Below are 111,121 nucleotides of genomic sequence, written 5' to 3' on the forward strand. Positions count from 1 at the left end.
CAGGCCGATGGTGGGCTCGTCGAAGACGTAGGTGACGTCGGTGAGCGAGGAGCCGAGGTGACGGATCATCTTGACGCGCTGCGCCTCGCCGCCGGACAGCGTGCCCGCCGCCCGGTCGAGTGAGAGATAGCCGAGGCCGATCTCCTCGAACGACTCCAGGGTGTGCCGCAGCTTGGCGAGCAGCGGGGCGACCGACGGCTCCTTGAGGCCGCGCACCCACTCCGCCAGGTCCCTGATCTCCATCGCGCACAGGTCGGCGATGCTCTTGCGCTTGATCTTCGAGGAACGGGCCAGCTCGCTGAGCCGGGAACCCTCGCAGTCGGGGCAGGTCTGGAAGGTGACCGCCCGGTCCACGAAGGCCCGGATGTGCGGCTGCATCGACTCCCGGTCCTTGGACAGGAAGGTCTTCTGGAGCTTCGGGATCAGGCCCTCGTAGGTGAGGTTGACACCGTTGATCTTGACCTTGGTGGGCTCACGGTGAAGGAAGTCGTGCCGCTCCTTCTTGGTGTACTTGCGGATCGGCTTGTCCGGGTCGAAGAAGCCCGAGTCCCTGATGACCCGCACCACCCAGCCGTCCCCGGTGTACGTGGGGATGCTGAACGGGTCCTCGTTGAGCGACTTGGAGTCGTCGAAGAGCTGGGCCAGGTCGATGTCCGAGACCGTGCCCCGGCCCTCGCAGTGGGTGCACATGCCGCCGGTGCGGCTGAAGGACACCTTCTCCGTCCTGGTCTTGTCGGAGCCCCGGTCGACCGTGATCCCGCCCTGAGCCGAGACCGACGCGACGTTGAAGGAGTAGGCGCCGGGTCCGCCGATATGCGGCTTCGCGAGCCGGCTGTAGAGGATGCGCAGCATCGCGCTGGCGTCGGTGGCGGTGCCGACCGTGGAGCGCGGGTCGGAGCCCATCCGCTGCTGGTCGACGGTGATCGCGGTGGTCAATCCGTCCAGCACGTCGACCTCGGGCCGCGCGAGCGTCGGCATGAAGCCCTGGAGGAACGCGCTGTACGTCTCATTGATCATCCGCTGCGACTCGGCGGCGATCGTGTCGAACACCAGCGAGCTCTTGCCCGACCCCGAGACCCCGGTGAACACCGTCAGGCGTCGCTTGGGCAGCTCGATGCTGACGTCCTTGAGGTTGTTCTCCCGCGCGCCGTGCACACGGATCAGGTCGTGGCTGTCGGCGGGGTGCGACGTCGACGACGCTGCGCCCTTCCTCGCGACCTTGCTCATCATGTCTCCATCGTCCGGGGCCGCCATTGGGAGTGCTCGGCGCCGCCTGTTTCGCATCGGTGTGTTCGATTGTCGCCGTCCGCACGGCCCCCGCCACCTCAATCGGTGAACACGCCGGGGGTGACCTGCCGACGGCTCCGCCATCCGTCTGTGAGGCTATCGAGCACCACTGACAACCCGGTGTTGCACGACTCTCCCCTGGTCACGACCCTGTGCACACCTATTGACTGATATTCAAACTCGTCGGTAGCTTCAACTACCGGCGCGCTGAACCCCCTTGCCTCACACGGAACTTGGCCATGCCCCGGCCCGGTTCCGCAGGTTCCGAATGCTTCGAAGGAGCATCAGATGGCGATCCGCGCGTTCAGCGGCAGACTCACGGCCCTCGCGGCCACGACCGGCGCCGCCCTCGTCACCCTCGCCGCACCCGCACACGCGGCCCCCGAGCCCCTCTCCTACGTCGCTCTGGGCGACAGCTACAGCGCCGCTTCCGGCGTGCTTCCGCTCGACCCGAAGGCCAGCCCGCTGTGTGCCCGCTCCACGGCCAACTACCCGCACGTGATCGCGAAGCGCACCGGCGCCGCGCTCAAGGACGTGACGTGCGGCGCCGCGCAGACGAAGGACTTCGCCGGATCCCAGTACCCGGGCGTGCCGCCGCAGCTCGACGCGCTGAGCAAGGACACCGACCTGGTGACCCTCACCATCGGCGGCAACGACAACAGCACCTTCATCAACACGATCCTGTCCTGCGCCACCGCCGGGCTCGCCTCCGCGGGCCAGGGCCACCCGTGCAAGTACCTGAACGGCGACAAGTTCAGCGACGAGATCGACGCCAAGACGTACCCGGCGGTGAAGTCCGCGCTCCAGGCGGTCAAGAGCAAGGCGCCGAACGCAAAGGTCGCCGTCCTCGGCTATCCGTGGATCATGCCGCAGGTCGCGCAGAAGGGCTGCTTCCTGAAGATGCCGATCGCGTCCGGCGACGTGCCGTACGTGCGCGACATCCAGTCCCACCTCAACCGCGCGGTGCAGCGCGCGGCCGGCGAGACCGGCTCGACGTATGTGGACTTCTCCCAGTCCTCCGAGGGCCACGACGCCTGTCAGCCGATCGGCACCCGCTGGGTCGAGCCGGCCCTCTTCGGCACCAACTTCGTCCCCGTGCACCCGAACGCACTGGGTGAGTCGGCGATGGCCGACGCCACGATGGGCGCTCTCGGGATGCACTGACTCACGGGCCGCTGGCCCCGCTTCAGCGAAGTCAGCTTCAGTGGAGTCAGCTTCATATGAAGGCGATCTCCGGGTACTTCGGCGACGGCGCGTCCAGGAGCGCGCCGTCCCCGCCGCGCAGCCAGCGGTCGAAGAAGGCCGCGAGATACGCCCGTTGAGCCGCGACCGCCCGGTGGGTGGGCACCCTGCCCACCCATGCGGTCAGCGTCTCGCGCGGCAGGTCGAGGCGGGCCGCTATCTGTGGCAGCAGCGTCGTCGCGTCCGTGTACGTGGCGTGCCGGGAGCCGCGCAGGGTCAGGTCGCGTCGCCATCCACTGCTGTGCCGCCACAGCTCCCGCCAGGACGGGACGTTCGTCCGGTCGTTGCCCTCGCTGCCCATCAGGAGCACGGGCCGGTCCACGCCCTCGGCCGCGACGGTGGAAAGGCCGCCCTCGTCGTGGTCGTCCTGGACGTACGCGAGCACGCCGTCGAGGTTCGCGGCCGCGGCGAGCCGCTCGTCGTCGTGCAGGGTCTGCAGCGCGGCGAAGCCTCCCGCGGACTGCCCGAACATGCCGATCGGCGCCCGGCGCAGCCGCTGCGTGTCGAAGGCCCGCCGCACCACATCGAGGACGAAGCGGGCGTCGGCGACGCGTACGGCCGTCGTCTTCTTCAACAGCGCGGTCACCCCGGCCGGGCCGGACTGCTGCGCCTTTTCGAACTCCTGCGGGAGCCGGGAGACGGCCACGCGCCCACCGGGGAACTCCACCGCCGACGCGTCGTAGGGATGGTCGATGGCGATCACCACATAGCCGCGCGACGCCAGGTCGTCCGTGAGCGTCGTGCCCAAAGAGTGCGGGTCCACGACGCCCGGCGAGTACAGCACCACGGGATGTGCCGCGCGGCGGTCGAGCGGCGCCGCGGTGTGGGCGAAGGTCCGCGTGGCCGCCCAGTCGACGCGGCCCGCGGGCAGCCCCGCGAAGTTGTTGAGCCGGTCGAAGCCCGCCGCCTCCCGGGCCGTCATCTGCGGCGCCCGCCCGTGCCCGGCCACCGCCCGTGCCGGGTAGCGCACGTCCACCATCAACTCCCGTGCGGGAGCCGCCGTCCACGGGTCGGGGCGGGAGCGGTCCACCAGGCGCAGCGCCACCCTGCCCACAGGGTGCGGGCCGCTCGGAGCTGGTAACCGAAGCCGCACCCGCTGCGGCGCGGCGGCCACCGCGGGCGCCGCGCCCAGGGTCAACAGCGCCGCGCCGGCCGCGAGTACACCCCGCCGGGCCGGCCCGCCCATCGAAATCGTGCCGAGATCGTCCATGGCTCAAGATTCGTGGAACCGCCCCCTGCGCACCATCCGGCCCACCCCCACTTCTCGTTGGGGGCAATCCCCCAGAAGTCACCATGTGACCAGGTCGGGCGCCGTCCACCTGTCGATACTCGTGTCAAGAGCGTGCCCACCTCCTCGTATGCTCGGGGGCGACGCCGACGGACCGATCTTGGAGTGAGTACTGGTGGCGCGACGGCCGAGGGACACCTGGGACCGCTTCATTGCATCCGATCCGGGGCTGCTGCGCCTGATGGCCGGGCTGCGGATCGTCGCGGCCATCGGGCTGACGCTCGCCGTGCTCGCGCTGCTCGGCACGGATGTGACACACATGGTCGCGGGCGCGATGGCCGCGATGGTGAGCACGTTCGCGATCCGTGAGAAGAATCTGCGAGGGCAGGCGATCACGCTCGCATGGGGATTCCCGGTGGCGCTCGCCGCCGTGACCCTCGGCGCGCTGCTGCACAGCAAGGTGATCGCGGGTGATCTCTTCTTCATCGCGCTGATCTTCGGCGCGGTCTACTTCCGCCGGTTCGGCGACCGGGGCACGGCTCTTGGCCTGATGGGTTTCCAGGTCTACTTCGTGTCGCTGTTCGTGAACGCGACCCCCGATCAACTGCCGGTGCTCGCGGGCACGTTGGCGGTGGCGTTCGGCTGCAGCGCGGTGGCCCGGTTCGCGCTGGTGCCGGAGACGCCGCAGCGCGTGCTCGGGCGGCTGCGCGGGGCGTTCCGGGCGCGGCTCGCTCAGCTGGTGACCGCGCAGACGAGGCTGCTCGACGCCGCGCCGGAGGACCTCGACGACGTACTGGACGATCTCCGCCACCACACCTCGCGGCTGCACGAGACGGCTCTGATGATCCAGGGCCGGCTCGAGGACGGCGCCGGGGACGCGGCGACCGCCTCGCTGATCCAGCGCCGTATCGCCGACGCGGAGATCTCCGCGGAGCGCCTCGGCATGCTGCTGTTGAACGCGCGCAGCGCCGAACGCGCCGACACCCTCACCCTGCACCTCCCCCACGCGCCCGCGCCGGCCGCGGGCAAGCTGCTGTTCCGCGACGACGAGGACGAGTCGACGGCCACCCTCCGCCGCGATCTGGGCGCCCTGCACCTGATGGTGTCCCGCCCCGCCGATGCCAACCGGGGCACGGCCGTCGCCCAGATCCGCAACCGTCTGCTCGGCTACCGCGACGAGGAGCGGATGCCTCCGGGCGCCACGCTCGCCGTGCAGGACGTGTTCCGCGGCATCGGTGAGGCGGCCCGCGCGGTGATGGGTCTGCGGATCGCGCTCGACGGCCCGCAGGACGAGTCGGACGACTCCCCCTCCACGACGCGTTCGCGTGAGGAGCTGGAGGCGGAGGACATGTCCATCACCGGCACCGTCGCGCTGACCGACGCGGAGAAGGAGGCCGACGAGGACGAGGACAACCGCGGGGGCCTGGACCGGCCCACCACCCGCGCCGCCTTCCAGGTCGCCGTCGGCTCCGCCCTCGCGATCGTCGGCGGCGAGTTCCTCTCCAGCCAGCGCTGGTACTGGGCCGTCCTGACCTGCTGGGTCGTCTTCCTCAACACCGCGTCCACGGGCGAGATCGTCATCAAGGGCTACCGCCGCGTCCTCGGCACGGTGCTCGGTGTGCTCGCCGGAGTGCTGCTCGCGGGGGCGGTCGGCAATCACACGTGGCTGGCGTTCGTCCTGGTGCTGCTGTGCGTGTTCGCCGCGTTCTTCACCGCCCCGCTGTCGTACGCGCTGATGTCGTTCTTCGTGACGGCGATGCTGGGCCTGCTGTACACGCTCCTGAACACCTACAGCCTCGACGTGCTGGTGCTCCGCATCGAGGAGACCGCGCTCGGTGCGGCGTGCGGCATCATCGCGGCGATGCTGGTGCTTCCGGTGCGCACCGACCGGCGCACCGACGAGCTGCTCGCCACCGTCCTCGAGCGGCTCGGCGATGTCGTGGCGGGCGCGGTGGAGCAGCTCAGCGGCGGCCCGGCCGCGGACCTGCTCGACCGGGCGCGGGACCTCGACACCGCCCTGGACGACCTGCGCGCGTCCACCAAGCCGCTGACCCACGCGATCGCCCCGCAGCGCGAGCGGCGGCAGACCGTGCGCTATCTGGTGGCGCTCCTGGAGACGTCCGCGTACCACGCGCGTTCCCTGGCGGCGACCGCCGAGCTCATCCCGTACAGCAAGCATGTGGCCGCCGATCCGCGGCTCGGCAGGGCGGCGCGGCGTATCGCGCACAACATCGATGTGTTGGTCGCGCAGGTGAACGACGAGGACACGACGGGGACCGTCGAGTCCGGCGCGAGCATCGCGGCGATGCTGGAGACCGACGGCCTGGGGGTGCCGGCCGCGAACACGGTGACGTTCCGTGTGCTGCGTCACCTTCAGCGGCTCGACGAGGGGATCTCCGGTCTGGCCCGGCCGCTCGACGTCCCTGTGGGACCGCGCACATAGCGGGGGTCTGCCTTCAAACCCGCTCCGACCTGGGGATACGATCCCCGGATCCCCTCCGAACCCGATGCCGCGCCGACGCATGACTGGAGCCACCTCGTGAGTGCCCCCGCACCCGACCCCCACTCCTTGCTCCCGCTGAGCCGAATCCCGCGTACGGGACTGCCGCCGCGCGCCGTCGTCGTGGGCGATCCGGAGCGCGCCGCGGCCGTCGCCGCGCTGCTCGACGACGCCGTGGAGGTGTCGTACAACCGCGAGTACCGCACGTTCAGCGGGACGTGGCGCGGGGTGCCGGTCGTCGTCGCCTCGCACGGCATCGGCGGGCCCGGCGCGATCCTGCTGTTCCAGGAGCTGGCCGACGCGGGCGTGCGGACGTTCGTGCGGTTCGGTACGGCGGGTGCGATGCGGCCGGGGATCGGCGACGGCGACCTGGTCGTCGCGGAGGCCGCGGTGCGCGACGACGGCGTGACCGGCCAACTGGTGCCCGCCGAGTACCCGGCGGTGTCCGCTCCGGAGGCCGTGCTCGCCCTCACCCGCGCGGCGCGCGAGGCGGGCGCGCCGCACCATCGGGGAATCGTGTGGACGCGGGCGGCGTTCCAACCAGGGCTGATCCCGCTGAACCAGTACGACGGCGCGGGCCTCGCGGCGATCGAGATGGAGGTGTCCGCGCTGTTCGTCACGGCGTCGCTGCGCGGGCTCGTCGCGGGCGCCGTGCTCGTCGTCGACGGCGTGAACGCGGACGACCTGGTGGACGAGGACAGCACCGGCGGCTACGACCCGCACCGCGAGGTCGTCGCGGAGGGCGTCGCGCGCGGCAGCGTCGTGGCCCTGGAGGCGCTGCGCATACTTACCGAGGAGCAACTGTGACCGAGTCCGTCGATCTGCTGGTGCACGGCGGCACCGTCCTCACCGTCGACGACGCGTCGACCGTGCTCGCCGACGGCGCGGTCGCCGTGCGCGACGGCGCGATCGTGACGGTGGGAACCGCCGACGAGCTGCGCGCCCGCCACACGGCCACCGACACCATCGACGCCTCCGGCGGCCTGGTGCTCCCCGGCCTGATCAACACGCACACGCACCTCGCGATGACGCTGCTGCGCGGCACCGCCGACGATGTGACGCTGCAGGAGTTCCTGGGCCGGGTCGTCCCCGCAGAGGCGCGCCTGCTCGACCCCGGCACCGTCGCCTCCGCCGTCCGCGTGGCCGTCGCCGAGAGCGTGCGCGCAGGTGTCACCTCGGCGCTCGACATGTACTGGTTCCACGAGGCCGCCGAGGAGGCCGCGCGCACGGCGGGCTGGCGGCTGCACACCGGGCCGCTGTTCATGGACGTGCCCGAGCCGCCGGACGGGCGGCCGTACAAGGAGCGCATGGAGTGGGCGCGCCGGTACCTGGCCGGGCGCCCCGCCGGCACCCGTCCCGTCCTGTTCGCGCACTCGACGTACACGCTCTCCCCCGAGCAGCTCGCCGAGTGCTTCGCGCTGGCCCGTGAGTTCGGTGCGCTGATCCACCTGCACGCGGCGGAGAACGCCGCCGAGGTCGCGGGTGTCGAGGTGGCACACGGCAAGCGGCCGGTGGAACTCCTCGAATCCCTTGGCCTGTTGGGCCCCGACGTGGTGCTCGCGCACGCCGTCGACCTGACCGGCGGCGAGATCGCGGCGATCGCCCGTGCGGGCGCCTCGGTCGCCCACTGCCCGGTGTCGAACCTGAAGCTGGGCTGCGGCATCGCGCCGGTTCCCCGGCTGCTGAGCGCGGGTGTCACCGTCGGCCTCGGTACGGACGGCGCCGTCAGCTCGAACACCCTCGACGTGCTCGGCGCCGTGCGGCAGGCGGCTCTGGTGCACAAGGCGGACGGCGATCCGACGGCGGTCGACGCCGAGCAGGCCGTACGCATGGCGACCATCGAGGGCGCCCGCGCCCTGGGCCTCGGCGACGAACTCGGCTCGCTCGAGGTCGGCAAGCGCGCCGACCTGGCCGTCCTCGACCTGAACCGGCCGCACCTCACGCCGCGCCACGACCCGTACGCGATGCTCGCCTACGCCGCGCAGGCCTCCGACGTGCGGGACACCGTCGTCGATGGCAGGGTCCTTATGCGCGACCGTACGCTCACGACTCTCGACGAGGGCGCGGTCCTCGCCGATCTGGAGGCCCTCGCATGACCGGCCACCCCACCCCCACCCGAGGCTTCGTCGGTCGCCCCCGCGTCCACAACCCCGGCCTGCCGCCGGGCCAGTACGACGCGGGCGACGACTGGCCGGTGCTCTCCGCCGAGGTGACGCCTCAACTCGACCGCGAGGACTGGACGTTCACGATCGACGGCCTGGTCGCCGAGGAGCACACCTGGACGTGGGACGAGGCGCGGGCGCTGCCCCCGGCGACGTACAGCGGGGACATCCACTGCGTGACGACCTGGTCGAAGTTCGGGGTGCGCTTCGGTGGTGTCTCGCTCGACACGTTCCTCGACGCGGTACGCCCCTCCCCCGGGGCGACGCACGTCATGGCGTACTCGCACACCGGATACTCCGCGAACCTGCCGCTCGCCGAGGTGACGGGCGGCAAGGCGTGGCTCGCCTTCACCTACGAGGACGAGCCGCTGCCGACCGAACACGGCGGCCCCGCCCGCCTGTTGGTGCCGCACCTCTACTTCTGGAAGAGCGTGAAGTGGGTCGCGGGCATCAGGCTCCTCGATCACGACGAGCCCGGTTTCTGGGAGCAGAACGGGTACCACGCGCGGGGCAACCCCTGGGAAGAACAGCGATACGCAGGTGACTGAGACCGTGCCGGACACCACCACTTTCACGCCGCCGACCCGGTTCGCCGTGCCGGGCCGCATCGCCGCCGGGCAGGGCGCCGCCCTGTGGCAGCGTGCCGTGCTCACGGAGATCCGCCGGGAGACGGCGAACGCGTCGACGTTCCGTTTCGCGGTGCCCGGCTGGCAGGGGCATCTGCCCGGTCAGCACCTGATGCTGCGGCTGACCGCCGAGGACGGTTACTCGGCCCAGCGCCACTACTCGCTCGCGTCGGCTCCCGACGACTCGGGGCACATCGAGCTGACCCTCGACCACGTCGCGGACGGCGAGGTCTCCGGCTTTCTGCACACCGAGGCGCGGGTCGGCGACGAGGTGGAGATGCGCGGCCCGCTCAGCGGCTTCTTCGCGTGGCCGGGCGACCGGCCCGCACTGCTGCTCGGCGCGGGTTCGGGTGTCGTGCCCCTGATGTCGATGATCCGCCACCACAGGCAGCGCCGGCTGACCGTCCCGCTCAAGCTGATCGTGTCGGCACGCACCCGTGCGGACCTGATCTACGCCGAGGAGTACGGGGCCGAGACGACGTCGGTACTCACCCGTGAGGACGAGCGCCGACGTCTGGCCGCGGATCATCTGGCGCCGTGCTTCACCGAAGGTGCGCCACAGTGGGAGGCGTACGTGTGCGGCTCCAACTCCTTTGCCGAGCACGCCTCCCAGCTGCTGGTCGGCCTCGGTCAGCCGGTGGACCGGATCCGCATCGAGCGCTTCGGCTGACGCCTACCGGACACCCGCCCAGCGCTTGATCGTGGCCGTCGCCGCGTCCCGCTCGTTCGCGGGCAGCGCGGAGATCCGGGCGCCGTGGTTGGACTTCGGCACGACGTACTTGTACGAGTCCTTCTTGCTGGGCGTGAACTGCTCGGCGCTCCACGGGTCGTTCTGCCCGTAGACGAACAGCATCCGCTCGGACTTCGTGCGCACCCATTTGTCGACGCCCTTGATGACGGTGCCGTCGTAGGTGGTGCGCATGTCGGCGGGCAGCACGGAGTTCGGCTGGTAGATGTCCGGGTAGTGGCGCACACCCTTGAGGTTCTTGAACTTCAGGTCGGCCCAGCCGAGTTGGGCGGCGGCCTGCCGGTAGTAGGGGCCCGAGCTGTTGGCGCCGAGCGTGGAGTCCTCGTAGATGGACAGTCCGTGGTCGAGGGACCACTTGTAGAGGTCGTCGTCGGAGACCTTCTTCGCGTCCGGCACGGTCGGGCAGTCGTCGACGGAGCCGGACTGCCAGAAGTTCCACACCTGGTCGAGGACCGCGAACTCGTAGGCCCGATCGGTCGTTCCGAGGGTGTTGGTGAAGGTGTAGCCCTCGTCCTTCGCGGTCTTCTCGAACTTGGGCAGCAGGGTGTCGCGGCGCGCCAGCATCTCGCGCTGCACGGCGGCGAGCCCGTCGCGACACTGCTGGGTGCCGACCCTCTTGAAGAAGTCCTCGTAGCCGCTGTCGTCGGCATTGTTGGCATCGTTCGGGGCGACGTAGGCGACGACGCCGTCGTAGTCCTTGGGGTGGAAGCGGTAGTGGTACGTGGCCGTCATGCCGCCCTTGGAGCCGCCGGTCGCCAGCCACTTCGACGTCTTCTCGTACAGCGGCCGCACGGCCCGCACGATGCCGTGTTCGTCGGCGGCCTCCTGCTGGACGGTCATCTTGCCCCAGGGGGTGCCGCCGGCCGGTACGGACGGGCCGAAGAAGCGGTGCTCGACGCTGAGTTGGTTCGCGTCGAGGAGGGTGGTGGGCTCGCGGGTCGAGGAGGACAGCTCGTAGCCGCCTGTGTAGAAGACGACGGGCTTGGCCGTCGACTTGTGCCAGAGCGTGAAGCGCTGCTGGAACGTGCCGAGGCCGGGTCTCGCGTGGTCGACCGGCTGCGTGATCGACAAGGAGTAGAGCGGGAAGCCCTCCTTGTCGGTGACGCCGGTGACGCTCACTCCGGGCAGGGCCCGCAACTGGTCCTCGAACGAGGCGGGCGCGGCGGTCGCCGGTGCCGCGGTGGCGGCGAGGGCGCCCGCCGTGAGGGCGGCGGACAGCAGCAGCGTGGGTATGGCGCGCAGGCGCACAAGGGTCTCCCTGGGTCGAGGAAACGGTGCGGCGGATCGGTGATCCACCGACCGAGACCCTAACCTGCGGCGCCCGCCCGGGAGTTGGCCTCACGTCGAAAACGCGAGGAGCCGGGACCCCTTGACGGGGTCCCGGCTCCCAGGGTCCTTCTGACGGATCTTGCTGGAGTCGCGGGGTCTGGCACGCACATCTGCGGCGTTGTCGTCGGTTGCCAACGCTCCGCGTTGACGCCCTCCTCCGCCTTGCAGCTGCACGCACCAGACCCCGCTCGCGGAGCCGAACCGTGCGGCCTCCCACGTCCAGCCTGATCCGTCAGAAGGACCCTTGCACCGGATGATCGGCCTGGATCAGAGCTGGCCGGACTCGGAGATCGTGATCTTGGCGGAGGTGCCGCCGCTGCGCGAGCCGAGGGACTCGATCTTCTTCACGAGCTCCATGCCGTCCTCGACCTCGCCGAAGACGACGTGCTTGCCGTCCAGCCAGTCGGTGACGATGGTGGTGATGAAGAACTGCGAGCCGTTGGTGTTCGGGCCCGCGTTGGCCATGGAGAGCTGGCCCGGCTTGGTGTGCTTGAGCTGGAAGTTCTCGTCGGCGAACTTCTCGCCGTAGATGCTCTTGCCGCCCGTGCCGTTACCGGCGGTGAAGTCGCCGCCCTGCAGCATGAACTGCGGGATGACGCGGTGGAAGGACGAGCCGGCGTAGCCGAAGCCCTTCTCGCCCGTGCACAGGGCACGGAAGTTCTCCGCGGTCTTCGGGACGACGTCCTCGAAGAGGTTGAACGTGATCCGCCCAGCGGGCTCGCCGTTGATCTCGATGTCGAAGTAGGTCTTGATTGCCATGGACGCAATCCTTTCATCACCAACCCCGGATTGCCGATTCGGCCCGTCGGGATGGCCATTTTCGTACGCCATTCGTACGCTGCGTGACGCTCCGCTTACGGGGCGGATACATTCAGACCGCGAGCCGGTCCCGCGCCCGCACGCCCTCACCGAGCGGACGCACGCCGTAGGCCTTGCCGAGGCCGTAGGCCGGCATGTCGCCGTAGATCGTCTCGTACGAGCCCGCGGGCACGATGTAGGTCTCGTGCCAGACGCCCACATGCCCCTTGCCCTTGCGGAGGTAGCGGTTCGTGCGGGCCCACCAGGGATGATGCCGACTGTCGGAGGCGGCCGCGTAGGCGAGGAGCTTCTCCTTCGACTCCCAGTACTGGATGACGTAGAAGTTGCGCGGGTCCGAGGTGCCCAGGACGTGGTGGAGCAGACCGGCCGTGCGATCCTTGCCGAGGTCCCTGAGCATCATGAGCATCGCGCACATCACCGGGATCCAGCGGTGGACCGCCCAGAACCGGTTGATCCGCATACCGGCGACGAAGAGCACGACGTCGCCGTCGGCGGCCGCCGTCACCCGCCCCATCTCCAGTTTCGTGAACACAACTCCCCCGTTCCCGTCTGACATTGACAGGGGGTCAGGGGTCCCCCGATCCCCTGACCCGTGTTTGGATAGTGGCACTTTCCAAGGAGGGGCACAAGGGATGCGACTGGCAGAGCTGAGCGAGCGCAGCGGGGTGCCGGTCGGCACGATCAAGTACTACCTGCGCGAGGGGCTGCTGCCGCAGGGCGAGCGGATCAGCGCCACTCAGGCCGCGTACGGCGAGGCGCATCTGCGGCGGCTCGGCCTGATCCGGGCGATGATCCAGATCGGGCGGATCCCGGTGGCCACCGTGCGGGAGGTGCTCGGACATGTGGACGACGAGTCCCTGGGGACGACCTTCCGGCTGGGCGCCGCCCTGTGGGCGATGCCGCAGCCGCCGGAGGCGCCCGCGGACGACCCGCTGACGGCGGAGGTGACCGAGGCGGTCGACGGGTTCCTCGGCGACATGGGCTGGCAGAACGCGCGCGAGATCGGCGTCCTCTCCCCCTCATACCGCGCCCTGGTCACCACGATCGTCACGCTGACCCGCCTCGGCTTCTCGCGCGGGCCCGAGATCCTCGCGCAGTACGCGCACCTCATGGAGGAGGTGGCCCAACTGGACCTGGACCAACTCGACACCTACGAGGACGACTCCGAGAAGGTCGAGCTGGCGGTCGCGGCGGCGGTCCTGTACGAACCCCTGCTGCTCGCGCTGCGCCGGCTCGCCCAGGAGGAGCACTCCACGCGCCGCTACGGCTTGTGAGGCTCAGGGGAGGGCCGCATACGATGACGGCCGGACGCCGAACGCTCTGCGGCGGACACACAACGGGAGGGACCCAATGATCATCTTCGGCACGCGGGGCTACGCGTACCAGCTCGCGATCCTCACCTTCGTCTGCGGCAGCTGCGGCAATCCCGCGGCGCACACGCTGCGGAAGTTCGTCACGAAGTTCACGCTGTTCTTCATCCCGCTGTTCCCGATCTCGACGAAGTACCAGGCGCAGTGCACGTTCTGCGGCGCCGCGCACCAGGTGCCCAAGGATCACGTGGACGGGATGCTCGCGCAGGCCGCCGGGCCGGGGGCCGGGGCGCCGCAGCAGCAACAGCAGCACCACCAGGGCTAGTTGGTTCGCCGGGGGCCGATGCCATAAAAGGTGGCCCTGTCGCCTCCCAGGGGGGGAGAGGGGGCGACAGGGCCACGGGCTCGAGCGCCCGGGGGGGGGTGGGCTGCTTGAGCGTCTGTTCTCCTGCTGCCCGGGATCGGGCCGGGCATGCATGCCGCAGGCAGAATCGTCCCGGCGGCTTTTCACGCCCTCGTCAGTAGTCGGCGTTCATGGCCGCCCGCACCTCCCTGAGCGTCGCGTCGGCGACCGCGCCCGCCCGCTCGTTCCCGGCCCTCAGCACGTCCCTGACCAGGCCACGGTCCTGCGCGTAGCACTCGCGCCCGGCCCGGATCGGCGCGAGGTACTCGTTCACGGACTCGGTCACGCGCCGCTTGAGCGCGGCGCTGCCCCCGCCCCCGATCTCCTGCGCCACCGCGTGCGGGTCGACGCCTTCGCACAGGGCGGCGAGCAGGACGAGCGAGGAAACCTCGGGGCGGGCCCCCGGGTCGTACGTGATGTGGCGTTCGGCGTCGGTCTTGGCGCCGCGGATCAGCCGCGCGGTCTCATCGGGCGTCGCGGACAGCGATATGGCGTTGCCGCGGGACTTGCTCATCTTCGTGCCGTCGGTGCCGAGCAGCAGCGGCGCCGTGGACAGCAGGGCCTCGGGCTGCGGGAAGACCGGAGTGCCGTTGCCGTAGCGGTCGTTGAAGCGGCGGGCGACGGTTCGGGTGACCTCGAGGTGCGGCAGCTGGTCCTGGCCCACGGGGACGAGGTTCGCCTTGCAGAAGAGGATGTCGGCGGCCTGGTGCACGGGATAGGTGAACATCAGGCCGCTCACCGCGGACTGCCGGGAGTGGGCGATCTCGTCCTTGACGGTGGGGTTGCGGCTCAGCTCGGCGACCGAGACGAGGCTGAGGAACGGCAGCAGCAGCTGGTTCAGGGCGGGCAGGGCGCTGTGCGTGAAGATCGTGGAGCGCTCGGGGTCGATGCCGATGGCCAGGTGGTCGAGGACCAGCTCTTCGACGTGTCCGGTGAGATTCTCGGCGATGTCGCGGTCGGTGAGGACCTGGTAGTCGGCGATCAGGACGAAGGTCTCGACGCCGAGGTCCTGGAGCCGGACGCGGTTGTGCAGGGTGCCGAAGTAGTGCCCGAGGTGCAGTCGGCCGGTGGGCCGGTCCCCGGTGAGGATGCGGAACTGCCCGGGATCCTTGCGGATCAGCTGTTCCAGCTCGGCGCTGCGTTCCTGCGCGGCGGAGGTGCCGAGGGCGTCGGTGCTGCTGCTCATGGTGGTCTCTCCCCTGGGTCACGGGCGTCCTCGGGACGGTGTGACCTCCGGTGGGAGGGCATGAAGAAAGGGCCGTCCTGGGACGGCCCTTGTACGTGCTTGTCTGTGCGGCCGCCTCTAAGTGAGGCGCCACCAGTTCAGGCACGAAGATCGATGCATGACGTAATCGTACACCTGACGGTCCGTGCGGGTCAGGCGCTCACGGGCGTGAACCGCACCGGCAGCGCCTTGGGCCCGCGGGTGAAGACGCCCTGCTCGACCGGGTCGAAGCCGTCGGCGAGCCGCAGGTCCGGCATGGCGTCGAGGAGCTGGTTCACCCCGGTCTCCACCTCCGCCTTGGCGAGCAGCGCGCCGACGCAGAAGTGCCGGCCGAGCGCGAAGGCGAGGTGGTCGGCGGCGGCCGAGAACGCGGTCGTGGTGGTCAGGTCCTCGCGGAACAGGTCGAAGCGGTCCGGGTCCTTGTACCGGTTCTCGTCGCGGTTGGCCGCACCGATGAGGCAGGTGACGGTGGCGCCTGCCGGGACGGTGCCGCCGGTGAGCTCCACGTCGACGGCGGACTGGCGCATGATCATGTGGACGGGCGGAGTGACGCGCAGCGTCTCGGCGAAGGCCCGCGCAATCAGGGACCGGTCGGCGCGCACGGCCGCCAACTGGTCGGGGTTCGCGAGCAGGTTGGCGAAGATGCTGGCGATCGCCTTGTCGGTGGTCTCGCCGCCCGCGGCGAGCAGCAGACTGCAGAACGCCTTGATGTCCTCGTCGCTCATCCGCACCCCGTCGACCTCGGCGGCGCACAGCGCCGAGAGCAGATCGTCGCCAGGGTTCTCGCGGCGCTCCTGGATGACCGGGATCATGTACTCCGTGAACTCGACGCGCGTCCGCTCCCCCGCCGCGGCGACGTCCGGGTCCCCCGCCAGATTGCCGAGGAAGTTGATGACGGCGGTGTACCAGCCGTGGAAGCGGGCGTGGTCGGCCTTGTCGAGGCCGAGCATGTCGGCGATGACGTTGACCGGCAGGCGGGTGGCGTAGTCGGCGACGAGGTCGGCCGATCCTGCGTCCCTGAACCGGTCTATGAGCTCACGGGAGTTGCGCTCGATGACGGGCAGGAACTTGTCCTGCAGTTCGCTGCCTCGGAAGGCGGGCGCGACGAGCGCGCGACGCACCGCGTGCTCACGTCCGCTCATCTGCAGGATGGTCCTGCCGTGCACGGGCTCGAGCTGCCAGTCGTAATTGTCGGTGGAGAACGTCGCCTCTTTGTCCTTGAAGACGCGCTCCACATCGGCGTACCGCGAGACGATCCAACTCTGCGTCGCCTCATGCCACATGAGCGGAGCGGACTCGCGCATCGCGCGGTAGGCGGGATACGGGTTCGCGGCGAACTCCGGCGAGAGGATGTCGGGGACCTGCGCGGTGGACATGGGGCTCCCTGTGGGGGTGTAACGGGCGGTAGCCATCAGCCTATTGACCGACCGTCAGCCCGTACACCCCCTCCCCGTGTCAGCCGTTCGGGAGGATCACCGCACGCCCGTTGATCTTGCCGTCGTGCAGCAGCTCGTACGCCTTGGGGGCGTCGTCGAGCGAGAAGGTCTCGGTGTGCACGGAGACGGCGCCGGCCCGCGCCAGGTCGAGGACCTCGACGAGTTCGGCGCGGCTGCCCCAGTACGGGGCGGTGACATTGACCTCGAAGTTCATGGCGCCGAAACCGACGGGCAGGGTGCCGCCGCCGATCCCGACGATCGTGACGTCGCCCTCGACGGCGGCGACGGCGCCCGCGGTCTCGACGGTGGGCTGGACGCCGACGAAGTCGAAGACGGCCTCGGCGCCGCGCCCGCCGGTCAGCTCCTTGACCTTGCCGGCGGCCGCCGCGTCCGACAGGACCGCCTCGTGGGCGCCGACGGCCTTGGCGAGGGCGAGCTTCTCCTCGTTCACGTCGAGCGCGATGACACGGGCGGCGGTCATGGCGCGCAGCAGCTGGATGGCGACGTGGCCGAGGCCGCCGGTGCCGATGACGACGGCGGTCGAGCCGGGCACCAGCTTGGGCAGCGAGCGCTTGATGGCGTGGTACGGGGTGAGGCCCGCGTCGGTGAGCGGCACGGCCGCGACGGGGTCGAGGCCGTCGATCGGCGTCAGGTGCCGCGCGTCGTCGACGATCATGTATTCCGCCATCGAGCCGGGGGCGCCGAGTCCGGGCGGGCGGATGCCGAGCTCCTCGGCGCGCAGGCAGTAGTTCTCCTTGCCCTCCGCACACTTGGCGCAGGCGCCGCAGCCCCACGGCCCGTACACGGCGACCGCGTCGCCCTCCACGAAGCCGGTCACCCCGGCGCCGAGCGCGGCGACGGTACCGACGCCCTCGTGCCCGAGGGTCAGCGGAAGTTCGTAGGGGAAGCTCTCGGCGGGCCAGCTCATCACGGCGATGTCGGAGTGGCACACACCGGCGGCGGTGACCTTCAGGAGGACCTGCCCGGGACCGGGCTCCGGATCGGGGACGGTGACGACCTCGGGCGGTGCCCCTACGGTCCGGTACTGAAGTGCCTTCATGGCTCGACTCCTTCGTCGCTCTCGCCGACCCCCGCACTCCCACCGTAACTCGCTCACGTCCCAACGGGACACATGTCCCAATGGGACACGTGTCACGGCACAAAAAAGGACCCCGACCGTACGGGGGAGAACGGTCGGGGCCTGGTTAAAACTTTAACAGCATGCGGCCGGTGCCCGACGCCGGTTCGACAGGGGTCGGGGGTGAGGTCGGACACATGGGTTCATCTGGTCTTTAGAAGGTTCTTTTCGGGCGCGAGTGCCACGAGCCGCCACAGCCCATATGGTGTCAACAGCCAACTGACGCCCTCCCTCGCCATCGGAGCACTAGTGGCCGACCCCCAGCCCGTCCTCCTCACCCCGCCCTCGAAGGCCGCCGTCTTCCTGGTCGTCACGGTCGCGCCGGGCGGCGAGCCCGCCGTCCGCGACACTCTCGAGGAGCTGTCGGGGCTGAGTCGCTCCGTCGGCTTCCGCGACCGCGACGCCGCCCTCGGCTGCATCGTCGGCATCGGCTCTACCGCCTGGGACCGCCTGTTCAGCGGCCCCAGGCCGCGCGAACTGCACCCGTTCCAGGCGCTCGCGGGCCCCCGGCACCTGGCCCCCGCGACCCCCGGCGACCTCCTCTTCCATCTGCGCTCGCGGCGCATGGACCTCTGCTTCGAGCTGGCCCGCGTGATCATCGGCCGGCTCGGCTCCGCCGTCACCGTCGTCGACGAGGTGCACGGCTTCAAGTACTTCGACGACCGCGATCTGCTCGGCTTCGTGGACGGCAGCGAGAACCCGACCGGGCGGGCCGCCGCGGACTCCGTCTTCGTGGGCGACGAGGACCCGGACTTCAGCGCCGGCTCCTACGTCATCGTCCAGAAGTACGTGCACGACATGGCCGCCTGGGAAGCACTGCCCTCGACGGAGCAGGAGAAGGTCATCGGCCGCACGAAGACCGCGAACATCGAGCTGGACGACGACGTGAAGCCCGCCGACTCGCACGTCGCGCTCAACACCATCGTCGACGAGGACGGCACGGAGCGGCAGATCCTGCGCGAGAACATGCCGTTCGGCAACGTCGGCCAGGGCGAGTTCGGCACGTACTTCATCGGCTACGCGCGCACCCCGGACGTCACCGAGCGGATGCTGCGCAACATGTTCCTCGGCAACCCGCCCGGCACCCACGACCGGATTCTCGACTTCTCGACCGCGGTCACCGGATGCCTGTTCCACGTGCCGAGCGCCGACTTCCTCGACGACCTGCCCGAGCCGCCGACCGGCGCCGCCACCGCGGACCCCGCGGTCGGCTCCCTCGGCATCGGCAGCCTCAAAGGAGCCTGAAGACCATGAGTAGCGCCCCGAACCCCACCCCGAGCAACAATCTGCACCGCGAGCTCGCCCCGATCACGCCCGCTGCCTGGGCCGAGATCGAGGAGGAGGCGACGCGCACCTTCCAGCGCCATGTCGCGGGCCGCCGCGTCGTGGACGTCACCGGACCGGACGGCGCCGACCTCTCGGCCGTCGGCACCGGGCACCTCTCCGAGATCGCGCCGCCCGCGCCGGGCGTGTCGGCGCGGCTGCGCGGCGTGCAGCCGCTGGTCGAGCTGCGGGTGCCGTTCACAGTGAGCCGGGAGGCCGTGGACGACGTGGAGCGCGGCTCCAAGGACTCCGACTGGCAGCCGGTGAAGGACGCGGCGCGCTCCATGGCGTACGCGGAGGACCAGGCGATCTTCGACGGGTATACGGCGGCCGGTATCGAAGGGCTGCGCGAGCGCACCTCGAACCCGGTCCTGAGCCTGCCGGCCGAGGCCCGCGACTACCCGGACACGATCAGCCGGGCGCTGACGGCGCTGCGCCTCGCAGGCGTGGCGGGCCCGTACGCACTGCTGCTCGGGGCCGACGCGTACACGGCGGTCAGCGAGACCTCCGACCACGGCTATCCGATCGCCAACCACCTGGGCCGGATCCTCGACGGCGAGCTGATCTGGGCGCCGGCGCTGAACGGGGCGTTCGTCCTGTCCAAGCGCGGCGGCGACTTCGAGCTGCGGCTCGGCCAGGATCTGGCGATCGGCTACAGCGCGCACGACGCGCACAGCATCGAGCTGTACTTCCACCAGACCCTGACGTTCCTGCCCTACACGGACGAGGCCGTGGTCGCGCTCAAGGCGTGAGCCCTCAGGTTCCCTGGACCCTGGCGATGAACGCGTCGAGGTTGCCGAGGGCCCGGTCCACGCGCTCGTCCAGCGTGAGCGACTCCTCGTAGCGGCCCGCGCGCAGCTTCGGCTGCTTCTTGCCGCGCAGGTACAGGGAGCAGGCCAGGTCGGCGCAGACATACAGGCCGACCGTGTTGCCGTCGCGGCCGCGGGCCCCGGCGAGCGGCGCGGCGAACAGGGACACGCCCGACGAGGCGTGTCCGGTGAGGCAGATCTGGCACAGGCTCGACTTCATCGCGCTGGTGCGCCCGCTCTGCGGCACGCGCAGGCTGATGCCGACCGGTCCGTCGTCCGTGGGGCGCACGAGGTGCGCGCGCAGCGGCGCGCCCGGGTCCACCCAGCCGAGGAAGTCCAGGTCGTGCCAGGGCAGCTCGGCGAAGTCGAGGGGCAGCCGCATACGGGTCGCCTCACCCTTGGTGCAGTTCACGAAGGACGAGCGGATCTGTTTGTCGCTGAGTGGTTCCACAGCGTGGACCTTACAAAGCCGCTCGCCGATCATGCATCCGGATATTCGTGCATCGGTCAGGTGGTGTTCGGGATCACCGCCACCGGGCACGGCGCGTGGTGCAGCACCGCGTGGGCGACCGAGCCGATGCGGGAGCCGATCGCGGTGCGGCGCGCGCGACGGCCGACGACGAGCAGCTGGGCCTCGGGCGCGACCGAGAGCAGCACCTGGCCCGCGCTGCCGATCTCGACGTGCTCACGGACCGGCACATCCGGGAACCGCTCGCGCCAGGGGGCGAGCGCGGCGCCGAGGGCCTTCTTCTCGTACGGTTCCATACCGCCCGCGTCGTCGAGCAGGGCGAACGAGCTGGGGCTGTAGGAGAACACCGGCGGCAGGCTCCACGCGCGTACCGCTCGCACGGCCACGCCGCGGGCCTGCGCGGTGGTGAAGGCGAACTCCATCGCGGCGGCGCTGTCCTCCGGTTCGCCCTCCTGGCCGACGATCACGTCGCGCCCGCTCGCCTCGGCCGGCGCCGCGTCGTCCGCGCGGACGAGGACGACGGGCCGCTCGGCCTTGGCGATCACCTGCTGGCCGACCGAGCCGACGATGAAGCCGACGATCACGCCGTGCCCGCGCGAGCCGAGCACCAGGGACTCGCCGTCGTGCGCGGCCGCCAGCAGGGACTCGGCGGCCCCGTCCCCGTCGAGGACGTCGGTGGTGACCGCGAGCCCGGGGTGGCGTTCGGCGATCTCGTGCTCGATGTCCGCGAGCAGATCGCCCGCCCACTGCGTGAGCGAGGACTCGTCCGCGGCGAGCGCCAGGCCGTCGGGGGCGGGCTCGCCCACGTGCACCAGGCGCAGCGGCAGTCCGCGCCGCACCGCCTCACGCGCCGCCCAGGCTGCCGCCGCCGCGCTCTCGGGGGATCCGTCCACACCCGCGGTGATGGGCCGGGTCATCGCACCGCCTCCTCGTCTGTCCGGTCTCGTGTGTCCGGTCTCGTCTAGTGAGCTGTCTGTCCGGGAGCGCCCGTTTTACTCGTCGTACCGGTCCCGCTTGTCGTGCCGGAGTTCGCCGGGCTCTTCGACGGTCGCAGATACCGGTTCCAGCCGCCCGCCGGGCGCTCCCCCACCTGGAGGTCGCGCAGTTGCGCGAGGACGGCCGGGTCCTGCGCGTCGAGCCAGTCGACGAACTGCCGGAAGGAGACGAGCCGGACGTCGCCGCTCCCCGCCTGGTCGGCGATCCGCTTGAGCGCCTCCTCGACGGCGTCCATGTAGATGCCGCCGTTCCACTCCTCGAAGTGGTTGCCGATGAAGAACGGCGCCCGGTTGGTCTCGTACGCGCGCTGGAAGCCGGTGAGATACGCCTGCGTGGCCTGGGTGCGCCAGCCCGGATAGTTGTACGCCGGGGCGCGGGTGGAGTTCTTCGACTGGTTGGCGAGGATGTTGTAGTCCATCGAGAGGACCTCGAAGCTGTGGCCGGGGAACGGGATGCCCTGCAGCGGCAGGTCCCAGATGCCCTGGCGCTTCTCCGGCCAGCGTTGCAGTCCGCCGGGCGAAGAGGCGTCGTAGCGCCAGCCGAGTTCGCGGGCCACGGGCAGCAGGTTCTCCTGGCCGAGCAGGCAGGGCGTGCGGCCACCGATGAGTTCCTTGTCGTAGTCGAAGGGCAGGGCCGGCTGGTCGTGCCAACCGGTGTGGGTGCGCCAGGACTTGACGAAGGTGCGGGCCTGTTCGATCTCGCTGCGCCACTGCTGGGGGCTCCAGTTGCCGACGGAGCCGGAGCCGCCGCAGAAGTGCCCGTTGAAGTGGGTGCCGATCTCGTGCCCGTCGAGCCACGCCTGGTGGACGGAGCGCAGGGTCTCCTTCAGGTGCGGGTCGCTGAGGTAGCCGATGTCGGAGGCCCCGACGGGGTTGCCCGGCGGCTGGTAGCGGCGTTTCTGCGCCTCGGGCAGCAGGTAGAGCCCGGACAGGAAGAAGGTCATGCGGGCGTCGTGCTGCCGGGCCAGTTCGAGGAAGCGGGGGAACAGGCCGTTGCCGACCTCGCCCGCGCCGTCCCAGGAGAAGACGACGAACTGCGGCGGCGTCTGGCCGGGTTCCAAGGCGGTGGGCGCGGCGGGCTGCTTGGGCTGCCTGCCCGTGTACGAGGTCGAGCCGTCGCCGATCAGCCGGGGCAGGGCCTTCTTCTTGGCGGGGCGCTCGGGATGGCGGGCGGGGCCTGCCGGGGGCGGGCTCGCCTTCTCGCCGCCGCTCGTCCCGCATCCGGCGAGCGCCCCGGCCGCGGCGCCGAGGCCGACGCCGAGACCCAGGCGCGCCACGCGTCTGCGACTGATTCCGCTGGACCGACCGGATTCTTCGAACTCCATGGGCAACCCAATCCGCGCCCCGGGCGGGGGCGTTGTACGTCCCCCCACACGGACACCGACCTCCGCACCGTAGGGCGGATAAACGGACAATTGCCTCATTTGGGACGGCGTGCCGCGGAACGGGCTGCCACGCGGTGGGCTGCCAGGAGTTGTCGGAGTCTCAGTCCTCGCCGACGACCTTGCCGGGGTTGAACAGGTCCAGCGGGTCCAGGGTCTCCTTCACGGCCCGCTGCAACGCGCAGACGGCGGGGCCCAGTTCGCTGCGCATGCCGTCGCGCTTGAGCAGGCCGACGCCGTGCTCCCCCGTGACCGTGCCGCCCGCCGCGATCGCGGCCTGAAGGAGTTCCTCGAAGGCGGCCTGCGCGGCGACGCGTTCCGCCTCGTCACCGGGCTCGGTGATCAGCAGCGGGTGCAGATTGCCGTCGCCCGCGTGCGCGATGGTCGCGATGCGCACGCCGTGCCTGCGCCCGATCTTCTCGATGGTGGCGAGCATCTGCGGCACGGCGGAGCGCGGCACGCACAGGTCCTCGGTGAGCACCGGGCCGAGCCGCTCGAGCGCGGGATACGCGAGGCGCCGTACGTCGAACAGGGCCTCGGCCTCGACGGCGTCGGTGGACTGCTCGGCCCACAGCGCCCCCGCCTCCCGGAAGGCGTCCGCCACCGCGCTCGCCTCGGCCTCGCCCGCGTCGCCCGGGGCGTCGATGCGCGCGAGCAGCATCGCCTCCGCGCCCGGCTCGATGCCCAGGTGCTTCCAGTTCTCCACGGCCTCCATGCAGGCGCGGTCGAGGAGTTCGAGGGCGGCGGGCGCGAGGCCCCGGCTCGTGACGAGGGCGACGGCGGCGCCCGCGGCGACGAGGCTGTCGAAGTTGCCGACCACGGTGCGCGGTTCACCGACGGGCGCGGGCCGCAACTTGAGGGTGATCTCGGTGATGACGCCGAAGGTGCCTTCGGAGCCAACGAACAGGCTCGTCAGGTCGTAGCCCGCGACGCCCTTCGTGGTGCGCCGGCCGAGCCTGACCCGGCTGCCGTACTCCCCCGCGGGCCCGCCCATGACGACTTCCATGCCGAGGACGTAGTCGCGGGTGACGCCGTACTTGAGGCAGCACAGGCCGCCCGCGTTCGTGGAGACGTTGCCGCCGATCGTGGACCAGGGGGCGCTGGCCGGGTCCGGCGGGTACCACAGGCCGTGCTCGGCGACGGCGGCCTTGAGGTCGTTGTTGACGACCCCGGGCTGGACGACGGCGATCAGGTTCTCGGTGTCGATCTCGAGGATGCGGTTCATCTTCGACACGTCGAGCACGAGGCAGCCGTCGACGGCGTTGGCCCCGCCGGAGAGTCCTGTGCCCGCGCCCCGCGTAACGACCGGTATCCGCCGGGCCGCGCAGGCCCGCACCACGGACTCGACCTCCTCGGCGGACGTGGCGCGCACCGCGGCGAGCGGCCGGCCCATCGGCGCCCACTCGGCGTCGTCGTGGCCGAGGGACGCGAGGACGTCCGGGTCGGTGACGAGGGTGCTGTCCGGGAGCGCGGCGGCGAGTTCGCCCACCGTGCCCCTCGTGTCTGCGGTGTCGATGTCGTCCTCCTGAACAGATGGCCCTGACCGGCGCGTTCACGGGTCGGGGACACCATCATGGAACACCGCTTCGCGCCGTCACACGGCGCGGGTCGCTCAAGAAGCTCGGGGGTCGTTCAGGAGGCGAGGGTCAGCACGGCGCGCACGCGCTTGCCGACCGGCACCTGCTCCACGGAGACGACGGCGAGCGCGTCCACGATCTCCAGGCCGTGGCCGCCCACGCGCGCCGGGTCCCGAGGGAAGCGCACCGGCACGGCGGCGCTGCTGTCGTAGACGGTGACGGCGACATGCCGCGACGTGCCCTCGAGTTCCAGGACGTACGGGCCCGCGCTGTGCCGGTCCGCGTTCGTGATCAACTCGCTCACGACGAGCAGGACGTCCCCGGCCGTGCGCGGGTCGAGCTCGACGCACCACTCCTGGCGCAGGCGCGTCAGGAACACGTCGGCGAACCTGCGCGCGTCAGCCAGGCACCCCTCGTCACCTGCGTAGTGGGTCGCCTGCATCAGTGGCCCGACTGCCTCGTCGAAACCTGTGGGGATCAATGCCCCGTCCATGTACTCGGTCATTCGTGTCTCTTTCACGCCTGCAGGACTCCGCGATGGACACCCGCAGCCTGCTGATACCCCGCATCAGGCCGCGCAGTCCTGCCGGATTCGACGGGGTGACCGACTCCCCGGCTCGTCGTTTGAAGGACGACACCGTGTCCCTACGGACTTCCGGGAGAGGCCCGCCATGCCCCAGCTTCGTCGCGAAAGCATTATCCCCCGCTCACGGATAGCCACCGACCAGGCCGAGGCAGCTCTGCTCGACGAGTACACCGGCCTCGTACGCCTGGCCTATCTGACGCTCCCCGCCGTCTTCACCCGCCATCGCCGGGTGCTGCTCGCCCACACCGCCGTCCAGCGCGCGCTGCCGGGGCGCCCGGCCTCCGTGCCCGGGCCCCGTGCCCCAGGCGACGGCTCCGACACCGCCACCGACGCGCTGCGCGTACGCATCCTGCGGACCGCTCTGTCCTTCGCGCACCGGCCGGCCGGCTGGCCCGCGGCCCTGCCGCCGCCCCGCATCCTGCTGCCCCGGCTCCCCGTGGTCTGGGGGCTGCGGCTGTTCCCCCGCTCCGGCGGCGCCGAGGAACTCGCGCTGGTCCGTTCCCTCGCGGACGCTTCCGCCCCCGCGCGCGCCGCGTTCGTGCTCCGGCACATCGACTCCATGGACGCGGACCGGGCGACGGCGCTGTTGGCCGCGGCCGGGGTGGCGGATGCCGGGGCGGCCGTAGAGGAGTCCGTCGGACTCGACGCCGAATCCGGGCCTGCCGCCGCGGCGTTGCTGCACTCCCAGGAGTTCGACGCCTGCTCCGTGCAGACACGTCCCACGGATCTGCTGCGCCGCGCACGGCGAACCCGGGTCGCTCTCGCCCTCGGTGCCGTGGCCGTCGTCGCGGCGGCCGCCGTGCTCGCCCCCGACACCGCCCCGCAGCGGGAAGCGGCGGGCGCGGGCACCCCGGTCCGGGCGGCGCCCGCCTCCGGTGACCTCACCCGCGCCGGGCGGGACACCTGGGCCGACACCTCACGGGTCGACTTCACGGCCTGGCCCGCGCGCGGCGACCGGACCGACGACACCGCCCTGCTGGACCGGGCGCTGGCCGCGTGGGCCGAGCCCTCCGGCGCCGTACGCGTCAGCCGGACCCCGGACACCACGGCCGATCCACCGCCACGCGCACCGCAACTGCTGTTCGCGGGCGACGTCGACGGCCGTGCCGTGGTGCTCCTCAGCGACGGCGAACGGCTGGCCCGCTACACCGCGCCGGACGGCGACGGCCCGGCCGACCTCGCGCTGGCCCGGGTCGACGACGCCGACGTGACCACGGCGGCGGCTGTCGTCCTCACCCGCGACCACGGTTCCGCCCGCTATCTGACGGCGCCGTGGATCACCGAGGCGACCACCCGGGACCTCTTGCGACCCGACACTCAGGGGCGGCCGCTGGACGTGTCGGACGACGGGGTGAGCGACGCCGTTCCGGTCGCGCCGGCGGACGGCTGCGCGCGCCGCCCCGTGCTCCAACTGCGCTCCTCGGCGCGCATCGTGGAGAACCACTCGTTCCTGCTCGCCGACCTCGGCGGTCTCTCGCCCGTACACCTCACGTACACGCCGCTTCCCGGACACGGCACGCCTCCGCCCCGGCAGCCGCGCGAGGCCACCGGCAGCCAGGCGCTGGTCGCGTGGGCGCGCACCGCCTGCCGGCTCCAGCCGTGGCGGGGCGGCGCCGTGCGCGCCGTCAACGCGTGGGACTTCGCCGAGCAGCAGTTGCCGAAGGACGCGGGCCGGGCGGTCTGGTCCTGCGTACGCGCCTCCACCTGGCGTGGCCCGGGCGATGTCGCTCTCCTGATGCGCGCGCCCGGCGCCGCCGCCGAACCGGCGCAGCTGGTCGGCCGGGCCCGGGCCACGGCGGCCTGCAGCCGGTTCGGCCAGCACGTGGTGGCCGACACCCGGTGGAGGTCGCCGGACGACCACTGGTACCTCCTGGCTGCGGGAAGCCGCGCGGTCACCCGGATCGAGGCGAGCGGTGCGGTGACCGCGTCCCGCAAGGGCCGCACCGTGGCCGTGCGCGCGCCCGAACACGGCACGGTCCGTGTGGCGGCCCGCCTCGACACCGGGGAGCGGCTGAAGGAGGTGGCACCCGGGCGGCCCTGACCGTTCGGACCTGCTGCATCCACCCGCTCTGTTGATGCGGAAGTCGGTCTTGGGGCGGACGGTGGTGGACAGGGGGCGAGCGAGGGAGACCCATGAACGCGGAACGTGCCGGACAGCGATGCCTGGTCACCGGGGCGAGCGGCTACATCGGTGGCCGCCTGGTACCGGAACTGCTCGCCTCGGGGCATCACGTGCGCTGCCTGGCCCGCTCCCCCGCCAAGCTCCGGGATCACCCGTGGGCCGGCGATGTCGAGGTGGCTCAGGGCGATCTCACGGATCGCGACTCGCTCGGCGCCGCGCTGAGCGGCATCGACGTCGCGTACTACCTGGTGCACGCGCTCGGCACCGGCAAGGACTTCGAGCGCACCGACCGCGAGATGGCGACGGCCTTCGCCGAAGAGGCCCGCCGGGCGGGTGTGCGGCGAATCGTCTATCTGGGCGGCCTGACGCCCGCGGGCGTACCCGAGCGTGAGCTGTCGCCGCATCTGCGCTCGCGGGCGGAGGTCGGGCACATCCTGCTGGCCTCCGGCGTGCCGACGACGGTGCTGCGGGCGGCCGTGATCATCGGGTCCGGCTCCGCGTCGTTCGAGATGCTGCGCTATCTGACCGAACGGCTGCCGGTGATGGTGACGCCCAGCTGGGTGCACACCCGGATCCAGCCGATCGCGGTCCGCGACGTGCTGCGCTGCCTCGTGGACAGCGCGGCGATGCCGTCGGAGGAGTCCCGTTCCTTCGATGTCGGCGGGCCCGACGTGCTCACCTACCGCGACATGATGCTCCGGTACGCGGCCGTGGCGCGGTTGCCGCGGCGCGTCGTGGTCGGGGTGCCGATGCTCAGCCCCGGCCTGTCGAGCCACTGGGTCGGCCTGGTGACGCCCGTGCCCGCCTCCATCGCCCGCCCGCTCACCGAGTCGCTGCGCCACGAAGTCGTCTGCCACGAGCACGACATCCAGCAATGGGTGGCGTATCCGCCGGGTTCCCCGATCGGGTTCGACGAGGCGGTGCGGCTGGCGCTGCGCCGTGTCCAGGAGGCGCAGGTGGCCACCCGCTGGTCGTCCGCCGCGCTGCCGGGCGCCCCCAGCGATCCGCTGCCCACCGACCCGGACTGGGCGGGCGGCAGCCTCTACACGGACGACCGGGAGCGGCTGGTCGAGGCCTCGCCGGAGCGGCTGTGGGACGTGGTCGAGGGCATCGGCGGGGAACACGGCTGGTACTCGTTCCCGCTGGCGTGGGCCGTGCGCGGCGGGCTCGACCGGTTCGTGGGCGGTGTGGGGCTGCGGCGTGGGCGGCGGGACGCGGCGCGGCTGCGGGTCGGCGACTCGCTGGATTTCTGGCGCGTGGAGGAGATCGAGCCGGGCCGGCTGCTGCGGCTGCGCGCCGAGATGCGGTTGCCGGGCCTGGCCTGGCTGGAGCTGTCCGTGGAGGCGGCGGACGGCGGGCGCTCCCGCTACCGGCAGCGGGCGCTGTTCCATCCGCACGGCCTGGCGGGCCAGGCGTACTGGTGGAGCGTGGCGCCGTTCCACTCCGTGGTGTTCGGCGGGATGGCGCGCAACATCGCGGCCACGGCCGAGCGGGGTACCGACGGGGGCGCCCCGTGCGGGTGATCGTGCATCCGTGCGCACCGTCGGCCGGGAAGGCCTGACGTAGCCCGCTTGCCGCCCTCTCCACCTGGAGCCTTTCCGTGCGTGTCCACGTCGTCCTGTTCACCTCCGACCTCCGAGTGCACGACCACCCGCCGCTGCGGGCGGCGTTGACCGCGGCGGACGTCGTGGTGCCGCTGTTCGTCCGGGACACGGGGGTCGCCGGGTTCCTCGCCCCGAACCGGGAGGCGTTTCTCGCCGACTGCCTGCGGGATCTGGACGCGGCGCTGCGGGACCGGGGCGGGCGGCTCGTGGTGCGCTCGGGCGACGTGGTCGACGAGGTGGCGAAGGTGGTGACCGAGACGGACGCGTGCGCCGTGCACGTGGCGGGCGGCGTCTCCGCGTACGCGCACCGCAGGGAGGACCTGCTGCGGGACACGCTGCACCGGCTCGGCTGCGACCTGGTGGCGCACGACGGCGTCGTCACCTGCGTTCCGCCGGGCGCCGTCACGCCCGACGCCCGGGACCACTTCGCGGTGTTCACGCCCTACCACCGGCACTGGGCCCAGCACGGGACGCGGGCCGTCGTGCGGGCGCCGCGCGCCGTCCGGGTGCCGGACGGCGTGGGCGGCGAGGTGCTGCCCGAGCGGGCCGATGTGTCGGGGGTGTCGCCCGGGCTCGCCGAGGGCGGTGAACGGGCGGGCCGGGCGCTGCTGACGTCCTGGCTGCGTTCGGGGATCGCCGCGTACGAGGACCGGCACGACGACCTCGCGGGCGACGCCACGTCGCGGCTCTCCCCGCATCTGCACTTCGGCACGGTCGGTCCCGTCGAGGCCGTGCACCGGGCGCGCGCGGCGGGCGGCCCGGGCGCGGAGGCGTTCGTGCGGCAGCTGGCCTGGCGGGACTTCCACCACCAGGTGCTGGCCGCGCGGCCCGACGCCGCGGGCGCCGACTACCGCACGCATCACGACCGTTGGCGCAGGGCGCCCCGGGAGGTCGAGGCGTGGCAGGAGGGGCGTACGGGATACCCGGTGGTGGACGCCGCGATGCGGCAGCTGCGGCACGAGGGCTGGATGCACAACCGGGGCCGGCTGCTCACCGCGTCGTTCCTCGTCAAAACGCTGTACGTGGACTGGCGGGTGGGCGCGCGCCATTTCCTGAGCCTGTTGGTGGACGGGGACGTCGCGAACAACCAGATGAACTGGCAGTGGATGGCGGGCACCGGCACGGACAGCCGACCGAACCGGGTGCTCAATCCGGTGACCCAGGCCAAGCGCTACGACCCGGACGGCGCCTACGTACGGCGCTGGGTACCGGAGTTGGCGGGCATCGAGGGCTCCGCGGTGCACACGCCGTGGAAGGCGGCCGGACTCGACCGGGCCGCCCTCGGCGACTATCCGGACCCGATCGTCGAACTGCCGGACGGTCTTGCCCGGTTCAAGCGGGCCCGGGGCCTCGACTGATCTCCGGGTAGTGGCGCCCGATCTGGTCGAGGGCCTGCGGCAGCGTCGCCGGGTGCAGCGCGCCGCGCACGCCCCGGCCCGCCCAACCGGGCCCGGCCAGCATCACGGCGGGTTTGCCACGGGCGCCGCGCACACCCCAGCGGGTCTCGGCGAGGTGCCGGGCCAGCGGAAGGCTCGCGGTGGAGCGGGCCTGCGCCCACAGCACGACGACGCGCGGCCCGGTCCTGCGCACCGCGGCCGACACCGCCTCCACCGGCACGGCCGCCCCGAACATCCGCTGCGGTACGCCCAGTTGACTCAGACCGGCACTGAGCGCCTCCAGGGCGAGCACGTGCTGTTCGGCGGGGACGCAGGCAAGGACCAGCGGCGGCAGCGCGAGGGTGGAGTCGACGGGGGCGGCCGCACGGTGCAGGGTGCGCGAGACCTGCCAGGACAGCAGGTGCTCGACCTCGACGTACCGGTCGCCCGCCTCCTCCCACTTGCGGCCCACCGCGTGCAGCACCGGCGCCATCACGTCCTGCCAGGCGGTGACCAGGCCGTGCTCGGTCACGGCCTCGGTCAGCAGGTTCTGCACGGTCGGCGCGTCCATGCGGGTCGCGGCGCGGGAGATGCCCCGGCACTGGCGCTCCAGCGTGGCCGGCGAGGCGGGCGCGGCCGGCGCCGGGCGCTGGTGCGGCAGCCCGGCGGGCTCCGTCGCGAGGCGCTTGCCCGCGAGGAGCGCGGCCTCGGCGGGCGGCAGGCCCGTCGTGGTCAGCCGGCACATCTCCTCGACGACCGCGACGTCGTCCGCGGTCCAGCGCCGGTGGTGTCCCGTCGAGCGCTGCGCGGGCCCGAGCCCGTAGCGGCGGTCCCAGCTGCGCAGGGTCGTCGGCGAGACCCCGAGCCGCCTTGCGAGGGCGCCGGTGGTGACGCCCGCCTCCGATGGTGCCGCCTGTGTCCCCACCGCGTCGCGTACCTGCTGCCCCTCGTCCATCGGCCCACGATACGACGCACAACCGATGCGGGTTGTCGGGCAGCGGGAATCGTTTCCAGGATGACCGGGCCGTGACTTGGCGAGCACTGCGCGCGTCCGGTCCTGGCCATCACGAGTCGAGTTCAGGATCGTTTCGAGGAGTTGACGGGGCGTTGAGGATCCCAGGGATGCTGTCGCGGAACGTCGACCCGCGCGAGGCGTCGGAGGCCGCCCTGGCGGACGGTCTCGCGGCAGGTGACGTCGCCTGCCTCGCCGAGGTGTACCGGCGGTGGTCGCCGCTCGTGCGGGGCCTGGCACAGCGGGCGCTCGGCGACCGCTCCGAGGCGGAGGACGTGATGCAGCAGGTGTTCCTCGCCGCCTGGCGCGGCCGGTCCGGATATCGGCCGGAACTGGGCCCGCCGTCCGCCTGGTTGACGGGTATCGCGCGGCACCGGGTCGCGGACGCGCTCGCCGCCCGGAGCCGTCGTGCGGCGCTGTTCGAGGCGGCGGCCGGACGGCACGCCGTCTCGGCCGGCCGCGAACCCGCGACCGACGCCTGCATGGACGCGGTCGTCGAACGTCTTGTGCTGTCGCAGGAGTTGGCGCGCCTGCCGAGCACGCAGCGCACGGTGCTGCGTCTCACGTTCTACGAGGACCTGACGCAACCCCAGATCGCCGAGCGCACCGGCTGGCCGCTGGGCACGGTCAAGAGCCACGCCCGGCGCGGCATGAGACGCCTCGGCGACCGGTTGCGCGGCCGCAGCGATCGCGGCTGAGATTCGTCGGGCCCGGATGCATCCGTCCGGCCCCTTCGGGCGGAAGTTCCGGTGTGCGCGCGCCGGCGTCGGCCGCGCGCGCGGGCGGACGGCCCGGACCCCGCCGCCCGCCCACCTCAACGGAGTCGGCGCCGCTGAGGTGGGTATGGGCGGGGCGCCACTACAGTCGATGATCATGATCATTGGTTCCGTCCGCCTCCGCGAGGTACCCGAGTCCGACATCGAGCGGGCCCTGGCGCTCGCCCATCTCGTCTTCCACGAGTCGCCCGACGACGAACGCCGCAAGCAGCAACAGCAGATGCTGTCCGGCTGCCTGCGGATCGGCGCGTACGACGGCGAGGAACTGGTCGGCTTCGCCGCGGCGCATCCCTTCACCGTGTCCGTGCCGGGCGGTGGCGACCTCTCCTGCCCCGGCCTGTCGTACGTCTCGGTCGCGCCCACGCACCGCAGGCGCGGCGTGCTGTCGGCGATGATGGCCGAGTTGTTCGTCCGTTGCGCCGAACAGGCCGCGCCGCTGGCCGCGTTGTGGGCGTCGGAGGCGTCGATCTACGGCCGGTTCGGATTCGGCCCCGGCACGTACGGGGCGACCGTGGAGATCGACTCGCGGCGCGCGCTGGGGCTGCGCATCTCGCCCGACGAGCGCCCGCTGCGCCTGCTCGACGCCGACTCGGCACCCGCCGTGCTCGCGCCGTACTTCGAGACGAGGCGCGGGCTGCGGGCGGGGCGGCACGCGCGCACGGAGACGTGGTGGCGCGAGCAGTGGCTGGCACGGAAGGACGAGGAGGACGAGGACCTGTCGCCGCCGCGCGTGGTGACGCTCGGCGATCCGCTCGCCGGTTACGCGATCTACCGCACCAAGTCGGGCGACTGGTCCGGTGGCGTACCGGGCCTGGTGAGTGTCGAGGAGCTGGAGGCCGATACGCCGGGGAGCGCGGCGGCGCTGTGGCGGTATCTCGCGGACATCGACCTGACGGGCACGGTGCGCGCGCACGGCAGGCCGCTGGACGATCCTCTGCCGCTGTTCGCGGCCGACCGCGACCAGGTGAGCGTCAAGAGCGTCGAACCGGCGCTGTGGGTGCGCCTGGTGGACGTGCGCGCGGCGCTCACGGCCCGCGCCTGGGCGGCGCCCGTGGATGTGGTGCTCGCGGTGCGTGACGCGCGGATCCCGGCGAACGCGGGGACGTTCCGTCTGATCGCGTCGCCGGACGGCTTCTCGTACGCGCCCACGGACGACGCGCCCGACCTGAGCCTGGAGGCCCGCGATCTGGCGACCGCGTACATGGCGGCGACGCCGGTGGCGGCGCTGGTACGCGCGGGTCTGGTGGTGGAGCACACGCAGGGCGCGGCGTCGATGCTCGACGCCGCGCTGCGCACGGAGCTAGTGCCGCACACCGACGACACGTTCTGAACTCACTTCACTGCCAAGCGGGTTCAGCACTCCATGGTCCACGTGTGGGAGTCGCCGCTGTCGTTGGCCCAGCCGTTGGACGCGATCTCCTGGCCGGGCGCGAGACAGACGGTGCCGAAGCCGACGAGGCCCGGGTTCTCGTAGACCTGGACGTGGTCCTTGATGCCTGGCCCTGAGATTCCGTGATTGGCCCAGGAGGAGTCCTCGTCCTGGATGCCGTCCTCCCAGTCGTGGTCGTCGCCGGACCAGTTCCAGCGCATTCCGGTGTAGTTGGCGTCGGTCCAGGCGCAGAACTCGCCGCTGGGGCATTGGGCCGCGAAGGCGGTGGCGGGGAGCGCGGCGCCGCCGAGGGCGAGGACCGCGGCGGTGACCAGGGCGATCGGGTGCTTCATGAGGTCTGTTCTCCTTGCTGGGTCAGTGGCTGGTGATGTGCAGCACGCGGGTGGACGCGTCGAGCGCGCGGGACCGCAGGCGCTGCCAGTCGGTGAGTTCGGCGCGGTGTCGTGCGCGCACGGAGGCGAGGCTGAGGTCGCGGTGGGCGGCCTCGGGCTTGAGGTTGTTGACGACGGTCGACACCTGGAACCAGCGTTTCTGGTCGCCGTAGAGGGTGCGTTGGGCGGCGGCCAGGCAGCCGTCGGTGTGAGCGCGTACGGGGATGCCGTTCGCGAGGGTCAGGGAGAGTTCGGCGGGCGGCCGGCCGAAGAGGGCGGTCGCGACCCGCTGTTCCTCCGCCCGGTTCGCCGAGCGCTGTCCCGGCCGGGGCGGTGTGAGGCCCTGGCGGGTCAGGCAGCGGTCGGTGAGGGTCTGGGTCGCGGCCCTGATGGTGTCGTCGGGTGTGCGGGCGGGCCGGTCGGTGTGCTCTGTGGTGCAGCCCGCGAGCGGGAGGAGCAGGGCGGCGCCGGCCAGGATGCTGAGGGCGCGGGTTCGGCGGTTCATGGCGCGCTCAGCCCTGCTCGCACCCCATGGTGGTGTCGGAGACACCGTCGAGCTTTCCGGCCCAGTCCCAGTTCTCGGAGTAGTCGTCGCGCCTGATCTCCCGGTAGAGGCAGCCGGTCGAGGTGTAGCTGATGGCGTAGACGGTTCCCGAGACGCGGGACTCGAAGGAGGTGGCGTGGCGCGCCGTCCCGTTCTCCGCGTCGGCGTAGCCGGGAGGTCCGTAGCACCAGGCCTGGCCGTGCATGCCGACTTCGGTCCAGAAGCAGACCTGACCGGGCGGTACGGCGCCGGGCGCGGCGGCGGAGGTGGGTGCGAGGGCGGTCGTGGCGCCGCCGAGCAGTGGGAGGGTGAGGGCGAGCAGCACGGATCTGTGCTTCATGAAGCGCTTCATTTCGGTGACCCCGGAGTGATCGTTCTTACTGAGCGTGATCAGACTGCCCCGGAGTCGGCGCGATCAAGCGCCGTGTCACTCTTGTCAGTGACTATTGGTAACTGTCATGCGGCGCCGTGGGCCGCGGCGGCGCGGCTGGGTGCGGGCCATGCGGACCGCGTCGACGGACTCGGCGAGGAGCTCGTACTCGGTGGTGTCGTCGTGAGTGACGATCCTGACGAGCCGCCCGGAGGCCAACTCTTCCGCGACGTTTTCCTGTTGGTCCGGGTCGCCGCACCAGGCCCGCAGCTGTTCCGGCACGTCGGGTGCGTCATCGCCCATCGGCGTCAGCGCACCCTCGGGTAAGTGACTCAGGCCGGGGCGCGGGTCGAGGCGCTCGGCCATCCACATGGCCCGGTCGCGCAGCCACCACAGGGCCAGCGGGAGCGTGGGGGCGCGATATGTGCCGAGCGGAACACCCACGCGCCGGCCACCGCAGATTCCGTACGCGGTGACGTGGCACAGGAATTCGTCGTGCACGGTCTCCCCCATTGCCTGGCGCCCGACTGCATTGACTGTTGTGCCAAACGATCAGTGATCCACCGCAACGGCGAGAATTGCCCGGGCAATTGGCCCGCGGGACGCCGCCTACGAACAACGTTCAACCGTTCTCTGGTCAAGTATCGGCACTCGGGAGGCAGGGTCACCATGGCTTTCACGCCAGTCTCCGGGCATATTCACGGCGTTCGTTGGCCGAAATCCTCCGCGTCGGAGAGACTGCACGCATGCGCTCACATGACGTACTCATGGACGGTTACAGCCGTATTCAGGAAGAGGTGCACGCGGCCGTCGAGGGGCTTTCCGTCGACGCGCTGCACGAGCGACCGGAAGACACGGCGAATTCCATTGCCTGGCTGATCTGGCATCTCACCCGCGTTCAGGACGACCATGTCGCCGATGCCGCGGGACTCGAGCAGGTGTGGCTCGCGGGCGGCTGGGCGGGGCGGTTCGATCTGCCGCTCGCCGAGTCGGACACCGGGTACGGACACACTTCGAAGCAGGTCGGCCAGGTGCGGGTCGCCTCGGGCGAGCTCCTCACGGGCTATTACGACGCGGTGCACGAGCAGACGCTCGGGTTCCTCGGCGGCCTGAAGGACGCCGATCTCGACCGTGTCGTCGACGAGGGCTGGGATCCTCCGGTGACGCTGGGGGTCAGGCTCATCAGCGTGCTCTCGGACGACCTGCAGCACGTGGGGCAGGCCGCCTACCTGCGCGGACTGAGCTGAACCCACCGGCCTTCCGCCTTCGTCAGCGGCGCCGGACCTTCCGTCCGGCGCCGCTGACGTGCGTGCCAGAGGTCTTGACAACTCGATTGGTCTGAACCAACTTTGGCGCACACAGCGGTGGCCACCGTTCACATCCGCAGCTTCTCCACCTCTTCCCAGGAGGCTCCCCGTGGACCGTGCACGCCATCGCAGACGCAGACCCGGCCTCGCGCTCGCCGTCGTGGCGGCCGCGTCGCTCGGCGTCACCGCGCTCGCCGCACCCGCGCAGGCCGCTGATGTCAACGTGGCCAAGAACGCCGGCTTCGAGTCGGACCTGAGCAACTGGACGTGCTCCGCGGGCAGCGGCGCCGTCGTGACCTCACCCGTGCACGGCGGCACGAAGGCCCTGAAGGCGACCCCTGCGGGCCAGGACAACGCCAAGTGCAGCCAGACCGTCGCGGTCAAGCCCAACTCGACGTACACACTGAGCAGTTGGGTGCAGGGCGGTTACGCGTATCTCGGCGCGAGCGGCACCGGCACCACCGATGTGTCCACCTGGACACCGGGCAGTTCATCCTGGCAGCAGCTCACGACCAGCTTCAAGACCGGCGCGAACACGACCTCCGTGACCATCTACACGCACGGCTGGTACGGGCAGAGCGCGTACCACGTCGACGATGTGAACGTCTTCGGGCCCGACGGGGGCGGCGGCACGGATCCGGTCGTGGTCCCGGCCGCACCCACGGGGCTCGCGGCGGGCGCGGCCACCGCGTCCTCCATCGGCCTCTCCTGGTCCCCGGTCTCCAACGCCACCGGCTACAACGTCTACCGGGACGGCACGAAGGTCGCCGCCGTGACGGGTGCCTCGACGACCGTCACCGGGCTCGCGGCCGACACCTCGTACGGCTTCCAGGTCACCGCGACGAACGCGGCGGGCGAATCGGCGAAGTCGACGGCGGTGACCGCGAGGACCGCCACGTCCGGCAGCAACCCCGGCGGCGGAACCGTCCCCAAGCACGCGCTGACCGGGTACTGGCAGAACTTCGACAACGGCGCGACCGTCCAGAAGCTGCGCGACGTCCAGTCCCAGTACGACATCATCGCCGTCTCCTTCGCCGACGCCACCACCACGCCCGGGCAGATCACCTTCAACCTCGACCCGGCCGTCGGCTACGCCTCGGCCGCCGACTTCAAGGCGGACATCGCCGCCAAGCACGCGGCGGGCAAGTCCGTGATCCTGTCGGTCGGCGGGGAGAAGGGCAGCATCTCGGTCAACAGCGACGCGTCCGCGACCGCGTTCGCGGACAGCGCGTACCGGCTCATGCAGGAGTACGGCTTCGACGGCGTCGACATCGACCTGGAGAACGGGCTCAACTCGACGTACATGACGAAGGCGCTGCGCCAGCTGTCGGCGAAGGCGGGCGGCAAGCTGGTCCTGACGATGGCGCCGCAGACCATCGACATGCAGTCGACGTCCGGCGAGTACTTCAAGACGGCGCTGAACGTGAAGGACATCCTCACGGTCGTCAACATGCAGTACTACAACAGCGGTTCGATGCTGGGCTGCGACGGCAAGGTCTACAGCCAGGGCTCCGTCGACTTCCTGACGGCGCTCGCCTGCATCCAGCTGGAGGGCGGCCTCGACGCCTCGCAGGTCGGGCTCGGTGTCCCGGCGTCGACGCGCGGCGCGGGCAGCGGCTACGTGGCACCGTCCGTCGTGAACAACGCGCTCGACTGCCTGGCGCGCGGCACCGGCTGTGGCACGTTCAAGCCCGCGAAGACCTATCCGGGGCTGCGCGGCGCGATGACCTGGTCCACGAACTGGGACGCGACGGCGGGCAACGCCTGGTCGAACGCGGTCGGGCCGAAGGTGCACGCGCTGCCGTAGGCGGCGCGTGGCCGGGCGCGGTCGGCCGTCGACGGTCGACCGCGCCCGGTCGTGTCAGCCGCCCATGAAGAGCACCGTGCCGTCGGGGCCCACCGCCTCGACGCGCGCGCCGTGTTCGACGGTGCGGCTGACCGTGCAGTACTTCTCGTGGGTCAGACGGATGCCGCGTTCGAGCGCCTCCGCGGCGTGCGTGTCCCCCTCCGGCAGCTCGATCTCGTACGAGACACGGACGGCTCCGACCCGGCCGTCGTCCTCCGGCCGTGACACGGAGTCGACGGTGATGCGCAGCTCGTCGTGCGGCACGGTGCGGGCCGTGCGGTCGACGACGAGGCCGCCGCAGCCGCCGAGCGCGGCCAGGAGGAGTTCGACGGGGGTGAAGGACGGCTGGGCCCCCTCGCTGTCGGCGGGGGCGATGCGGACCTCGGCGCCGCGGTCGTTGCGGGCGGTCCAGTCGCGGTCGCCGTTGCGGACGGTCTCAATGCGGTAGTCGGCCATGCCGGAACCGTAACCAGAGGCGGGCTCCGTGCCGCGCAGCGCCTGCGGGGTGTCGGGGCGGCGGCGGGTCGGGGAGTCCGCGTGCCCCACGCCCGCGGACTCCCCGATGGTGCTCCCTCCCCAGGCGGCCGGTGCCCGAGTACGCGGCCGCCGTGCTGCAGAGTGTGCCGGGGACGGCGGCGGACTTCATCCCGCACCCCCGGATTTCGGTAACTTCACGTGTTGAATCAGTGGCGAGAAGTTACGGGGTCCTGGCGCCACATCCCGTACATACGGCCGGAGTCGAGGCGCGGACCGCACCGTCTGGCGTGATCCCTTCGCCTCAAGGAAGGCCGGATCACTGTGCCTCTCCCCGCGCCTCCAGGCGCGTCCCGCACCTGGCGCAGTACAGGGCGCCGGCGTCGTCGGCGGCCCGGCCGCAGGACGCACACACCTGGGGCAGCAGGCAGGGTGCCTCGCCGCCCTCGGCCGTCACCTGCGGTACCGCGCGGCGGATCGTCATGCCCGGCCGCCTGCGGTGCGCCGTGAGGTAGACGAGCCCGTCCTCGCCGGCGCTGACCGCGCGCCGCTCGCCGCGCGGCACGAACACGAGCGTGCCGGGCTCCACCTCCTTGTCCACGCCCGCCCGGTGGAGCGTGCCGTGACCCTCCACGACGACGAGGAGCACATCGAGCTCGGTCTCCACGTACGCGTCGCCGCCTCCGCCGGGCCGCAGGCGGACGACGTTGGCGTCGAGTTGGCGGGCCGCGCCGTCGAGCCGCCAGAGGGCGCCGGTCGCCTCCGGCGCGGCGGCGTTCAGGACGTCGGAGAGGGTGACGTGGGCTGCGGGCATCGGTCTGGTTCCCCTGACGTGGTACGGCGGGTCGTGACCGTTCGATTCTCCCTCACCGCAACTCTCTCTGTTCAAACAGTGGACTCAGCAACACAGCTCTGCAATTCTCCAACAACTGAACGCAAGAACCTGATGCGCGTCCTTAATTCACCCACATCAACGGTGCAGGGACAGGAGAAGCATGTTCGGACAGTGCGTGTTCAGATCCGGTGGAAGACGAAGGTGGCGGAGCCTCTCGGTGGTCCTCCTCGCGCTCACCCTGGCGCTGCTCGGCCTGCCCGCCGTCGCGGCGCAGGCAGCGGGCGGCCCCAATCTCGCGGCGGGGGCGCAGACCAAGGCGAGCAGCGCGAGGTCGGGGTACGGGGCGGGGAACGTCTCGGACGGCAACTCCTCGACGTACTGGGAGAGTTCGGGTACCGAATGGCCGCAGTGGGCGCAGGTGGACCTGGGGTCCACGGCGCGCGTCGACGAGGTGACGCTGCGCCTGCCGGCCTCGTGGGAGAGCCGGACGCAGACGCTTTCGGTGCAGGGCAGCGCCGACGGCACGTCGTTCGACACACTCAAGTCCTCGGCGCCGTACGCCTTCTCGCCCGGGTCGGGGAACACGGTGAACGTCACCTTCCCTGCCACGCAGACGAAGTTCGTACGGATCGTCGTGACCGCCAACACCGGCTGGACGTCCGCCCAGTTGGCGGAGCTGGAGGTGCACGGGGCCGCCGACTCCTCGGTCAACCTGGCGCGCGGCAAGACGTTCACGGCCGACTCCACGACGCAGACGTACGCGGCCGCCAACGCGGGTGACGGCGACCTGTCGAGCTACTGGGAGAGCAAGAACGGCGCACTGCCCCAGTGGGTGCAGGTGGATCTCGGCGCGTCGGTGCGGGTGAACCGCGTGGTGCTGCGGCTGCCGCCCACCTGGGAGACCCGGACGCAGACACTGGCCGTGAAGGGCAGCACCAACGGCTCGGACTTCACCGATCTGGCGGCGTCGAAGGCGTACGGGTTCAGCGCGGCGGACGGGCAGCGGCAGAGCATCACGTTCGACTCGGTGACGACGCGCTACGTACGCGTGCTCGTGACAGCCAACACCCGTCAACCTGCGGGTCAGCTCGGCGAGTTGGAGGTGTATGGGCCGACGACCGGCGACACCGAGGCGCCGACGGCGCCCGGGGATCTCGCCTACACGGAGCCCGCGACAGGTCAGATCAACCTGACGTGGAAGGCGTCCACGGACAACACGAAGGTCGCCGGCTACGACGTCTACGCGGACGGGAAGCTGCGCGCATCGGTCGACGGCGACACCCTCACGTACACGGACACGCAGCCCACGTCGGCCTCGCTCACGTACTACGTGCGCGCCAAGGACGCGGCGGGCAACCAGTCGCCGAACAGCAACTCCGTGACGCGTAAGGGCGGATCGGGTGACACCCAGGCACCCACCGCACCCGGCGCCCTCTCCTTCACGGAGGAGACGAAGGGTCAGGTCAAGCTCGACTGGCGGGCATCGACCGACAACGTGAAGGTCACCGCCTACGACATCTACGCGAACGGCAAGCTTCTCAAGTCGCTTGCCGGTGACGTCACTTCGTACACCGACACCCAGCCGGCATCGGCGACGGTGACGTACCACGTGCGAGCGAAGGACGCGGCGGGCAATCAGTCCGCGAACAGCAACACGGTGACCCGCAACGGTTCCACGACCGAGGCCGCGAACCTGGCGGCCGGAAAACCGGTGTCCGCGTCGTCGACCACGCAGACGTACGTCGCGGAGAACGTCGTGGACGACGACACCAGCACGTACTGGGAGGGTGCCGCCGGCTCGTACCCGAACAGCCTGACCGTGAAGCTCGGCGCCAACGCGGACGTCTCCTCACTCGTCCTGAAGCTGAACCCGGACGCGGCGTGGGCGGCGCGCACCCAGAAGATCGAGGTGCTCGGGCGCGAGCAGAAGGCGTCGGAGTTCACGAGGCTGGCCGAGCCGAAGGAGTACGGCTTCGATCCGGCGAACGGCAACAAGGTGACGGTGCCGCTGACCGCGCGCGTCGCGGACGTGCGACTCGTCTTCACCTCCACCTCAGGTGGTGCAGCGGGTCAGTTGGCGGAGTTCCAGGTCCTCGGCGAGCCCGCCCCGAACCCGGATCTCGTGGTCACGGGCATCACGTCGAAGCCGGAGACACCGGTCGAGTCCGACAAGATCACCCTGTCGGCGACGGTGCGCAACGCGGGCACCGAGGCGGCCGACGCCACCGACATCGACTTCAAGCTCGGCTCGCAGAAGGTGGGTACGGGTTCGGTGGGCGCGCTCGCGGCCGGAGCGTCGGCCACGGTGAGCGCGGACATCGGCGCGCACGAGGCGGGCTCGTACCAGGTCGGCGCGGTGGTCGACGCGAGCAAGCTGGTCATGGAGCGCGACGAGGCGAACAACGACTACATCAGCCCGACGAATCTGGTCGTGAAGCCGGTGACGAGCTCGGACCTAGGTCGTTTCTGATGGCTCTTGCTGGGTGGGTGGATCAGTGCGGGTGCTGGGCATGCGGGTCGTATGGTGCGACGCCATGAACTGACGGACGCGCAGTGGCAGAAGATCGAGTCGCTGTTGCCGGGAAACGGTGCCCCGGGTGGGCAGTGGGCGGATCACCGCCGAGTCATCAACGGCGTACTGTTCCGGGCCCGTACCGGGGTGCCGTGGCCGGATCTGCCCGAGCGGTACGGGCCGTGGCAGACCGTCTATGAGCGCCATCGCCGCTGGTCGGCCGACGGAACCTGGCAGCGGATCCTGACAGAGCTGCAGATCGAGGCCGCCGCGAGCGACCCGGACGGTGCCCTGGCCCGCACGGCGGCGAAGGAGGCCGAGTGGGCGGTGAACATCGACTCCACGTCCTGCCGGGCTCATCAGCATGCGGCCGGGGCCCGGCACCGGCCGCCGGGTGACTTCCCGCAAAAGGGGCGGGGCGCGTGTGGAGGCCGATGGACGCGAGGCACTGGGACGTTCCCGGGGCGGACTGACCAGCAAGGTCCATTTCCTGGCCGATGACCGGGCCCGCCCGCTGGTCTGGCAGACCTCGCCCGGCCAGCGGGGCGACAACCCCATGCTCGTCCCGGTACTGGAGTGCCTGCGGATCGCCCGGCGCGGGCCGGGGCGGCCCCGCACCCGCCCGGACCGGCTCCGCGGAGACAAGGCCTACTCCAGCCGCGACACCCGCGCCTACCTGCGCGGACGGCACATCAAGGTGACCATCGCCCAACCCGAGGACCAACGCAGCAACCGTCTGCGGCGGGGCCGGGCCGGCGGCCGGCCTCCGGCCTTCGACACAGGCCAGTACCGCCGCCGCAGTGCCGCCGAACGGTGCGTCAGCAAGTGGAAGCAGTTCCGTGCGGTCGCCAGCCGTTACGACAAGCGCGACTACATCTTCAACGGCACCCTGGCCGTCGCAGCAGTCGTCATCTGGCTCCGCGACACCGTCCAAGAGCCATCAGAAACGCCCTAGTGGCGTCGCCGGTGGCATGGTCGCCGAGCGCGCCCACCGAGGGCGACACGGTTACCTTCTCGGTCGCCCTCAAGAACCAGGGCAACCAGGCGAGTTCGAGCGGCGGGCACGACATCACACTCACGGTCACGGACTCCGGCGGGAGTGCGGTGAAGACACTCACCGGCTCTTACGACGGGACGATCGCGGCCGGTGACACCACACCACCCGTGAAGCTGGGCACTTGGACCGCAGGCAAGGGCAAGTTCACGGTGAAGACGGTGATCGCCGACGACGCCAACGAGCTCGCGGTCAAGCGCGCCAACAACACGTCCACGCAACCCCTGTTCGTGGGTCGCGGTGCCAGCATGCCGTACGACATGTACGAGGCGGAGGACGGCACGGTCGGCGGCGGAGCGAAGGTCGTCGGCCCGAACCGGACCGTCGGTGACATCGCCGGCGAGGCCTCGGGCCGCAAGGCGGTCACGCTCGAATCAACGGGAAACTACGTCGAGTTCACCACCAAGGCACCGACGAACACACTCGTCACCCGCTACTCGATGCCGGACTCGGCGGGCGGCGGAGGCAAGAACTCCACGCTGAACGTGTACGTCGACGGCACGCTCCTCAAGGCCGTCGACCTGACGTCGAAGTACGCGTGGCTGTACGGGTCCGAGACCGGCCCGGGCAACTCCCCCGGCACCGGCGCACCCCGCCACATCTACGACGAGGCGAACCTGCTGCTCGGCACGACGGTCCCGCAGGGCAGCAAGATCCGGCTCCAGAAGGACGCCGCGAACGACTCCACGTACGCGATCGACTTCATCAACCTGGAGGAGGCGAAGCAACTCCCCAACCCGGACCCGGCGGCGTACACCGTGCCGACCGGCTTCTCGCACCAGGCGGTGCAGGACGCACTCGACAAGGTCCGGATGGACACGAGCGGCAAGCTCGTCGGGGTGTATCTGCCGGCCGGTGACTACGAGACGTCGAACAAGTTCCAGGTGTACGGGAAGGCGGTGAAGGTGGTCGGCGCGGGGCCGTGGTTCACGCGATTCCACACCCCTTCGTCGCAGGAGAACACGGACGCGGGCTTCCGCGCGGAGGCAAGCGCGAACGGCTCGACGTTCACCCACTTCTCCTTCTTCGGGAACTACACGTCGCGGATCGACGGCCCCGGCAAGGTCTTCGACTTCTCGAACGTCGCCGACATCACCATCGACGACATCTGGAACGAACACACGGTGTGCCTGTACTGGGGCGCCAACACCGACAACATCACCATCAAGAACTCCCGGATCCGCGACACGTTCGCCGACGGCGTCAACATGACGAACGGCTCGACGGACAACCACGTCGCGAACAACGAGTCGCGGGCGACCGGCGACGACAGCTTCGCGCTGTTCTCGGCGATCGACGCGGGCGGCGCGGACGAGAAGAACAACGTGTACGAGAACCTGACCTCGCTGCTCACCTGGCGGGCGGCAGGCATCGCCGTCTACGGCGGCTACGACAACACGTTCCGCAACATCCTCATCGCGGACACCCTCGTCTACTCCGGAGTCACCATCAGCTCCCTCGACTTCGGCTACCCGATGAACGGCTTCGGCACGGAGCCGACGACGCTGGAGAACACCTCGATCGTCCGCTCCGGCGGCCACTTCTGGGGCGGTCAGACCTTCCCCGGCATCTGGATGTTCTCGGCGTCGAAGGTCTTCCAGGGGATCCGCGTGAACGACGTCGACATCGTCGATCCGACGTACAGCGGCATCATGTTCCAGACCAACTACGTGGGAGGCCAACCCCAGTACCCCATCAAGGACACGATCCTCACGGACGTGACGATCTCCGGCGCCCGCAAGAGCGGCGACGCCCACGACGCCAAGTCCGGCTTCGGCGTGTGGGCGAACGAACTCCCCGAGGCGGGCCAGGGCCCTGCCGTCGGCGAAGTCACCTTCCACAACCTGAAGTTGACCGACAACGCGGTGGACATCCGCAACACGACGTCGACGTTCAAGATTAATTCCCTGCCGTAGGCGGCCGCCGACGCACCAGGATGGGTGGCCGGGCATACACGCCCGGCCACCCTTTCCCTGCCCAGGAGCCGCCCATGCACCGCCGCACCTTGCACGCCCGCCTCTCCACCGCACTCGCGCTGCACGACGACCGCCGACTGCGCACCATGGTCGAGGGCGCGCGGTCCGGCGGTGCGGGGATCGGCGGACGCTCCGGCGTGGTCGATGTCGAGGGCTCCCCCGTGTTCATGAAGCGAGTACCGCTCACGGACCGGGAGTTGAGGCCGGAGCACCTGCGCTCGACCGGGAACCTCTCATGGACTAATTCGGCGGGATCGACGGGGCCGTGGCCCACTGGGAGGGCTCCCTCGCTGTGCGCGGGCGCCTCGAGGAGTTGGCGAGGGCGCGGCACAGTCTCGTCCTGTTCCTGGAGTACGTACCGGACACGGTCGCGGCGTGGCTCGCGGCACGGAGTGACGAGGTCGCCGCGTACCGCTGGGTGCTGCGGGAGCTGGCTCGCGGCGCCGGATTCCTGCGGGGCCAGGGCGTCGTGCACTTCGACGCGCACTTCGGCAATCTACTCACCGACGGCGAGCGGATCCTCTTCGCCGACTTCGGCCTCGCACTCAGCTCACGGTTCCAACTGGACGACGCCGAAGGTGAGTTCCTCGCGCGACACCTCCCCTCCTACGATTCCCTGCTGACGCTGAGCCATCTGCGGCGCCACCACCTGCCCCCGGGCAGCCCCGAAGCGGTGGCCGGGCTGCTCTCGCCCCACGCACCCGCGCTCGCAGTGTTCGACGCGTTCCTCGAGCGACTGCTCGGCGAGAGCAAGCGGACGCCGTACCCGGACGAAGACATCGCGAAGACCCAGACCTAAAGGCACCCTGGTTCCATTACGCGCCACTCCTTGCTACTGTTGCGGCACGCACTAACGGGATACAGAACCCATTAGCAGGGAGATCGCCATGGAGTACCGACAGTTGGGGACGTCCGGCCTCAAGGTTCCGGCGTTGAGTTTCGGGGCCGGGACCTTCGGTGGGCGTGGGCCGCTGTTTTCCGCATGGGGTAGCGCCGGCATCGACGAGGCGCGCCGCATGGTGGATCTGAGCCTGGAGCATGGCGTGACCCTGTTCGACACGGCCGACGTGTATTCGGACGGGGCGTCGGAGGAGGTGCTCGGTGCGGCACTCAAGGGGCGGCGCGATCGGGCGCTCATCTCCACCAAGGCCGCACTGCCGACCGGCGAGGGACCGTACGACGCCGGAGTGTCGCGGTCGCGGCTGATCGCGTCCGTCGACGCCGCGCTGCGGCGCCTCGACACCGACCACATTGACCTGTTCCAGCTGCACGCGTACGACGCGAGCACCCCGGTCGAGGAGGTTCTCGCCACGCTCGAGGACCTGGTGCGTGCCGGCAAGGTCCGTTACACCGGTGTCTCCAACTACGCGGGTTGGCAGTTGATGAAGGGGCTCGCCGAGGCGGAGAAGCACGGGCGGCCGCGGTTCGCCGCGCACCAGGTGTACTACTCGCTCGCCGGCCGGGACTACGAGTGGGAGTTGATGCCGCTCGCCAAGGAGGAGGGCGTGGGCGCCGTGGTGTGGAGCCCCCTCGGCTGGGGGCGGCTCACCGGGAGGATCCGGCGCGGACAGCCACTGCCCGCCGACAGCAGGCTGCACCAGACGGCGCAGTTCGGGCCGCCCATCGAGGACGAGCACCTCTACCGCGTCATGGACGCGCTCGACGAGGTCGCGGAGGAGACCGGGAAGGCGATCCCACAGATCGCCATCAACTGGCTGCTGCGCCGACCCACCGTCTCCACGGTGCTGATCGGGGCACGGAACGAGGAGCAGCTCACACAGAACCTGGGCGCCATCGGCTGGGAGCTCACCCCGGAGCAGGTGGCGAAGCTGGATGCGGCGAGCGAGACCAAGGCCCCCTATCCGTACTACCCGTACCGGACCCAGGACGGGTTCCGGCAGCTGAATCCACCGACCGTGTGAGACACGAATCCGAGTGTCAACTCGTAGTTGACAGTCCTCCACTGTCAACCTACGGTTGCATCATGACGAAGCCAACCGACGCGAACGTCCGCCTCGACGACCTGATCGCAGCCATCAAGAAGGTCCACCCCGACGCACTCGACCAACTCCAGGACGCCGTCATCGCGGCGGACCACCTCGGCGAAGTGGCCGACCACCTGATCGGCCACTTCGTCGACCAGGCTCGCCGCTCCGGCGCCTCCTGGACGGACATCGGCAAGAGCATGGGCGTCACCCGGCAGGCGGCGCAGAAGCGCTTCGTGCCCAAGGGCGACGAGAAGCCCATCGACCCGAACGAGGGCTTCAACCGGTACACGGTGCGCGCCCGCAATGTCGTGGTGGGCGCACAGAACGAGGCCCGCGCCGCGAACAACGCGAACATCACCCCGGCGCACCTCGCGCTCGGCCTGCTGAAGGAGCCGGAGGCCCTCGCCGCGAAGGCGATCCTCGCGCAGGATGTGTCGCTCGAGGCCGTGCGCCAGGCCGCGACAGAGACCCTGCCGCCCGCGTCCGACGACATGCCCGCCCTCGTGCCGTTCGACGCCGACGCCAAGAAGGCCCTGGAACTGACGTTCCGGGAGGCGTTGCGCCTGGGCCACAACTACATCGGCACCGAGCACATCCTGCTCGCACTCCTGGAGCACGAGAACGGATCCGGGCTGCTCACCGGGCTCGGCATCGACAAGCACAAGGTCGAGTCGCAGGTCCTCGCGACCCTCGCGGAGATCGTGAAGAACCAGCAGGAGTTCCAGGAGACCCTGGAGGGATGAGAGTTCCCTGGCAGGCCCCGCCCCGAACCGTCTTCCGCCTGTGCCGCCCACTTTTCTTCATAGGCGCAGGTGGGAGACTGCTTCCATGACTGCTGAGCGCTCAGGAACCCCCGCCCTGCCGGGCGATCTCATCGACGTCGACGCGCTGATCGAGGCGTACTACACGCGCGAGCCCGACGTCACGCGCCCCGAGCAGCGCGTCGTCTTCGGCACGAGTGGCCATCGCGGCTCCAGCCTCGACGGCGCCTTCAACGAGAAGCACATCGCCGCGATCACCCAGGCGATCGTCGAGCACCGCACCGCGGAGGGCATCACCGGCCCCCTCTTCATCGGCCCGGACACGCACGCCCTCTCGCAGCCCGCCCTGAAGACCGCCCTCGGTGTTCTCGCGGCGCACGGCGCCCGGGTGTTGGCCGACGCGCACGAGGACTTCGTGCCGACGCCCGCGCTCAGCCACGCGATCCTGCGCTGGAACCGCGGGAAGGCCGACGACGCCGACGACCGTGCCGATGGCATCGTCATCACGCCGAGCCACAACCCGCCCCGCGACGGCGGCTTCAAGTACAACCCTCCGCACGGCGGCCCCGCCGACTCCGCCACCACCTCGTGGATCGCCGATCGCGCCAACGAGCTGCTGGAGGACGCCAGTTGGACGCCGCGCACGGTCGAGGAGCCGGCCTGGGAACCGTACGACTTCCGTGAGCGCTACGTCGAGGACCTCAAGGACATCATCGACATCGACGCCATCCGCGCCTCCGGCGTGCGGGTCGGCGCCGATCCGCTGGGCGGCGCGAGCGTGCACTACTGGGCACGCATCGCCGAGATGTACGGGCTCGACCTGACCGTGGTGAACCCGGAGACCGATCCGACGTGGCGTTTCATGACGCTCGACTGGGACGGCAAGATCCGGATGGACCCGTCGTCCGCGCCCGCGATGGCCTCGGTGCTCGCACGCCGCCACGACTACGACCTGCTGACCGGCAACGACGCGGACGCCGACCGGCACGGCATCGTCACTCCGGACGCCGGCCTGATGAACCCGAACCACTATCTGGCCGTCGCCATCCACTACTTGTTCAGCCACAGGACCCGGTGGTCGGCGTCCGCGGCCATCGGCAAGACGCTCGTGTCGTCCGCCGTCATCGACCGGATCGCCGCCACCCTCGGCCGAGAACTCGTCGAAGTCCCCGTCGGATTCAAGTGGTTCGTGCCGGGCCTGGTCGACGGCTCGGTGGCGTTCGGCGGCGAGGAGAGCGCCGGGGCGAGCTTCGTCCGCAAGGACGGCAGCGTCTGGACCACCGACAAGGACGGCATCCTGCTTGCCCTGCTGGCCGCCGAGATCACCGCCGTCACGGGCAAGACGCCTTCCGCGTACTACGCCGAACTCGCCGCCGAGCACGGCGCGTCGGGCGCCGCCTACGCCCGCATCGACGCCAAGGCGACGAAGGAGCAGAAGGCCCGCCTCGCGAAGCTGACCGGCGACGCGATCACCGCCGACACCCTCGCGGGCGAGCCGATCACGGCCCGGCTGTCCGAGGCGCCGGGCAACGGCGCGGCCATCGGCGGCGTCAAGGTCACCACCGAGAACGCATGGTTCGCGGCCCGGCCCAGCGGCACGGAGGACGTCTACAAGATCTACGCCGAGTCGTTCCACGGCGCCGAGCACCTCGCCCAGGTGCAGAGCGAGGCGCAGGCGATCGTGGACGCGGCGCTCAGCTGACGTTCACGGGCTCTGGGTCTCGGCAATGCCGGGGAGGTCGGCGACGCCGTCCAACACGTAGCTGTGCGGGTGGAGTTCGAGCTGCTCACGGGTGAGCTGTCCCGTGAGCACGCCGACCACGACAGCCGCGCCCGCATTGAACCCGGCCTCCATGTCGACGACCGTGTCGCCGACCACGAGGACCTTGCGTACGTCGACGACGCCCGTCTTCTCCATCGCGCGCTGGATCATGTACGGCGCGGGACGACCACGGGGCACCTCGTCGGAGGTGACGACCGCGTCGAGGTTGCCGCCCTCTTCGGTGGACCAGCCGAGCGAGTCGAGCAGCGGCAGCGCCACGTCCGCGCTGAAGCCGGTGGTGAGGGCGACCTTGATGCCGCGGGCGCGCAGCTCTTCAAGTGCCTTGTCCGCGTGGGCTATCGGCTCCGGCGGCTGCTTGGCGTAGCTCTCGCGCAGATAGGCTCGGAACACCTCGTACTGTCGCTCGACCAGCTCCGCGTCGGGCGTGCCGCCGCCGATGCGGATGAGCGCGGCGATGGCCTCGCGCTTGTCGGTGCCCATCCAGGTCTGCAGATCGACCGGGTCGACACGGACGCCGGTGGAATCGACGGCGTGCCGCAGCGCGTCGTATACGGCCCCGTGCTCGTCGATGGTGGTGCCTGCCATGTCGAAGACGGCGAGTTCGATCACTGGGCTTCCTCACGTGTGATGCGGGTGTCTGCGGTGCCGCCGCGGGCCGCGACGGTGCGCCCGTCCATGGTGTTCTCGATGGTGAAGGTGGCCATGGACGGCAGATAGCGGTCGTCCGCGTACTCGACGGGCCTGCCGTCGCCGGTGTAGGCCAACCTCCGTACGCGGAGCAGGGGTTGGCCGGGATCGACACCGAGGAGCTCGGCGTCCTGCGGGTCCGCCGCGACGGCGTCGATGGTGTGCCGGGCGCGGTCCAGGTCGACGCCGCACGAGGTGAGGGCGTCGTAGACCGAGCCCTCGTCCGGGTCGAACGCGAACAGATGCAGGCCGACGTCGAGGACGAACGTGGACCGCTCGACCATCGCGGGCACCCCGTCGAGGTGGCGCAGCCGGACGAGGTCGACGCCCGGCGCGCCCTCGTCGAGACCCAGGCGGGCGGCGGCCTCGGGGCTCGCGCGCCGCCGGGCCACCTCCACGGTGTGCTGTCCCGGGGTCCGTCCGATCGACTCGGCCCACTGCGTGAACGACATCAGCGAGGCGAACGGCTGCGAGGGCGTGACCCTGCGGGCGACGGGCGGCTTGCCGCGCCCGCCGACCAGATGGCCATCGGCCCGCAGCTGCGCGAGCGCCTGCCGTACCGGGCCGCGCGAGGTCCCGAACTCCTCGCACAGCTGTGCCTCGCTCGGCACGGGCGCCCCTTCGGGCCACTCCCCCGACTCGATGCGTCGCCGGAACTCGGCGCCGAGCCGCTGGTGCAGCGGCCCCTCCTCGCTACTTGTCTTCACAAGTCGAGTTTCGCAGCCCGGATACCCACCGGGCAAGAGCGCACCCGGCGCACAGCTGGTAAACAACGAGGAAACTTGTATAGACAACACTTGCGGGTGGCGGCGGGCGGTCCGCAGTCTTGGGGTCATGAACAACGCATCAGCGCCATCCACCGCACTCCCCCGCGACCGCAGCGACCTCGTCGTGGTCGGTGCCGGCATCGTCGGCCTCGCCCACGCCTTCGAGGCGGTGCGCAGGGGGCTCAGCGTCACGGTGGTCGAGCGGGACCGGCGGCCTGTGGGCGCGTCCGTGCGCAACTTCGGCCACTGCTGCGTCACGGCGCAGCGCGGTGAACTCCTCGATCTCGCGCTGCGCTCGCGCACCGGCTGGGTGGACGCCGCCAAGTCGGCCGGGCTGTGGGCGCCGGAGGCGGGCGCGCTCGTGGTGGCCCGGTCGGCGACCGAGCTGGCGGTCCTGGAGGAGCTGCGGGACGAGCGCGGCACGGACGCGGTGCGGATGCGCACGCGCGACGAGGTGGGCGAGGCGCTCGGCCGCTCCCCCGAGGGGCGCGAGGATCTGGCCGGCGGCGCGCTGCTGCCCGCGGACCTGCGGGTCGACCCGCGCGAGGCGGCGCCGCGGCTCGCGGACTGGCTGGCCGAGCAGCCCGGCGTGACGATCTCCTGGGGCACGAACGTGGTCGGCGTGGAGTCCGGCACGGTGCACACCAGCCGGGGCCCGGTGCACGGGGACCGGATCCTGCTCTGCGTCGGCCATGACCTGGACCGTCTGTACCCGGCGGAGGCCGAGACGCACGGCATCGAACGCTGCCGCCTGTCGATGGCCCGGGTCGCGGCGCCCGACGCCTTCCGCACGGACTCGGCGGTCCTGACCGCCACATCGATGCTGCGCTACGACGGCTTCACGGCCATGCCGTCCGCCGACCGGCTGCGCACCGAGGTCACCGCGCACAGCCCCGAACTGCTTGACGTGGTCGCCAACGTGATGTTCACGCGGCTGCCCGACGGCACGGTCCTGGTCGGCGACTCGCACGCGTACGACGCGACGGAGATCCCGTTCCAGGACGAGGCGACGACGGAACTGCTGCTGCGCGAGGCCTCCCGCGTCCTGGGCGTCCCCTCGGTGCGGGTCACCGAACGCTGGCAGGGCGTGTACGCGAGCAGCGCCCGCGGACCGCTGCTCGTACGCGATGTGGCACCGGGCGTACGGGCGCTCTCGGTGACGTCGGGGATCGGCATGACGCTGTCCTTCGGGCTCGCTGCGGCGACGTTCGACGGGTCACTTGCTGAGACAACGTCGAGCCCGGAGCAGGATTGATCAAGTCTTTGCCTGTGGCCGGATCGCACTGGTAGCCCAAGGCAACTTTTCTCAAGAGGCCCCCGCCACAAGGGATTTGCGAAGGGGATCATTCCGTTTGACGTCACGACCGGCGGCCGAAACCGCTCGGTCGGACGCCTTCGGCGCGTTACGGGAGCATTGACCGAACCCACCTCCATGTCACACGCTCGAAACATAGATGCCGTGTACAACTTGTTGCCCCGGTTGGCCACGGCCGTACGGCGAGCAGGAGGAAGCGTTATGTGTGGCATCACCGGCTGGGTTTCCTTCGACCGTGACCTGCGGGCCTCGGCCGAGACATTGAATGCGATGACCCAGACCATGGAGTGCCGCGGTCCTGACGATCGCGGCACCTGGATCGAGGGCCCCGCGGCCCTTGGTCACCGCAGGCTCGCCATCATCGACCTGCCGGGCGGCCGGCAGCCCATGACCGTCGAGACACCGGACGGAAACGTCGCCCTGGTCTACTCGGGCGAGACGTACAACTACACCGAACTCCGCGCCGAACTGGCGGCCCTCGGCCACGAGTTCCGCACGGACTCGGACACCGAGGTGGTGCTGCACGGCTACCTCGAGTGGGGCGAGGAACTGCCCAAGCGCCTCAACGGCATGTACGCGTTCGCCATCTGGGACGGCCGCAGCGACAAGCTCGTCATGATCCGCGACCGGATGGGCATCAAGCCCTTCTACTTCTACGAGACCCCGGACGGCGTGCTGTTCGGCTCAGAGCCCAAGGCGATCCTCGCCAACCCGCTCGCCGCGCGCCGTGTCACCCTCGACGGCCTCCGCGAGTTGTTCACGTTCGTGAAGACTCCGGGGCATGCCGTGTGGGACGGGATGAACGAGGTGGTACCGGGCACGGTCGTCACCGTCGACCGCGAGGGATTGCGGCACCGCGCGTACTGGACGCTGGAGACGAAGCCGCACACCGACGACCAGGAAACGACCATCGCCAGGGTGCGCGAGCTGCTCGACGACATCGTGCGCCGCCAGCTCGTCTCGGACGTGCCGCGCTGCACGCTCCTGTCGGGCGGCCTCGACTCCTCCGCGATGACGGCGATCGCCGCCGAGCAGCTGGCCGGTCAGGAGACGGTGCGCAGCTTCGCCGTCGACTTCCTCGGCCAGGCCGAGAACTTCGTGGCCGACGAGCTGCGAGGTACGCCCGACACCCCCTTCGTGCACGACGTGGCGCAGGCGTCGGGGACCGACCACGAGGACATCGTGCTCGACTCGAACGCGCTCGCCGACCCCGAGGTGCGCGCCCGCGTCATCCGGGCACGCGACATTCCGGCGGGGCTCGGCGACATGGACGCCTCGCTGTACCTGCTGTTCAAGGCGATCCGCGAGCACTCGACGGTCGCCCTGTCCGGCGAGTCGGCGGACGAGGTCTTCGGCGGCTACCTCCAGTTCTTCGACGAGGAGGCCCGCAATGCGGAGGCGTTCCCGTGGCTGGTGAGCATGGGCAAGCACCTCGGTGACGACTCGGACGTGATCAGGCCCGAGCTCACCAAGCGGCTCGACCTGGAGGGGTACACCGCCGACAGCTACGCCGAAGCGGTCCGCGACATCGAGCGCCTGGAGGGCGAGAGCGACTTCGAGTACCGGATGCGCCGCATCTGCTACCTGCACCTGACCCGCTTCGTGCGGGTCCTGCTCGACCGCAAGGACCGGGCGAGCATGGCGGTGGGCCTGGAGGTACGGGTCCCGTTCTGCGACCACCGGCTCGTCGAGTACGTCTACAACACGCCGTGGGCGCTGAAGTCCTTCGACGGCCGGGAGAAGTCGCTGCTGCGCGAGGCGACGGCGGACGTGCTGCCGACCTCGGTGTACGACCGGGTCAAGAGCCCCTACCCGTCGACGCAGGATCCGAAGTACGCGCTCGCGCTGCAGGAGCACGCCAAGGACCTGCTCGCGAAGCCCTCGCACCGGGTCTTCGAGATCGTCGACAGGGACCGGCTCAGTGTCGCCGCCCACCGCGAGACCCCGCAGATCACGCAGGCCTCGCGGCGTGGCCTGGAGCGCACACTGGACCTGGCGCTCTGGCTCGACATGTACGACCCGGAACTGGTCCTGGACTGACGCCGGAGCCGAAGCCGGAAACGGACTGGCCACGGGCCCGGCCCCGTGTCTAAGATCCCGGGCAGCATCGCGTGCCGGTCACCGACCGGGTGAGGCATGGAGGTGCCGGAGTTGCCTTCTGGAGGCAATCCACCATGGCAGTTCAGCTCAATCACACCATCGTCCACTCCCGGGACAAGCGGGAGTCCGCCGAGTTCCTCGCGCACATCCTGGGGCTCGAAGTGGGCGATGAATGGGGCCCGTTCATCCCGCTCGACCTGAGCAACGGCGTGACCCTGGACTTCGCGACGATCCCCGCCGAGTCCATCGTCACGCAGCACTACGCCTTCCTCGTCACCGAGGAGGAGTTCGACGGGATCTTCGGGCGCATCAAGGACGCGGGGCTCACGTACTACGCCGATCCGCACCGCAAGCAGCCGGGCGAGATCAACCACAACGACGGAGGTCGTGGCGTGTACTTCATGGACCCCGCGCAGCACGGCATGGAAGTGATCACGCGCCCCTACGGGGGCGGTGACCAGTAGCACGGGATCGGGTGGGGTCGTGGCCTTCGGGCCGCGGCCCCACCGCTCGTGGTCGTCCGCTCAGCTGTCCTGCAGCACCCCGAAGACGTTTCCGTCCGCGTCCTTCAGCGACGCGATCCGGCGGCCCGGACCGACCTCCGTCACGTCCTGGATCACCTCGGCACCGGACTCGACCAGAGACTTGACCATCCCCTGGATGTCGTCGACGGTCCAGTAGCCCACGGGTCCTGTCATGCCCTGCTGGTGCCCATTCGGGTTCAGGCCGAAGTGCTGTCCCGCCACGTCGTAGCCCACGTAGTACGCCTCGTCGGAGGACGGCTCCACGCCGAGCAGCTTGGTATAGACGGCCTTGGCGGCGGCGAGGTCCCGGACGGGGGCGATGATCGTTTGCTGACCGCTGGTCATGGAGTACTCCTTCACTCGTTACGTGACTCTCACTGCTACGACACGCGCCACGACGGATGTGTGACGGCTTCCGCGAAAAAATTCCGGAAGCGTTCCCCGGCCGCGCTCAGCCGAAGTTCGTCACATCCAGGAACAGGAACACCGTTCCGACGACGAACGCCACGATGCCGAGCGCACCGAGGCCGAGCGCCGTCCGCCTGGCCGGGCGGCAGACCGCCTCGGCATCCTCCTGCCGGACCGAAGCCCCGCACGGGAGCGCCGCAAGACCGTAGGTCACCAGTCCCGCGGTACCGACCGTGAGGCCGAGTCCGAGCCACGTCACACTCGCGGACATAAAGGACATGTGTCCGATTTTGCGCCCGTTCGTGGGATCCCGCTATTCAGAGTGTGACCGTGTGCACACGCGGTGCGGGCGCCTCAGGACTCCTCGTCCAGGCCGGGCACGGGCGCGCCGGAGGGGAAGCCGGCCGCGGTGTAGGCGTCGTACAGCTCCTTCCACGGCGGCGTCGCTCCCGTGTGCCCCTCGGACAGGGGCTCGCCGCGGTCGGCCGCGTCGAGGGCGAGCAGGCAGATCTCCCAGCCCGCCGCGTTGCGCGCCGCGGTGTCCGCGGTCACCAGCACGTTGGTGAGCGTCAGGTGTGTGCCGCCGTCGCCGCGCTCCTCCAGGTCGTACTGCAGCTCGTCGCCTCCCCACATGAAGGAGAAGTGGCGTGGGGGCTCGGCGGCGACGACCGTGCCCTCGGACTCCGGCATGTTCGGGTCGCCGAAGAAGCGGATCGTCGCGCCGGGGCTCAGCTCCCCGGCCTCGAACTTGGACGGGAACCAGTGCGCGAGGTCGACCGGGTCGGTGACATAGCGCCAGACGCGGTCGATCGGCTTCTCGTACGTGCGGGTGAACCGGACGCCGGGACGGCCGTCGTCCAGAGTGAGGTAGCTACCGGTCGTGGTCGTCATGCCTGCGCCTTCCTTGCCATCACGGTCACTGCTCACTTCGAGCCTCTCACCGGCCACCGACAGCCGCCTCCGCCACGGTGGTGCGCGTGCCGTTCCTCGGGCAGGCTCGGGGCGCACCATCGTGCCCGACCCCGGAGGGAGACCCACGTGCCCGGCAACGCCTCGTACGGCAAGAAGGCCTTCAAACGGTCCCGCAGTCATTTCACCGACCGGATCACCGCCGACGGCCAAGGCGGCTGGCCGGTGGAAGCGGGCCGCTATCGGCTCGTCGTGAGCAAGGCCTGTCCCTGGGCGAGCCGCGCCCTGGTGGTGCGCCGACTCCTCGGCCTGGAGGACGCGCTGTCGCTCGCGGTCACCGATCCGATCCAGGACGACCGCAGTTGGCGCTTCACGCTCGACCCGGACGACCGCGACCCGGTGCTCGGCATCCGCTTCCTCAGCGAGGCCTACGACGCACGGGAGACCGGGTATCCGGGCGGCGTCAGCGTGCCCGCGATCGTCGACGTACCGTCCGGAAAGCTCGTCACCAACGACTACCAGCAGCTGACGCTCGACCTGGAGACCGAGTGGACGGCGCTGCACCGGGACGGCGCGCCCGACCTGTATCCGGAGCCGCTGCGCGACGAGATCGACGAGGTGATGGAGGGCATCTACCGGGACGTCAACAACGGCGTGTACCGGGCCGGATTCGCCGGCGAGCAGGACGCGTACGAGAAGGCGTACGGGGACGTGTTCGCGCGGCTCGACACGGTGTCGCGGCGGCTCGCCGGGCAGCGGTATCTCGTCGGCGACACCATCACGGAGGCGGATGTCCGGCTGTTCACGACGCTGGTCCGCTTCGACGCCGTCTACCACGGCCACTTCAAGTGCAACCGCAACAAACTGGCCGAGGACCCGGTCCTGTGGGCGTACGCGCGGGACCTGTTCCAGACGCCCGGCTTCGGGGACACCGTCGACTTCGACCACATCAAGCGGCACTACTACCAGGTGCACACCGGCATCAACCCCACGCGGATCGTGCCGCTCGGCCCCGACCCGTCCGGCTGGCTCGCCCCGCACGGCCGCGAGAAGCTGGGCGGGCGCCCCTTCGGGGACGGCACGCCGCCGGCGCCTCGATAGGGTCGGGGCGTACGTTCCGCCCGGTCACGGAGTCGCCATGTCCCGCCCCCACGTATTGCTGTCCGCCGCGGTGTCGCTCGACGGATGCCTCGACGACACCGGTCCCGAGCGACTCCTGCTCTCCGGCGCGGAGGACTTCGAGCGGGTGGACGCGGTGCGGGCGGCGAGCGATGCGATCCTCGTCGGGGCGGGGACGCTGCGCGCGGACCGGCCCCGGCTGCTGGTCAATTCGCCGCAGCGGCGCGCGAAACGGGTCGACGACGGGCGACCCGCCTACCCGTTGAAGGTGGCGGTCACCGCCTCGGGGGACCTGGATCCGGGCGACCCCTTCTGGACGACGGGCGGGGAACGGCTCGTCTACACGACCGAGTCGGGCGTCACGCGCGCCCGCACGCGCGTGGGCGGGGCGGCGGACGTGGTGGCGCTCGGCCGGCACCTCGACTGGGCGGCGCTCCTCGACGACCTCGCCGCGCGCGGCGTGCGGCGGTTGCTCGTCGAGGGCGGCGCGCACGTGCACACGCAGCTGTTGCAGCTGGGGCTCGCGGACGAACTGCGGCTCGCCGTCGCCCCGTTGGTGGTCGGCGAGCCGGGCGCGCCGCGCCTGTTCGGGCCCGGTTCCTACCCCGGCGGGCCGCGCAGCCGGATGCGGGTGCTTGCCACGGAGCGGGTCGGGGACGTGATCGTCACCCGGTACGCGCCGACCGTTCCGGGCCCCGGGGCGGCGGCCACCGCGGCGGACCGGCACTGGCTGCGGCTGGCCTGCGAACTGGCCGCCGAGTGCCCGCCGTCGCGGACCGCGTTCAGCGTCGGCGCCGTGGTCGTCGCCGACGACGGAACGGAGCTGGCGCGCGGTTACTCGCGCGAGGGCGAGGACCCCGTGGTGCACGCCGAGGAGTCCGCGCTCGGCAAGCTCGCCGCCGACGACCCGCGCCTCGCCACGGCCACCGTCTACAGCAGCCTGGAGCCGTGCGCCCACCGCGCCTCGCGGCCGAAGCCGTGCGCCCGGCTCATCGTCGACGCGGGGGTGCGCCGCGTGGTGACGGCGTGGCGGGAGCCGGACACGTTCGTGCCCGGCGCCGACGGGATCGGGGTGCTCGCCTCAGCGGGCGTCACCGTGGTGGAGGTCCCGGAGCTGGCCGACGCGGCAGTGCTCCCCAACCGCCACCTTGTCGCGGCCGCTCCGTAGCGGGTACGCGCGCGTGCCGAGCCGCACGACCACGACGGCCGCGAGGCCGAGGACGAGCCCCAGCGCGGTGCGTATCCCGAAGGGCTCGCCGAACATCAGCGCTCCCCACACGGCGGTGACGGGCGCCATCAGGAACATCAACGTGTTGACCTGGGTGAGGCCACCCCGCCGCAGCACGATCCAGTAGAGCCCGTAGCCGCCGAACGTCGACAGGCCGACGAGCCAGGCGATCGACAGCCAGAAGGACGGCGCGGCGGGCGGCGCGGCCTTGCCGAGCGCGACGGCGAGGCCGCTGAAGACGACGGCGCTGGTGGCGCAGTGCACGGTCAGCGCGACCATCGGCTCGACCCGGGTACGCGAGCGGCTCTCCACGAAGGTGGCCGCGACCAGCGACAGCATCCCGAGGAACGGGACGCCGTACGCCCACCACGGGACGCCCGCGACGGCGCCCGCGTCGGCCGTGGTGACGACGACGACCCCGACAAGACCCAGGCACAGGCCGAGCCACTGCCGTCCGGTGACGTACTGCCGCAGCAGCGGTCCTGCGAGGGCGCCCGCGACCAGGGGCTGCGTGCCGTCGATGAGGGCGGTCGTGCCGCTGGAGACGCCGAGCTGGATGGCGTAGTAGACGGTCAGCAGGTAGCCGCTCTGCGACAGGGCGCCGATGACGACCTGCCGTCCGATGGTGCGCCTGCCGAGCCCGCACCATCGCTTCCTGCCGGCCGCCGCCGCGACGGCGCCCAGGACCAGCGCCAGCGGCAGGAACCGCCACATCAGCGTGGTCACGGCGCTCGCGTCGCCGGCGCCGAGCTTGGCTCCGATGAAGCCGGAGCTCCAGGTCAGGACGAATCCGATGGACAAAAGAACGTTCATGGCGCGGCCACCGCCTCGCGTGATCGGGTTCAAGTGCAGAGGTATACAGATCTGTCTACCTGGCTCCACTATACAGATCGGTATACCCTGGAGGCATGCGTACGACGACGAACCCCGCCCCGCCGGCCGTCGACCCGGACCGGTCCGACCTCACACCGGCCGCTCGCAAGGTCCTGGAGACCGCCTCGCGGCTGTTCTACGAGCGCGGCATCCACGCGGTCGGCGTGGATCTGATCGCGGCGGAGTCGGGCGTCACGAAGAAGACGCTCTACGACCGCTTCGGCTCCAAGGAGCAGATCGTCGTCGACTACCTGGCGACCCGCGACGCCCGCTGGCGCACCTACCTCGCCGGTCACCACGAGGACGCCGAACTCTCCCCCACCGACCGGGTGCTGGCTGTCTTCGACGCCTCCCAGGAGTGGATGCGCGCCAACAGCGGCAAGGGCTGCAGCATGGTCAACGCGCACGCGGAGATCAGCGACCCCGCGCACCCCGCGTACGCGGTGATCACCGGTCAGAAGCGGTGGATGCTGGAGCTGTTCACCCGGCTCGCGGGCGACGTGGCGCCGGACTCCGCAAGGGAGTTGGGGCGTTCACTGATGCTGTTGCACGAGGGTGCGCTGGTCTCGGACGGACTGGATGTGTTCCCGGACGCCTTCGGCCGGGCGCGCAGGATGGCGGCGTTCCTGCTGTCGGCGGCGAAGGACGCGCGGTGACGGCGGTGACGTGGGAGGCCGGGGCGCCGGGCGTGCTGCGGCTGCCTTCGGGGCGGCTCGTGCGCGGCAGGGGCCTGCGCGATCCGCTGCCCGCCGGTCCCCCTCCGACGTACGGCATCTACCTCCTGGGCGCCGAACCCCCGCCCACGGACTGGGAGTCGACGTGGCTGCGCTGGCCCGACTTCCGGCTGCCCGCCGACCGTGCACGCGCGCGTGCCGTGCTCGCCGAGGCGTGGCGGCGCTGCGCGGACGAGCGGATGGAAGTGGCGTGTGCGGGCGGGCGCGGCCGTACGGGGACGGCGCTCGCGTGTCTAGCGGTGCTGGACGGAGTACCGGCCGGCGGGGCCGTCACCTACGTACGCGAGCACTACGCGCGTGGGGCGGTCGAGACGCCGTGGCAGAAGCGGTACGTACGGCGGTTCGCAGCTTCCTGAAAAAGGCATGATCAGCGCTTCCCGTGGCATTTGGTAGTCATGGGAAGGAGGTCCCCATGACGCCGAGGACCGCACTGCCCCGTTGGGCGAGGGTCGCGCGAATCCCCCTGTGGACGAAGGCGGCGCTCGCGCTGTTCGTCGTGCTCGCGGTCGTGTTCACCGGACTTGGCCTGGTGCACCGCCTTGACGACATGTTCGGCTCCGAGACGCACGACCGCTCGGGGCCCGCGCTGCTCAAGTCCGTGCGGGACATGAGCCGTTACGAGGCCGCGGCCGGGAACTACCAGGTGGTGGTGGACCTGGAGAAGGACTCCAAGTATCTGCCGGACGCCATCCAGGGCACGCGCACGCTGTACATCGGCGCGGGCACCGTCAACTCGTATGTGGACCTGGGCAAGCTCGGACCGGGCGATGTGCGGGTGAACGACAAGCGCACGTCCGCGACGCTGCGCCTGCCGCACGCCCGGCTCGCCGCTCCCACTCTCGACACGGACCGCTCGTACGCCGTGGCGAAGCAGCGCGGCCTGCTCGACCGGCTCGGCGACGTCTTCTCCGACAACCCGGGCGACGAGCAGGCGGTACGCAAACTCGCCGCCCGGCACATCGGCGAGGCCGCGCGGGACAGCAAGCTCACGGGCCGCGCCGAGCGGAACACGACCGAGATGCTCAGCGGCCTGTTGCGGTCCCTGGGGTTCCACGACGTGAAGGTCACCTATGGGACGTGACGAGCCCGGTGGCGTCTAGGGCCTGCCGTTTGGATCAGGCCCTAGCGCAGGTGCCGGGCGAAGAACCCGGCCGCGTGCTCCCCTGCGGACTGCGGGACGCCCGTGTGTCCGCCCATGTTGGCGAGCAGCGTCTTCTCCTTGGAGCCGAAGGCGTCGAACAGGTCCAGGGCGGCCTGCCGGTCGTTCCCCTCGTCGTCCCACTGCAGCAGGACATGCAGCGGAATGGTGACCCGGCGGGCCTCCTCGAACATGGTGCGGGGCACGAAGCTGCCGGCGAAGAGGCCTGCGGCCACGGTGCGCGGCTCGACCACCGCCAGCCGGACGCCGATGGAGATCACGCCTCCCGAGTACCCGACCGGACCGCCGATCTCGGGCAGGGCCAGCAGGGCGTCGAGGGCGGACCGCCATTCCGGGACCGACTGCTCGACGAGCGGGAGGATCACGGCGTCGATGATCTCGTCGCCGACCGGCTCGCCGGCCCCCAAGGCCCGGCGGAGGTCGCCGCGTGCCTCATCGACGGCGGCCAGGCGGGGCCGGTCACCGCTCCCGGGGAGCTCGATGGTGGCCGCGGCGAAGCCCTCCGCCGCGGAGCGCCGGGCCCGGCCGGCAAGGCGCGGGTACATCTTCCGCAGCCCGAGCGGCGGGTGGCCGAGCAGGATGAGCGGGACAGGTGCGGATGCCGAAGCGGATGCGGGCGTCCACAGGATGCCGGGGATGTCGCCGAGGGTGAACGCGCGCTCGACGACACCGCCGTCGAGGCGTTGTTCAGAGGTGAAATGCATGGTCGTGCCTTTCGGGAGAGCTCAGAGACGGCGCTCCCGGACGACGACCTATCGCCCGACCGTGACCCCGGAGGAGAGCACCCATGTCGATTCGTTCACGGGTACCACCTCCTCGTTCTCTCGCACGGCCTCCGAAAGGCTAGCACTGGACCCGGACAGCCGCGCCGGTCACCCGTACCCGCTGGTCCCCCGCATTCAGGTCGATCTCCAGCAGCGACGGGCGGCCCATGTCGTGGCCCTGGTGCAGCGTCAGGTGCGCGTCGTCGGGCACGAGGCCCAGTTCGCGGGCGTACGCGCCGAAGGCGGCGGCCGCCGCTCCCGTGGCGGCGTCCTCCACGACTCCGCCGACCGGGAACGGGTCGCGTACGTGGAAGGTGGTCGCGTTCTCGCGCCACACCAGTTGCACGGTCGTCAGGTCGAGCCGGCGCATGAGGGTCAACAGGGCGTCGAAGTCGTAGTCCAGATCGGCCAGCCGGTCGCGGGTGGCGGCCGCGAGGACCAGGTGGCGCACGCCCGCGTAGGCGATCCTCGGGGGCAGAGCGGAGTCCAGTTCGCCGGCCTGCCAGCCCAGGGCGGCGAGCGCCTCCTGCACGTCCTCCTGGGCCACTTCGTGCACGCGGGGTTCCACGCTGGTGAGCGTGGCCTTGAGGACGCCGTTCTCGCGGCGGACGGCGACCGGTACGCGTCCCGCAGCGGTGTGGAAGTCGAAGTCCCCCGTGCCGTAGTGCTCGCCGAGTGCGACGGCGGCGGCGACGGTGGCGTGGCCGCAGAAGTCGACCTCCGCCTTGGGGCTGAAGTACCGAAGCGTGAAGGACCGCTTGTCCTGCGGGTCGGGTCCCGGGGTGAGGAACGCGGACTCGGAGTAGCCGAGTTCGGCGGCGATCCCGACCATCTCCTGGTCGCCGAGCGCGGCGGCGTCGAGTACGACACCGGCGCCGTTGCCGCCCTCCGGGCTCGTCGAGAACGCGGTGTAGTGCAGCACGTCGGAGGCCGGGGTCGGCGCGGTGTTCGTCATGGAGGCAGAGCCTTTCACACGGGCGGTGCTGTCCTGGGCACGGTCTCCATGACGAACACCCGCCGCACCGAGCGGAATTCCCCGGTCAGTGCCGCGTCGTCAGGCGCAGATGAAGCTCCTCCTCCTGGTCGCCGGAGGCGGCGGTCGCCTCAGTGACGGTGAACGCGGTCGCCAGTGCCCCGCGCACGCGGTCCAGGGCCTCGTGGCCGCCCTGGAGGTCCGCGGTGACCGTCCCTGTGAGGGGCTCCGCTTCGCAGTGCGCCGGCTGGGACGAGGTGTCCACCGTGGTGAGCCAGACCGTCGCGTCGCCGTCGGGGCGCTCGCTCGGTGTGCGGTCCGAGCGGAAGGCCGTGGACAGCATGCGCAGGGCCGCCTCGGCGTCCTGTGGTGTGCAGTCGCTGAGTGCCACGCCCACCACTGTGGGTGCGTAGCCGTGGACGGGAGTCGTGTCGGTCATGGTGGCTGCTCCCTCTGCGTCGCCGGTGTGCGGATCTTCCGGGTACCGGCGACGCGCCGGGTCAAACCCCGAGGTCAGGAGATGCGTGTGCCGACGACGATCGTGGCGTACAGGTCCTCGTCCGACACCACGCGCGCGTGCAGGCCCGCCGAGTGCACGGCCGCCTGTGCCGCGGCGGCCTGGCGCTCGCTCGTCTCGACGAAGAGGTGTCCGCCGGGCGCGAGCCACTCCGGGGCCTCACCGGCGACCCTGCGCAGTACGTCGAGGCCGTCGTGCCCGCCGTCGAGGGCGATGCGCCGCTCGTGGTCGCGGGCCTCGGGCGGCAGCAGGGGGACGTCGCCCGTGGGGACGTAGGGCCCGTTCGCCACCAGGGTGTCGACGTGGCCCTTGAGGTCGGCGGGCAGCGGCGCGTACAGGTCGCCTTCGTGGACCTCGCCGCCGAGCGGGGCGAGGTTGCGGCGGGCGCAGAGCACGGCCGCGGGGTCCAGGTCGGCCGCGTGCAGCCGGGCCGGGCGGTGGGCGGCCAGGACGGCGGCCACGGCGCCGGTGCCGCAGCACAGGTCGACGACGACGGCGCCGGGCGGCGTGTGGTCGAGGGCCTGTCTGGCCAGGAACTCGGTGCGGCGGCGCGGCACGAAGACGTTGGGGTCGACGGTGACCCGCAGCCCGCAGAACTCGGCCCAGCCGACGACGTGTTCCAGGGGCAGCCCGCTCGCGCGGCGCTCGACCATGGCGGCCAGTTCGGCGGCGTCGCGGGCGGTGGACAGCAGGATGCGCGCCTCGTCCTCGGCGAAGACACAGCCGGCGGCGCGCAGGGACTCGACCACTGACGTGGAATCGAGCGGAAGGGGGGAGCCGGGCGACGGGGAAAGCGTCATAAGGGGTGGCCTCTCGGGATGCCGAGGGGGCTCCCGGTCACCGGACGGCCGCGGCCTCGCTCAGCGCGAGCGGGCGGGGCGTACGGCGCGAGAAGGGAGCTCCCGACCTGACACAACGGTGATCGGACTCACCTCCTCGTTCCCTCGCGGTGCTGCACGGAGCGCACACAGTACCCCACCGAACACCGCGTCCGATTGCCGCCAGCACACCGCGCCGGGGCCGACGAGGCTGGAGTCCTCGCCGATACCGCCCACGTACGGAGATGCACAGCGATGACCTGCACAACCACCGCCCCGCACGCCCGCGTGGAGGCCCTCGACTGGGCCGCCCTGAGTGCGGAGCTCGACGCTTTCGGCCATGCCCTCACCCCTCGACCGGTACTCACCGCCGACGAGTGCCGGTCCGTCGCCGCGCTCTACGACGACGTGCACCGGTTCCGGTCGACGATCGACATGGAGCGCTACCGGTTCGGCCGCGGCCAGTACCGCTACTTCGATCATCCGCTGCCCGACCTCGTACGGGAGCTGCGCGCGGCGTTCTATCCGCGGCTGCTGCCCGTCGCCCAGGAGTGGGCACGGCGCCTGAGCAGGGCCGCGCCGTGGCCCGACACCCTCGACGGCTGGCTCGACCGGTGCCATGCGGCGGGCCAGAAGCGGCCGACACCGATCCTGCTGCGCTACGGGCCCGGCGACTGGAACGCGCTGCACCGCGACATCTACGGAGAGTTGGTGTTCCCGCTGCAGGTCGTGATCGGTCTGGACGAGCCGGGCGGCGACTTCACCGGCGGCGAGTTCCTGATGACCGAGCAGCGGGCGCGCGCCCAGTCCCGCGGATACTCGACGACGCTGCTCCAGGGGCATGCCCTGGTGTTCACGACGCGTGACCGGCCGGTGCGCTCGGTGCGCGGCTGGTCGAACGGCCCGATGCGGCACGGCGTGAGCACGGTCCGCTCGGGCCGGCGCCACACACTGGGGCTCGTCTTCCACGACGCGGAATGAGCGGTGGCCCGGTGGACCGTGCGGTCGCCGCGGAGAAGCTCAGCGGGCCCCGGCCGGGTTGACGTCCTCGCCGAGGTACGTGCCGTACCCGTCGGTGACGAGCGGGCCGTCGAAGATGAGCACCTCGTTGACCAGACCGCCCTTCTGGTTGCGGTAGTTGATGACCAGGCTGTTCACACCGACGTAGCTGCCCACCACCTCGAACCGCAGGTCGGGGATGCGCCGCAGCCCCTCCGTCCAGTAGGCGCGCAGTGCGTCCTTGCCACGCATGACGCCGTCACCGCCGAGCAGTTGCGCGGCCACCGGCGAGCGGAACGTCACGTCGTCCGCGAAGTGGGCCAGCAGTGCGTCCAGGTCGTGCGCGTTCCACGCCGTCACCCAGGAGTCGACGAACGTCCGCGCGGTCACATGATCCATGAGCGCATTATGGCAAGCCCGTGCCTCAACTCCTGCGCAGCGCCCGGTCCGTGACCGTCAGGACCACCAGGAGGACACCGAGGACGACGGAGACGCCGGCCATCAGGTGCAGCCCACTGTCACTGGCGCGCTGCCCGTACGCGAGGGCGATCAGGCTCGACGCGGTGATGGCGCCGATGTACTGGGCGGTGCGCTGGAGCCCCGCGGCGGAGCCGATGTCGGCAGCAGGGGCGTACTCCTGGACGGCTGCCTGGTTGCAGGTGCCGACGAACCCCTGCGGGATGCCGAAGCACGCGCCCGCGAGCAGCAACAGCGCCAGCGGCGTGTCTCCGTCGAGGAAGACGAGCAGCCCCGCGCCCGCGGTGAGCAGCACGCACGCGGTGATGAGCGGGCCGCGGATGCCCTTGGTGCGGGCGCCGAGCAGCGAGCAGACCAGCGCCGTGAGCGACATCGGCAGCATCAGAAGCCCGGTGTGCCCGGAGGAGAAGCCGCGGCCCTCCTCCAGCCACTGGGTGAAGCCGTACATCACGCAGTAGATGAGCAGATAGCTCAGCCCGTGACGGAGGTAGGTGCGGGCCAGCGGGCCGTTCCCGGCGAGCATGCGCACGTCGATGAACGGCGTCCTGCTGCGCAGCTGCCACCACACCAGCACGCCGACGAGCGCGACGAAGGGCGCGAGCAGCCACCACATGGGGTCGGACAGGTCGAGCAGGAAGAAGACGAGGACCGTCAGGGCCGTGGTGAACAGGCCGATGCCGAGGGGGTCGAGGGCGGTGCGCGGTGCCGGTTCCCCGTCCGTGGAGCGCGGCGGGTCGCGCGGGATCCACAGCAGGGCGGAGGCGAACGCGATCGCCGCCACCGGCACGTTGACCGCGAAGATGCCGCGCCAGCCGACGACCATGACGAGCAGTCCGCCCAGCGTCGGGCCGACCGCCGCGCTGCCGAGCGACGCGAAGGAGAGGCGGGCCATGACGGGGCGCGGCGGTCGGCGGCCCACCCGGCGGCCCTCGTCGCGCAGCACGGCCATCGCGGCCGGGTAGGCGGCGGAGGTGCCGATGCCGAGGAGCAGCCGGGAGACGATGAGCCAGCCGAAGGCGGGGGCGAGGGCGCCGACGATCCCGGAGACGCACACGACGACGAGTCCCGCGAGGAACACCCGGCGCGGGCCGAGGGTGTCGGCGAGCTTGCCGAGCACGGGCTGGGCGACGGCGCTCGCCAGGTAGAGGACGGAGATCAGCCAGGCCGTGTCGGCGGCGCCGATCCCGAAGTCGTGTCCGATGGCCACCAGCGCGGTGGAGATCATCGTGGTGTTGAGCGGGTTGAGCACCGAGCCGAGGAGCAGGGGCGCGGTCAGCCGGGCCCTGAACCCCTCCTGCTGTGCGGGAGCCTCGCCCTCGCCGGTGACGACGGCTTGGTCTCCCACGCCTTGTGTCACTTGCGCACCAGCCGTTCGAGGAGCGCGGTGGCCTCGGAGAGAGTGCGCCGCTCGGCGGCGTCGAGTTCCTCGGTGAGCGCCTGCGTGAGCCAGCCGTGCTTGGCGGCCCGGACGGCGTCCAGGGTGGCGCGGCCGCTGTCGGTGATGGACACGACGGACTGCCGCCCGTCGTTCGGGTCAGGTTCACGGGCCACGAAGCCCTGTTCCTCGAGGGCCCCGAGCGTGAGCCGCATGGACTGCGGCCGTACGTACTCGCCGCGGGCGAGCGCCGCGGTCGTGCCGGGGCCCTCGGACTCCAGGCGGGCGAGGACGGTGCGCTGGGTGGGCGTGAGCAGGCTGTCCGGCGACGCGGTGCGCAGCCGACGCGAGAGCCGGCCGACGACGGTGGCGAGGTCGGCGGCGACCTGCTGGGTGGGCGGCTCGTCCCCTGCTGCTGACTGCGTTCCTGACATGCCGCCACCGTACGAGGTAGACAGGAAGCCTTGCAAGTTACCCTTATGAATCTCTGGGTTACGGGCTGCGGGTTACGGGTCCCGGGTTTTACGGGTTACGGATTACGCACCCGCGAGCCCTGAACCGTCACAGGCCGATCGCCCCCACCAGCGCCCGTGCGCACAGGTCCCGCACCTGCTCCCGCGTGAGTTCCGGGGCGTCCAGCCAGTCGAGGCAGACGGCGACGAGGAACGCGAGCCAGCCGCGTACGGCGAGCCGCAGCACGTCCGGCGCGGGGAGCCGGTCTGCGATGTGCGGGTCCGCCGCGAGGGCGGCCATGATCTGCTCCTCGTGCGCGGCGAGCCCCTCCTGGTACGCCGCGCGCACACCCGGGTCGCCCGCCGCCTCCGCGCGATGGAAGGCGCGGAAGCCGTGCGCGTGCGTGGTGACGTACTCGAGGAAGGTGTCGAGGCCGGAGCCGAGCTGGTCGTGGACGGGGATGCCGGGTTCGGCGGCCGTCAGCCGCAGCATCCGCTGGCTCTCGCGCTGCACGACGGCGGCGAAGAAGTCCCGCTTGTTCGGGAAGTAGTGGTACAGCAGCCCGCGCGAGACGCCGGCGATCTCCGCGACCTCCTCGATCCATACGTCGCCGTAGGGGGCCTGCGCGAACAGCCTGGCGCCCACGGCGAGCAGTTGCTCGCGGCGCTCCTGCGTGCTGAGTCTGCGCCGGGTGCGCTCCCCCGGTGCCGACACTCCCGCTCGCTCCCTGGTCATGGGGCGCACCCTACTGGACACCCCGCTCCTTACTTGACGTGAGTTCAATAACAGGATCAGACTGTGGCCCGTTATTGAATCCACGTCTAACAGTGTGGTCCGGGTGTCCCAACAGGGCATCGGTGCAAGGGAGATGGACACGATGACGACGACGCCGCAGGTGACACAGGCCCCGGGAACCCCACTGCCGCGAGGTTTTCGCAGTGCCGAGCAGGGGTGGCCGCGCCTGGACCGCATCCCGCGTCCGTCCCGCCGGGTCCCGTTCCTCGGCGATGTGGTCGGCGCGAACGTCCGCTCCCCGCTGCAGGATTCGATGAAGCTCGCCGCCGAACTCGGGCCGATCTTCCGGCGCAAGGGGTTCGGCAAGGAGATCGTGTTCGTCGCGGGCGCGGACCTCGCGGCGGAGCTGGCCGACGAGTCGCGGTTCGCCAAGCACGTCGGGCTCGGCGTCGCGAATCTGCGCCCGGTGGCGGGCGACGGCCTGTTCACCGCGTACAACCACGAGCCCAACTGGCAGCTGGCGCACGACATTCTGGCGCCGGGCTTCAGCCGTGACGCGATGGCGGGCTACCACCCGCTGATGCTGGACGTGGCGGGGCAGTTGATGGCCTCCTGGGACACGAGCGAGGCCGCTGGCCGGGCGGTCGACGTGCCCGCCGACATGACCAAGCTGACCCTGGAGACGATCTCCCGGACCGGGTTCGGGCACGACTTCGGGTCGTTCGAGCGCGAGCGGCCGCACCCGTTCGTCACGGCGATGGTCGGCGCCCTGACCTTCGCGCAGCGCCGCAACGTCGTGCCTCCGCTCCTGTCGTCCGTACTGCTGCGCGGCGCCGAGAAGCGCAACGCGGCGGACCGCGCGTATCTGAACCGCACGGTCGACGAGGTGGTCGCGGCGCGCCGTGCCTCCGAAGGCGGGCCCGGAGACCTCCTCGACCGGATGCTGGAGGTGAGCCACCCGGAGACCGGTGAGCGGCTCTCGCCGGAGAACATCCGCCGCCAGGTCATCACGTTCCTGGTGGCCGGGCACGAGACGACGTCGGGCGCACTGTCCTTCGCGCTGCACTACCTCGCGCAGCACCCCGAGGTGCTCGCCAAGGCGCGCGACGAGGTCGACCGTGTATGGGGCGACGCCGACGTCCCCGCGTACGAGCAGGTCGCCAAGTTGCGTTATCTGCGGCGGGTCCTCGACGAGTCGCTGCGGCTGTGGCCGACCGCGCCGGCGTTCGCCCGCGAAGCGCTCGCGGACACGACGCTCGGCGGCACGCACCCGATGCGGCGCGGCGCGTGGGCGCTGGTCCTGACGACGATGCTGCACCGCGACACGGCCGCGTGGGGCGAGGATCCCGAGGCCTTCGACCCGGAGCGGTTCACCCCGCAGGCGGTCCGTGCCCGGCCCGCCCATGTCTTCAAGCCGTTCGGCACGGGCGCCCGCGCCTGCATCGGCCGCCAGTTCGCGCTGCACGAGGCCACGCTGGTGCTCGGCCTGCTGCTGCGCCGCTACGACCTGCGGCCCGAGCCCGACTACCGGCTCGCGATCACGGAGCGGCTTACGCTGATGCCGCGTGGCCTGCGGCTGCACCTGACCCGTAGGTGATCCGACCCGTGGGTGATCTACCCGGGGCTCCGGCACCCCACATAGGGTGCGTCAATGAGTGCCACCACCACTGACCTGCCCCACGACAGACCTTCGGGGCGCGATCCCGGCGTCCCGGAACTGCGCGGACCGGCCCGCTACTTGGGGTGGCTCATCGCGCGCCAACGCGGCCGGGTCGCCGCCGGGGCGCTGTTCGGGAGCCTGTGGATGGTGGGGCTCGCGCTCCCGCCCTACGTCCTGTCGCGCGCCGTCGACGACGGGCTGCGGGCCGGTGACTCCGGCGCACTGTACGGATGGTGCGGCATCCTCGTCGTCCTCGGCGCGGTCAACGCGTGGCTCGCGATCATGCGACACCGCACGATGACGCGGGTGCGCCTCGACGCCACCTTCCGTACGACGCGGCTCGTCACACGGCACGCCACCGTGCTCGGGGCCGCGCTGCCACGGCGCGTCGCGGCGGGTGAGGTCGTCACCATCGGCGTCGGCGACGTCCAGCGGATCAGCCAGACGCTGACGATCGCGGGCCCCGGCGTCGGCGCGGTCGTCGCGTACGCGGTGGTGGCCGGGCTGCTCCTGTCGATCTCGGGGCTGCTCGCGGCGGTGATCCTGCTGGGCGTGCCGCTACTCGCCGGCGCGCTCGGGCCGCTGCTCACGCGGTTGCAGGGCGCCGAGTCCGGCTACCGGGAACGGCAGGGTGTGCTGGCGTCGCGGCTCGCCGACCTCGTCGGCGGTCTCGGGGTGCTCGCGGGGCTCGGCGGCAAGGACGTGTAAGCGGGCCGGCTGCGGCAGGACACCGCCGGGCTGCGCGCGGAGGGGTACCGGGTGGCGCGGGTGATCAGCTGGATCCAGGCGCTCGCCGTCGGCCTTCCCGCGGTCTTCCTCGCCGTTGTGACGTGGCTGGGCGCCCGCATGGCGGCCCAAGGGGAGCTGTCCATCGGCGAGTTGGTGGCCGTGTACGGGTATGTGGCCATGCTGGTCGTGCCGGTCGAGGCGTTCATCGAGGGCGGCTACGACCTGGGGCGCGGGCTCGTCGCGGCGCGGCGGGTGCTGCGGTTCCTGTCCCTCGAGACCGAGTCGGGCGGACACCGCTCCCCCGTTCCGGGTCCACCGGAGGGCGCGGCGCTGCACGATCCGGTGTCCGGGGTGACGGTCGAACCGGGGCGGCTCACGGCGCTGGTGTCGGCGCGGCCCGGGGAGGCGGCGGCCGTGGTCGACCGGCTGGGCCGGTTCGCGCCGACGACGGCCACCTGGGGTGACGCCGCGTTGGACGCGGTGGACCTGACGGAGGTGCGGCGCCGGATCCTGCTCGCGGCGCCCGAGGCGGATCTGTTCGCGGGGACGGTGCGGGAGGCGGTCGCGGGGCGGCACACCCCGGACGGGACGACGGTGAAGGCCGCCCTGCACGCGGCCGCGGCCGACGACCTGCCGGGCGGCGCACTCTTGGCCCAGGGGCGCAACCTCTCCGGCGGCCAGCGGCAACGCGTGCGCCTGGCCCGTGCGTTGCACGCGGACCCAGAGATCCTCCTCGCCGTCGAACCGACATCGGCCCTCGACGCCCACACGGAGGCACGCGCCGCGGACCGGCTACGGGAGGCGCGGCACGGCCGCACCACCGTGGTCACGGGCACGTCCCCGCTCCTGCTCGACCGGGCGGACGAGGTGTGCTTCCTGCACGACGGGACGGTCCGCTCCACGGGCACCCACCGCGAACTACTGGCCCGCGATAAGGAGTACAGGCGCTTGGTGGGGCGGGGTACGGATGCCGTTTCGGGTCCGGGGGCTGTAGCGGACACGGATGCCGCACCAGACCCGGACGCCGGACCAGACCCCGACGCCGTCCCGGACCCAGGATCCGTCCCCGCGGCAGGAGCCGAGTCATGAGCGCACCCCGTTTCTCCCTGCCCGTCGCCGACCGCGTCGCCGTGCGTCGCGCCGCGCTCGGACTCGTCCGCGCGGACCGGCGTGCCTTCGCCTCGACGCTGGTTCTCAACTGCCTCGCGGCGGGGGCCGGGATCGTCGGGCCCTGGTTGCTCGGCCGGATCATCGACGATGTGCGGGGTGGCACGAGTGTGTCGCACGTCGACCGGGCGGCTCTGGTGATCCTGTGCTGCGCCGTGGCCCAACTCCTACTGCTGCGCTGGGCGCGCCTGGTGGGGCACCGGTTCGGGGAGCGGACCGCCGCGAGGGTGCGGGACCGGTTCGTGGACCGGGCGCTCGGGCTGCCCGCCTCCGTGGTCGACCGGGCGGGGCCCGGCGACCTCACGAACCGGGGCACGAACGACGTGGCGGCCGTCGCGAGCGCGCTGCGCGACGCGGGTCCCGACGTGTTCGTGTCGGCGGCGCAGGTGGTGTTCCTCGCGGCCGCCGTCGTCGTGGTCGAGCCGGTGCTCGGTCTGGTCGCCCTGTGCTGCCTGGCGGGCATCCCGGTGGCGGTGCGCTGGTATCTGCGCCGGGCCCGCACCGCGTATCTCGCCCAGGGCGAGGCGGACTCGCACCTCGCCGAGCAGCTCGCGGCGACGGCCTCGGGGGCCCGCACCGTCGAGGCCTTCCGCCTCCAGGAGCAGCGCATCGAGGCGTGCGAGCGGGGCATCCGGCACAGTTACCGCACCCGTATGCGCACCCTGTCCCTACGTAGCGTGCTGTTTCCCTCGGTCGACTTCTCGTACGCCCTGCCGGTCGCCGCCGTCCTCCTCGTGGGCGGCACCCTCCACGCGCACGGCGGTCCGAGCCTCGGCGCGATCGTCACGTGCGCCCTGTATCTGCGCCAGCTTTCGGGGCCGCTGGACACGATCCTGTTCTGGGTGGAGCAACTACAGAGCAGCGGCGCCTCGTTCGCCCGCGTCGAGGGCATCGGCGGGACACCGTCACGCGTACCTGCGCGCGAGGCGGCCGTTCCGTCCGGCGACGCGATCCACCTGAGCTCGGTGCACTACGCGTACGAGGGTGGCGGCGATGTCGTCCACGGCGTGGACCTGACCGTGCGGGCGGGCGAACGGCTCGCCGTGGTCGGCCCGTCCGGGGCAGGCAAGACCACGCTGAGCAAACTCCTCGCGGCGATCGACGCGCCGCGCACCGGGACGGTCAGCGTCGGCGGCGTCCCGGTCACGGAGCTCGCTCCCGAACAGCTGCGCCGTCACATCGTCCTGGTCACGCAGGAGCACCATGTGTTCCTCGGCTCGGTCCGCGACAACCTGCGGATCGCCGCGCCCGAGGCGGACGACGCGGACCTGAGCGCAGCGCTCGCGGCCGTCGGCGCCGACGACTGGGCGGACGCGCTCCCCCAGGGCCTGGACACGGAGGTGGGCGCCGGCGGCCTGCGCCTCGAAGGCCCGCAGGCGCAGCAGCTGGCGCTGGCCCGCGTGGTGCTGGCGGACCCGCACACCGTGGTCCTCGACGAGGCGACCGCCCTGCTCGACCCGACGACGGCCCGCCACACGGAACGGGCCCTCGCGGCGGTGCTGCACGGCCGCACGGTCATCGCCGTCGCCCACCGCCTCCACACGGCGCACGACGCGGACCGGGTCGCGGTCATGGAGGACGGCCGGCTGACCGAACTCGGCCCGCACACGGAACTGGTGGCGGCGGACGGCGCGTACGCGGCGCTGTGGCGGTCGTGGCACGGGACGCGGACGTAGGGCCTGGCGTGTGGATCAGGCCGGGCTCGCGGGGGCTGATCCACACCACACGCCCTGGCTCCGGCGCACCCCTCCCGCCGGGCTACTCGTCCGGCGCCGCCGCCAGCGACGCCACATCCAGTACCCCGTCCAACTCCGCGAGCACGGCCACGAGTTCCGGCACGTCGGACGCGCCCTCGATCTCCATGCGTACGGCCATCGTCCCGATCCGGCCGCTGCCGGGCTCGTAGTCGGCGCTGTCGTTGCGCAGCTCGAGGACCCGGAACCCGCGGCTCGTGCACTCCTCGAGGACGCGGGTGAGGACGCTGGAGCCGACCCGGTAGGCGAGGTGCAGGCCCGAGCGCCGCTCCGTGGCCAGGGCCGGTACCCGTCGCGTCACCCAGGGGTAGCCGCGGACGACCAGGAAGTGACAGGCGGTCGCGGCGAACGCGAGCAGCGGGAGGCCGCCGCCGCAGGCCATCCCTATGGCACACGTCAGCCAGACGGTCGCCGCGGTGGTCAATCCGCGCACCGCGTCGCGCCGCACGAAGATGAGGCCGCCACCGATGAAGCCGATGCCGGAGACGATCTGGGCGGCGACGCGTGACGGGTCGAACGACACGCTGTCCATGCCGAGCACGGAGTTGAACCCGTGCTGCGACACCTCCATGAACAGCGCGCTTCCCACGCCGACGAGGGTGTGCGTGCGCAGCCCCGCGCTCTTCTGCTGGACGGCGCGCTCCGCCCCGATCAGTGTGGAAAGCACGAGAGCGAGACTCAACTCGGCGAGCTGCCGCAGGCCTTGTCCGGCTGCCGGGTCGAACAGGGAGAACGCGAGCGAGGACGACAAGAGCGGGACCCTCCTCTCCATCGGGTTGATCTTCCCGAGGGTAGTCCCGCGTCGGCTCGGCGGGATTGTCAGACCCATGCGCAAGAGTGGAGTCATGAACGGGACCAGGAATCACGGACAGCTGACCATGAACCCCGAGTTGGCCGCGGCGCAGGCCTGCCTGCGTCTCATGCACACGGCACGCGCGGCGCTCTCCACATCCGAGCCACCGGCCACGGCCGCGGTGCTCACCGTACCGATCGCCGAGGCCGACGAGGCGCTGAGCAGGGCGGGCCTGGCGGGCAACGAGGCGTGGTTGCTCGAGCGGATCTATGGGCTGGGCCTCGAGGCCGAGGCGCCCTAGCATCGGCCCTTGATCCGTATCAGTATCCGTATCCGGTGTGTCGGTCGCGTTCCGGTGCATCGCCACTTCTCCGGCTTGCAAGGAGCTCGACGTGACCACTGTGTCCTCGGACCAGCCGCACCGCATCGACCCGACCGGCGGCTGCCCGCACGCGCGCAACGCCCGCTTGCGCGCGGAGGGCGCGGTGGCCCCCGTGGTGCTGCCCGATGACGTGCAGGGCATGCTCGTACTGGGCCATGAGGCGTTGAAGGAGTTCCTCGGGCACAGCGATGTCGCCAAGGACGCCCGGCACTTCGCGGCGCTCGCCGAGGGCCGGATACCCGAGGGGTGGCCGCTGCGGACGTTCGCGACGGTGCGCGGGATGACGACGGCCGACGGCGAGGACCACCGGCGGCTGCGGTCCCTGGTGAGCCGGGCGTTCACGGCCCGGCGGGTCGAGGCGCTGCGGCCGCGGGTGGAGGCGATGACGGACGAACTGCTGGACGGCCTCGCCGCGGCGGCGCGGGACGGGTCCGGCGTGGCCGATCTGCGCACGCACTTCGCGCTGCCGCTGCCCATGGGGGTGATCTGCGAACTCTTCGGCGTGGACGAGGAGTTCAGGGACACGCTGCACCGTCTCTCCAGCGAGGTCGTGGCCACGAACATCGAACCGGCGAGAGCCGTGGCCGCCAACCAGGAGATGGTGTCGGTGCTTGCCCAGGTGGTCGCCGCTCGCGTCCGGGAGCCGGGCGACGATCTGACGAGCGCGCTGCTCGCGGCCCACGAGGCGGACGGTGACCGGCTCAGCCGCGAGGAGTTGATCGGCACGCTCATGCTGTTCGTCGTGGCCGGGCACGAGACGACACTGAACCTGGTCACGAACGCGGTGCGCGCGCTGTGCGCCCACCGCGAGCAGCTGGCCCTCGTGCGCGACGGCGCGGCGGGCTGGGCGGATGTCGTGGAGGAGACGCTGCGCTGGGACAGCCCGGTCAGCTACTTCCCGTTCCGCTACCCGACCCGGGACCTCACGGTCGACGGCACGCTGATACCGAAGGGCACACCCGTGCTCGCCGGTTACACGGGCGCGGGCCGTGACCCGGCGGCGCACGGCCCGGACGCCGATCGCTTCGACGTCACGCGCGCCCTGCCGGGCCGGCATCTCTCGCTCGGGCACGGGGCGCACTACTGCCTGGGCGCCCCGCTGGCCCGGCTCGAGGCGACGGTGGCCCTGGAGCGCCTCTTCACCCGGTTCCCCACGCTCGAACTGGCCGTTCCCGAGGAAGAGTTGCCCGTGAACGCAAGTTTCGTGGGCAACAGCGTGGTCGAGCTCCCGGTGCGACCGGGCCCGGACGCCCGCCACGAGTGACACCCACCACGGCCGACGCGCACGACTGACGTCTCCCCCGGACGCCCCCGCCTGACGCCGGGTCGCCCACCGAACCACTGCGACACTGGCGTCATGGATCACCCCCGCACCGACGCCTACCTCCGCCGCATCGGCGCCGACCGCCCCTCGGCGCCGACCGCGGACGCGTTGCGCACGCTGCATGTGGCGCATTTGCTCGCCGTGCCGTTCGAGAACCTCTCCGTGCACCTGGGCGAGGAGATCGTCCTCGACGCGGACGCGCTGGTCGCGAAGCTGGTGGATCGCGGCCGCGGGGGCTTCTGCTACGAGCTCAACGGCGCGTTCGGCGCCCTGCTCGCCGCCCTCGGTTTCGAGGTGACGCCGTTGCAGGCGCGGGTCGTGGGCAAGGACGGCCGGCTCGGCATCCCGTACGACCACATGGCGCTGCGCGTGCGCACGGCCGAGGGGACGACGTGGCTCACGGACGTCGGGTTCGGCACGCACACGCACTATCCGCTGGCCTTCGACGAGCGGGGCGAACAGGCCGACCCGGGCGGGGTGTTCCGGATCGAGGACACCGAAACCGACGGTGATGCCGACACCGACGCCGACGCGGCTTCGGTCGAGGGCGCAGCCGAGGGCGACCTCCTCGTACTGCGCGACGGCGAACCCCAGTATCTGCTCGAGCAACGCCCTCGCACACTTCGGGATTTCGAGGCGGGCGCCTGGTACCACCGCACCTCACCCGCCTCACACTTCACACAGTCCCTGGTCTGTTCGCGGCTCACCGAGGACGGCCGGATCACCCTCAGCGGTCATACGCTCACGGCCACCGTCGACGGCCGCCGCACCGTCACCGAGCTCCCCACCGACGCCTCCGTCCTCGAGGCCTACGACCAGCACTTCGGCATCGTCCTCGATCACGTACCGCCGGAGCCGAATCCGACGGAGGGCTGACGCCCGACGCCGCCCGCTGGTTATGCTCGGCCGAAGCGTTCAGCAAAACGCTCAAACGAACAGCGGTACCAGCGGTACACGAGGGGGCCATCAGCATGCGCGAACCGGTCGATCTCAGGCGGCAGCGGATCCTTGCCGCCGTGCAGGCGCGCGGCGCGACGCGGGTCAGCGATCTGGCCACGGAGCTCGCGGTGTCGGTGGTGACGCTCCGCCGCGACGTGGAAGAGCTCGCACGCGCAGGCAAGCTGCGCCGCGGGCACGGCGTCGCCCGACCGATCCTGCCGGAGCAGGACGAGGGACACGACCAGCGGCAGGAGCAGCGCGAAGCCCGGGCGCCGGCCCCGGGCGCCGACCTGGACGGCGGCCCCATCGCCGTCGTCGTCCCCGAGCGGCACGCGTACCTGTACGAGATGCTGCACGGCGCCCGCACCGCGTTCGAGGAGGCCGGGGTCCGGATCGCCCTGCACATCGCCCCCGCCGCCCCGGGCGCCGAACAGCCCCTCGTGGAGCGGGCGTTGGCGGACGGGGCCCGCGGGCTCCTCATCGCCCCGCGCTGGCGCAGCCTCGCCACCGAGGAGGCCGACTACGCCTGGCTCGCGCGCGTGGACGTGCCCACGGTGGTGATGGAGCGCCGGCCGCGCAGGGGCAGCGCGGTGCACGCCGTGGACACCGTGTGCACCGACCACTGGTACGGCGTGCACCTCGCCGTCGAGCACCTCACGGGCCTCGGTCACCGCCGCATCGTGCTCGCGGCGCGCGACGACAGCCCGACGGCGCGCGCGGTGCGTGCCGCGTTCACCGAGATCGCGGCGGACCATCCGCAGGTGGACAAGTGGGCGGTCGCCCTCAGCTCCCCCCGCGCTGTTCCCGAGCCGGAGGCGGAGGAAGCCGAGAAGCAGCTCGAACTGCCACCTTTGCTGGACGAGTTGGGGGCCACGGGTGTCCTGCTGCACGGCGACGTCGACGCGCTGATGCTCGTCCAGTCGCTGCGCGACGCGGGGGTGCGTGTCCCGGAGGACTGCTCCGCGATCGCGTACGACGACGTGGTCGCCGGGCTCGGCAGCACTCCGCTGACGGCCGTGTCCCCGCCGAAGGCGGAGGTCGGGCGGGCGGCGGCCGAGCTGCTGCTGCACCGCCTGGGCCGGGGCGCGGGTGCCGGTCCCGCGCACCGGGTCGAGTTGCTGCCGACGCTCAAGGTGCGCGGTTCCACCCGTTCCGCCGCGTATCGCGACCCGCTTCCCTCAACCCCCGCCGCATACTGAGCGTTTGACCGTTTCATTTTCTTCTGATCGATCTATTGACCGCATCTCGTGAACCGATCAGGATTCCCGTGACTCGAACACGCAGGAGCCGCGGGAGGCGCCCATGCCTGGTCGACAGAGCCGTCGATCGGTGCTCGCCGCGATCACCGCGCTGCCCCTGACGGGCGCCCTTGGCGCCTGCAGCGGGAGTGACAGCGCGTCGCAGGCAAGCTCTAGCTCAAGCAGGACCGGCAAGACCACCATCACCTTCTGGTCCGCCCTTCGCGGCAGCCAGGAGGTGGTGGACAAGTTCAATCAGACGCACGACCACATCCAGGTCGACTTCCAGCAGGTGCCGTCCGGTACGCAGGGCGGCTATCTGAAGCTCAGCAACGCGGCGCGCGCGGGCAACGCCCCCGATGTCGCCACCATCGAGTACCCCCAGCTGCCGGGCTTCGCCATCGATGGCGTCACGCGCGACATCACCGAGCTGATCAGCGACAAACTGCGCCGCAAGCTGCTTCCGCAGGCGCTCGGCCTGACCACGTTCCAGGGGCACACCTTCAGCGTGCCGCTGGACATCGAGCCGATGGTGATGCACTACCGCAAGGACCTCTTCGACAAGTACGGCTTCGAAGTCCCCACCACCTGGGACGAGTTCGCGGAGCTCGCGCGGAAGGTGCGGCGTACGGGCGGCGGCCGCAAGGTCACACTGTTCCCCACCGACGGGATGACGCAGTTCGCCGCCTGGGCGTGCCAGGCGGGCGCCCAGTGGTTCGACACCTCGCACGGCGCGTGGAACGTCTCCATGGTGGACGCCCCGACCCGGAAGGTCGCCGCGTACTGGCAGCGCCTCATCGACGAGGGACTCGTCTACACCAACGCCTCCAGCGCCCGCATCGCCGATGCGCAGATCGGCACGGGCCTGGTCCTGACCCGGCTCAGCGGAGCCTGGGACGCGGGCGCGCAGATGAACGCGCGCCCGGAGCAGAAGGGCCAGTGGCGCATCGCGCCGCTCCCCCAGTGGACACCGGACAAGCCGTCCCTCGGTACGCATGGCGGCTCCACGTTCGCCGTGACGAAGAACAGCAAGAAGCCCGAGGCTGCCATGGAGTTCATCGAGTGGCAGGTGTCGCACCCCGACGCCCTCAAGGCTCGGCTGTCCAGCGGCGCGAGCAGCCAGTACCCGGCCGTCAGCGATCTGATCCCGGTCGGCAGCAAGGCGTTCGACAAGGCGTACTACGGCGGGCAGGACATCTACCGGCTCTTCGAGGAAGAGGCGCACAAGATCCGCGATGGCTGGGTCTGGGGTCCGCGCATGACCGCGACCGGCTATGTCATGCAGGACGCCTTCGCCCGCGCGGGCGCCGGTTCCGGCACCCTCCTGTCCGCCGCGCGCGCAGCGCAGGACGGCACGATGCCCGATCTGAAGGCGCTCGGCCTCAAGACCACCACCCGTTCCACGTGAACGCCCGCACCCCGAAAGGCAGGTGACCCATGACCGCGACAACCCATGCCCCCACGGCCGCGCCCGCCCCACAGGAGGCGGGTGGCCACTCCGCGCGCAAGGCACAGCGGGCGGCCAAGCGCCGCCGCGGCGGTGCGGCCGGCGTCCTGATGGCGCCGTTCTTCGTCCTGCTCACGCTGGTCTTCCTGATCCCGGTCGGCACAGCGGTGTGGCTGAGCTTCTTCAGCGACGACCAGCCGGGCCTCGGCTTCGGCCCCGAACGCACCGTCTTCGTGGGCCTGCGCTCGTACGCCGCCGTGATCACCGACCCGACGTTCCTGTCCGGGCTCGGCACGGTCGCGCTGTACTGCGTGATCTACATCCCGCTGATGGTGATCGGCTCTCTCACGCTGGCGCTGCTGCTCGACTCCGGCGTCGTACGGCTGCGGTCCTGGGCCCAGTTGGGCCTGTTCCTGCCGCACGCGGTGCCCGGCATCATCGCGGCCCTGATCTGGCTGTACCTCTACACGCCGGGCATCAGCCCGGTCGTCGAGGCGCTCGGCAAGGCGGACATCCAGGTCGACTTCCTCGGTCTGCACACCACGCTGCCGTCGATCGTGAACATCGCCCTGTGGTCGAACCTCGGCTACAACATGGTCATCTTCTACGCGGCCCTGCAAGCGGTCCCCCGCGAGGTCCTGGAGGCATCCGTCGTCGACGGCGCGGGGCCGGTGCGCACCGCGTTGCAGGTGAAGACGCCACTTGTGCGCTCCTCTGTGGTCATGGTCGCGATGTTCACGCTGATCTGGGCGCTGCAGCTGTTCACCGAGCCCATGCTGCTGCACCAGTCGTCGCAGATGGTGGACACCCGGTTCTCGCCGAGCATGTACATCTACGACGCGGCCTTCAGCCGCAACAACTACTCCCTCGCGGCCGCCGCGTCGGTGATCCTGCTGATCATCACCATCGCCGTCTCCTTCGGGGTCACCCGCTGGACCAACCGCGTCAACTCGGCCGAGGAGGAGGCCCGATGAGCGCCACCGACTCCACCCTCCTTCGCCCCCGGATGCTGGGGCGCGCGACGGTCAACGTCGTCGTCGCGATCTCCGTTCTGTACACGCTGCTTCCGGTCCTGTGGCTGGTCCTCGCCTCGACCAAGTCCCGAGACGCCCTGTTCAGCAGCAGCATCCTGTCGTTCAGCGACTTCTCCCTCGTGCAGAACCTCAAGGACCTGTTCGCGATGGACGGCGGCCTGTACAGCCGCTGGTACGGCAACAGCCTGCTGTACGCGGTCCTGGGCGCGGCCATCGGCGCGCTGATCAGCGTCGCCTGCGGCTACGCCTTCGACAAGTACCACTTCCGGCACAAGGAGAAGCTGTTCGGCCTGGTGCTCGCGGCGGTCATGGTGCCGCAGACGGTGCTCGCGCTGCCGCTGTATCTGATCGCGTCGGCGACCGGCATCGTGAACACCTTCTGGTCCGTGTTCATCCCGGTCCTGTTCAACCCGTTCGGCGTGTACCTCGGCCGCATCTTCGCCCAGGGGTACGTGCCGAACGAGGTCCTGGAGGCCGCGCGCGTCGACGGCGCAAGCGAACTCGCGACGTACTTCAAGGTCGCGCTGCGCATGCTGGGCCCCGGCCTGGTCACGGTCTTCCTCTTCCAGCTCACCACGATCTGGAACAACTTCTTCCTGCCGATGGTGATGCTGTCGAACCAGGATCTGTATCCCGTCAGCCTCGGCCTGTTCCAATGGAACAGCCAGGCGACCGTCTCGCCCGAGTACTACCCGGTGGTGATCATGGGCTCGCTCCTCGCGGTCCTCCCTCTCGTCCTCGCGTTCGTCTTCCTCCAGCGCTTCTGGCGGTCCGGCCTCACGGCGGGGGCGGTCAAGTGAGCAAGCCCCGCGTGGCGCTGGCCATGTCCCCCCAGGCCGCGGCGGCCGTCTTCACGCCGCGGTCCATGGCCGCGCTCACGGAGGTCTGCGACCTCGCACCGCTGCCCGTGCTCGACGACCTCACGTCCGCCCGGGCGAAGGAGGTCCTGGCCGACGTCGAGGTGCTCGTCACCGGCTGGGGCTGCCCGTCGCTCGACGCCGACGTGCTGGCGGCGGCGCCCGCCCTCAAGGCCGTGGTGCACTCGGCCGGTTCGGTGCGCGGGCACGTCACCGAGGCCTGCTGGGAGCGCGGCATCGCCGTGTCCTCTGCGGCCGCGGCCAACGCGCTACCGGTCGCCGAGTACACCCTCGCGATGATCCTTCTGCACGGCAAGCACGTCCTGGAACGGGCCCGCGACTTCCACCGTGAGCGCGAGCGCGGCGACTGGCTGCTCACCTCCCACGAAGTGGGCAACTACCGCCGCACGGTGGGCATCCTGTCCGCCTCGCTCATCGGCCGCCGGGTGATCGAACTGCTGCGCCCCTTCGAATTCGAGGTGCTGCTGCACGACCCGTACGTCTCCGAGGAGGACGCGGCCGAGCTCGGCGTGGAACGCGTCGGTCTGCCCGAACTGTTCACGCGCAGCGACCTGTTGAGCGTCCACACGCCGCTGCTGCCCACCACGACCGGGCTGGTCAGCAGGGAGCTGCTGAGTTCGATGCGGCCGGGCGCCACGCTCATCAACACCGCGCGCGGCGCCGTCGTCGACCAGGACGCCCTGACCGACGTGGTCCACGCGGGCCGCATCCGCGCGGTCCTGGACGTCACGGACCCGGAGGTGCTGCCCGCGGACCACCCGCTGTGGGACTGCCCGAACGCGCTGATCACCCCTCATCTGGCCGGCTCCCAGGGCAACGAGTGGCAGCGCCTCGCCGACACCGCGATCGGCGAACTGACGCGCTGGTCCACGGGCGACGGCTTCGCCCATCCCGTACGACGCGAAAGGCTGGCATACCTCGCATGAACAGCACCCCGTTCGATCTCCCCGCCGAGGACCGGGAGTTGAGCCCGCACACCGGCTTCACCCGGGCGCACTGGGAAGCCGTCGCCGACGGGCTGCTCGGAGCGGCCTGGCGGTGGGCGACGCCCGAGGGCGCACTGCTCGATCTGCCGGGCCGGCCCTCCGGGTCCGGCGTCCGCTCGGACGGGCTCGAGGGCTATGCCCGTACGTTCCTGGCGGCCGGCTTCCGGGTCGCGGGCGCGCAGGGCAAGGACCCGCACGGCTGGCTCGACCGGTACGCGAGCGGCCTCGCGGCGGGCACCCGGACGCCGGGGCGCGACGACGCCGAGTCCTGGCCGCTGATCCTCGACCACCACGTCCAGGGCCAGCCGATGGTGGAGTCCGCCTCGGTGGCGCTCGGCCTGTCGCTGACCCGGCCGTGGCTGTGGGACCGGCTCGACAGTGACGTGCAGGACCGTGCGGAGAAGTGGCTGCGCGGCGCCATCACGCACACGCCCGCGCCGAACAACTGGTACCTCTTCCCGTTCATGGTGGCCTCGTTCCTGGAGTCCGTCGGCCGCTCCGACGCGGCGACGACGCGCGCCATCCAGCGGGCGCTCGACCTGCTGGAGACCTGGTACGAGGGCGACGGCTGGTACCGCGACGGCGACGGGCGGGCCTTCGACCACTACAACGGGTGGGCGCTGCACCTGTACCCGATGCTGCACGCGCATCTGACGGGCGACTCCGCCCTGTCGGAGCGGGTGGGTCCGCGCCTGCGCGAGCACCTCGAGGGCTTCTCGCTGCTCTTCGGCGGCGACGGGGCGCCGATCCACTTCGGGCGTTCGCTCACTTACCGGTTCGCGGCGTCGGCGGCCGTCAGTATCGGCGCGGTCACCGGGCACACGCCGCTGTCCCCGGGCGCCTCACGCCGTCTGATCAGCGGGAACCTGCGCTACTTCCTGGACCGTGGCGGCGTCACGGACGAGGGTCTGCTCAGCCTCGGCTGGCACGGCCCGCACGACGCGACGCTGCAGCACTACTCGGGCCCGGCGTCCCCGTACTGGGCGTCGAAGGGCTTCGTCGCGCTGCTGGCGGGCGAGGACGATCCGCTGTGGACGGCGCCCGAGGAGGCGGCGCCGAGCGAAGGCCCCGACCGGGTGCTCTCGCTGCCCGCGCCGGGCCTCCTGGTGCAGTCCACGCAGGCGGACGGGATCGTACGCCTTCACAACCACGGCAGTGACCACGTCCGCCCGTTCGAGGGCGAGAACGCCGCCGATGCCGACGCCCTCTACAGCCACCAGGCCTACTCCACGCACACCGGGCCCACGTCCCCGGCCAACCCGGCGGACAACCATCTGTCGGTCGAGTGCGACGGCATCGGAAGCGCCCGGCGCCGCATCCATCCGCTGGGGGCGGGCCAGGGCGACGGCTGGGGCTGGGCGGCGTCCTGGCACCGTCCGGTGTTCACGTCGGGTCCCCCGATGGTGCCGGGGCTGCGCGTGGAGAGCGTGACCGTGGCGCGCGGCGCGTACGAGCTGCGGGTGCACCGTGTGATCGGTGCCCCGCACGGGGCGCGGGTGACGCTCACCGGCTGGGCCACGGACGCGTTGCACTCGGAGCTGATCGGCCTGCGCGGCTGGGAGCTGCGGGACGAGGTGCGCGCGCCGCAGGGCACGGCGTACGAGCCGTGGGTGCGGGTGCCGCGTCTCGCGGCGGACGTGGAAGGGACGGCGGTGTTCGTGGCGCTGGCCGCACTCGGCGCGCGGTCGCCGCAGGAGCCGCTCGCGGACGCCGTGTCCGATGTCGCGCTCCTGGACGGGGAGTTGAGGGTGCGCTGGAGCGACGGCGCGCGCACCGTCGTCGGGTTCGAGCCGCTGCACGTTCAGCACGGCTGAGCGGCGTCGTTCGGCGGCCCGCACGTGCGGGCCGCCGTCATCGCCTCACGTTCCCTTCGCGGTGGGCACCGGAGCGGGAGCGCCTGTGACGGCACGGCCCGGCGCTCCGTCGGAGGGGACGACCAGGGCGACCGCTGTAGCCACCAAGGCAACCGCACCCGCCATGGCGAACGCCATCTGGTAACCATGCAGGGACGGGACGTCGGCGCCGCCAAGACGGGTCGTGTGGTGGACGAGCACGGCGGCGACGGCGGCGCTGGAGACGGCCTGCCCGATGGTGCGCATGAGGACGTTGACGCCGTTCGCGGAGGCCGTCGCGGCGGCCGGAACGGCGCGCAGGATCAGGGTGGGCAGCGCCGAGTACGCGAGGGTGGTGCCGGTGGAGACAACGGCGGCGCCGACGAGGATCACCCACAGGTCGGTGCTGTCGACGATGCGGATCGCGTAGCCGAGGGCGAGCACCACGCCGCCGATGGCGAGCGTGATCCGGGCGCCGCGCGCGGCGGAGATACGGGCCGAGACCGGCGAGAACATCAGCATGATGACGCCACTGGGCAGCATGCACAGGCCGGTGGCGACGATGGACAGGCCGAGCCCGTAGCCGGTGGCGACGGGGGCCTGCACGAGCTGTGCGGTGACGAGCGAGTTGGCGTAGAAGGCGAAGCCGGTGAGCAGCGCCGCGAGGTGCGGAAGGCCGACCCGGCGGCCGACGGCCAGACGCAGGTCCACCAGGGGCCCCTCGGTGCGCAGTTGCTGCCATGCCCACAGACCGAGGATCACGACGGCGCCCGCGAACAGACCGAGCACCACGGGGCTCCCCCAGCCCCACTGGCCGCCCTGCGAGACGCCGAGCAGCAGGCAGACGAGGCCCGCGGCGAGACCCAGCGTGCCGAGCGCGTCGAAGCGGCCCGGGGAGCGGACCGGTGACTCGCGCACCGCCCACCAGGCGAGGCCGAGGCCGAGCGCGCCGAGGGCGCTGGTCGCCCAGAACATCACGTGCCAGTTGGCGTACTGCACGATGAGCGCGGCCAGCGGCAGGCCCAGCCCCGCGCCGATTCCGACCGTCGAGCTCATCAGGGCGACGGCGGATCCGGTGCGGTGCGGCGGGAGTTCGTCACGCAGGATGCTGATGGACAGCGGCACGACGGCGGCCGCGGCGCCCTGCAGCGCGCGGGCGGCGATGAGCAGATGGATGTCGGAGGTCAGGGCGCACAGCACCGACCCGGCGGTCATCAGGGCGAGCGCGCCGAGCAGCACGCGTCGCTTGCCGTACATGTCGCCGGCCCGGCCGAGGACCGGGGTGAGGACGGCCCCGGCGAGCAGGGTCGCGGTGACCATCCAGGACACGGCGGCGGGCGAGGCGCCGGTCAGCCGCGGCAGGTCGGGCAGGAGCGGGACGACGACGGTCTGCATGACCGCCATGAGGATGCCGCCGAAGGCGAGCACGGGCACGGCGAGCCGCTCGCGCAGGGGCGTCGCCGATATCGGGGCAGGACTCATGTGTCTCCGGTTCACCAGTTCGGTGAATCATTATTTACCGAACCCCACGCCCTGTCTGCACCCCTCGACGCGACCCTCTGTGCAGAGTCCATCGAACCGGTCGATACTGCCACTCATGACCTCTTCCACCCCGGCCGCCGATTCCGGCCCTGCGCGTTTCGGTCTCGTCGGCACCGGCTCCTGGGCCGGGCGGACGTACGCCCCCACACTCGAGGCCCACAAGGCCGTCGACCTCGTCGGGATCTGGGGGCGCAGGACACAGGCGGCGGCCGAGCTCGCGGCAGGGCACGGCACGACGGCGTACGACGACGTGGACGCCCTGTTCGCGGCGAGCGACGTCGTGGCGTTCGCGGTGCCGCCGGACGTCCAGGCCCCGCTCGCCGCGCGGGCCGCCGCGGCGGGCTGCCACCTGCTCCTCGACAAGCCGCTTGCCACCCGGCCCGACGCGGCCCGCGCGGTCGTCGAGGCGGCCGACACCGCGGGCGTCGCAACGACCGTCTTCTGCACGCTGCGGCACTCTCCGCTCACGGCGGCCTGGGTCGCCGAACAGGGCAGGGTGGAGGACTGGTTCACGGGCCGCGCCGACTGGTACGGCGCGCTGTACGCGCCCGGCGACGATGCGCACGTGCGGGCCACGACGCCGTGGCGGGCGGACAAGGGTGCCCTGTGGGACGTCGGTCCGCACGCCCTGTCGATGCTGCTGCCGGTCCTGGGCGACGTGCGGACGGTGGCGGCGCACGGCGGCCCCGGCGACACCGTGCATCTCGTGCTCCGGCACGCGGGCGACGCCACCAGCACGGCGACGCTCAGCCTGACCACTCCCCCGGCGGCGACCGGCATCGCGGTCGAACTGCGCGGCACTCAGGGCGTGTCGGCGATGCCGACGGGCACCGGCACGGCCCAGGAGGCGCTGGCCGCCGCCGTCGACGCACTGCTGGAGGCGGCGCACGGCGGCGCGGCCCACCCGTGCGACGCCCGGTTCGGCCTGCGGCTCACGGAGACCCTCGCGGCGGCCGAACGCTCCCTGGCGTCGGGCCGGGCGGAACCGGTCCCCGACCACTAGGGTCTGTCGTTTGGATCAGGCCGACGAGGCAGCGCCCGGGCCCCCTTTACGCTGGTGGTCATGCCGCTCGAGATCAGCGCCACCAACCCCGAGCACCCGGTGCTCCTGCTCGCCCTGCCCTGGCACATCCCGCTGGAGGATTGGCCCGAGGAGTATCTGGTGCCTCTTCCGCGCGGCATCTCGCGGCACGTGGTGCGTTACGCGCGCGCCGGGGACGAGGTCGTCGCCGTGAAGGAGCTGGCCCGGCGCCCGGCGCTGAACGAGTACGAACTGCTGCGCACGCTCGACCGGTTGGCGATCCCCGCGGTGGATCCGCTCGCCGTGGTCACGGGCCGCGAGCAGCCCGACGGTTCCCCGCTGGAGCCCGTGCTCATCACGCGGCACCTGGGCGGTTCGCTGCCGTACCGCTCGATGTTCGAGACGACGCTGCGGCCGACGACCGTGCACCGGCTGATGGACGCGCTCGCCGTGCTCCTGGTGCGTCTGCATCTCAGCGGCTTCGCCTGGGGCGACTGCTCGTTGTCCAACACCCTCTTCCGCCGGGACGCGGGCGCGTACGCCGCCTACCTGGTGGACGCCGAGACCGGCGAGCTGCACCCGCAGTTGAGCGACGGGCAGCGGGAGTACGACATCGATCTGGCACGGGTGAACATCGCGGGCGAGATGCTCGACCTGGAGGCGTCGGGCGCGCTGCACCCGTCGATCGACCCGATCGCGTTCGGTACGGAGATCGTGCAGCGGTACACGGACCTGTGGTCCGAGCTGACCCGTACGTCGGTGTATCCGGCCGGCAAGCACCACTACATGGAGCGCCGCATCCGCCGCCTCAACGATCTGGGCTTCGACGTGGCCGAGATGCAGATCTCCCGCTCGCCGCACGGCGACACCGTCACGTTCGTGCCGAAGGTCGTCGACGCGGGCCACCATCAGCGTCAACTCCTGCGCCTGACCGGCATGGACGCCGAGGAGAACCAGGCGCGTCGGCTCCTTGGCGACCTGGAGAGCTGGATGGCGACGCAGGAGGACGCGGCGGACGCCCGCCCCGAGGTTCTCGCCCACCGCTGGGTCCGTGACGTGTTCCGCCCCACGGTCCGCGCCGTCCGCGACCGGGTGTCCACGCCGATGGACCCGGCCGAGCTGTACCACCAAGTCCTGGAGCACCGCTGGTACTTGTCCGAGCGTGCCCAGCACGACATCGGCCTCGACGCGGCGGCCGACGACTACGTACGGAATGTGCACAAGTCCGGGCGATGACGGGGTCCGGGACCGGGCGCGGCCGGTGCCGTGGCCGCTACGTGATGGCGAGTGACGGCACCGACCGCAGCCAGTGACCTCCACCGACCGCCCGGACGAGTGTGGGCGTTCGCGTCTCGCAACGCATTTTCCGGCCACATGGATCGCAATTGGTGGCCCGGCCCCACTCGCACTTGCCTGAACGGTCGCAGAGGCTTGTGGGTTACCCGCAGCGGGAAATTTCAGCCATTTTCGAGTGGCCCGGCACAGGTGCCGCAACGCCGCGTCCACATGCGCACGAGCGAGGAAACCAGCAGGTGGGAAACCCAACTCAACCCATCATGACGCACCGTCTGATCGTTTTCTTCGGGCAATGTTTATTACCAAAGACCATGGGACTATTTAGACTGCTCACGCTCAACTCGGCGTGAACAACGAGGGATTACCCACCATGAACAAGACGGCGCTTCGCGCCCTGCTCCGTGAACGGCGCGCCCTCATAGCCCCGGAATCCCATGGCTTCGCCCGGCCCACTGGCCAGGGCCGCCGCGCTCCCGGCCTCTCTCAGCACCAGGTCGACCAGTTGCTGCACCGGACAATCGGTACGTACCACCGACTGGAGTCGGGGACATACCCCAACGCCCCCGCGGAACTACTGCGCGATGTGGCGCGGCTGTTCGGGCTCAACGAGCAGGAGTGGATCCTGCTGTGCCGGTACGCACTGCTACAGGATCCACCAGGGCCGTTGAACCTCACCGCAGGCAAGGAAGTTCCCGGTGTCTGGCAGGAAGCGGTCGACAGCATCTCGCACATGGCCTACGTGACGGACGCGTCGTGGGATCTCCTGGCGTGCAACAGATCGTTCAGCGAACTGTTCCCCGACGCGCAGGTACCGGCGAACACCATGCGATGGATGCTGCTGGATCCGACGGCACGGACAGCCCTGACGGACTGGGCCACGGCATGGGCGCCGCTCGTCATGCCTCAATTGCGTGCAGCCCTCGCCTCCCGGCCCGACGACGACACGCTGCTCCAGATCGAGAAGGAGATTCTCGCGGACCCCGAGGCAGCACCCATCTACGAGGCGGGCGGCGCGTCCGTCCACCCCGACGGCGACGAACGCCCCCTCCTCCACGCGAAATACGGGCCGGGGTGGGTCACCACCTGCGCCGCCCAACCACTTACCGCGCCGGGCACCCGCCTCATCATCCTCGTCTTCCACCCCGGCTCACGTCGGGCCCATCTACGCGCTCCGTACCTGCGCGCCGGCTGAAAGAGGTGGCGGGGACCGTATTCACGGTGTGAAGTACGTTGAGCGGCACCCCCCACGCCCGACCTCAGCCAAGTGGGAGTCACCCTCGTGCCCGCCTACATCTCACGCCCCCGGACCTCCTTCGGTGCCCACAAGATCAGCACCGACGAGATCGCCGACGACATACGCTCCCACCACCACGATCACCCACGGCTCAACGCCATCCTGCGCGTCATCGGCAACTGCGGGGTCCGCACACGCTACTTCGCCCGACCACTCGACTCACCGACGGTGTCGGGCGTCTCGGACGTCGGCGAGCGGGCACGCACCACCTTCGACGACGCGCTCGATCTGGCCGAACAAGCGGCGGGGGCCGCGCTCGCAGAGGGGGGCCTCGGCCCAGGGGACATCGACGCCATCATCACCACCCATTCGACCGGGTGGGCCGTTCCCAATCTGGACATCCAGCTGATGAACCGGCTGCGGCTCCGCCCGACGACCCGTCGCACCGCCCTCACCACCCTGGCGTGTGCCGGCGGGACCCAGGCCCTGATCCGCGCCACCGACCACGTGGCAGCACGCCCCTCCGACACCGTGCTCGTCGTCGCCGCGGAAGCCATATCCGGCGTCTACCAGCACAGCGACACGACCATCCAGTCGATGATCTATAAGGCGCTCTTCGGGGATTCGGCCGCCGCGGCGATCGTCACGGCACAACCGCTGGGGCCCGGCATGGCCATCGAGGACAGCTTCGAGTACGTACTCCCGGACAGTGTCGACCGATACAGCGGCCGAGTCGCCCCGGACGGATTCCACTTCGACTCCACCAGAGAGGCACTGACGGCTGCCGACGACGTGCTGCCGGCGCTCGTGGCCTGGCTGGACACCCGCCGCACCGACTTCCCAGTGGTCCACCCCGGCAGCACGCGCATCATCACCGATACAGCAGCGGCGCTGGGCCTCTCCGCCGACGCGGCGCGGCATTCCACGGACACACTGGCCGACGAAGGAAACCTTGGCGCGCCCAGCGTGCTCCGCGTCCTCGAGCGCACCCACCAGGAACCGCCGCCCGCCGGCACCCGCGGAACGATGGTCGCGTACGGGCCCGGCTTCACGACCGCCGCGCTGCACGGGCACTGGCACGCCTGACGCGGCGGGCCGCGATCTCCCCGCACAAATGTCCCACCGAGACATCTGTCCCATTGGGACATCAAGGTGTACCGTCGAAGACATGAACGCGAACGAGGCCACCAGCTCCGGGCCCGCCGGCGACCGCCGGCAGGCCAAGGCCCGCCGGACGCGCGAGGCGCTCGCGGAGGCCGCGGTCGAGCTGGTGCTCGAGCGCGGGCTCGGCGACGTGACCGTCGAGGCGATAGCCGACCGCGCTGACGTCACCCGCCGCACCTTCAGCCGGCACTTCGCCGGCAAGGAGGACGCGGCCCTCGACTTCACCCGTGCCGACGGTGCGGGGATCAACGCGGCGCTGCGCGCCCGCCCCGCCGGCGAGCCACCACTGCTCGCCTACCGGGGCGCGGTCGCGGACTATCTCACCGACCGGCAGACACCCGGCTGGCACCACCGTCCGCGGCTGCGCGAGCTGTACGCCGTCGTGGACGCGGAGCCCGCCCTGTTCGCCGCGTACGAGCGCATCCGGGTCGACGCCCAGGACGAGTCCGTACGCATCATCGCCGACCGGCTCGGCACCGACCCGGCCCGGGACCCGCGTCCCGAGGTCGTCGTCGGGGCCGCCGCCGGAGTGCTGACCGCCGCGCTGCGCACCTGGGCGCGCGGCGCGGGCACGGACGCCGAAGACCTCACCGATCTGGTGGCGCGGGCCTACGACGCCCTCATCGAGGAGGCCGCCGAAGCGGCGGCCCCCGACGTCGCTACCAGAAAGTGAATCGCACCATGAGCACCACCCCCACCACCGGCAACGTGACCGAGTACGCCGCCGAGTTCGCCGGGAAGACCGCCCTCGTCACCGGCTCCGCCTCCGGCATCGGCCTGGCCACCGCCCGCCGCCTGGGCCGCGGCGGCGCCAATGTCGTCATCGCGGACTACAACGAGAAGGGCGCACAGGAGGCCGCCGAGACGCTGAAGGCGGAGGGCCTGAAGGCCGCCGCGGTCGCCGTCGACGTGACCGACCCGGCCTCCGTCGAGGCGGCCGTGCAGTTCTCCGTCGACACGTTCGGCGGGCTCGACCTGGCCGTGAACAACGCCGGCATCGGCGGCGCGAGCGCGCCCACGGGCGAGTACGACATCGACGTGTACAACCGCGTGGTGCGCACGAACCTCGACGGCGTCTTCTACTCGATGCGTTACGAACTCCCCGCGATGCAGGCCGCGGGCAACGGCGGCGCCATCGTGAACGTCGCCTCGATCCTCGGCTCGGTCGGCTTCGCCGGCTCCCCCGCGTACGTCGCCGCGAAGCACGGCGTGGTCGGCCTGACGAAGACGGCCGCGGCCGAGTACGCCGCGCAGGGCATACGCGTCAACGCGGTAGGCCCGGGTTTCATCGAGACCCCGCTCCTCAAGGAGATGGACAAGGCCGCCTACGACGGTCTGGTCTCGCTGCACCCTGCGGGCCGCCTGGGCACGTCCGAGGAGGTCGCCGAGCTGATCGTGTTCCTGCTCTCGGACCGTGCCTCGTTCATCGCGGGCAGCTACCACCTCGTGGATGGCGCATACACGGCGGTCTGACCCGCCACGCCGCATACGCCACTTGTGTCACACCTTCACTCATGGAACGGTCTGCGAGGGGTACGGGCAGGAGACCCGGACCGTCCCGAGGTGGAGGGTGCAGCGAACGCGATGGCAGGGCAGGCACGCGAGTCGTACTTCGACAACGTCAAATTTCTGACGATCGTCCTCGTGGCCTGCGGGCACGCGTGGGAGCCGCTGACCTACGGCTCCCGCGCGGTGACGGCGATATACCTCGCGGTCTACGCCTTCCACATGCCGGCGTTCGCACTGGTGTCGGGCTATTTTTCGCGCAGTTTCGACATGGCGCCGCACCGCCTGCGGCGCCTGGTGACCGGGGTCGTCGTGCCGTACCTCGTCTTCGAGGTGGCGTACACGCTGTTCTACCGGTGGGCGCAGGACGATCCGGGATATCCGATCAGCCTGCTGGACCCCTGGTATCTGATGTGGTTCCTGGTGGCCCTGTTCGTCTGGCGGCTGTCGACGCCGCTGTGGCTGCAGTTGCGTCGCCCCGTGGCCGTGTCGCTGGCCGTGGGCACGGCCGTGTCGATGTGGCCGGGCGCGGGCGGCGACCTGGCGCTCCAACGGGTGCTGCAGTTCCTGCCGTTCTTCGTGGCGGGCCTGGTGCTGCGGCCCGAGCACTTCGCGCGGCTACGGACGTGGGGCGTGCGATGGGTGGCACTGGGGGTCTCGGGCGCGGCCCTGGTCGCCGCGTACTGGGTGGCGCCATGGTTCGACGCGGGCTGGTTCTTCCACCGGGGCGCCGTCCAGGGGCGGGGCGTGCCCGGGTGGGCGGGCCTGTTCGCGACACCCGCCCTCTTCGTGCTCGCACTCGCGCTGACCGCGTGCTTCCTGGCGTGGGTGCCGGGCCGCAGGCTGTGGTTCACGGCCCTGGGCACGGGGACGATCTACGCCTATCTGCTGCACGGCTTCGTCATCAAGTCCTCCCGGTTCTGGGACTGGTACGACCACCCGTGGCTGCACAGCCCGCTCGGCGAGCTGGCCGTGACGGCGGCGGCGGTCGCACTCATCACCGTGCTGTGCACGGAACCGGTGCGGCGGGTGTTCCGTTACGTCGTCGAGCCCCGGATGGACTGGGCGTTCCGGCGGCCGACAGAGCAACGGTCCCTGCCCGAACAGGTGAGGGCCCGCGAGAAGGTCACCTCCGGCGGCGGCTGACGGTCTGGGCAGAGGCGAGCAGGTGATGCATGCGCTCGGTGAGCGAACCCAGGTCGTCGGCGGGCCGGTGGAAGGCGAGCCGCACGTCGGCCTGGCCGCGCAACCGCTCCAGACGCAGCGTCAGGCCGTGCCGGTCGACGGCGAGCGGCTGGACCCGGACGACACCGTGCAGGCTGTCGGGGGCGATGAGCCGGGTGAGCTGTTCGACGGCCTCGGGGTGGGCGTCGGCGAGATGGGTGAGCAGGCGGGGCTCGGCGAGCGCGAGCGGGTCGGGCGCGGCGGCGGCGAGTTCGTCGAGGTCGATGCCGGTGCGCCCCGCGCGGGTCTGCAGGACCGCCCGTTCGGGCCGCAGCACCAACTCCTCACCGTCCGGGATCAGCTCGCCCGACAGCCACACTCGCGCGCGCACCCGGTCGCGTACGGGGACGGGCGCCGCGTCGGCGAACTCCATGAGCGTGGTGGGCCGTCCATGCGGTGAGCAGAGCACGGCGGCGGCCAGCACGCTGTCGGGCGGCGGCGTGATGCGCACCGTGCCGTCGTCGTCGTCGACGCGGTGCGCGCCGACGAGGTCGTCCTGCCCCACATCGGTGGTGACGCCGCAGGTCCATGCGGCGGTGAGCACGGAGCGTGCGTGGGCCGCCGTGCTGGGCACGGCGGCAGCGATCTGTCGGACACCCATCCCGAACCTCCATTAGGTAAGCCTTGCCTAACTTAACCGAGATGATCGACGGCGGTCCACCCCACCCTCCTTCCGTCTTCCTGTGTCACCCGCCGTCCGTATCGGCGGCCGCGGACCCCGACCGCTTCTGAGTACGGCCCTCCCCCGCGGGCGCCATCGAACAACGCCAACTCCACGCGAACGGGGGGTGAATATGCCAACCGCCCACGCGGCGCGACGCAGGGCGGCATCATGCCGACATGGACGGTAGTACTGCGCTCCTACGGGAGCTCTTCACGCCGGATGAGTACGCCGCGGTACGCAGTCATGCGGACCATCTGGGCGTGACCCTGGTCGAGTACGTACGCTCCTCAGCCGCCGAACGGGCCCTGGAGCGGCTCCAATTGACGCGGGCCCTGGAATCCCGTGCACCGCATCTGGGCAAGTTGCCGATACCGCAGGTGGAGCGCTCCCACTGCGCCGATGGGGCCTCCTCGCCCGCCATCGACCGGTTCCTCGACACGCTGGCCCACCCGCACCCCACGGAAAGCGGCTGACACGGCCTGAACCGGCCGGTGCGGGGCACTCGGTGCACAGGAGCAAGGGTGACGCCGCGGTACGGCGGGAAGGGGGACCGTCACCGAGGCACGACCCGTGCACAATCCAGCACGAGAGGAAGTGGTCGTCATGCGTGCGTCGAGGGACGCCGACCGGCGTGCCGCGCGCGTGGAATTCCTGATGCCGCAGGGATCCGGCGCCGCCCGTTGGGCCCGGCGGATGACCCGGAGGTTTCTCGCCGGGCGTACGGGCGAGGGGGTGACGGACGCCGAGCTGGTGGTCTCGGAGCTGGTCGCCAACGCCACCGAGGCACAGGGCAGCAGCTGCCGGATGAGCCTGCGTCTGCAGGCGGGCGAGCTGACCGTGGCCGTGCACGACGACGCGCCGGGGGTCCCCCGCGTGGCGCCCGAGTCGCGGACCGCCGAGTCGGGCCGGGGCATCGCCCTGGTCCAGGCGCTCGCCCGCCGCTGGAGCGTGCGGACCGATCCGAGGGGCGGCAAGACGGTGCGGGCGGTGCTGACACCCTGCTGACCTGCGGTGCCGATACCCTGCCGAACTGAACCACGTCCCGGCCGGGGCGACGGTCACGCCGCCCCGGCCGGGACCTGGGATCAGTGCCCGCGCGCGATCCACTCGTCGAGGTTCGGCGCCTCCGCGCCGATCGTCGTGCCGTCACCGTGTCCGGTGCGTACGACGGTCTCGGCCGGCAGCGTGAGCAGCCTGTCCTTGATCGACTCCACGATGGTCGGGAAGTCGCTGAAGGTCCGCCCGGTGGCGCCGGGACCGCCCTGGAAGAGGGTGTCCCCGGTGAACACGGTGCCGAGCGCGGGAGCGTACAGGCTGACCGCGCCGTGGCAGTGCCCCGGCGTGTGCAGCACGGTCAACTCCACGCCCGCGACGGCGATCCGCTGCCCGTCGGCCAGCTCCCCGTCCGGCGCGCGGTCCGGGTGCGTGCGCTTCCACAGTTCGGTGTCGGCCGGGTGCAGCAGGATCGGCGCGCCGGTGCGCGCGGCGAGCGCGGGCGCGGCGTCGATGTGGTCGTCGTGGGCGTGCGTGCACACGATCGCGACGAGCCGCCGCTCGCCGACGGCCTCGGCGATGGCGTCGGCGTCGTGGGCGGCGTCGATGACGATCGCCTCACGGTCGTCCCCGACGATCCACACATTGTTGTCGACGTCCCACGTGCCCCCGTCGAGGGAGAACGTCCCCGAGGTGACGAGGTGCTCGATACGGGCGCCGGAAGCGGTCGTGTCGGTCATCAGAACACCACCACCGAACGCAGCACGTCGCCGTGGTGCATCCGCTCGAACGCCTTCTCCACGTCGTCCAGCGCGATCGTCTCGGTCACGAACGCGTCGAGGTCGAGGCGTCCCTGCAGATACAGGTCGATGAGCATCGGGAAGTCCCGCGAGGGCAAGCAGTCCCCGTACCAGGAGGACTTGAGCGCGCCGCCGCGCCCGAACACGTCGAGCAGCGGCAGCTCCAGCTTCATCTCCGGCGTCGGCACGCCGACGAGGACGACCGTGCCCGCCAGGTCGCGCGCGTAGAAGGCCTGCTCGTACGTCTCCGGGCGGCCGACGGCCTCGATGACGACGTCGGCTCCGAACCCGCCGGTCAGCTGGCGCACGGCCTCGATCGGGTCCGTGGAGCGGGAGTTGACGGTGTGGGTGGCGCCCAGCTCACGCGCGGTGGCGAGCTTCGCGTCGTCGATGTCGACGGCGATGATCTTCGCGGCGCCGGCGAGCCGGGCGCCGACGACGGAGGCATTGCCCACGCCACCGCAGCCGATCACGGCGACGGAGTCGCCACGGCCCACGTTGCCCGTGTTGATCGCGGCGCCAAGCCCCGCCATCACACCGCAGCCCAGCAGGCCCGCGGCGGCCGGTGAGGCGGCCGGGTCCACCTTGGTGCACTGACCGGCGGCCACGAGGGTCTTCTCGGCGAAGGCCCCGATGCCCAGCGCGGGCGACAGCTCGGTGCCGTCCGCCAGGGTCATCTTCTGCTTCGCGTTGTGGGTGTTGAAGCAGTACTGGGCGCGCCCGCGCCGACAGGCACGACACTGCCCGCACACCGCACGCCAGTTGAGAATCACGAAGTCACCGGGGGCGACCTCGCTCACCCCGTCACCCACCGACTCGACGACACCCGCCGCCTCGTGACCGAGCAGGAACGGGAATTCGTCGTTGATCCCGCCCTCCCGGTAGTGCAGATCGGTGTGGCAGACCCCGCACGCCTGGATCTTCACGACGGCCTCGCCCGGACCCGGGTCCGGCACCGTGATCGTCGCGATCTCCACGGGGGCACCCTTGGCCCGCGCGATCACGCCCTGCACCTGCTGTGCCATGACGGTCAGCCCTCTTTCTGAATCGCGGTAACTTCACGCTTTGTTACCCGCCCATCCTCGCTCACCGGTCAAGCGGAGAACAGCACCGGTGCCCAGGTCGGGGCGCTCTACTGTGTTCCCGTGCGCGTTCGAACCCAGGCAGCGGCCACCCTCCTCCCCGTCAACGGAACTCTCGCGGCGGTGCTCGTCGTTCTCCTCGTGATCGCGGCAGCGGTCGCGGCGGTGTACCGCCTCTCCCCGGACGGGTCGCGCCGCCGGGCCCGCGACATCGCGATCGCCGGGGTCCGGGCGACGGTCCAACTGGCCGTGGTGTCGCTCCTGATCGGCTGGGTGGTGCGCCACGGAGCGGCGCTGCTGGCCTTCCTGCTGCTCATGCTGGCGGTGGCCGCGCGCACGGCGGGCCGTCGCCTCACCTCGAACCGGACCTGGATCTGGGCGGCCCTGCCGATCGTGGCACCGGTGACCCCGCTCGTGGCGGCGCTCATCGTCTGCGGCCTCCTCCCGCTCCGCGGCATCGCCGTGATCCCGGTGACCGGCATCCTCATCGGCGGCGCGCTCACGGCGACCGTGCTGGCGGGGCGCCGCGCCCTCGACGAGCTGACGGCGCGCAACGGCGAGGTGGAGGCGTGCCTGGCCCTCGGCCTGCTCCCCCACGAGGCCCGCCTCGAAATCGTCCGCCCGACCGCCTCCGACGCCCTCCTCCCCGGCCTCGACCAGACCCGGACGGTGGGCCTGGTCACGCTCCCCGGCGCGTTCGTCGGCATGCTCCTGGGCGGGGCGTCACCGGTGACCGCCGGGGCGGTGCAACTCTTCGTCCTGGTGGCGCTGATGGCCGTACAGGCGATCGCGGTGGCCACGACGGTGGAGCTGGTGGCGCGGGGGCGACTCAGTCGCCCATGACGGCGGGAGGGGCGGCTCAGTTGACCATGACAGCGGGGGCCGGCTCAGTCGTCCATGACGGCGAGGAGGCCGGAGAGGACGCGCAGGCAGGTGTCGATGTCGTCCTCCGTGAGATCGCCGTCGACCCCGCGCAGGGTTTCGCGCTCGCGGTCGAGCACGGCGCCGATGACGGTGCGCCCCTCCTCGGTCAGCCGGATCAGGGAGGATCTCTTGTGGGCGGGGTTGGGTGCGATCTCGACGAGTCCCCGCCCGGCGGCGTCGTTCACCATGCGTTGCACGAACTGACGGCTGAGCGCCTGGAACCGCCCCATCTGAGGGACCGTCATGGGGCCTCGCCCGTGCAGCATGCTGAGCACGGCCCGCACGCCCACGGACAGCCCTTCGGCGGCGATGTCCCGCTCGACCCTCACGTACGCGCGCCGGTACAGCGGCCCGACGAGGTCGAACACCTCGGAGAGCCGGTCTGCCACATCTGCGGACACGGAACCGCGCCCCGTCTTCTCACTCACCCCACCATCATGACACCTGGGTTGTCATTCGGCTTGTCAGTGAACGGTGAAGGTGACAACCTGGTTGTCATGTCCGACCTCTTCTGGATCGACAAAGGCACCGGCCGCCCCTTGGTTCTGCTGCACGGCGGATTCCTCGACCACCACATGTGGGACGACCAGATCCCGCAGCTGGCATCGGACCACCGCGTCATCGCACCCGACTCCCGCGGTCACGGCCGCTCCCCCAACGCCACGGGGCCGTTCCGGCACACGGACGACCTCGCCGCGCTGCTGCGCCACTTGGACACCGGCCCTGCCGTCCTGGTGGGCGTCTCGATGGGCGCCAGCATTGCGATCGACACCGCGCTGGAGCACCCGGAACTGGTCAGCGGCGTGGTGACCAGCGGCGCCGGCACCAGCGAGCCGTACTTCACGGACCCCTGGACGACCGGGATCTGGACCACCTGGCAGTCGGCGATGGCCGCGGGCGACGCGACCGCGGCGGTGGAGGCGTTCACCACTTTCGCGTCGGGCCCGCACCGCACCCTGGACGACCTGGACCCCCAAGTCGTCGACCGACTGCGGGCGATGACGTGGGGCACGATGTCGAAACACACCGCGGAAGAACCCGACTGGAGCGTCCCGCTCAAGGGCACCTGGCCCCGCGCCGCCGAGATCACGGTGCCGGTCCGCGCCATCAACGGCGCGCTCGACTCCCCCGACCACATCGGCATGGCGGAGCGCCTGACGAGCAGCGTCGTCGACGGCCGGGCGGTCTCGATCCCCGACGCCGCCCACTACCCGAACATGGAACACCCGGAGGCCTTCCACCAGGCGCTCGCGGAGCTCTTGCGCGACATGTGACGGCGTCACACCGTCGGCTCGGGGCGGCACGCCCAGGCGTCCGCACGGGCGGCCGCCGCCCGCCGCCTCCGCCGCACCGCGAGCCACTGCGCGCCTCCGGTCAGGGCCGCGACGGCGCCCGAGATGGCCATCCCGAGCAGCGCGCCGGTGAACGGACCGCCGGCGGCGATCCCGCCCAGCAGGCCCACACCTATCGAGTACGAGGCCCAGACCGCCTCGGCGACGCCCGAGGCCACAAGGAACCGGCCCAACCGAAAGTCGACGAGCCCGGCCGCCACCGCGCCGACGAACCGCCCGGTGGGCAGGAACCGGATGCCGATGATGAACGGGATCCCGTGCCGACGCACCCGCACAGAAGCCCAATCGAGCAGCGCAGCACGTCGCCGCTTGCGTCGAAGTCGCCGCAGCACCGGCCCACCGAACCGCCGCGTCGACCGATACACCAGCAGGTCCCCGATGATGGCGGCGCCCGACACCACCAGCAGCACAAGGGCGAGTGGGAGACGACCGTCGGCCGCCATGGCCCCCGCACTGACGAGCAGCCATGAATTGGGCACCAGCGGCGGCATGACGCACAAAACAAGCAGGCCGTAAATCAAGTAGTCGGGCATACCTACAGATAACGGAACAAAAGTTAAGAAAACGAGAGGAGTTGACGTATCTTGGGGAAACCTCTGGGAGCTACCCCTAAGGGGCGCGAAGTGCGGTTTCACAGCCGACTGGACCGACGCCCAAGAGGCAAGAGGCGACCGGTCAAGTTCACCACGATGCCCGCGCAGGACGCGCCGCGCACTGGGGCGGCCATCCGGATCGGGGTGGGGTTATCCCCCGGCTGCCTCGTACTCGTGCGCGCGTCCTCCGCGCCACTGGATGATCGGCGAGTCCCCGGACACCAGCCGATCGGCTTCATCGAGCCCGGCCCGGCGCAGGAATTCGACCAGGTCGTGGTCGTCACGGGCCAGACCGAAGTCCACACCGCCGACCGTGACCCGCCGCCCTCTGCCCGACGGCGACGGACGGTGCACGACTATCTCAGTCGCCATACGCCCACCGATCCGCCACAGCCTTCGCCCCGCCGGTCGGGCGCGGCATCACGCCCGACCCCGCGCCCGCCGGCGCAGCTCCGCCTTCTGCGCCGGAGTGAGTTTCTCGCCCGCCAGCACCCGGGACAGATACAGCAGACGCCGCCGCAGAGCGGTTCGACCGGGCCGATCGGCAAGCTGCCGGTAGGTCGCGTCCCACTCCCGCTGTGTCTGCACGAGGTCCTCAGTGATCGTGTTCCGCATGAGACAGATTAGATCGCGTGTTCGATTTTCAGCGCAAGCTGACACGCGAGACGCGCGGTGCGCGTGCGCGGCCGGCCGACCGAGATTTATACGTGCGTCTTAAACAAGCGTCTTGTACGCACGTATAGATCTGCTCTACGGTGACGTCATGAACACCGACATCACCAAGCGCTCCGCGCTCACCGTCGACGGCCGCACCCTTTCCTACGTGGACTTCGGCGGCCCCGGCCGCCCGCTGCTGGCCCTGCACGGGCACATGTCCGAGGGCCTGTCGTACGCCGGGCTCGCCGCTCATCTCGCCCCGGAGTGGCGGGTCATAGCCCCCGATCAGCGCGGCCACGGCGAGTCCGACCGGGCGGCCGACTACAGCCGCGAGGGCTACCTCGCCGACCTGAAAGCCCTCATGGATCACCTGGGTCTGGACCGGGCTGCCCTCCTCGGCCACTCGCTCGGCGCGATCAACGCCTACCAGTTCGCAGCCCGCCACCCCGAGCGCGTCACCGCGCTGATCAATGTCGAGGGATGCGCCGAACTCGGCCTGGACGGCAGCAATCCGCTGGCGTTCGTCCTGAACCTGCCGGAGGGCAGCGCCCCCGACCGGGAGGCGTTCGTCGCGCAACTCGGCCCGTTCGCGCCGCACTTCGAGTCGGCCGTCCGCGAGCGGCCGGACGGCACCTGGGGCCTGCACTTCCACCCTCAGGACATCTACGACTCCGAGGACCAGGTGCACGGCGACCACTGGGCCGACTGGACCGGCTCCATCTGCCCGGCGCTGCTGGTGCGTGGCACCAAGGGCGGCGTGGTGCCGGCGGAGCAGGCAGAGCAGATGGTCGCCCGACGCCCCGGCACCCACCTCGTCGAGCTGGAGACCGACCACTTCGTATACGCCAACGACCCGGCCGGCTTCGCGGCCGCGGTCCGCGGCTTCCTCGCCGCCGTCTGAAGCGCTCAGTCACAGCATGTCGCCCTCTGGGCCTCAGGCTGTGGACCTCAGGGCATGCCCGGGAGCGGCCAGGGGTTCGGGGCGTTGCGTCGGACCGCCGCGCGGATGTGGACCATGGCCAGGATGGCGCTCAAGTGGGTCTTGCCCTCGGTGTGCCGGACGTGGTCCTTGCAGAACCATAGAGCGTTCTCGGGATACCCTTCGTGTTCGAGCGGTGGCGCTATCGCGCGGAAGTACACGAGCGTAAAAGTCTCGGAGTCGTCGTCCTTGGCGGTCGCGTGGCAGATCTCGCAGAACGGGGGCATCACGGCCGGTCAACTCCACTCCGCCGAACGAATCCTGACCGCGATCCTACGTCCGTGGGGCGCGGTCACGGCGTTGTCACAGCCCCGGCGTAGGCTCCGCAGCATGACCATTTACGACGCAGTACAGATCGACAACCTTCAGGGCGGCGCCGCCGACCTGCCCCAGTACCAGGGCAAGGCCGTCCTGATCGTCAACGTTGCCTCGAAGTGCGGACTCACGCCGCAGTACACCGCCCTGGAGGAGCTCCAGAAGCAGTACGCGGACCGTGGGTTCACGGTTCTCGGCGTGCCCTGCAACCAGTTCATGGGGCAGGAGCCCGGTACCGCCGACGAGATCTCCGAGTTCTGCTCGGCCACGTATGGCGTCACGTTCCCCATGACCGAGAAGGTCGACGTCAACGGCGAGGAGCGACACGCGCTGTACGCGAACCTCGTCGACACGGCGGACGCGGAGGGGCACACCGGCGACATCCGTTGGAACTTCGAGAAGTTCCTGGTGGGGCGCTCCGGCGACGTCGTCGCGCGCTTCTCGCCCCAGACGACGCCGGACGCGCCGGAGGTCGTGGCGGCCATCGAGCGGGAGCTCTCGGCGCAGAGCTGAGGACCGGGGCAGGGGGTGAGTGCTGGGTGCGTCCCTGCGCCCCGCGCCCGCCCCGCTGCGCCTCCACTCCCCCCGTAGCACCATGGCTACATGCTGTTCGCCCGGCTCGCTCAGGTGTCCCAGGACGTCGCCGCCGCCTCCGCGCGGTCGCGGAAGATCGCGTTGCTCGCCGAGTTGTTCCGGGATGCCGATCCGGACGACGTGCCGATCGTCATCCCGTATCTGGCGGGGCGGCTGCCCCAGGGGCGACTCGGGGTCGGGTGGCGGGTGCTGAGCGAGCGGGTCGAGGCGGCGCCGGAGCCGCGGCTGAGCGTGCAGGACGTCGACGCGCTGATGACCGAGCTCGGGGATGTGTCCGGCGCCGGGTCCCAGGCCGAGCGGAAGCGTCTCGTCGGGGAGCTGATGGGGGCCGCCACCGAGGGCGAGCAGCGGTTTCTGTTCGGGCTCGTGACCGGTGAGGTGCGGCAGGGCGCCCTGGACGCCGTCGCGACCGAGGGGCTTGCGCAGGCGACGGGCGCCGCCCCCGCCGACGTACGACGTGCCGTGATGCTGGCGGGTGGGCTGCAGGACGTCGCGCAGGCGCTCCTCGCGCGCGGCACCGAGACGCTCGACGAGTTCCGGCTCACCGTCGGCCGGCCCGTCCTGCCGATGCTCGCGCACAGCGCGGGTGGCGTCGGCGAGGCTCTCGACAAGTTGGGCACCTGCGCCGTCGAGGAGAAGCTCGACGGCATCCGCGTGCAGGTTCACCGGGACGGCGATGCCGTGCACATCTACACGCGGACGCTCGACGACATCACCGACCGGCTCCCCGAAGTGACCGACGCCGTACGGGAGTTCGCCGGTGAGCGGTTCATTCTCGACGGGGAGGTCATCGCGCTCGGTGCGGACGGGCGGCCGCGGGCGTTCCAGGATGTCGCGGGGCGGGTCGGGTCGCGGGTCGACGTCGCGCGGGCCGCGGAGGCACTGCCGGTCTCCCCCGTGTTCTTCGATGTGCTGTACGTCGACGGGCGGGATCTGCTGGATCTGCCGTTCGCCGGGCGGCACGAACAGCTGGCACGGCTCGTGCCGGAGCCGATGCGGGTACGGCGCGTCGTGGTCGAAGAGGGAGAGGGCGCGGACAACGCCGTACAGCGGGGCATCGCCGAGGCGTTCTTCGCCGACACCCTCGCGCGTGGCCATGAAGGTGTCGTGCTCAAGGGGCTCGAGGCCCCGTACAGCGCGGGCCGCCGCGGCGCGTCCTGGGTGAAGGTCAAGCCCGTGCACACGCTGGACCTGGTCGTGCTCGCCGCCGAGTGGGGGCACGGGCGGCGCACCGGCAAGCTGTCCAATCTGCACCTGGGCGCGCGCCGCCCCGACGGTACGTACGCGATGCTCGGCAAGACGTTCAAGGGGCTCACCGACGCATTGCTGACCTGGCAGACGGAGCGGCTGCTCGCGTCGGCCGTCAGTGACGACGGTCATGTCGTGACCGTGCGGCCCGAGTTGGTCGTCGAGATCGCCTACGACGGGTTGCAGCGTTCGACGCGCTACCCGGCGGGCGTGACGCTCCGCTTCGCGCGCGTGATGCGGTATCGGGAGGACAAGTCGGCCGGAGAGGCGGACACGGTGGGGGCGGTGCTCGCCGCTCATCCGTCGCTCGACGCCTGAGCGTGTCGACAGACGACCGCTTCGAGGTACGGCCTCATATGGCCTTTTCCATGCCTGACCGTTTTTTTGCCAAAGCTTGGCGCGTATAGGGTGACGGACATCCATCTAAAGTTGCATCTGCCACCTATTGGCCGCCGGGACAGCGGCCACGCACGGACAAGGGGAGAGACGTGCCCGCTTCACGCCTGAGCAGGACACCATTGCCGGGGATCGGCTACCGCTATGACCTCACGACCCGCGAGCAGCGTCAGCTCTCGGTAGTCGCCCATCGGGACGGGGGGCGCACCCTCAGCGCGTACCGGGCGGACGACCCGGACGCCTGCGACCTGTCGCTGAAGCTGACGTCGGGGGAAGCGGCGTATCTCATCGACGCGTTGACGCCTTCGCACCACAGCCCGAACCTGTTGCACACCACCGACCTGGGTCTTGTCGCCGAACGCATCGAGGTGCCCGGCACCTCGATCTGGAACGGGCGGCTGCTGGGCGAGACGAAGATGCGCACCGATACCGGCGCGTCGATCGTGGCCGTACTGCGCCGCGCCGACGCGATTCCGTCGCCGACGCCGGACTTCCGGCTCGCGGGCGGCGACACGGTCATCGTCATCGGTACCCGCGAGGGCGTCGACGCGGCGGCCGCGATTCTGGGGCGGGAGTGACCGTATGCACAGTGCTCTCTTTCTGATCGAATTCGGTGCCATCACGCTGGCGCTCGGGCTGCTCGGGCGGCTCGCGGGACGCCTGCGGTTCTCACCGATCCCGCTGTATCTGCTGGCAGGGCTCGCGTTCGGCGAGGGCGGTCTGCTGCCGCTCGGCGCCAGCGAGGAATTCGTGGCCATCGGCTCCGAAATAGGCGTGATCCTGCTGCTGTTGATGCTGGGCCTCGAGTACACGGCCAGCGATCTCGTCACCAATCTCAAGACGCAATATCCGGCCGGCCTAGTCGACATGACGTTCAACGCGCTGCCCGGTGCCGCCGCCGCGCTGCTCATGGGGTGGGGCCCGGTGGCCGCCGTGGTGCTCGCCGGTGTCACCTGGATCTCGTCCTCGGGCGTGATCGCCAAGGTGCTCGGGGACCTGGGCCGACTCGGCAACCGCGAGACGCCGGTGATCCTCAGCATCCTGGTGCTCGAGGACCTGGCGATGGCCGTGTATCTGCCCATCATCACGGCGCTGCTCGCCGGGGTCGGCTGGGCGGCCGGCGGGCTCACGCTCGCCATCGCGCTCGGCGCCGCGGGTCTGGTGCTGTTCATCGCCGTGCGGTTCGGGCGGCACATCTCGAAGTTCGTGTCGAGCGACGACCCGGAGAAGCTGCTCCTCGTGGTGCTCGGCCTGACCATCCTGGTCGCCGGCCTCGCGCAGCAGCTCCAGGTGTCTGCGGCCGTGGGCGCGTTCCTCGTGGGCATCGCGCTGTCCGGTGAGGTCGCCGAGAACACGCACACGCTGCTGTCCCCGCTGCGGGACCTGTTCGCGGCCGTGTTCTTCGTCTTCTTCGGTCTGCACACCGACCCGGCGAGCATTCCGCCGGTGCTGCTGCCCGCGCTGCTGCTCGCCGTGGTCACGGCCTGCACGAAGATCGCTACGGGGTACTGGGCGGCGCGCCGCGCCGGGATCTCCGTCAAGGGACGCTGGCGGGCCGGTGGCGCGCTGGTGGCGCGCGGCGAGTTCTCCATCGTGATCGCGGGCCTCGCCGTGACGTCCGGCATCGAGCCGCGGCTCGGCCCGCTGGCCACCGCGTACGTGCTGATCCTGGTGATCGTGGGCCCGCTGACCGCGCGGTTCGTCCAGCCCCTCGCACAGCGGCTGTTCCCGCAGCGCCCGGCGGTGCCCGTGGGCGTGGTTCCCGAGCCGCGTGCGGCCGAGCAGGGCGCGGAGGCCGCACAGGTCGCGGAGGTCGCCCAGGCCGGACAGGTCGCGCAGGCCGCGCCGGTCGCGCAGGCGGACGAGAAGAAGCCGGACGAGAAGCCCGACGACCGACCGGCCGCCGTGGACGAGCACAGCCGCTGACGATCCACCGCAGAGCCTCGGCGCACGCCGCCGAACCCGGCACCCGACGGGGCCGTTCTCCAGGCATGGAGAACGGCCCCGTTCTCTCTCCAGTCGCCCGCCATGACCAGGGCGCTTAGCGTGGTGGGCGAAGTCGATCGGGGGGTCTGGTGGTTTGGAGGCCACGATGGATCGCTCGCCCGACACCTCCCCTGCAGGCGCCGAACCCGGCATAGAGAGCTCCCCTCCCGGCGGCGGCTCCGTGCCGTACGCGGGCGGGGGCAAGCACGAGCACCGCTGGCTGATCCTCGCCGTGATCGGCCTGGCCCAGCTGATGGTCGTCCTCGACGCCACCATCGTGAACATCGCGCTGCCGTCGGCCCAGAAGGACCTCGGGTTCTCCGACGGCAACCGGCAGTGGATCGTCACCGCCTACTCCCTGGCGTTCGGCAGCCTGCTGCTGCTCGGCGGGCGGATCGCCGACCTCGTCGGCCGCAAGGCCGTCTTCCTCACGGGCCTGGTCGGCTTCGCGGTGGCCTCCGCGCTGGGTGGTGCGGCGAGCAGCTTCGAGATGCTGGTCGCGGCGCGCGCCCTGCAGGGCGCGTTCGGCGCGCTGCTCGCGCCGGCCGCGCTCTCCCTGCTGACGACGACGTTCACCGACCCCAAGGAGCGGGCCAAGGCTTTCGGCATCTACGGCGCCATCGCCGGTGCGGGCGGCGCGGTCGGGCTGCTGCTCGGCGGTGTGCTGACCGAGTACCTGGACTGGCGCTGGTGCCTGTTCGTGAACCTGGCCTTCGCCGCCTTCGCGTTCCTGGGCGGCCTGCGCCTGCTGCACGGCGGGCGCCCGGCGGACCGGCCGAAGCTGGACGTGCCCGGCACGATCCTGGTGTCGGCGGGCCTGTTCTGCATCGTGTACGGGTTCTCCAACGCCGAGACACACGATTGGAGCGAGTTCGCGACCTGGGGCTTCCTGGTGATCGGCGTGATCCTGCTCGCCGCGTTCGCCTGGTTCGAGACGCGGGCCGCGCATCCGTTGCTGCCGCTGCGCGTGCCCCTCGACCGGGACCGCGGCGCGTCGTACCTGGCGATGTTCATCGCCGGTGCGGGCATGTTCGGCGTGTTCCTCTTCCTGACGTACTACCTGCAGCAGATCCTGGAGTTCTCGCCGGTGTCGACCGGTGTGGCGTTCCTGCCGATGGTCGCCTGCATGATCTTCTCGTCGATCGTCACGCAGAACGTGCTCGCGCCGAAGTTCGGGCCGAAGCCGATCGTCCCGCTGGGCATGGCCCTGTCCGTCATAGCGATGATCTGGCTGACCTTCCTCGACCTCGGCAGTAGTTACGCCGCCCATGTGCTGCCACCCACGCTGGTGATGGGCCTCGGCATGGGCATGATCTTCGCCACGGCCATGAACCTCGCCACGTCCGGTATCGCGGCGCACGACGCGGGCGTGGCCTCCGCGATGGTCAACACCAGTCAGCAGGTGGGCGGTTCGATCGGCACGGCGCTGCTGAACACGCTGGCCACGACCGCGGCGACCAGCTACCTCGTCGGCAAGCGGCCCACGCCGCTGGTGCGGGCGCAGGCCGCGATCGAGAGCTATTCGACCGCCTACTGGTGGTCGGCCGCGTTCTTCGGCGTCGGCTTCGTCGTGACGCTGCTGCTGTACCGGCCGGGGGCGCCGAAGGTGATGTCCGGCGAGGGGGCCGCGCACATGTGAGCCGGTACGCGCGGCTTCGGTTGGCGCGGCTGTGGTTGGCGCGGCTTCTGTCGGCTCGGGTTGGGTCGGCGTGAGTTTGGTCGACATGGGGTTGGTCGGCGTGGGTTTGGTTCGTGCGGCCCATTCAGGGGGCATACCCCCTGAGCACAGTCCGCCCGACGGGCAAGTGGCAGGGCGGATGGCTGCGCCGTGCGGGGCGGACCAGACAGGGGCGAGGGGGCCGTCATGCGTGGCGTGCCGTACGAGCCGTACCAGGTGGACAGCGAACGGCTGGCGACGGCGTTCGTCGAAGTGGCCGACGCCGCCGTACGGGGCGGTGCTCAGGCCCTCGGCGTGCTCGTCGGCAGTTGCGTGTCGCTGCTCGGAGTGGCGTCGGCGGTGGCGGTGCTGAATCCACCCGCGACCCGGGTCGAGGTCGCGGCGTCCGATCCACGCGGTCTGCGCCTGGAGCGGGCCGCGTTGACGTGGGGCGAGGGTCCCGGCCTGGACTGCCGCAGCTCCGCGACGGCCATCAGCGGCGTCCCGCTCGCGCATCCGTACGCGCGCGCCAACTGGCCGTCGTACACGGCGATGGCGCGCAGCATGGGCTTTGCGTGTGTGGTGGCGGTGCCGCTGCGGGCCTCGGACGGGGCGGTGGGCTCGCTGAGTCTGCTGTCGGAGCTGTCGGGGCCGATCGGGCCGGAGCGGTTGCGCCTGGGACAGCATCTCGCGGACGCGACGGCGTTGGGGGTCTTGCCGCGGAGGCGGGCCTGAAGGAACACCCGCCTCGACCCGGACCTGACCCTGGCCCCAGCCCCGACCTCGGCCCCAGCCCCAGCCCCGGCCCCAGCGCGGAACTCCTCCCCCGCGTCCGCGGCCTGGGGGATTTCCCCCAGCAGGGTCGGAGGACAACCTCGTTCCGGCGGATCGTCCCGGTTCATAGCGTGGATGTCACACGAAGGACGTGACGGCAGAGCGCGCGGGCAGAGGGAGTCGTGATGATCGAGGCCAGGGGTCTCACCAAGCGGTACGGCGAGACGGTCGCCGTGGAGGATCTGAGCTTTCGGGTGCGCCCCGGGAGCGTCACGGGGTTCCTCGGGCCGAACGGGTCGGGGAAGTCCACGACCATGCGCATGATCATGGGTCTCGACCGGCCGGACGCCGGGCACGCCACGGTCGACGGCCGCCCGTACGCCGAGCTGGACTGGCCGCTGCGCCGCGTCGGCGCGCTCCTCGAGGCCCGCACATTCCATCCGGGCCGCAGCGCGCGCAGCCATCTCGCGGCGCTCGCCGCGGGCGGCGGCATCGATCCGGCGCGGGTGGACGCGGTCCTTGAGACCGTCGGTCTGGCGTCGGTCGCGCACAAGCGGGCGGGTTCGTTCTCGCTCGGCATGGCACAGCGCCTCGGGATCGCGTCGGCGCTCCTGGGCGACCCGGCAGTGCTGCTGTTCGACGAGCCGGTGAACGGCCTGGACCCCGAAGGCGTGCGCTGGATAAGGCAGTTGCTGCGCTCACTGGCCGCCGAGGGACGTACGGTCCTGCTGTCGAGCCATTTGATCAGCGAGATGGCTCTGACGGCCGACCATCTCCTGGTGATCGGCCAGGGCAGGCTGCTCGCGGACACCTCGGTCGCCGAACTCACGGCGGGCGGACGCTCGTTGGAGGAGTCGTTCTTCGCGCTCACCGGGAGCGCGGCCGCGTACCAGGCAGGACCCGTGTACCAGGCAGGAGGAGCCCGATGAGCACCGTGACGTACGCGCCCGCCCTGGCGGGGCACCATGGCTTCCGGCAGGCCGCCCGGATGGAGTGGATCAAGCTGCGGAGCCTGCGGTCGACAATGTACGCGCTGCTCCTCACCGTGGTCGGCATGATCGCCATGGGGGTCGTGACGATGGCCAACACCAAGGCGCCGCAGGGTGCTTCGAAGGTGGCGTCCTTCGACCCGACGAACAATGTCCTGGCGGGTGTGGCCCTCGGGCAGCTCATCATCGGCGTGCTGGGTGTCCTCGTGATATCCGGCGAGTACGCGTCGGGGACGATCCACTCGACGCTGGCCGCGGTGCCGGACCGGCGGCTCGCGCTGGCGGCGAAGGCCGCGGTGTTCGGCGGTCTCGCGCTGGCCATCGGCGAGGTGGTCACGTTCGTGTCGTTCCTCGCGGGGACCGCGGCACTCTCCCCCGGTGTCCCGCATCCTTCGCTCGGTGACCCCGCTGTGCTGCGCGCCGTGCTCATGTCGGGCGCGTATCTGGCGATGGTCGGCCTGATGGGGCTCGGGATCGGCACGATCACCCGGCACACGGCGAGCGCGATAGGTGTCCTGGTCGGCATCACGTATGTGCTGCCCGCGCTGCTGGCCGGGACCACGGGGACGACGGTCGCGAAGTTCTTCCCGACGATGATCGCGGGCAATTCGCTGGCGGTGACGGTGCCGGTCGACGGGATGCTGTCGCCCTGGGCCGGGTTCGGGGTGCTGTGCCTGTACACGGCGGCGTTCCTCGCCGTGGGCGACCGGCTGCTGGCGCGTCGCGATGCCTGACTTCCCCCTCATCGGCCTGCCGACCGTACGGGCGGCGTTGACGGCCTGCGTGACGCGGCGGGCGTGGGCGGAGGCGGCGTACTGCCTGCTGTCCTACGTCCCCGCGCTCGCGGGTTTCCTCCTCGTCGTGGTCGCGCTGGCTCTGGGGTCGGCGCTGACGCTGACGGTGGTCGGGGCGGTGCTCGGCGCGGTGTTCCTGCTGGCCGGGCTCGGTCTGGCCCGTGGACTCGGCGCGCTGCACCGACGTCTTGCGGGCGCGCTATTGGGCGAGCGGGTGGCGGCGCCGGGCCCGCCGTCGGCCGAGGGTGGGACGTTCGCGCGCGTGGAGGCGCGGTTGCGGGACGGGGCGGCGTGGCGGGCGGTCGCGTACGTGCTGGTGAAGTTGCCGCTGGCGACGGTGGGCCTGTACGGGCTGACGTGGTGGGTGATCGGCGCGGTGAACATCGCGGCGCCGGTGCGGTGGTTGTTCACGCCCGAGGATCTGACGCTGGTGACGCCGTTGCCGTGGGGCGGTGAGCCGCAAGTGACCTCGCCGGCTGAAGCGTTCGGTGTCGCGCTGCGGGGGCTGCTGATCGTCGTGGTGGCGCCGTGGCTGGTCCGGATCACCGTCAAGGTGGATCGCACGTTGATGCCGGCGCTGCTCGGCCCCGGTGAGCTGGCCGACCGGGTCCGCGACCTGGAGGAGAAGCGGGCGCTGGCGGTGGAGGACGCCAATGAGCGGCTGCGCCGGCTCGAGCGGGATCTGCACGACGGGGCGCAGGTCCGCCTGGTGGCGCTCGCGATGAGCCTGGACATGGTGCGCGAGCAACTGGACGACCGGGACCGGCCGGAGCTGCACCGCATGGTGGAGACGGCGAGGGACAACGCGACGGAGGTTCTCACGGAGCTGCGCGACCTCTCGCGAGGCCTGCATCCGCCCGCGCTCGACGGCGGGCTCGGCGACGCGTTGAGCACGCTCGCGGCGCGCAGCACGCTGCCCGTGGACGTCAGCGTGGATCTGCCGGAGCGGCCGGCGCCGGCGATGGAGAGCCTGGCCTACTTCTGCGTGGCGGAGCTGCTGGCCAACGCGATAAAGCACAGCGGGGCGCAGCGCTGCGGGGTGGAACTGACCGCGGGGGACGGCACGTTGCGGCTGCGGGTGACGGACGACGGGAAGGGTGGCGCGCGCAGGGAGCCGGGCGGCGGGCTGGCGGGGCTGGTGCAGCGGGCACGGACGGTGGACGGGTCGCTGGAGGTGACGAGTCCACCGGGCGGGCCGACGGTGGTGACGGTGTCGCTGCCGCTGCACACGTAGGCGCAGGTGGAAGCGGGCGGGAGGCGAGGGAGCGAAGTGAACGCGGAGAGGGCCCATGAGACGATCCCGGCCATGCGTGTAGTCATCGCCGAGGACGCCGCCGTACTGCGGGAGTTGCTGGCCCAGATGCTGTCCATGCGGGGGCACGAAGTGGTGGCGGCAGTGAGCGATGCGGATGCGCTGCGGGCGGCCGTGGCGGAGCACAGGCCCGATGTGACGGTCGTCGACATCCGGATGCCTCCGACGCACACCGACGACGGGCTGCGTGCGGCGATCGACATCCGGCGCGAGCACCCGGGGACCGGTGTGCT

107 protein-coding genes and 4 pseudogenes (2 of these 111 only partly in view) are annotated in these 111,121 nt (G+C 71.1%); 67 read left to right on the forward strand and 44 right to left on the reverse strand.

Annotated features, from left to right (window positions below; all coding sequences use genetic code 11):
• Positions 1-1,227, reverse strand: the 5' portion of a protein-coding gene (locus OHA73_RS00825) for an excinuclease ABC subunit UvrA (protein WP_327658375.1). 1,167 nt of this gene lie to the left of the window's left edge; the window shows 1,227 of its 2,394 coding nt (coding positions 1-1,227); it begins with the start codon at positions 1,225-1,227; the stop codon falls past the left edge of the window.
• A gap of 348 nt (positions 1,228-1,575) precedes the next feature.
• Here OHA73_RS00825 and OHA73_RS00830 point away from each other — a divergent pair, with 348 nt between their 5' ends.
• A complete protein-coding gene (locus OHA73_RS00830) occupies positions 1,576-2,451 on the forward strand; it encodes an SGNH/GDSL hydrolase family protein (protein WP_327653798.1) in 876 nt (291 codons plus the stop codon).
• Between the two features lie 52 nt (positions 2,452-2,503).
• Here the strand turns inward: OHA73_RS00830 and OHA73_RS00835 are convergent, their stop codons facing one another.
• Positions 2,504-3,739, reverse strand: coding sequence for an alpha/beta hydrolase (locus tag OHA73_RS00835; RefSeq protein WP_327653799.1), 1,236 nt, complete (start codon positions 3,737-3,739; stop codon positions 2,504-2,506).
• Positions 3,740-3,998: 259 nt separating this feature from the next.
• On the opposite strand from OHA73_RS00835, the gene OHA73_RS00840 reads away from it, so the two are divergent.
• From OHA73_RS00840 to OHA73_RS00860, 5 genes are all read left to right on the forward strand, one after another.
• Positions 3,999-6,200, forward strand: a complete 2,202-nt coding sequence (locus OHA73_RS00840) for an FUSC family protein (protein ID WP_327658376.1) — start codon at positions 3,999-4,001, stop codon at positions 6,198-6,200.
• Positions 6,201-6,296: 96 nt separating this feature from the next.
• The gene (locus OHA73_RS00845; RefSeq protein WP_327653800.1) at positions 6,297-7,064 is read left to right on the forward strand and encodes a nucleoside phosphorylase; all 768 of its coding nucleotides are present in this window, start codon (positions 6,297-6,299) and stop codon (positions 7,062-7,064) included.
• Positions 7,061-8,353 carry an amidohydrolase gene (locus OHA73_RS00850; RefSeq protein ID WP_327653801.1) on the forward strand — a complete coding sequence of 431 codons (1,293 nt, stop codon included), beginning with the start codon at positions 7,061-7,063 and terminating at the stop codon, positions 8,351-8,353. The genes OHA73_RS00845 and OHA73_RS00850 overlap by 4 nt, the downstream gene beginning before the upstream one ends.
• On the forward strand, positions 8,350-8,967 hold the full coding sequence (locus OHA73_RS00855; protein ID WP_327653802.1) for a sulfite oxidase-like oxidoreductase: 618 nt from the start codon (positions 8,350-8,352) through the stop codon (positions 8,965-8,967). Before OHA73_RS00850 ends, OHA73_RS00855 begins: the two co-directional genes overlap by 4 nt.
• On the forward strand, positions 8,960-9,715 hold the full coding sequence (locus OHA73_RS00860) for a ferredoxin reductase (RefSeq protein WP_327653803.1): 756 nt from the start codon (positions 8,960-8,962) through the stop codon (positions 9,713-9,715). The genes OHA73_RS00855 and OHA73_RS00860 overlap by 8 nt, the downstream gene beginning before the upstream one ends.
• Before the next feature lie 3 nt (positions 9,716-9,718).
• Here the strand turns inward: OHA73_RS00860 and OHA73_RS00865 are convergent, their stop codons facing one another.
• The 3 genes from OHA73_RS00865 to OHA73_RS00875 all read right to left on the reverse strand — a co-directional run bounded on the left by OHA73_RS00865 (position 9,719) and on the right by OHA73_RS00875 (position 12,455).
• Entirely contained in the window at positions 9,719-11,041 is a 1,323-nt protein-coding gene (locus OHA73_RS00865) for a S28 family serine protease (RefSeq protein WP_327653804.1), read from the reverse strand.
• A gap of 348 nt (positions 11,042-11,389) precedes the next feature.
• Positions 11,390-11,881 (reverse strand): peptidylprolyl isomerase, encoded by a 492-nt coding sequence (locus OHA73_RS00870; RefSeq protein ID WP_266718340.1) that lies wholly within the window; start codon positions 11,879-11,881, stop codon positions 11,390-11,392.
• 112 nt (positions 11,882-11,993) lie between these two features.
• The gene (locus tag OHA73_RS00875) at positions 11,994-12,455 is read right to left on the reverse strand and encodes a DUF4188 domain-containing protein (RefSeq protein WP_443063193.1); all 462 of its coding nucleotides are present in this window, start codon (positions 12,453-12,455) and stop codon (positions 11,994-11,996) included.
• A gap of 118 nt (positions 12,456-12,573) precedes the next feature.
• Here OHA73_RS00875 and OHA73_RS00880 point away from each other — a divergent pair, with 118 nt between their 5' ends.
• Positions 12,574-13,215: a MerR family transcriptional regulator gene (locus tag OHA73_RS00880; RefSeq protein WP_327653806.1), complete on the forward strand. Its 642-nt coding sequence runs from the start codon at positions 12,574-12,576 to the stop codon at positions 13,213-13,215.
• Positions 13,216-13,291: 76 nt separating this feature from the next.
• Complete coding sequence (locus tag OHA73_RS00885; RefSeq protein WP_266718334.1) at positions 13,292-13,576, forward strand: zinc-ribbon domain-containing protein; 285 nt, start codon at positions 13,292-13,294, stop codon at positions 13,574-13,576.
• A 193-nt stretch (positions 13,577-13,769) separates the two neighbouring features.
• On the opposite strand, the gene trpS is transcribed toward OHA73_RS00885, so the two are convergent.
• The 3 genes from trpS to OHA73_RS00900 all read right to left on the reverse strand — a co-directional run bounded on the left by trpS (position 13,770) and on the right by OHA73_RS00900 (position 17,375).
• A complete protein-coding gene (trpS, locus tag OHA73_RS00890; RefSeq protein ID WP_327653807.1) occupies positions 13,770-14,840 on the reverse strand; it encodes a tryptophan--tRNA ligase in 1,071 nt (356 codons plus the stop codon).
• Positions 14,841-15,031: 191 nt separating this feature from the next.
• Positions 15,032-16,255 carry a cytochrome P450 gene (locus OHA73_RS00895; protein WP_327653808.1) on the reverse strand — a complete coding sequence of 408 codons (1,224 nt, stop codon included), beginning with the start codon at positions 16,253-16,255 and terminating at the stop codon, positions 15,032-15,034.
• Positions 16,256-16,334: 79 nt separating this feature from the next.
• Positions 16,335-17,375, reverse strand: coding sequence for an NAD(P)-dependent alcohol dehydrogenase (locus tag OHA73_RS00900; protein ID WP_266718328.1), 1,041 nt, complete (start codon positions 17,373-17,375; stop codon positions 16,335-16,337).
• A gap of 327 nt (positions 17,376-17,702) precedes the next feature.
• Here OHA73_RS00900 and OHA73_RS00905 point away from each other — a divergent pair, with 327 nt between their 5' ends.
• Both OHA73_RS00905 and OHA73_RS00910 read left to right on the forward strand, forming a co-directional pair.
• The gene (locus OHA73_RS00905) at positions 17,703-18,698 is read left to right on the forward strand and encodes a Dyp-type peroxidase (RefSeq protein ID WP_327653809.1); all 996 of its coding nucleotides are present in this window, start codon (positions 17,703-17,705) and stop codon (positions 18,696-18,698) included.
• 5 nt (positions 18,699-18,703) lie between these two features.
• Positions 18,704-19,528 (forward strand): family 1 encapsulin nanocompartment shell protein, encoded by an 825-nt coding sequence (locus OHA73_RS00910; RefSeq protein ID WP_327653810.1) that lies wholly within the window; start codon positions 18,704-18,706, stop codon positions 19,526-19,528.
• Between the two features lie 4 nt (positions 19,529-19,532).
• On the opposite strand, the gene OHA73_RS00915 is transcribed toward OHA73_RS00910, so the two are convergent.
• The 5 genes from OHA73_RS00915 to OHA73_RS00935 all read right to left on the reverse strand — a co-directional run bounded on the left by OHA73_RS00915 (position 19,533) and on the right by OHA73_RS00935 (position 24,513).
• The gene (locus tag OHA73_RS00915) at positions 19,533-20,036 is read right to left on the reverse strand and encodes an FBP domain-containing protein (RefSeq protein WP_327653811.1); all 504 of its coding nucleotides are present in this window, start codon (positions 20,034-20,036) and stop codon (positions 19,533-19,535) included.
• Between the two features lie 56 nt (positions 20,037-20,092).
• Entirely contained in the window at positions 20,093-20,971 is an 879-nt protein-coding gene (locus OHA73_RS00920) for a universal stress protein (RefSeq protein ID WP_327653812.1), read from the reverse strand.
• A gap of 44 nt (positions 20,972-21,015) precedes the next feature.
• On the reverse strand, positions 21,016-22,374 hold the full coding sequence (locus OHA73_RS00925) for a hypothetical protein (protein WP_327653813.1): 1,359 nt from the start codon (positions 22,372-22,374) through the stop codon (positions 21,016-21,018).
• A 160-nt stretch (positions 22,375-22,534) separates the two neighbouring features.
• Positions 22,535-23,920: an FAD-binding oxidoreductase gene (locus OHA73_RS00930; RefSeq protein ID WP_267072558.1), complete on the reverse strand. Its 1,386-nt coding sequence runs from the start codon at positions 23,918-23,920 to the stop codon at positions 22,535-22,537.
• A 143-nt stretch (positions 23,921-24,063) separates the two neighbouring features.
• Positions 24,064-24,513 (reverse strand): ATP-binding protein, encoded by a 450-nt coding sequence (locus tag OHA73_RS00935; protein ID WP_266718314.1) that lies wholly within the window; start codon positions 24,511-24,513, stop codon positions 24,064-24,066.
• A 166-nt stretch (positions 24,514-24,679) separates the two neighbouring features.
• Between OHA73_RS00935 and OHA73_RS00940 the strand changes: the two genes are divergently transcribed.
• The 3 genes from OHA73_RS00940 (at position 24,680) to OHA73_RS00950 (ending at position 29,678) form a co-directional block, all read left to right on the forward strand.
• Complete coding sequence (locus OHA73_RS00940; protein ID WP_327653814.1) at positions 24,680-26,635, forward strand: hypothetical protein; 1,956 nt, start codon at positions 24,680-24,682, stop codon at positions 26,633-26,635.
• A gap of 92 nt (positions 26,636-26,727) precedes the next feature.
• Positions 26,728-28,239: an SDR family oxidoreductase gene (locus OHA73_RS00945; protein WP_327653815.1), complete on the forward strand. Its 1,512-nt coding sequence runs from the start codon at positions 26,728-26,730 to the stop codon at positions 28,237-28,239.
• Between the two features lie 77 nt (positions 28,240-28,316).
• Complete coding sequence (locus OHA73_RS00950; RefSeq protein WP_327653816.1) at positions 28,317-29,678, forward strand: cryptochrome/photolyase family protein; 1,362 nt, start codon at positions 28,317-28,319, stop codon at positions 29,676-29,678.
• Here the strand turns inward: OHA73_RS00950 and OHA73_RS00955 are convergent.
• Positions 29,653-30,651, reverse strand: coding sequence for a MerR family transcriptional regulator (locus OHA73_RS00955; RefSeq protein WP_327653817.1), 999 nt, complete (start codon positions 30,649-30,651; stop codon positions 29,653-29,655). The genes OHA73_RS00950 and OHA73_RS00955 overlap by 26 nt on opposite strands.
• Before the next feature lie 167 nt (positions 30,652-30,818).
• Between OHA73_RS00955 and OHA73_RS00960 the strand changes: the two genes are divergently transcribed.
• Positions 30,819-31,406 (forward strand): RNA polymerase sigma factor, encoded by a 588-nt coding sequence (locus tag OHA73_RS00960; RefSeq protein ID WP_266718305.1) that lies wholly within the window; start codon positions 30,819-30,821, stop codon positions 31,404-31,406.
• A gap of 175 nt (positions 31,407-31,581) precedes the next feature.
• A complete protein-coding gene (locus OHA73_RS00965; protein WP_327653818.1) occupies positions 31,582-32,814 on the forward strand; it encodes a GNAT family N-acetyltransferase in 1,233 nt (410 codons plus the stop codon).
• Positions 32,815-32,837: 23 nt separating this feature from the next.
• Here the strand turns inward: OHA73_RS00965 and OHA73_RS00970 are convergent, their stop codons facing one another.
• The 4 genes from OHA73_RS00970 to OHA73_RS00985 all read right to left on the reverse strand — a co-directional run bounded on the left by OHA73_RS00970 (position 32,838) and on the right by OHA73_RS00985 (position 34,660).
• Positions 32,838-33,206: a peptidase inhibitor family I36 protein gene (locus tag OHA73_RS00970; protein ID WP_266718303.1), complete on the reverse strand. Its 369-nt coding sequence runs from the start codon at positions 33,204-33,206 to the stop codon at positions 32,838-32,840.
• Between the two features lie 22 nt (positions 33,207-33,228).
• Entirely contained in the window at positions 33,229-33,750 is a 522-nt protein-coding gene (locus OHA73_RS00975) for a hypothetical protein (protein ID WP_267072553.1), read from the reverse strand.
• Positions 33,751-33,757: 7 nt separating this feature from the next.
• Positions 33,758-34,129 (reverse strand): hypothetical protein, encoded by a 372-nt coding sequence (locus OHA73_RS00980; protein WP_267072552.1) that lies wholly within the window; start codon positions 34,127-34,129, stop codon positions 33,758-33,760.
• A 96-nt stretch (positions 34,130-34,225) separates the two neighbouring features.
• Positions 34,226-34,660, reverse strand: coding sequence for a hypothetical protein (locus OHA73_RS00985; protein ID WP_266718297.1), 435 nt, complete (start codon positions 34,658-34,660; stop codon positions 34,226-34,228).
• 245 nt (positions 34,661-34,905) lie between these two features.
• Here OHA73_RS00985 and OHA73_RS00990 point away from each other — a divergent pair, with 245 nt between their 5' ends.
• Together OHA73_RS00990 and OHA73_RS00995 are read left to right on the forward strand one after the other, a co-directional pair.
• Positions 34,906-35,406, forward strand: a complete 501-nt coding sequence (locus OHA73_RS00990) for a mycothiol transferase (RefSeq protein WP_267072551.1) — start codon at positions 34,906-34,908, stop codon at positions 35,404-35,406.
• A gap of 169 nt (positions 35,407-35,575) precedes the next feature.
• Positions 35,576-37,273 (forward strand): chitinase, encoded by a 1,698-nt coding sequence (locus tag OHA73_RS00995; RefSeq protein ID WP_327653819.1) that lies wholly within the window; start codon positions 35,576-35,578, stop codon positions 37,271-37,273.
• A 54-nt stretch (positions 37,274-37,327) separates the two neighbouring features.
• Here the strand turns inward: OHA73_RS00995 and OHA73_RS01000 are convergent, their stop codons facing one another.
• Together OHA73_RS01000 and OHA73_RS01005 are read right to left on the reverse strand one after the other, a co-directional pair.
• Complete coding sequence (locus OHA73_RS01000) at positions 37,328-37,858, reverse strand: OsmC family protein (protein WP_327653820.1); 531 nt, start codon at positions 37,856-37,858, stop codon at positions 37,328-37,330.
• Positions 37,859-38,105: 247 nt separating this feature from the next.
• Positions 38,106-38,600 carry a cupin domain-containing protein gene (locus OHA73_RS01005; RefSeq protein ID WP_266718289.1) on the reverse strand — a complete coding sequence of 165 codons (495 nt, stop codon included), beginning with the start codon at positions 38,598-38,600 and terminating at the stop codon, positions 38,106-38,108.
• Between the two features lie 181 nt (positions 38,601-38,781).
• Between OHA73_RS01005 and OHA73_RS01010 the strand changes: the two are divergent.
• The 7 genes and pseudogenes from OHA73_RS01010 to pgm all read left to right on the forward strand — a co-directional run.
• Positions 38,782-41,079: pseudogene (locus OHA73_RS01010) on the forward strand (discoidin domain-containing protein); the annotation flags it as partial.
• A 63-nt stretch (positions 41,080-41,142) separates the two neighbouring features.
• A protein-coding gene (locus OHA73_RS01015; RefSeq protein WP_327653821.1) for an IS5 family transposase occupies positions 41,143-42,088 on the forward strand; the annotation gives its coding sequence in 2 pieces (ribosomal slippage) (positions 41,143-41,516 and positions 41,515-42,088; 948 coding nt in all).
• Positions 42,085-44,103, forward strand: a pseudogene (locus OHA73_RS01020) (discoidin domain-containing protein); the annotation flags it as partial. The gene OHA73_RS01015 and the pseudogene OHA73_RS01020, both read left to right, overlap by 4 nt.
• A 325-nt stretch (positions 44,104-44,428) precedes the next feature.
• Complete coding sequence (locus OHA73_RS01025; RefSeq protein WP_323179656.1) at positions 44,429-44,962, forward strand: hypothetical protein; 534 nt, start codon at positions 44,429-44,431, stop codon at positions 44,960-44,962.
• Between the two features lie 88 nt (positions 44,963-45,050).
• Positions 45,051-46,085: an aldo/keto reductase gene (locus OHA73_RS01030; protein WP_266718287.1), complete on the forward strand. Its 1,035-nt coding sequence runs from the start codon at positions 45,051-45,053 to the stop codon at positions 46,083-46,085.
• Between the two features lie 62 nt (positions 46,086-46,147).
• Complete coding sequence (locus OHA73_RS01035; protein ID WP_266718286.1) at positions 46,148-46,894, forward strand: Clp protease N-terminal domain-containing protein; 747 nt, start codon at positions 46,148-46,150, stop codon at positions 46,892-46,894.
• Between the two features lie 85 nt (positions 46,895-46,979).
• Positions 46,980-48,614, forward strand: coding sequence for a phosphoglucomutase (alpha-D-glucose-1,6-bisphosphate-dependent) (gene pgm, locus OHA73_RS01040; protein ID WP_266718284.1), 1,635 nt, complete (start codon positions 46,980-46,982; stop codon positions 48,612-48,614).
• A gap of 3 nt (positions 48,615-48,617) precedes the next feature.
• On the opposite strand, the gene OHA73_RS01045 is transcribed toward pgm, so the two are convergent.
• Entirely contained in the window at positions 48,618-49,304 is a 687-nt protein-coding gene (locus OHA73_RS01045; RefSeq protein ID WP_266718282.1) for a phosphonatase-like hydrolase, read from the reverse strand.
• Positions 49,301-50,089 carry a GntR family transcriptional regulator gene (locus OHA73_RS01050; protein WP_266718280.1) on the reverse strand — a complete coding sequence of 263 codons (789 nt, stop codon included), beginning with the start codon at positions 50,087-50,089 and terminating at the stop codon, positions 49,301-49,303. Before OHA73_RS01050 ends, OHA73_RS01045 begins: the two co-directional genes overlap by 4 nt.
• Before the next feature lie 127 nt (positions 50,090-50,216).
• Between OHA73_RS01050 and OHA73_RS01055 the strand changes: the two genes are divergently transcribed.
• The 3 genes from OHA73_RS01055 to OHA73_RS01065 all read left to right on the forward strand — a co-directional run bounded on the left by OHA73_RS01055 (position 50,217) and on the right by OHA73_RS01065 (position 54,028).
• Entirely contained in the window at positions 50,217-51,404 is a 1,188-nt protein-coding gene (locus OHA73_RS01055; protein ID WP_266718278.1) for a TIGR03364 family FAD-dependent oxidoreductase, read from the forward strand.
• Positions 51,405-51,665: 261 nt separating this feature from the next.
• Positions 51,666-53,504: an asparagine synthase (glutamine-hydrolyzing) gene (gene asnB / locus OHA73_RS01060; RefSeq protein ID WP_266718276.1), complete on the forward strand. Its 1,839-nt coding sequence runs from the start codon at positions 51,666-51,668 to the stop codon at positions 53,502-53,504.
• A gap of 134 nt (positions 53,505-53,638) precedes the next feature.
• Entirely contained in the window at positions 53,639-54,028 is a 390-nt protein-coding gene (locus tag OHA73_RS01065) for a VOC family protein (RefSeq protein ID WP_266718274.1), read from the forward strand.
• Positions 54,029-54,088: 60 nt separating this feature from the next.
• On the opposite strand, the gene OHA73_RS01070 is transcribed toward OHA73_RS01065, so the two are convergent.
• From OHA73_RS01070 to OHA73_RS01080, 3 genes are all read right to left on the reverse strand, one after another.
• Positions 54,089-54,433, reverse strand: a complete 345-nt coding sequence (locus OHA73_RS01070; protein ID WP_266718272.1) for a VOC family protein — start codon at positions 54,431-54,433, stop codon at positions 54,089-54,091.
• Between the two features lie 106 nt (positions 54,434-54,539).
• Positions 54,540-54,776 (reverse strand): hypothetical protein, encoded by a 237-nt coding sequence (locus tag OHA73_RS01075; protein ID WP_266718270.1) that lies wholly within the window; start codon positions 54,774-54,776, stop codon positions 54,540-54,542.
• Positions 54,777-54,850: 74 nt separating this feature from the next.
• On the reverse strand, positions 54,851-55,387 hold the full coding sequence (locus OHA73_RS01080) for an SRPBCC family protein (protein ID WP_267072539.1): 537 nt from the start codon (positions 55,385-55,387) through the stop codon (positions 54,851-54,853).
• Positions 55,388-55,534: 147 nt separating this feature from the next.
• Here OHA73_RS01080 and OHA73_RS01085 point away from each other — a divergent pair, with 147 nt between their 5' ends.
• Together OHA73_RS01085 and OHA73_RS01090 are read left to right on the forward strand one after the other, a co-directional pair.
• The gene (locus OHA73_RS01085; RefSeq protein WP_327653822.1) at positions 55,535-56,506 is read left to right on the forward strand and encodes a glutathione S-transferase family protein; all 972 of its coding nucleotides are present in this window, start codon (positions 55,535-55,537) and stop codon (positions 56,504-56,506) included.
• A gap of 37 nt (positions 56,507-56,543) precedes the next feature.
• Positions 56,544-57,692 carry a dihydrofolate reductase family protein gene (locus OHA73_RS01090; RefSeq protein WP_327653823.1) on the forward strand — a complete coding sequence of 383 codons (1,149 nt, stop codon included), beginning with the start codon at positions 56,544-56,546 and terminating at the stop codon, positions 57,690-57,692.
• Here the strand turns inward: OHA73_RS01090 and OHA73_RS01095 are convergent.
• Positions 57,606-58,565, reverse strand: coding sequence for a DMT family transporter (locus OHA73_RS01095; protein ID WP_327653824.1), 960 nt, complete (start codon positions 58,563-58,565; stop codon positions 57,606-57,608). The genes OHA73_RS01090 and OHA73_RS01095 overlap by 87 nt on opposite strands.
• A gap of 95 nt (positions 58,566-58,660) precedes the next feature.
• Here OHA73_RS01095 and OHA73_RS01100 point away from each other — a divergent pair, with 95 nt between their 5' ends.
• The 3 genes from OHA73_RS01100 to OHA73_RS01110 are packed head-to-tail and all read left to right on the forward strand — an operon-like array spanning position 58,661 to position 60,440.
• Positions 58,661-59,281, forward strand: a complete 621-nt coding sequence (locus OHA73_RS01100; RefSeq protein WP_327653825.1) for a TetR/AcrR family transcriptional regulator — start codon at positions 58,661-58,663, stop codon at positions 59,279-59,281.
• Entirely contained in the window at positions 59,278-59,715 is a 438-nt protein-coding gene (locus OHA73_RS01105) for a protein-tyrosine phosphatase family protein (protein ID WP_267072534.1), read from the forward strand. Before OHA73_RS01100 ends, OHA73_RS01105 begins: the two co-directional genes overlap by 4 nt.
• 56 nt (positions 59,716-59,771) lie before the next feature.
• Positions 59,772-60,440, forward strand: a complete 669-nt coding sequence (locus OHA73_RS01110) for a DUF4230 domain-containing protein (RefSeq protein ID WP_327653826.1) — start codon at positions 59,772-59,774, stop codon at positions 60,438-60,440.
• A 41-nt stretch (positions 60,441-60,481) separates the two neighbouring features.
• Here OHA73_RS01110 and OHA73_RS01115 read toward each other — a convergent pair whose 3' ends face one another.
• The 4 genes from OHA73_RS01115 to OHA73_RS01130 all read right to left on the reverse strand — a co-directional run bounded on the left by OHA73_RS01115 (position 60,482) and on the right by OHA73_RS01130 (position 63,572).
• Entirely contained in the window at positions 60,482-61,222 is a 741-nt protein-coding gene (locus OHA73_RS01115) for an alpha/beta hydrolase (protein WP_327653827.1), read from the reverse strand.
• Positions 61,223-61,361: 139 nt separating this feature from the next.
• Positions 61,362-62,237 (reverse strand): PhzF family phenazine biosynthesis protein, encoded by an 876-nt coding sequence (locus OHA73_RS01120; RefSeq protein WP_266718258.1) that lies wholly within the window; start codon positions 62,235-62,237, stop codon positions 61,362-61,364.
• An 85-nt stretch (positions 62,238-62,322) separates the two neighbouring features.
• Positions 62,323-62,694 carry a hypothetical protein gene (locus OHA73_RS01125; protein WP_327653828.1) on the reverse strand — a complete coding sequence of 124 codons (372 nt, stop codon included), beginning with the start codon at positions 62,692-62,694 and terminating at the stop codon, positions 62,323-62,325.
• Between the two features lie 74 nt (positions 62,695-62,768).
• Positions 62,769-63,572 (reverse strand): putative protein N(5)-glutamine methyltransferase, encoded by an 804-nt coding sequence (locus OHA73_RS01130; protein WP_327653829.1) that lies wholly within the window; start codon positions 63,570-63,572, stop codon positions 62,769-62,771.
• A gap of 273 nt (positions 63,573-63,845) precedes the next feature.
• On the opposite strand from OHA73_RS01130, the gene OHA73_RS01135 reads away from it, so the two are divergent.
• Entirely contained in the window at positions 63,846-64,571 is a 726-nt protein-coding gene (locus OHA73_RS01135) for a 2OG-Fe(II) oxygenase (RefSeq protein ID WP_327653830.1), read from the forward strand.
• A gap of 39 nt (positions 64,572-64,610) precedes the next feature.
• Here the strand turns inward: OHA73_RS01135 and OHA73_RS01140 are convergent, their stop codons facing one another.
• The 4 genes from OHA73_RS01140 to OHA73_RS01155 form a co-directional block, all read right to left on the reverse strand.
• Positions 64,611-64,988: a nuclear transport factor 2 family protein gene (locus OHA73_RS01140; protein WP_266718250.1), complete on the reverse strand. Its 378-nt coding sequence runs from the start codon at positions 64,986-64,988 to the stop codon at positions 64,611-64,613.
• A gap of 25 nt (positions 64,989-65,013) precedes the next feature.
• Positions 65,014-66,411 carry an MFS transporter gene (locus OHA73_RS01145; RefSeq protein WP_267073038.1) on the reverse strand — a complete coding sequence of 466 codons (1,398 nt, stop codon included), beginning with the start codon at positions 66,409-66,411 and terminating at the stop codon, positions 65,014-65,016.
• Between the two features lie 8 nt (positions 66,412-66,419).
• Positions 66,420-66,875 (reverse strand): MarR family winged helix-turn-helix transcriptional regulator, encoded by a 456-nt coding sequence (locus tag OHA73_RS01150; RefSeq protein WP_267072528.1) that lies wholly within the window; start codon positions 66,873-66,875, stop codon positions 66,420-66,422.
• 127 nt (positions 66,876-67,002) lie between these two features.
• Positions 67,003-67,629 carry a TetR/AcrR family transcriptional regulator gene (locus OHA73_RS01155; RefSeq protein WP_327653831.1) on the reverse strand — a complete coding sequence of 209 codons (627 nt, stop codon included), beginning with the start codon at positions 67,627-67,629 and terminating at the stop codon, positions 67,003-67,005.
• A 142-nt stretch (positions 67,630-67,771) separates the two neighbouring features.
• Between OHA73_RS01155 and OHA73_RS01160 the strand changes: the two genes are divergently transcribed.
• From OHA73_RS01160 to OHA73_RS01170, 3 genes and pseudogenes are all read left to right on the forward strand, one after another.
• Complete coding sequence (locus tag OHA73_RS01160; protein WP_327653832.1) at positions 67,772-69,226, forward strand: cytochrome P450; 1,455 nt, start codon at positions 67,772-67,774, stop codon at positions 69,224-69,226.
• A 54-nt stretch (positions 69,227-69,280) separates the two neighbouring features.
• Positions 69,281-71,107 (forward strand): annotated as a pseudogene (locus OHA73_RS01165) (ABC transporter transmembrane domain-containing protein).
• Positions 71,104-72,861, forward strand: coding sequence for an ABC transporter ATP-binding protein (locus OHA73_RS01170; RefSeq protein WP_327653833.1), 1,758 nt, complete (start codon positions 71,104-71,106; stop codon positions 72,859-72,861). The pseudogene OHA73_RS01165 and the gene OHA73_RS01170 overlap by 4 nt, the downstream one beginning before the upstream one ends.
• A gap of 82 nt (positions 72,862-72,943) precedes the next feature.
• Here OHA73_RS01170 and OHA73_RS01175 read toward each other — a convergent pair whose 3' ends face one another.
• Positions 72,944-73,711 carry an MgtC/SapB family protein gene (locus OHA73_RS01175; RefSeq protein ID WP_327653834.1) on the reverse strand — a complete coding sequence of 256 codons (768 nt, stop codon included), beginning with the start codon at positions 73,709-73,711 and terminating at the stop codon, positions 72,944-72,946.
• A 73-nt stretch (positions 73,712-73,784) separates the two neighbouring features.
• Between OHA73_RS01175 and OHA73_RS01180 the strand changes: the two genes are divergently transcribed.
• The 9 genes from OHA73_RS01180 (at position 73,785) to OHA73_RS01220 (ending at position 83,774) form a co-directional block, all read left to right on the forward strand.
• A complete protein-coding gene (locus OHA73_RS01180) occupies positions 73,785-74,033 on the forward strand; it encodes a hypothetical protein (protein ID WP_327653835.1) in 249 nt (82 codons plus the stop codon).
• Positions 74,034-74,124: 91 nt separating this feature from the next.
• The gene (locus OHA73_RS01185; RefSeq protein WP_327653836.1) at positions 74,125-75,378 is read left to right on the forward strand and encodes a cytochrome P450 family protein; all 1,254 of its coding nucleotides are present in this window, start codon (positions 74,125-74,127) and stop codon (positions 75,376-75,378) included.
• Between the two features lie 93 nt (positions 75,379-75,471).
• On the forward strand, positions 75,472-76,314 hold the full coding sequence (locus OHA73_RS01190; RefSeq protein ID WP_327653837.1) for an arylamine N-acetyltransferase family protein: 843 nt from the start codon (positions 75,472-75,474) through the stop codon (positions 76,312-76,314).
• Between the two features lie 95 nt (positions 76,315-76,409).
• The gene (locus OHA73_RS01195) at positions 76,410-77,576 is read left to right on the forward strand and encodes a substrate-binding domain-containing protein (RefSeq protein ID WP_327653838.1); all 1,167 of its coding nucleotides are present in this window, start codon (positions 76,410-76,412) and stop codon (positions 77,574-77,576) included.
• Positions 77,577-77,679: 103 nt separating this feature from the next.
• Positions 77,680-79,023 (forward strand): ABC transporter substrate-binding protein, encoded by a 1,344-nt coding sequence (locus OHA73_RS01200; RefSeq protein ID WP_327653839.1) that lies wholly within the window; start codon positions 77,680-77,682, stop codon positions 79,021-79,023.
• Between the two features lie 29 nt (positions 79,024-79,052).
• The gene (locus OHA73_RS01205) at positions 79,053-80,036 is read left to right on the forward strand and encodes a carbohydrate ABC transporter permease (RefSeq protein WP_266718231.1); all 984 of its coding nucleotides are present in this window, start codon (positions 79,053-79,055) and stop codon (positions 80,034-80,036) included.
• Entirely contained in the window at positions 80,033-80,896 is an 864-nt protein-coding gene (locus OHA73_RS01210) for a carbohydrate ABC transporter permease (protein ID WP_266718229.1), read from the forward strand. Before OHA73_RS01205 ends, OHA73_RS01210 begins: the two co-directional genes overlap by 4 nt.
• Before the next feature lie 23 nt (positions 80,897-80,919).
• Positions 80,920-81,900, forward strand: a complete 981-nt coding sequence (locus OHA73_RS01215; RefSeq protein WP_327658377.1) for a hydroxyacid dehydrogenase — start codon at positions 80,920-80,922, stop codon at positions 81,898-81,900.
• A complete protein-coding gene (locus tag OHA73_RS01220; RefSeq protein WP_327653840.1) occupies positions 81,897-83,774 on the forward strand; it encodes a DUF2264 domain-containing protein in 1,878 nt (625 codons plus the stop codon). The genes OHA73_RS01215 and OHA73_RS01220 overlap by 4 nt, the downstream gene beginning before the upstream one ends.
• A 45-nt stretch (positions 83,775-83,819) precedes the next feature.
• Here OHA73_RS01220 and OHA73_RS01225 read toward each other — a convergent pair whose 3' ends face one another.
• Positions 83,820-85,274, reverse strand: coding sequence for an MFS transporter (locus OHA73_RS01225; RefSeq protein WP_327653841.1), 1,455 nt, complete (start codon positions 85,272-85,274; stop codon positions 83,820-83,822).
• Positions 85,275-85,389: 115 nt separating this feature from the next.
• Here OHA73_RS01225 and OHA73_RS01230 point away from each other — a divergent pair, with 115 nt between their 5' ends.
• The 7 genes from OHA73_RS01230 (at position 85,390) to OHA73_RS01260 (ending at position 92,701) form a co-directional block, all read left to right on the forward strand.
• Positions 85,390-86,337: a Gfo/Idh/MocA family protein gene (locus OHA73_RS01230; protein WP_327653842.1), complete on the forward strand. Its 948-nt coding sequence runs from the start codon at positions 85,390-85,392 to the stop codon at positions 86,335-86,337.
• A gap of 60 nt (positions 86,338-86,397) precedes the next feature.
• On the forward strand, positions 86,398-87,591 hold the full coding sequence (locus tag OHA73_RS01235; protein ID WP_266718222.1) for a DUF4032 domain-containing protein: 1,194 nt from the start codon (positions 86,398-86,400) through the stop codon (positions 87,589-87,591).
• Positions 87,592-88,021: 430 nt separating this feature from the next.
• Positions 88,022-88,843, forward strand: coding sequence for an MmyB family transcriptional regulator (locus OHA73_RS01240; RefSeq protein WP_266718220.1), 822 nt, complete (start codon positions 88,022-88,024; stop codon positions 88,841-88,843).
• Between the two features lie 87 nt (positions 88,844-88,930).
• Complete coding sequence (locus tag OHA73_RS01245) at positions 88,931-89,971, forward strand: PhlD (protein WP_267072513.1); 1,041 nt, start codon at positions 88,931-88,933, stop codon at positions 89,969-89,971.
• Positions 89,972-90,053: 82 nt separating this feature from the next.
• On the forward strand, positions 90,054-90,722 hold the full coding sequence (locus OHA73_RS01250) for a TetR/AcrR family transcriptional regulator (RefSeq protein ID WP_267072512.1): 669 nt from the start codon (positions 90,054-90,056) through the stop codon (positions 90,720-90,722).
• A gap of 8 nt (positions 90,723-90,730) precedes the next feature.
• Positions 90,731-91,522: an SDR family NAD(P)-dependent oxidoreductase gene (locus OHA73_RS01255; protein ID WP_267072511.1), complete on the forward strand. Its 792-nt coding sequence runs from the start codon at positions 90,731-90,733 to the stop codon at positions 91,520-91,522.
• A gap of 111 nt (positions 91,523-91,633) precedes the next feature.
• Positions 91,634-92,701, forward strand: a complete 1,068-nt coding sequence (locus tag OHA73_RS01260) for an acyltransferase family protein (protein WP_267072510.1) — start codon at positions 91,634-91,636, stop codon at positions 92,699-92,701.
• Here the strand turns inward: OHA73_RS01260 and OHA73_RS01265 are convergent.
• Complete coding sequence (locus tag OHA73_RS01265) at positions 92,682-93,380, reverse strand: DUF2470 domain-containing protein (RefSeq protein ID WP_327653843.1); 699 nt, start codon at positions 93,378-93,380, stop codon at positions 92,682-92,684. The genes OHA73_RS01260 and OHA73_RS01265 overlap by 20 nt on opposite strands.
• Positions 93,381-93,619: 239 nt before the next feature.
• Here OHA73_RS01265 and OHA73_RS01270 point away from each other — a divergent pair, with 239 nt between their 5' ends.
• Positions 93,620-93,916: a hypothetical protein gene (locus OHA73_RS01270; protein WP_266718208.1), complete on the forward strand. Its 297-nt coding sequence runs from the start codon at positions 93,620-93,622 to the stop codon at positions 93,914-93,916.
• Positions 93,917-94,046: 130 nt separating this feature from the next.
• Positions 94,047-94,448 carry an ATP-binding protein gene (locus OHA73_RS01275; RefSeq protein ID WP_266718206.1) on the forward strand — a complete coding sequence of 134 codons (402 nt, stop codon included), beginning with the start codon at positions 94,047-94,049 and terminating at the stop codon, positions 94,446-94,448.
• A gap of 80 nt (positions 94,449-94,528) precedes the next feature.
• Here OHA73_RS01275 and OHA73_RS01280 read toward each other — a convergent pair whose 3' ends face one another.
• A complete protein-coding gene (locus tag OHA73_RS01280; RefSeq protein WP_327653844.1) occupies positions 94,529-95,176 on the reverse strand; it encodes an MBL fold metallo-hydrolase in 648 nt (215 codons plus the stop codon).
• On the reverse strand, positions 95,176-96,261 hold the full coding sequence (locus OHA73_RS01285) for an S-(hydroxymethyl)mycothiol dehydrogenase (protein ID WP_266718202.1): 1,086 nt from the start codon (positions 96,259-96,261) through the stop codon (positions 95,176-95,178). Before OHA73_RS01285 ends, OHA73_RS01280 begins: the two co-directional genes overlap by 1 nt.
• 120 nt (positions 96,262-96,381) lie before the next feature.
• Here OHA73_RS01285 and OHA73_RS01290 point away from each other — a divergent pair, with 120 nt between their 5' ends.
• Entirely contained in the window at positions 96,382-97,161 is a 780-nt protein-coding gene (locus OHA73_RS01290; protein WP_327653845.1) for an ABC transporter permease, read from the forward strand.
• Positions 97,162-97,205: 44 nt separating this feature from the next.
• On the opposite strand, the gene OHA73_RS01295 is transcribed toward OHA73_RS01290, so the two are convergent.
• A complete protein-coding gene (locus OHA73_RS01295; RefSeq protein WP_327653846.1) occupies positions 97,206-97,670 on the reverse strand; it encodes a MarR family winged helix-turn-helix transcriptional regulator in 465 nt (154 codons plus the stop codon).
• A gap of 69 nt (positions 97,671-97,739) precedes the next feature.
• Between OHA73_RS01295 and OHA73_RS01300 the strand changes: the two genes are divergently transcribed.
• Positions 97,740-98,516: an alpha/beta fold hydrolase gene (locus tag OHA73_RS01300; RefSeq protein WP_327653847.1), complete on the forward strand. Its 777-nt coding sequence runs from the start codon at positions 97,740-97,742 to the stop codon at positions 98,514-98,516.
• A gap of 5 nt (positions 98,517-98,521) precedes the next feature.
• Here OHA73_RS01300 and OHA73_RS01305 read toward each other — a convergent pair whose 3' ends face one another.
• From OHA73_RS01305 to OHA73_RS01315, 3 genes are all read right to left on the reverse strand, one after another.
• Positions 98,522-99,127 carry a DedA family protein gene (locus tag OHA73_RS01305; protein WP_327653848.1) on the reverse strand — a complete coding sequence of 202 codons (606 nt, stop codon included), beginning with the start codon at positions 99,125-99,127 and terminating at the stop codon, positions 98,522-98,524.
• A gap of 210 nt (positions 99,128-99,337) precedes the next feature.
• Positions 99,338-99,559 carry a hypothetical protein gene (locus OHA73_RS01310; RefSeq protein ID WP_266718193.1) on the reverse strand — a complete coding sequence of 74 codons (222 nt, stop codon included), beginning with the start codon at positions 99,557-99,559 and terminating at the stop codon, positions 99,338-99,340.
• A 48-nt stretch (positions 99,560-99,607) separates the two neighbouring features.
• The gene (locus OHA73_RS01315) at positions 99,608-99,802 is read right to left on the reverse strand and encodes a hypothetical protein (protein WP_266718192.1); all 195 of its coding nucleotides are present in this window, start codon (positions 99,800-99,802) and stop codon (positions 99,608-99,610) included.
• A gap of 148 nt (positions 99,803-99,950) precedes the next feature.
• Here OHA73_RS01315 and OHA73_RS01320 point away from each other — a divergent pair, with 148 nt between their 5' ends.
• Positions 99,951-100,745: an alpha/beta fold hydrolase gene (locus tag OHA73_RS01320; RefSeq protein ID WP_327653849.1), complete on the forward strand. Its 795-nt coding sequence runs from the start codon at positions 99,951-99,953 to the stop codon at positions 100,743-100,745.
• A 47-nt stretch (positions 100,746-100,792) separates the two neighbouring features.
• On the opposite strand, the gene OHA73_RS01325 is transcribed toward OHA73_RS01320, so the two are convergent.
• Positions 100,793-101,050, reverse strand: coding sequence for a hypothetical protein (locus OHA73_RS01325; protein ID WP_327653850.1), 258 nt, complete (start codon positions 101,048-101,050; stop codon positions 100,793-100,795).
• 103 nt (positions 101,051-101,153) lie between these two features.
• On the opposite strand from OHA73_RS01325, the gene OHA73_RS01330 reads away from it, so the two are divergent.
• From OHA73_RS01330 to OHA73_RS01375, 10 genes and pseudogenes are all read left to right on the forward strand, one after another.
• Positions 101,154-101,651, forward strand: coding sequence for a glutathione peroxidase (locus OHA73_RS01330; protein ID WP_266718188.1), 498 nt, complete (start codon positions 101,154-101,156; stop codon positions 101,649-101,651).
• 90 nt (positions 101,652-101,741) lie between these two features.
• Positions 101,742-103,298: an ATP-dependent DNA ligase gene (locus OHA73_RS01335; RefSeq protein WP_327653851.1), complete on the forward strand. Its 1,557-nt coding sequence runs from the start codon at positions 101,742-101,744 to the stop codon at positions 103,296-103,298.
• Positions 103,299-103,468: 170 nt separating this feature from the next.
• On the forward strand, positions 103,469-103,954 hold the full coding sequence (locus OHA73_RS01340) for a cation:proton antiporter regulatory subunit (RefSeq protein ID WP_266718184.1): 486 nt from the start codon (positions 103,469-103,471) through the stop codon (positions 103,952-103,954).
• Positions 103,955-103,958: 4 nt separating this feature from the next.
• Complete coding sequence (locus OHA73_RS01345; RefSeq protein ID WP_327653852.1) at positions 103,959-105,302, forward strand: cation:proton antiporter; 1,344 nt, start codon at positions 103,959-103,961, stop codon at positions 105,300-105,302.
• A gap of 166 nt (positions 105,303-105,468) precedes the next feature.
• Positions 105,469-107,001, forward strand: a complete 1,533-nt coding sequence (locus OHA73_RS01350; protein ID WP_327653853.1) for an MFS transporter — start codon at positions 105,469-105,471, stop codon at positions 106,999-107,001.
• 225 nt (positions 107,002-107,226) lie between these two features.
• Positions 107,227-107,754, forward strand: coding sequence for a hypothetical protein (locus tag OHA73_RS01355; RefSeq protein WP_266718180.1), 528 nt, complete (start codon positions 107,227-107,229; stop codon positions 107,752-107,754).
• Between the two features lie 224 nt (positions 107,755-107,978).
• A pseudogene (locus tag OHA73_RS01360) lies at positions 107,979-108,617 on the forward strand (ABC transporter ATP-binding protein); the annotation flags it as partial.
• A 101-nt stretch (positions 108,618-108,718) separates the two neighbouring features.
• Positions 108,719-109,516 (forward strand): ABC transporter permease, encoded by a 798-nt coding sequence (locus OHA73_RS01365; RefSeq protein WP_327653854.1) that lies wholly within the window; start codon positions 108,719-108,721, stop codon positions 109,514-109,516.
• Complete coding sequence (locus OHA73_RS01370) at positions 109,509-110,810, forward strand: sensor histidine kinase (RefSeq protein ID WP_327653855.1); 1,302 nt, start codon at positions 109,509-109,511, stop codon at positions 110,808-110,810. The genes OHA73_RS01365 and OHA73_RS01370 overlap by 8 nt, the downstream gene beginning before the upstream one ends.
• A 72-nt stretch (positions 110,811-110,882) precedes the next feature.
• Positions 110,883-111,121 carry the 5' end (the start) of a response regulator transcription factor gene (locus OHA73_RS01375; protein ID WP_266718174.1) on the forward strand. It continues 421 nt past the right edge of the window, so the window shows 239 of its 660 coding nt (coding positions 1-239); the start codon lies at positions 110,883-110,885; the stop codon falls past the right edge of the window.

The organism is Streptomyces sp. NBC_00483, assembly GCF_036013745.1.
In the GTDB taxonomy this organism is placed as follows: Bacteria; Actinomycetota; Actinomycetes; order Streptomycetales; family Streptomycetaceae; genus Streptomyces.

Excerpts from the sequence above, each read along its gene's own strand:
- OHA73_RS00830 (WP_327653798.1), top strand. The coding sequence starts at position 1,576 with ATGGCGATCCGCGCGTTCAGCGGCAGACTCACGGCCCTCGCGGCCACG.
- OHA73_RS00835 (WP_327653799.1), bottom strand. The coding sequence starts at position 3,739 with ATGGACGATCTCGGCACGATTTCGATGGGCGGGCCGGCCCGGCGGGGT.
- OHA73_RS00840 (WP_327658376.1), top strand. The coding sequence starts at position 3,999 with ATGGCCGGGCTGCGGATCGTCGCGGCCATCGGGCTGACGCTCGCCGTG.
- OHA73_RS00855 (WP_327653802.1), top strand. The coding sequence starts at position 8,350 with ATGACCGGCCACCCCACCCCCACCCGAGGCTTCGTCGGTCGCCCCCGC.
- OHA73_RS00870 (WP_266718340.1), bottom strand. The coding sequence starts at position 11,881 with ATGGCAATCAAGACCTACTTCGACATCGAGATCAACGGCGAGCCCGCT.
- OHA73_RS00875 (WP_443063193.1), bottom strand. The coding sequence starts at position 12,455 with ATGGGGCGGGTGACGGCGGCCGCCGACGGCGACGTCGTGCTCTTCGTC.
- OHA73_RS00880 (WP_327653806.1), top strand. The coding sequence starts at position 12,574 with ATGCGACTGGCAGAGCTGAGCGAGCGCAGCGGGGTGCCGGTCGGCACG.
- OHA73_RS00885 (WP_266718334.1), top strand. The coding sequence starts at position 13,292 with ATGATCATCTTCGGCACGCGGGGCTACGCGTACCAGCTCGCGATCCTC.
- trpS (WP_327653807.1), bottom strand. The coding sequence starts at position 14,840 with ATGAGCAGCAGCACCGACGCCCTCGGCACCTCCGCCGCGCAGGAACGC.
- OHA73_RS00895 (WP_327653808.1), bottom strand. The coding sequence starts at position 16,255 with ATGTCCACCGCGCAGGTCCCCGACATCCTCTCGCCGGAGTTCGCCGCG.
- OHA73_RS00900 (WP_266718328.1), bottom strand. The coding sequence starts at position 17,375 with ATGAAGGCACTTCAGTACCGGACCGTAGGGGCACCGCCCGAGGTCGTC.
- OHA73_RS00910 (WP_327653810.1), top strand. The coding sequence starts at position 18,704 with ATGAGTAGCGCCCCGAACCCCACCCCGAGCAACAATCTGCACCGCGAG.
- OHA73_RS00920 (WP_327653812.1), bottom strand. The coding sequence starts at position 20,971 with ATGACCCGGCCCATCACCGCGGGTGTGGACGGATCCCCCGAGAGCGCG.
- OHA73_RS00925 (WP_327653813.1), bottom strand. The coding sequence starts at position 22,374 with ATGGAGTTCGAAGAATCCGGTCGGTCCAGCGGAATCAGTCGCAGACGC.
- OHA73_RS00935 (WP_266718314.1), bottom strand. The coding sequence starts at position 24,513 with ATGACCGAGTACATGGACGGGGCATTGATCCCCACAGGTTTCGACGAG.
- OHA73_RS00940 (WP_327653814.1), top strand. The coding sequence starts at position 24,680 with ATGCCCCAGCTTCGTCGCGAAAGCATTATCCCCCGCTCACGGATAGCC.
- OHA73_RS00945 (WP_327653815.1), top strand. The coding sequence starts at position 26,728 with ATGAACGCGGAACGTGCCGGACAGCGATGCCTGGTCACCGGGGCGAGC.
- OHA73_RS00955 (WP_327653817.1), bottom strand. The coding sequence starts at position 30,651 with ATGGACGAGGGGCAGCAGGTACGCGACGCGGTGGGGACACAGGCGGCA.
- OHA73_RS00960 (WP_266718305.1), top strand. The coding sequence starts at position 30,819 with ATGCTGTCGCGGAACGTCGACCCGCGCGAGGCGTCGGAGGCCGCCCTG.
- OHA73_RS00965 (WP_327653818.1), top strand. The coding sequence starts at position 31,582 with ATGATCATTGGTTCCGTCCGCCTCCGCGAGGTACCCGAGTCCGACATC.
- OHA73_RS00970 (WP_266718303.1), bottom strand. The coding sequence starts at position 33,206 with ATGAAGCACCCGATCGCCCTGGTCACCGCCGCGGTCCTCGCCCTCGGC.
- OHA73_RS00975 (WP_267072553.1), bottom strand. The coding sequence starts at position 33,750 with ATGAACCGCCGAACCCGCGCCCTCAGCATCCTGGCCGGCGCCGCCCTG.
- OHA73_RS00980 (WP_267072552.1), bottom strand. The coding sequence starts at position 34,129 with ATGAAGCACAGATCCGTGCTGCTCGCCCTCACCCTCCCACTGCTCGGC.
- OHA73_RS00990 (WP_267072551.1), top strand. The coding sequence starts at position 34,906 with ATGCGCTCACATGACGTACTCATGGACGGTTACAGCCGTATTCAGGAA.
- OHA73_RS01005 (WP_266718289.1), bottom strand. The coding sequence starts at position 38,600 with ATGCCCGCAGCCCACGTCACCCTCTCCGACGTCCTGAACGCCGCCGCG.
- OHA73_RS01030 (WP_266718287.1), top strand. The coding sequence starts at position 45,051 with ATGGAGTACCGACAGTTGGGGACGTCCGGCCTCAAGGTTCCGGCGTTG.
- OHA73_RS01035 (WP_266718286.1), top strand. The coding sequence starts at position 46,148 with ATGACGAAGCCAACCGACGCGAACGTCCGCCTCGACGACCTGATCGCA.
- pgm (WP_266718284.1), top strand. The coding sequence starts at position 46,980 with ATGACTGCTGAGCGCTCAGGAACCCCCGCCCTGCCGGGCGATCTCATC.
- OHA73_RS01055 (WP_266718278.1), top strand. The coding sequence starts at position 50,217 with ATGAACAACGCATCAGCGCCATCCACCGCACTCCCCCGCGACCGCAGC.
- asnB (WP_266718276.1), top strand. The coding sequence starts at position 51,666 with ATGTGTGGCATCACCGGCTGGGTTTCCTTCGACCGTGACCTGCGGGCC.
- OHA73_RS01065 (WP_266718274.1), top strand. The coding sequence starts at position 53,639 with ATGGCAGTTCAGCTCAATCACACCATCGTCCACTCCCGGGACAAGCGG.
- OHA73_RS01070 (WP_266718272.1), bottom strand. The coding sequence starts at position 54,433 with ATGACCAGCGGTCAGCAAACGATCATCGCCCCCGTCCGGGACCTCGCC.
- OHA73_RS01075 (WP_266718270.1), bottom strand. The coding sequence starts at position 54,776 with ATGTCCTTTATGTCCGCGAGTGTGACGTGGCTCGGACTCGGCCTCACG.
- OHA73_RS01080 (WP_267072539.1), bottom strand. The coding sequence starts at position 55,387 with ATGACGACCACGACCGGTAGCTACCTCACTCTGGACGACGGCCGTCCC.
- OHA73_RS01090 (WP_327653823.1), top strand. The coding sequence starts at position 56,544 with ATGTCCCGCCCCCACGTATTGCTGTCCGCCGCGGTGTCGCTCGACGGA.
- OHA73_RS01095 (WP_327653824.1), bottom strand. The coding sequence starts at position 58,565 with ATGAACGTTCTTTTGTCCATCGGATTCGTCCTGACCTGGAGCTCCGGC.
- OHA73_RS01100 (WP_327653825.1), top strand. The coding sequence starts at position 58,661 with ATGCGTACGACGACGAACCCCGCCCCGCCGGCCGTCGACCCGGACCGG.
- OHA73_RS01110 (WP_327653826.1), top strand. The coding sequence starts at position 59,772 with ATGACGCCGAGGACCGCACTGCCCCGTTGGGCGAGGGTCGCGCGAATC.
- OHA73_RS01115 (WP_327653827.1), bottom strand. The coding sequence starts at position 61,222 with ATGCATTTCACCTCTGAACAACGCCTCGACGGCGGTGTCGTCGAGCGC.
- OHA73_RS01120 (WP_266718258.1), bottom strand. The coding sequence starts at position 62,237 with ATGACGAACACCGCGCCGACCCCGGCCTCCGACGTGCTGCACTACACC.
- OHA73_RS01125 (WP_327653828.1), bottom strand. The coding sequence starts at position 62,694 with ATGACCGACACGACTCCCGTCCACGGCTACGCACCCACAGTGGTGGGC.
- OHA73_RS01130 (WP_327653829.1), bottom strand. The coding sequence starts at position 63,572 with ATGACGCTTTCCCCGTCGCCCGGCTCCCCCCTTCCGCTCGATTCCACG.
- OHA73_RS01135 (WP_327653830.1), top strand. The coding sequence starts at position 63,846 with ATGACCTGCACAACCACCGCCCCGCACGCCCGCGTGGAGGCCCTCGAC.
- OHA73_RS01140 (WP_266718250.1), bottom strand. The coding sequence starts at position 64,988 with ATGGATCATGTGACCGCGCGGACGTTCGTCGACTCCTGGGTGACGGCG.
- OHA73_RS01150 (WP_267072528.1), bottom strand. The coding sequence starts at position 66,875 with ATGTCAGGAACGCAGTCAGCAGCAGGGGACGAGCCGCCCACCCAGCAG.
- OHA73_RS01155 (WP_327653831.1), bottom strand. The coding sequence starts at position 67,629 with ATGACCAGGGAGCGAGCGGGAGTGTCGGCACCGGGGGAGCGCACCCGG.
- OHA73_RS01160 (WP_327653832.1), top strand. The coding sequence starts at position 67,772 with ATGACGACGACGCCGCAGGTGACACAGGCCCCGGGAACCCCACTGCCG.
- OHA73_RS01170 (WP_327653833.1), top strand. The coding sequence starts at position 71,104 with ATGAGCGCACCCCGTTTCTCCCTGCCCGTCGCCGACCGCGTCGCCGTG.
- OHA73_RS01175 (WP_327653834.1), bottom strand. The coding sequence starts at position 73,711 with ATGGAGAGGAGGGTCCCGCTCTTGTCGTCCTCGCTCGCGTTCTCCCTG.
- OHA73_RS01180 (WP_327653835.1), top strand. The coding sequence starts at position 73,785 with ATGAACGGGACCAGGAATCACGGACAGCTGACCATGAACCCCGAGTTG.
- OHA73_RS01190 (WP_327653837.1), top strand. The coding sequence starts at position 75,472 with ATGGATCACCCCCGCACCGACGCCTACCTCCGCCGCATCGGCGCCGAC.
- OHA73_RS01195 (WP_327653838.1), top strand. The coding sequence starts at position 76,410 with ATGCGCGAACCGGTCGATCTCAGGCGGCAGCGGATCCTTGCCGCCGTG.
- OHA73_RS01200 (WP_327653839.1), top strand. The coding sequence starts at position 77,680 with ATGCCTGGTCGACAGAGCCGTCGATCGGTGCTCGCCGCGATCACCGCG.
- OHA73_RS01205 (WP_266718231.1), top strand. The coding sequence starts at position 79,053 with ATGACCGCGACAACCCATGCCCCCACGGCCGCGCCCGCCCCACAGGAG.
- OHA73_RS01210 (WP_266718229.1), top strand. The coding sequence starts at position 80,033 with ATGAGCGCCACCGACTCCACCCTCCTTCGCCCCCGGATGCTGGGGCGC.
- OHA73_RS01215 (WP_327658377.1), top strand. The coding sequence starts at position 80,920 with ATGTCCCCCCAGGCCGCGGCGGCCGTCTTCACGCCGCGGTCCATGGCC.
- OHA73_RS01220 (WP_327653840.1), top strand. The coding sequence starts at position 81,897 with ATGAACAGCACCCCGTTCGATCTCCCCGCCGAGGACCGGGAGTTGAGC.
- OHA73_RS01225 (WP_327653841.1), bottom strand. The coding sequence starts at position 85,274 with ATGAGTCCTGCCCCGATATCGGCGACGCCCCTGCGCGAGCGGCTCGCC.
- OHA73_RS01230 (WP_327653842.1), top strand. The coding sequence starts at position 85,390 with ATGACCTCTTCCACCCCGGCCGCCGATTCCGGCCCTGCGCGTTTCGGT.
- OHA73_RS01235 (WP_266718222.1), top strand. The coding sequence starts at position 86,398 with ATGCCGCTCGAGATCAGCGCCACCAACCCCGAGCACCCGGTGCTCCTG.
- OHA73_RS01240 (WP_266718220.1), top strand. The coding sequence starts at position 88,022 with ATGAACAAGACGGCGCTTCGCGCCCTGCTCCGTGAACGGCGCGCCCTC.
- OHA73_RS01250 (WP_267072512.1), top strand. The coding sequence starts at position 90,054 with ATGAACGCGAACGAGGCCACCAGCTCCGGGCCCGCCGGCGACCGCCGG.
- OHA73_RS01255 (WP_267072511.1), top strand. The coding sequence starts at position 90,731 with ATGAGCACCACCCCCACCACCGGCAACGTGACCGAGTACGCCGCCGAG.
- OHA73_RS01260 (WP_267072510.1), top strand. The coding sequence starts at position 91,634 with ATGGCAGGGCAGGCACGCGAGTCGTACTTCGACAACGTCAAATTTCTG.
- OHA73_RS01265 (WP_327653843.1), bottom strand. The coding sequence starts at position 93,380 with ATGGGTGTCCGACAGATCGCTGCCGCCGTGCCCAGCACGGCGGCCCAC.
- OHA73_RS01270 (WP_266718208.1), top strand. The coding sequence starts at position 93,620 with ATGGACGGTAGTACTGCGCTCCTACGGGAGCTCTTCACGCCGGATGAG.
- OHA73_RS01275 (WP_266718206.1), top strand. The coding sequence starts at position 94,047 with ATGCGTGCGTCGAGGGACGCCGACCGGCGTGCCGCGCGCGTGGAATTC.
- OHA73_RS01280 (WP_327653844.1), bottom strand. The coding sequence starts at position 95,176 with ATGACCGACACGACCGCTTCCGGCGCCCGTATCGAGCACCTCGTCACC.
- OHA73_RS01285 (WP_266718202.1), bottom strand. The coding sequence starts at position 96,261 with ATGGCACAGCAGGTGCAGGGCGTGATCGCGCGGGCCAAGGGTGCCCCC.
- OHA73_RS01300 (WP_327653847.1), top strand. The coding sequence starts at position 97,740 with ATGTCCGACCTCTTCTGGATCGACAAAGGCACCGGCCGCCCCTTGGTT.
- OHA73_RS01305 (WP_327653848.1), bottom strand. The coding sequence starts at position 99,127 with ATGCCCGACTACTTGATTTACGGCCTGCTTGTTTTGTGCGTCATGCCG.
- OHA73_RS01310 (WP_266718193.1), bottom strand. The coding sequence starts at position 99,559 with ATGGCGACTGAGATAGTCGTGCACCGTCCGTCGCCGTCGGGCAGAGGG.
- OHA73_RS01315 (WP_266718192.1), bottom strand. The coding sequence starts at position 99,802 with ATGCGGAACACGATCACTGAGGACCTCGTGCAGACACAGCGGGAGTGG.
- OHA73_RS01320 (WP_327653849.1), top strand. The coding sequence starts at position 99,951 with ATGAACACCGACATCACCAAGCGCTCCGCGCTCACCGTCGACGGCCGC.
- OHA73_RS01325 (WP_327653850.1), bottom strand. The coding sequence starts at position 101,050 with ATGCCCCCGTTCTGCGAGATCTGCCACGCGACCGCCAAGGACGACGAC.
- OHA73_RS01330 (WP_266718188.1), top strand. The coding sequence starts at position 101,154 with ATGACCATTTACGACGCAGTACAGATCGACAACCTTCAGGGCGGCGCC.
- OHA73_RS01335 (WP_327653851.1), top strand. The coding sequence starts at position 101,742 with ATGCTGTTCGCCCGGCTCGCTCAGGTGTCCCAGGACGTCGCCGCCGCC.
- OHA73_RS01345 (WP_327653852.1), top strand. The coding sequence starts at position 103,959 with ATGCACAGTGCTCTCTTTCTGATCGAATTCGGTGCCATCACGCTGGCG.
- OHA73_RS01350 (WP_327653853.1), top strand. The coding sequence starts at position 105,469 with ATGGATCGCTCGCCCGACACCTCCCCTGCAGGCGCCGAACCCGGCATA.
- OHA73_RS01355 (WP_266718180.1), top strand. The coding sequence starts at position 107,227 with ATGCGTGGCGTGCCGTACGAGCCGTACCAGGTGGACAGCGAACGGCTG.
- OHA73_RS01365 (WP_327653854.1), top strand. The coding sequence starts at position 108,719 with ATGAGCACCGTGACGTACGCGCCCGCCCTGGCGGGGCACCATGGCTTC.
- OHA73_RS01370 (WP_327653855.1), top strand. The coding sequence starts at position 109,509 with ATGCCTGACTTCCCCCTCATCGGCCTGCCGACCGTACGGGCGGCGTTG.